General features: G+C 56.6%; 109 protein-coding genes (1 of these 109 only partly in view). 65 read left to right on the top strand and 44 right to left on the bottom strand.

Annotation, left to right across the window (positions count from 1 at the left end; all coding sequences use genetic code 11):
• Positions 1-200: 200 nt before the first annotated feature.
• From FOY56_RS19110 to cysQ, 3 genes are read right to left on the bottom strand one after another with little or no spacing between them, the layout of a single operon-like run.
• A complete protein-coding gene (locus FOY56_RS19110) occupies positions 201-1439 on the bottom strand; it encodes a glycosyltransferase family 2 protein (RefSeq protein ID WP_146347726.1) in 1239 nt (412 codons plus the stop codon).
• Entirely contained in the window at positions 1436-2236 is an 801-nt protein-coding gene (locus FOY56_RS19105) for a 3-deoxy-manno-octulosonate cytidylyltransferase (protein WP_146347724.1), read from the bottom strand. Before FOY56_RS19105 ends, FOY56_RS19110 begins: the two co-directional genes overlap by 4 nt.
• 10 nt (positions 2237-2246) lie before the next feature.
• Positions 2247-3044: a 3'(2'),5'-bisphosphate nucleotidase CysQ gene (gene cysQ / locus FOY56_RS19100; protein WP_146347723.1), complete on the bottom strand. Its 798-nt coding sequence runs from the start codon at positions 3042-3044 to the stop codon at positions 2247-2249.
• Positions 3045-3162: 118 nt separating this feature from the next.
• Here cysQ and FOY56_RS19095 point away from each other — a divergent pair, with 118 nt between their 5' ends.
• The 3 genes from FOY56_RS19095 (at position 3163) to FOY56_RS19085 (ending at position 5080) form a co-directional block, all read left to right on the top strand.
• Positions 3163-3984: an ABC transporter permease gene (locus FOY56_RS19095; RefSeq protein ID WP_146347721.1), complete on the top strand. Its 822-nt coding sequence runs from the start codon at positions 3163-3165 to the stop codon at positions 3982-3984.
• Positions 3981-4589 (top strand): SH3 domain-containing protein, encoded by a 609-nt coding sequence (locus FOY56_RS19090; protein ID WP_146347719.1) that lies wholly within the window; start codon positions 3981-3983, stop codon positions 4587-4589. The genes FOY56_RS19095 and FOY56_RS19090 overlap by 4 nt, the downstream gene beginning before the upstream one ends.
• 95 nt (positions 4590-4684) lie before the next feature.
• Complete coding sequence (locus FOY56_RS19085) at positions 4685-5080, top strand: DUF1761 domain-containing protein (protein ID WP_146347717.1); 396 nt, start codon at positions 4685-4687, stop codon at positions 5078-5080.
• Positions 5081-5260: 180 nt separating this feature from the next.
• Here FOY56_RS19085 and FOY56_RS19080 read toward each other — a convergent pair whose 3' ends face one another.
• Both FOY56_RS19080 and ahcY read right to left on the bottom strand, forming a co-directional pair.
• On the bottom strand, positions 5261-5602 hold the full coding sequence (locus tag FOY56_RS19080; protein WP_146347715.1) for a DUF2853 family protein: 342 nt from the start codon (positions 5600-5602) through the stop codon (positions 5261-5263).
• 269 nt (positions 5603-5871) lie between these two features.
• Complete coding sequence (gene ahcY / locus FOY56_RS19075; protein ID WP_146347742.1) at positions 5872-7266, bottom strand: adenosylhomocysteinase; 1395 nt, start codon at positions 7264-7266, stop codon at positions 5872-5874.
• Positions 7267-7665: 399 nt separating this feature from the next.
• On the opposite strand from ahcY, the gene FOY56_RS19070 reads away from it, so the two are divergent.
• The gene (locus FOY56_RS19070; protein ID WP_146347713.1) at positions 7666-8262 is read left to right on the top strand and encodes an HD domain-containing protein; all 597 of its coding nucleotides are present in this window, start codon (positions 7666-7668) and stop codon (positions 8260-8262) included.
• Between the two features lie 3 nt (positions 8263-8265).
• On the opposite strand, the gene FOY56_RS19065 is transcribed toward FOY56_RS19070, so the two are convergent.
• The 3 genes from FOY56_RS19065 to FOY56_RS19055 form a co-directional block, all read right to left on the bottom strand.
• Positions 8266-9441 (bottom strand): glycosyltransferase 61 family protein, encoded by a 1176-nt coding sequence (locus FOY56_RS19065; protein ID WP_146347712.1) that lies wholly within the window; start codon positions 9439-9441, stop codon positions 8266-8268.
• Positions 9442-9453: 12 nt separating this feature from the next.
• The gene (locus FOY56_RS19060) at positions 9454-10008 is read right to left on the bottom strand and encodes an ActR/PrrA/RegA family redox response regulator transcription factor (protein ID WP_146347710.1); all 555 of its coding nucleotides are present in this window, start codon (positions 10006-10008) and stop codon (positions 9454-9456) included.
• Between the two features lie 87 nt (positions 10009-10095).
• Positions 10096-10716, bottom strand: coding sequence for an SCO family protein (locus tag FOY56_RS19055; RefSeq protein ID WP_146347708.1), 621 nt, complete (start codon positions 10714-10716; stop codon positions 10096-10098).
• Positions 10717-10804: 88 nt separating this feature from the next.
• On the opposite strand from FOY56_RS19055, the gene regB reads away from it, so the two are divergent.
• From regB to trxA, 8 genes are read left to right on the top strand one after another with little or no spacing between them, the layout of a single operon-like run.
• On the top strand, positions 10805-12202 hold the full coding sequence (gene regB, locus FOY56_RS19050; RefSeq protein ID WP_146347706.1) for a sensor histidine kinase RegB: 1398 nt from the start codon (positions 10805-10807) through the stop codon (positions 12200-12202).
• 45 nt (positions 12203-12247) lie between these two features.
• Complete coding sequence (locus FOY56_RS19045) at positions 12248-13813, top strand: PAS-domain containing protein (RefSeq protein ID WP_246139533.1); 1566 nt, start codon at positions 12248-12250, stop codon at positions 13811-13813.
• Between the two features lie 41 nt (positions 13814-13854).
• Positions 13855-14331: a tRNA (adenosine(37)-N6)-threonylcarbamoyltransferase complex ATPase subunit type 1 TsaE gene (gene tsaE / locus FOY56_RS19040; protein ID WP_146347704.1), complete on the top strand. Its 477-nt coding sequence runs from the start codon at positions 13855-13857 to the stop codon at positions 14329-14331.
• Complete coding sequence (locus tag FOY56_RS19035; RefSeq protein ID WP_146347702.1) at positions 14328-15335, top strand: aminoglycoside phosphotransferase family protein; 1008 nt, start codon at positions 14328-14330, stop codon at positions 15333-15335. Before tsaE ends, FOY56_RS19035 begins: the two co-directional genes overlap by 4 nt.
• Positions 15332-16024, top strand: a complete 693-nt coding sequence (locus FOY56_RS19030; RefSeq protein ID WP_146347700.1) for a nucleotidyltransferase family protein — start codon at positions 15332-15334, stop codon at positions 16022-16024. The genes FOY56_RS19035 and FOY56_RS19030 overlap by 4 nt, the downstream gene beginning before the upstream one ends.
• Positions 16017-18953: a double-strand break repair protein AddB gene (gene addB / locus FOY56_RS19025; protein ID WP_146347698.1), complete on the top strand. Its 2937-nt coding sequence runs from the start codon at positions 16017-16019 to the stop codon at positions 18951-18953. The genes FOY56_RS19030 and addB overlap by 8 nt, the downstream gene beginning before the upstream one ends.
• Positions 18950-22333 (top strand): double-strand break repair helicase AddA, encoded by a 3384-nt coding sequence (addA, locus tag FOY56_RS19020; RefSeq protein WP_146347697.1) that lies wholly within the window; start codon positions 18950-18952, stop codon positions 22331-22333. The genes addB and addA overlap by 4 nt, the downstream gene beginning before the upstream one ends.
• Before the next feature lie 41 nt (positions 22334-22374).
• On the top strand, positions 22375-22695 hold the full coding sequence (gene trxA / locus FOY56_RS19015; protein ID WP_146347695.1) for a thioredoxin: 321 nt from the start codon (positions 22375-22377) through the stop codon (positions 22693-22695).
• A gap of 52 nt (positions 22696-22747) precedes the next feature.
• On the opposite strand, the gene FOY56_RS19010 is transcribed toward trxA, so the two are convergent.
• On the bottom strand, positions 22748-23569 hold the full coding sequence (locus FOY56_RS19010) for a hypothetical protein (protein ID WP_246139532.1): 822 nt from the start codon (positions 23567-23569) through the stop codon (positions 22748-22750).
• A 195-nt stretch (positions 23570-23764) separates the two neighbouring features.
• On the opposite strand from FOY56_RS19010, the gene hslV reads away from it, so the two are divergent.
• Genes hslV through FOY56_RS18995 form a run of 3 tightly spaced genes read left to right on the top strand, consistent with a single transcriptional unit; the run spans position 23765 to position 26834 of the window.
• Positions 23765-24322, top strand: a complete 558-nt coding sequence (gene hslV / locus FOY56_RS19005; protein ID WP_146347691.1) for an ATP-dependent protease subunit HslV — start codon at positions 23765-23767, stop codon at positions 24320-24322.
• Between the two features lie 40 nt (positions 24323-24362).
• Positions 24363-25670: an ATP-dependent protease ATPase subunit HslU gene (gene hslU / locus FOY56_RS19000; RefSeq protein ID WP_146347690.1), complete on the top strand. Its 1308-nt coding sequence runs from the start codon at positions 24363-24365 to the stop codon at positions 25668-25670.
• 51 nt (positions 25671-25721) lie between these two features.
• On the top strand, positions 25722-26834 hold the full coding sequence (locus FOY56_RS18995) for an alpha/beta hydrolase (protein WP_146347688.1): 1113 nt from the start codon (positions 25722-25724) through the stop codon (positions 26832-26834).
• Here the strand turns inward: FOY56_RS18995 and FOY56_RS18990 are convergent, their stop codons facing one another.
• The 3 genes from FOY56_RS18990 to FOY56_RS18980 are packed head-to-tail and all read right to left on the bottom strand — an operon-like array spanning position 26835 to position 29121.
• Complete coding sequence (locus tag FOY56_RS18990) at positions 26835-27428, bottom strand: Smr/MutS family protein (protein WP_146347687.1); 594 nt, start codon at positions 27426-27428, stop codon at positions 26835-26837. It lies immediately after the preceding gene.
• On the bottom strand, positions 27428-28468 hold the full coding sequence (mltA, locus tag FOY56_RS18985; RefSeq protein WP_146347685.1) for a murein transglycosylase A: 1041 nt from the start codon (positions 28466-28468) through the stop codon (positions 27428-27430). Before mltA ends, FOY56_RS18990 begins: the two co-directional genes overlap by 1 nt.
• Positions 28465-29121 carry a Tim44/TimA family putative adaptor protein gene (locus tag FOY56_RS18980; RefSeq protein ID WP_146347683.1) on the bottom strand — a complete coding sequence of 219 codons (657 nt, stop codon included), beginning with the start codon at positions 29119-29121 and terminating at the stop codon, positions 28465-28467. Before FOY56_RS18980 ends, mltA begins: the two co-directional genes overlap by 4 nt.
• 109 nt (positions 29122-29230) lie before the next feature.
• Between FOY56_RS18980 and FOY56_RS18975 the strand changes: the two genes are divergently transcribed.
• On the top strand, positions 29231-29728 hold the full coding sequence (locus FOY56_RS18975; RefSeq protein ID WP_146347681.1) for an FxsA family protein: 498 nt from the start codon (positions 29231-29233) through the stop codon (positions 29726-29728).
• Positions 29729-29782: 54 nt separating this feature from the next.
• A complete protein-coding gene (gene secB / locus FOY56_RS18970; RefSeq protein WP_146347679.1) occupies positions 29783-30286 on the top strand; it encodes a protein-export chaperone SecB in 504 nt (167 codons plus the stop codon).
• A 28-nt stretch (positions 30287-30314) separates the two neighbouring features.
• On the opposite strand, the gene dnaQ is transcribed toward secB, so the two are convergent.
• Genes dnaQ through FOY56_RS18950 form a run of 4 tightly spaced genes read right to left on the bottom strand, consistent with a single transcriptional unit; the run spans position 30315 to position 33052 of the window.
• Positions 30315-31040 (bottom strand): DNA polymerase III subunit epsilon, encoded by a 726-nt coding sequence (dnaQ, locus tag FOY56_RS18965; protein WP_146347677.1) that lies wholly within the window; start codon positions 31038-31040, stop codon positions 30315-30317.
• A complete protein-coding gene (coaE, locus tag FOY56_RS18960; RefSeq protein WP_146347675.1) occupies positions 31033-31626 on the bottom strand; it encodes a dephospho-CoA kinase in 594 nt (197 codons plus the stop codon). Before coaE ends, dnaQ begins: the two co-directional genes overlap by 8 nt.
• A complete protein-coding gene (locus tag FOY56_RS18955; protein ID WP_146347673.1) occupies positions 31623-32456 on the bottom strand; it encodes a shikimate dehydrogenase in 834 nt (277 codons plus the stop codon). Before FOY56_RS18955 ends, coaE begins: the two co-directional genes overlap by 4 nt.
• On the bottom strand, positions 32453-33052 hold the full coding sequence (locus FOY56_RS18950) for a Maf family protein (RefSeq protein ID WP_146347738.1): 600 nt from the start codon (positions 33050-33052) through the stop codon (positions 32453-32455). Before FOY56_RS18950 ends, FOY56_RS18955 begins: the two co-directional genes overlap by 4 nt.
• A gap of 405 nt (positions 33053-33457) precedes the next feature.
• On the opposite strand from FOY56_RS18950, the gene FOY56_RS18945 reads away from it, so the two are divergent.
• From FOY56_RS18945 to FOY56_RS18915, 7 genes are all read left to right on the top strand, one after another.
• Positions 33458-33907 carry a CopD family protein gene (locus FOY56_RS18945; protein ID WP_425468379.1) on the top strand — a complete coding sequence of 150 codons (450 nt, stop codon included), beginning with the start codon at positions 33458-33460 and terminating at the stop codon, positions 33905-33907.
• A 128-nt stretch (positions 33908-34035) separates the two neighbouring features.
• On the top strand, positions 34036-35313 hold the full coding sequence (rho, locus tag FOY56_RS18940) for a transcription termination factor Rho (protein WP_146347669.1): 1278 nt from the start codon (positions 34036-34038) through the stop codon (positions 35311-35313).
• 27 nt (positions 35314-35340) lie between these two features.
• Positions 35341-36627 carry a tRNA uridine-5-carboxymethylaminomethyl(34) synthesis GTPase MnmE gene (mnmE, locus tag FOY56_RS18935; protein ID WP_146347668.1) on the top strand — a complete coding sequence of 429 codons (1287 nt, stop codon included), beginning with the start codon at positions 35341-35343 and terminating at the stop codon, positions 36625-36627.
• 12 nt (positions 36628-36639) lie between these two features.
• On the top strand, positions 36640-38511 hold the full coding sequence (gene mnmG, locus FOY56_RS18930; protein ID WP_146347667.1) for a tRNA uridine-5-carboxymethylaminomethyl(34) synthesis enzyme MnmG: 1872 nt from the start codon (positions 36640-36642) through the stop codon (positions 38509-38511).
• Positions 38508-39128: a 16S rRNA (guanine(527)-N(7))-methyltransferase RsmG gene (gene rsmG, locus FOY56_RS18925; RefSeq protein ID WP_146347666.1), complete on the top strand. Its 621-nt coding sequence runs from the start codon at positions 38508-38510 to the stop codon at positions 39126-39128. Before mnmG ends, rsmG begins: the two co-directional genes overlap by 4 nt.
• Positions 39121-39930, top strand: a complete 810-nt coding sequence (locus FOY56_RS18920) for a ParA family protein (protein ID WP_146347665.1) — start codon at positions 39121-39123, stop codon at positions 39928-39930. Before rsmG ends, FOY56_RS18920 begins: the two co-directional genes overlap by 8 nt.
• Positions 39931-39948: 18 nt before the next feature.
• Positions 39949-40845 (top strand): ParB/RepB/Spo0J family partition protein, encoded by an 897-nt coding sequence (locus tag FOY56_RS18915; RefSeq protein ID WP_146347664.1) that lies wholly within the window; start codon positions 39949-39951, stop codon positions 40843-40845.
• On the opposite strand, the gene FOY56_RS18910 is transcribed toward FOY56_RS18915, so the two are convergent.
• From FOY56_RS18910 to rph, 4 genes are read right to left on the bottom strand one after another with little or no spacing between them, the layout of a single operon-like run.
• Positions 40835-41188 carry a YbaN family protein gene (locus FOY56_RS18910; protein WP_146347662.1) on the bottom strand — a complete coding sequence of 118 codons (354 nt, stop codon included), beginning with the start codon at positions 41186-41188 and terminating at the stop codon, positions 40835-40837. The genes FOY56_RS18915 and FOY56_RS18910 overlap by 11 nt on opposite strands.
• 3 nt (positions 41189-41191) lie before the next feature.
• On the bottom strand, positions 41192-42349 hold the full coding sequence (hemW, locus tag FOY56_RS18905; RefSeq protein ID WP_146347660.1) for a radical SAM family heme chaperone HemW: 1158 nt from the start codon (positions 42347-42349) through the stop codon (positions 41192-41194).
• Positions 42342-42953, bottom strand: coding sequence for an RdgB/HAM1 family non-canonical purine NTP pyrophosphatase (gene rdgB / locus FOY56_RS18900; RefSeq protein WP_146347658.1), 612 nt, complete (start codon positions 42951-42953; stop codon positions 42342-42344). The genes hemW and rdgB overlap by 8 nt, the downstream gene beginning before the upstream one ends.
• Complete coding sequence (gene rph, locus FOY56_RS18895; protein ID WP_146347656.1) at positions 42950-43663, bottom strand: ribonuclease PH; 714 nt, start codon at positions 43661-43663, stop codon at positions 42950-42952. Before rph ends, rdgB begins: the two co-directional genes overlap by 4 nt.
• Positions 43664-43777: 114 nt before the next feature.
• On the opposite strand from rph, the gene hrcA reads away from it, so the two are divergent.
• Together hrcA and FOY56_RS18885 are read left to right on the top strand one after the other, a co-directional pair.
• Positions 43778-44845 (top strand): heat-inducible transcriptional repressor HrcA, encoded by a 1068-nt coding sequence (gene hrcA / locus FOY56_RS18890; RefSeq protein WP_146347654.1) that lies wholly within the window; start codon positions 43778-43780, stop codon positions 44843-44845.
• Positions 44846-44855: 10 nt separating this feature from the next.
• On the top strand, positions 44856-45419 hold the full coding sequence (locus FOY56_RS18885) for a nucleotide exchange factor GrpE (RefSeq protein WP_146347652.1): 564 nt from the start codon (positions 44856-44858) through the stop codon (positions 45417-45419).
• A gap of 66 nt (positions 45420-45485) precedes the next feature.
• On the opposite strand, the gene mutS is transcribed toward FOY56_RS18885, so the two are convergent.
• Complete coding sequence (gene mutS, locus FOY56_RS18880; RefSeq protein WP_186766394.1) at positions 45486-48107, bottom strand: DNA mismatch repair protein MutS; 2622 nt, start codon at positions 48105-48107, stop codon at positions 45486-45488.
• A 157-nt stretch (positions 48108-48264) separates the two neighbouring features.
• Here mutS and FOY56_RS18875 point away from each other — a divergent pair, with 157 nt between their 5' ends.
• Together FOY56_RS18875 and FOY56_RS18870 are read left to right on the top strand one after the other, a co-directional pair.
• Positions 48265-50520 carry an NADP-dependent malic enzyme gene (locus FOY56_RS18875; protein ID WP_146347648.1) on the top strand — a complete coding sequence of 752 codons (2256 nt, stop codon included), beginning with the start codon at positions 48265-48267 and terminating at the stop codon, positions 50518-50520.
• Positions 50520-51395 carry a ribokinase gene (locus FOY56_RS18870; protein ID WP_146347647.1) on the top strand — a complete coding sequence of 292 codons (876 nt, stop codon included), beginning with the start codon at positions 50520-50522 and terminating at the stop codon, positions 51393-51395. Before FOY56_RS18875 ends, FOY56_RS18870 begins: the two co-directional genes overlap by 1 nt.
• Position 51396: 1 nt before the next feature.
• On the opposite strand, the gene msrA is transcribed toward FOY56_RS18870, so the two are convergent.
• Positions 51397-52059, bottom strand: coding sequence for a peptide-methionine (S)-S-oxide reductase MsrA (msrA, locus tag FOY56_RS18865; protein ID WP_146347644.1), 663 nt, complete (start codon positions 52057-52059; stop codon positions 51397-51399).
• A 197-nt stretch (positions 52060-52256) separates the two neighbouring features.
• Here msrA and FOY56_RS18860 point away from each other — a divergent pair, with 197 nt between their 5' ends.
• Entirely contained in the window at positions 52257-52988 is a 732-nt protein-coding gene (locus tag FOY56_RS18860) for a sulfotransferase-like domain-containing protein (RefSeq protein WP_146347642.1), read from the top strand.
• 13 nt (positions 52989-53001) lie between these two features.
• On the opposite strand, the gene FOY56_RS18855 is transcribed toward FOY56_RS18860, so the two are convergent.
• Positions 53002-54225, bottom strand: coding sequence for an argininosuccinate synthase (locus tag FOY56_RS18855; protein ID WP_146347640.1), 1224 nt, complete (start codon positions 54223-54225; stop codon positions 53002-53004).
• On the opposite strand from FOY56_RS18855, the gene FOY56_RS18850 reads away from it, so the two are divergent.
• On the top strand, positions 54224-54445 hold the full coding sequence (locus FOY56_RS18850) for a hypothetical protein (protein ID WP_146347638.1): 222 nt from the start codon (positions 54224-54226) through the stop codon (positions 54443-54445). The two genes, FOY56_RS18855 and FOY56_RS18850, sit on opposite strands and share 2 nt — an antisense overlap.
• 6 nt (positions 54446-54451) lie before the next feature.
• Complete coding sequence (ilvA, locus tag FOY56_RS18845) at positions 54452-55678, top strand: threonine ammonia-lyase IlvA (protein WP_146347636.1); 1227 nt, start codon at positions 54452-54454, stop codon at positions 55676-55678.
• A gap of 6 nt (positions 55679-55684) precedes the next feature.
• Here ilvA and FOY56_RS18840 read toward each other — a convergent pair whose 3' ends face one another.
• Positions 55685-56017 (bottom strand): Hpt domain-containing protein, encoded by a 333-nt coding sequence (locus FOY56_RS18840; RefSeq protein WP_146347634.1) that lies wholly within the window; start codon positions 56015-56017, stop codon positions 55685-55687.
• A 178-nt stretch (positions 56018-56195) separates the two neighbouring features.
• Between FOY56_RS18840 and FOY56_RS18835 the strand changes: the two genes are divergently transcribed.
• The gene (locus FOY56_RS18835; protein WP_246139531.1) at positions 56196-57455 is read left to right on the top strand and encodes a PP2C family protein-serine/threonine phosphatase; all 1260 of its coding nucleotides are present in this window, start codon (positions 56196-56198) and stop codon (positions 57453-57455) included.
• Here the strand turns inward: FOY56_RS18835 and FOY56_RS18830 are convergent.
• Positions 57452-57901, bottom strand: coding sequence for an NUDIX hydrolase (locus FOY56_RS18830; RefSeq protein WP_146347630.1), 450 nt, complete (start codon positions 57899-57901; stop codon positions 57452-57454). The genes FOY56_RS18835 and FOY56_RS18830 overlap by 4 nt on opposite strands.
• 77 nt (positions 57902-57978) lie before the next feature.
• Between FOY56_RS18830 and hslO the strand changes: the two genes are divergently transcribed.
• The 8 genes from hslO (at position 57979) to FOY56_RS18790 (ending at position 67396) form a co-directional block, all read left to right on the top strand.
• On the top strand, positions 57979-58965 hold the full coding sequence (gene hslO, locus FOY56_RS18825; RefSeq protein WP_146347628.1) for an Hsp33 family molecular chaperone HslO: 987 nt from the start codon (positions 57979-57981) through the stop codon (positions 58963-58965).
• Positions 58958-59554: a CoA pyrophosphatase gene (locus tag FOY56_RS18820; RefSeq protein ID WP_146347626.1), complete on the top strand. Its 597-nt coding sequence runs from the start codon at positions 58958-58960 to the stop codon at positions 59552-59554. The genes hslO and FOY56_RS18820 overlap by 8 nt, the downstream gene beginning before the upstream one ends.
• Entirely contained in the window at positions 59551-60711 is a 1161-nt protein-coding gene (locus FOY56_RS18815) for a CCA tRNA nucleotidyltransferase (protein WP_146347624.1), read from the top strand. The genes FOY56_RS18820 and FOY56_RS18815 overlap by 4 nt, the downstream gene beginning before the upstream one ends.
• 207 nt (positions 60712-60918) lie before the next feature.
• Positions 60919-62769, top strand: coding sequence for an ABC transporter ATP-binding protein (locus FOY56_RS18810; RefSeq protein WP_146347622.1), 1851 nt, complete (start codon positions 60919-60921; stop codon positions 62767-62769).
• Complete coding sequence (locus FOY56_RS18805; protein WP_146347620.1) at positions 62766-64598, top strand: ABC transporter ATP-binding protein; 1833 nt, start codon at positions 62766-62768, stop codon at positions 64596-64598. Before FOY56_RS18810 ends, FOY56_RS18805 begins: the two co-directional genes overlap by 4 nt.
• A gap of 185 nt (positions 64599-64783) precedes the next feature.
• The gene (locus FOY56_RS18800; protein WP_146347618.1) at positions 64784-66016 is read left to right on the top strand and encodes a class I SAM-dependent RNA methyltransferase; all 1233 of its coding nucleotides are present in this window, start codon (positions 64784-64786) and stop codon (positions 66014-66016) included.
• 16 nt (positions 66017-66032) lie between these two features.
• Entirely contained in the window at positions 66033-66833 is an 801-nt protein-coding gene (locus tag FOY56_RS18795) for an ion transporter (RefSeq protein ID WP_146347616.1), read from the top strand.
• Between the two features lie 62 nt (positions 66834-66895).
• Positions 66896-67396 (top strand): L,D-transpeptidase family protein, encoded by a 501-nt coding sequence (locus tag FOY56_RS18790; protein ID WP_146347614.1) that lies wholly within the window; start codon positions 66896-66898, stop codon positions 67394-67396.
• Between the two features lie 13 nt (positions 67397-67409).
• Here the strand turns inward: FOY56_RS18790 and dalA are convergent, their stop codons facing one another.
• Positions 67410-67925 (bottom strand): divisome-associated lipoprotein DalA, encoded by a 516-nt coding sequence (dalA, locus tag FOY56_RS18785; protein WP_146347613.1) that lies wholly within the window; start codon positions 67923-67925, stop codon positions 67410-67412.
• A gap of 171 nt (positions 67926-68096) precedes the next feature.
• Here dalA and FOY56_RS18780 point away from each other — a divergent pair, with 171 nt between their 5' ends.
• Both FOY56_RS18780 and FOY56_RS18775 read left to right on the top strand, forming a co-directional pair.
• On the top strand, positions 68097-68702 hold the full coding sequence (locus FOY56_RS18780) for a L,D-transpeptidase (protein ID WP_146347611.1): 606 nt from the start codon (positions 68097-68099) through the stop codon (positions 68700-68702).
• A gap of 133 nt (positions 68703-68835) precedes the next feature.
• Complete coding sequence (locus FOY56_RS18775; protein WP_146347609.1) at positions 68836-69018, top strand: hypothetical protein; 183 nt, start codon at positions 68836-68838, stop codon at positions 69016-69018.
• A gap of 72 nt (positions 69019-69090) precedes the next feature.
• On the opposite strand, the gene hemH is transcribed toward FOY56_RS18775, so the two are convergent.
• Both hemH and FOY56_RS18765 read right to left on the bottom strand, forming a co-directional pair.
• A complete protein-coding gene (gene hemH, locus FOY56_RS18770) occupies positions 69091-70143 on the bottom strand; it encodes a ferrochelatase (protein WP_146347607.1) in 1053 nt (350 codons plus the stop codon).
• Positions 70144-70203: 60 nt separating this feature from the next.
• Entirely contained in the window at positions 70204-71019 is an 816-nt protein-coding gene (locus tag FOY56_RS18765; RefSeq protein WP_146347605.1) for a methyltransferase domain-containing protein, read from the bottom strand.
• On the opposite strand from FOY56_RS18765, the gene FOY56_RS18760 reads away from it, so the two are divergent.
• Genes FOY56_RS18760 through FOY56_RS18745 form a run of 4 tightly spaced genes read left to right on the top strand, consistent with a single transcriptional unit; the run spans position 71013 to position 73342 of the window.
• Positions 71013-71765, top strand: coding sequence for a ComF family protein (locus FOY56_RS18760; protein ID WP_146347603.1), 753 nt, complete (start codon positions 71013-71015; stop codon positions 71763-71765). The two genes, FOY56_RS18765 and FOY56_RS18760, sit on opposite strands and share 7 nt — an antisense overlap.
• A 37-nt stretch (positions 71766-71802) precedes the next feature.
• Positions 71803-72063 (top strand): glutaredoxin 3, encoded by a 261-nt coding sequence (gene grxC, locus FOY56_RS18755; RefSeq protein ID WP_146347601.1) that lies wholly within the window; start codon positions 71803-71805, stop codon positions 72061-72063.
• Entirely contained in the window at positions 72060-72890 is an 831-nt protein-coding gene (locus FOY56_RS18750; RefSeq protein ID WP_146347599.1) for a carbon-nitrogen hydrolase family protein, read from the top strand. Before grxC ends, FOY56_RS18750 begins: the two co-directional genes overlap by 4 nt.
• A gap of 11 nt (positions 72891-72901) precedes the next feature.
• A complete protein-coding gene (locus FOY56_RS18745) occupies positions 72902-73342 on the top strand; it encodes a MarR family winged helix-turn-helix transcriptional regulator (RefSeq protein ID WP_146347736.1) in 441 nt (146 codons plus the stop codon).
• Here FOY56_RS18745 and ubiG read toward each other — a convergent pair whose 3' ends face one another.
• On the bottom strand, positions 73343-74089 hold the full coding sequence (ubiG, locus tag FOY56_RS18740) for a bifunctional 2-polyprenyl-6-hydroxyphenol methylase/3-demethylubiquinol 3-O-methyltransferase UbiG (RefSeq protein WP_146347597.1): 747 nt from the start codon (positions 74087-74089) through the stop codon (positions 73343-73345).
• Between the two features lie 49 nt (positions 74090-74138).
• On the opposite strand from ubiG, the gene pip reads away from it, so the two are divergent.
• The 6 genes from pip (at position 74139) to infB (ending at position 81527) form a co-directional block, all read left to right on the top strand.
• A complete protein-coding gene (gene pip, locus FOY56_RS18735) occupies positions 74139-75116 on the top strand; it encodes a prolyl aminopeptidase (protein ID WP_146347595.1) in 978 nt (325 codons plus the stop codon).
• Positions 75113-75952, top strand: a complete 840-nt coding sequence (locus FOY56_RS18730) for an ABC transporter substrate-binding protein (RefSeq protein WP_146347594.1) — start codon at positions 75113-75115, stop codon at positions 75950-75952. The genes pip and FOY56_RS18730 overlap by 4 nt, the downstream gene beginning before the upstream one ends.
• Before the next feature lie 195 nt (positions 75953-76147).
• Positions 76148-76738 carry a ribosome maturation factor RimP gene (gene rimP / locus FOY56_RS18725; RefSeq protein WP_146347592.1) on the top strand — a complete coding sequence of 197 codons (591 nt, stop codon included), beginning with the start codon at positions 76148-76150 and terminating at the stop codon, positions 76736-76738.
• The gene (gene nusA / locus FOY56_RS18720; RefSeq protein ID WP_146347590.1) at positions 76738-78360 is read left to right on the top strand and encodes a transcription termination factor NusA; all 1623 of its coding nucleotides are present in this window, start codon (positions 76738-76740) and stop codon (positions 78358-78360) included. Before rimP ends, nusA begins: the two co-directional genes overlap by 1 nt.
• Positions 78361-78384: 24 nt before the next feature.
• The gene (locus FOY56_RS18715; RefSeq protein ID WP_146347588.1) at positions 78385-79005 is read left to right on the top strand and encodes an RNA-binding protein; all 621 of its coding nucleotides are present in this window, start codon (positions 78385-78387) and stop codon (positions 79003-79005) included.
• Positions 79006-79013: 8 nt separating this feature from the next.
• On the top strand, positions 79014-81527 hold the full coding sequence (gene infB, locus FOY56_RS18710) for a translation initiation factor IF-2 (protein ID WP_146347586.1): 2514 nt from the start codon (positions 79014-79016) through the stop codon (positions 81525-81527).
• A gap of 481 nt (positions 81528-82008) precedes the next feature.
• On the opposite strand, the gene mutT is transcribed toward infB, so the two are convergent.
• The 3 genes from mutT to FOY56_RS18695 are packed head-to-tail and all read right to left on the bottom strand — an operon-like array spanning position 82009 to position 84479.
• Positions 82009-82407 carry an 8-oxo-dGTP diphosphatase MutT gene (gene mutT, locus FOY56_RS18705; RefSeq protein ID WP_146347584.1) on the bottom strand — a complete coding sequence of 133 codons (399 nt, stop codon included), beginning with the start codon at positions 82405-82407 and terminating at the stop codon, positions 82009-82011.
• Positions 82404-83633, bottom strand: a complete 1230-nt coding sequence (argJ, locus tag FOY56_RS18700) for a bifunctional glutamate N-acetyltransferase/amino-acid acetyltransferase ArgJ (protein WP_146347582.1) — start codon at positions 83631-83633, stop codon at positions 82404-82406. The genes mutT and argJ overlap by 4 nt, the downstream gene beginning before the upstream one ends.
• A gap of 3 nt (positions 83634-83636) precedes the next feature.
• Positions 83637-84479 carry a peptidylprolyl isomerase gene (locus tag FOY56_RS18695; RefSeq protein WP_146347580.1) on the bottom strand — a complete coding sequence of 281 codons (843 nt, stop codon included), beginning with the start codon at positions 84477-84479 and terminating at the stop codon, positions 83637-83639.
• A gap of 174 nt (positions 84480-84653) precedes the next feature.
• On the opposite strand from FOY56_RS18695, the gene secA reads away from it, so the two are divergent.
• The 3 genes from secA to FOY56_RS18680 all read left to right on the top strand — a co-directional run bounded on the left by secA (position 84654) and on the right by FOY56_RS18680 (position 90043).
• Complete coding sequence (gene secA, locus FOY56_RS18690) at positions 84654-87359, top strand: preprotein translocase subunit SecA (RefSeq protein WP_146347578.1); 2706 nt, start codon at positions 84654-84656, stop codon at positions 87357-87359.
• A gap of 92 nt (positions 87360-87451) precedes the next feature.
• Entirely contained in the window at positions 87452-88462 is a 1011-nt protein-coding gene (locus tag FOY56_RS18685) for a hypothetical protein (protein WP_146347576.1), read from the top strand.
• A 21-nt stretch (positions 88463-88483) separates the two neighbouring features.
• On the top strand, positions 88484-90043 hold the full coding sequence (locus FOY56_RS18680) for a phosphate ABC transporter substrate-binding/OmpA family protein (RefSeq protein WP_146347574.1): 1560 nt from the start codon (positions 88484-88486) through the stop codon (positions 90041-90043).
• 5 nt (positions 90044-90048) lie between these two features.
• On the opposite strand, the gene radC is transcribed toward FOY56_RS18680, so the two are convergent.
• The 4 genes from radC to dnaK form a co-directional block, all read right to left on the bottom strand.
• Entirely contained in the window at positions 90049-90810 is a 762-nt protein-coding gene (radC, locus tag FOY56_RS18675; protein ID WP_146347573.1) for a RadC family protein, read from the bottom strand.
• Positions 90811-90845: 35 nt separating this feature from the next.
• Positions 90846-91409, bottom strand: a complete 564-nt coding sequence (locus FOY56_RS18670) for a GNAT family N-acetyltransferase (RefSeq protein ID WP_146347571.1) — start codon at positions 91407-91409, stop codon at positions 90846-90848.
• Between the two features lie 41 nt (positions 91410-91450).
• Positions 91451-92605, bottom strand: a complete 1155-nt coding sequence (dnaJ, locus tag FOY56_RS18665; protein ID WP_146347569.1) for a molecular chaperone DnaJ — start codon at positions 92603-92605, stop codon at positions 91451-91453.
• A 76-nt stretch (positions 92606-92681) separates the two neighbouring features.
• Positions 92682-94598, bottom strand: a complete 1917-nt coding sequence (gene dnaK / locus FOY56_RS18660; RefSeq protein ID WP_146347567.1) for a molecular chaperone DnaK — start codon at positions 94596-94598, stop codon at positions 92682-92684.
• A gap of 225 nt (positions 94599-94823) precedes the next feature.
• Here dnaK and FOY56_RS18655 point away from each other — a divergent pair, with 225 nt between their 5' ends.
• Positions 94824-95426: an alpha-ketoglutarate-dependent dioxygenase AlkB family protein gene (locus FOY56_RS18655; protein WP_146347565.1), complete on the top strand. Its 603-nt coding sequence runs from the start codon at positions 94824-94826 to the stop codon at positions 95424-95426.
• Here FOY56_RS18655 and FOY56_RS18650 read toward each other — a convergent pair.
• Genes FOY56_RS18650 through tsaD form a run of 4 tightly spaced genes read right to left on the bottom strand, consistent with a single transcriptional unit; the run spans position 95419 to position 98168 of the window.
• Positions 95419-95841 (bottom strand): EVE domain-containing protein, encoded by a 423-nt coding sequence (locus tag FOY56_RS18650; RefSeq protein ID WP_146347563.1) that lies wholly within the window; start codon positions 95839-95841, stop codon positions 95419-95421. The genes FOY56_RS18655 and FOY56_RS18650 overlap by 8 nt on opposite strands.
• Positions 95841-96110 carry a YciI family protein gene (locus FOY56_RS18645; protein ID WP_146347561.1) on the bottom strand — a complete coding sequence of 90 codons (270 nt, stop codon included), beginning with the start codon at positions 96108-96110 and terminating at the stop codon, positions 95841-95843. Before FOY56_RS18645 ends, FOY56_RS18650 begins: the two co-directional genes overlap by 1 nt.
• Before the next feature lies 1 nt (position 96111).
• Positions 96112-97074, bottom strand: a complete 963-nt coding sequence (locus tag FOY56_RS18640) for an NAD(P)H-dependent glycerol-3-phosphate dehydrogenase (RefSeq protein ID WP_146347559.1) — start codon at positions 97072-97074, stop codon at positions 96112-96114.
• The gene (tsaD, locus tag FOY56_RS18635) at positions 97071-98168 is read right to left on the bottom strand and encodes a tRNA (adenosine(37)-N6)-threonylcarbamoyltransferase complex transferase subunit TsaD (protein ID WP_146347557.1); all 1098 of its coding nucleotides are present in this window, start codon (positions 98166-98168) and stop codon (positions 97071-97073) included. The genes FOY56_RS18640 and tsaD overlap by 4 nt, the downstream gene beginning before the upstream one ends.
• A 74-nt stretch (positions 98169-98242) precedes the next feature.
• Between tsaD and FOY56_RS18630 the strand changes: the two genes are divergently transcribed.
• The 8 genes from FOY56_RS18630 to FOY56_RS18590 all read left to right on the top strand — a co-directional run bounded on the left by FOY56_RS18630 (position 98243) and on the right by FOY56_RS18590 (position 107828).
• Positions 98243-98971 carry a uroporphyrinogen-III synthase gene (locus FOY56_RS18630; RefSeq protein WP_246139530.1) on the top strand — a complete coding sequence of 243 codons (729 nt, stop codon included), beginning with the start codon at positions 98243-98245 and terminating at the stop codon, positions 98969-98971.
• Between the two features lie 53 nt (positions 98972-99024).
• Positions 99025-100413: a COG4223 family protein gene (locus FOY56_RS18620; protein ID WP_186766392.1), complete on the top strand. Its 1389-nt coding sequence runs from the start codon at positions 99025-99027 to the stop codon at positions 100411-100413.
• Between the two features lie 10 nt (positions 100414-100423).
• Positions 100424-101926, top strand: a complete 1503-nt coding sequence (locus FOY56_RS18615; RefSeq protein WP_146347553.1) for a heme biosynthesis protein HemY — start codon at positions 100424-100426, stop codon at positions 101924-101926.
• A 95-nt stretch (positions 101927-102021) separates the two neighbouring features.
• The gene (locus FOY56_RS18610; RefSeq protein ID WP_146347551.1) at positions 102022-102870 is read left to right on the top strand and encodes a flagellar motor protein MotB; all 849 of its coding nucleotides are present in this window, start codon (positions 102022-102024) and stop codon (positions 102868-102870) included.
• Between the two features lie 87 nt (positions 102871-102957).
• Positions 102958-104259: a flagellar hook protein FlgE gene (locus FOY56_RS18605; RefSeq protein ID WP_246139529.1), complete on the top strand. Its 1302-nt coding sequence runs from the start codon at positions 102958-102960 to the stop codon at positions 104257-104259.
• A gap of 36 nt (positions 104260-104295) precedes the next feature.
• Entirely contained in the window at positions 104296-105720 is a 1425-nt protein-coding gene (gene flgK, locus FOY56_RS18600) for a flagellar hook-associated protein FlgK (RefSeq protein WP_146347547.1), read from the top strand.
• Positions 105721-105723: 3 nt separating this feature from the next.
• On the top strand, positions 105724-106731 hold the full coding sequence (locus FOY56_RS18595; protein ID WP_146347545.1) for a flagellin: 1008 nt from the start codon (positions 105724-105726) through the stop codon (positions 106729-106731).
• Positions 106728-107828 carry a flagellar basal body P-ring protein FlgI gene (locus FOY56_RS18590; protein WP_146347543.1) on the top strand — a complete coding sequence of 367 codons (1101 nt, stop codon included), beginning with the start codon at positions 106728-106730 and terminating at the stop codon, positions 107826-107828. The genes FOY56_RS18595 and FOY56_RS18590 overlap by 4 nt, the downstream gene beginning before the upstream one ends.
• 164 nt (positions 107829-107992) lie before the next feature.
• Here the strand turns inward: FOY56_RS18590 and fliP are convergent, their stop codons facing one another.
• From fliP to fliF, 4 genes are read right to left on the bottom strand one after another with little or no spacing between them, the layout of a single operon-like run.
• Positions 107993-108739 (bottom strand): flagellar type III secretion system pore protein FliP, encoded by a 747-nt coding sequence (gene fliP / locus FOY56_RS18585; protein WP_146347541.1) that lies wholly within the window; start codon positions 108737-108739, stop codon positions 107993-107995.
• Positions 108736-109023, bottom strand: coding sequence for a FliM/FliN family flagellar motor switch protein (locus tag FOY56_RS18580; protein WP_146347539.1), 288 nt, complete (start codon positions 109021-109023; stop codon positions 108736-108738). Before FOY56_RS18580 ends, fliP begins: the two co-directional genes overlap by 4 nt.
• On the bottom strand, positions 109016-109618 hold the full coding sequence (locus tag FOY56_RS18575) for an ABC transporter ATP-binding protein (protein WP_146347538.1): 603 nt from the start codon (positions 109616-109618) through the stop codon (positions 109016-109018). Before FOY56_RS18575 ends, FOY56_RS18580 begins: the two co-directional genes overlap by 8 nt.
• The gene (gene fliF, locus FOY56_RS18570; RefSeq protein WP_146347536.1) at positions 109615-111216 is read right to left on the bottom strand and encodes a flagellar basal-body MS-ring/collar protein FliF; all 1602 of its coding nucleotides are present in this window, start codon (positions 111214-111216) and stop codon (positions 109615-109617) included. Before fliF ends, FOY56_RS18575 begins: the two co-directional genes overlap by 4 nt.
• A 119-nt stretch (positions 111217-111335) precedes the next feature.
• Between fliF and FOY56_RS18565 the strand changes: the two genes are divergently transcribed.
• On the top strand, positions 111336-111720 hold the 5' portion of the coding sequence (locus tag FOY56_RS18565; RefSeq protein WP_146347534.1) for a flagellar basal body-associated FliL family protein. The gene runs 110 nt beyond the window's last position; only the first 385 of its 495 coding nucleotides appear in the window; the start codon lies at positions 111336-111338; its stop codon lies beyond the right edge, outside the window.

Raw genomic sequence — 111720 nt, 5'->3', positions numbered from 1 at the left:
CGGCAGGAACCGCGTCCCCAAACCCGCAACCGGAAAAATCGCTTTCGTCACCTTCTTGCGCATGATCGTCCTCAATACTGAAACAAATTTACCTGATGGCACAGGCACCCAAAGGGATCTTAGATATATTAACAGCTTAAAGGGGACTTGCACGTAAAGTTGATGGCGGTTTTTTGCCGATGTGGTTCGAAAACGGCGATTTAGCCCGTGATTGATCTCACTTTTGCCACGCGTTCCGTTTCAAAGTCGACACGGCGACGAAATGTCCACAATCGAAACGCCTTCTGATCGCGCACACTGCGACCGAACAGACCCCCGGTTTGTTCCCAGACCCCATCTGATGTGAACCGGACGCGATGATAAAGTGCGGTATGGGAAAAACTGAACAAGCTTGCGCGATGCCCTGTCTGGACGGCAAGCCGTGCTTTGCGGCGCAGGCGACCCAGCGCCCAGATCCGACCGGAAAACACTTTGTTGGGGGCTTTGAATGATCCGGGGTACAGCAGAAACGGGTGCCCAGTGGTGGGAAGCGGGACCGGCACCGCAGATTTGCGTTTCAATCCGTTTTCGTATCCACTGATCAGCTCTGACATCAGCCGCCCAACGTCCCGTGGTTCAAGCGCGCCGGTTACCATGTGGCGCAGCAGGCGCGCCCGTTCGTCGGTTTGAACACGCGCCCAGGCCGATGCGACCTGATCCGGCGGACAATGCCTTGTCAGAAAAACACCCCAGCTGGCCCCGATTTCGGTCAGATCCGTGGGCACCCGATCCGCCCGCCGGCGTGCGCTTTCAAGATATCCGTGATGAACCTGGGCCAGAGGAACAAGGGCCGTTGACCACCCATGGGCGGCCAATCGCAAATTCAGATCGGTTTCATCCAGAAAAAACCGATAGCTCGGGTCGAAACCGCCCAACGCAACCAACGCTGAGTGGCGCAGGGCCATGTTCGTGCCTTCGGTCTTGATGGCGCGCCCTGTTGGCGGTGTCAGAACGGTTGGGCTGCTTTCTGGGATATCGAGGGGCGTTTCCTGCCCTGTCCAGTCAACGGAGTTGGCCCGGGATTGCCACGAGATACCATTGCGCCCACGAACAAAACCGCCTGCAGCCATAACCGTCGGATCTGCAAAGGGGGCCGCAAGATGGTCAAGCCACGTCGGTTCAGGCACGGCATCATCATCGATAAATGCGATGATTTCACCAGCAGCAAGTCCGACCCCGGCATTTCGGGCGGCTGAGATGTTGGCTTGGTCAAAGGGCAATAGTTTAACGTGGGCTGCAGTTGGCACACTGCGTAATCCGGCACAGCTGGCGGGATCGGCGACGATTATGACTTCGAACGGGGTGTAGGCCAGTTGTGACACGCCCATCAAGCACCGTCGCAATGCATCCGGACGATGCCGACTGACGATCACGATACTGACCGTCAGTGCGCCACTCATTCCAATCCCATCTCGGCCATCATCGACTGAATCCGGGGCACGTCTTCGGGGTTGTTCAGCTCCCAGAACTGGCGACCGCGGGCTTCGACTTCGACGCACAGAACCGTGTGACCGTGCTCCATGAAGCGCAACTGTTCCAACCCTTCAAGCTGTTCCAGCGGCCCGGGTGACCAACGCGGATAGGCGCCCAGTGCGGACGGGCGATAGGCATAGACGCCGACATGGTGAAACACAGGCGTTTCCGCGTCATCTGCATAGGTTTTGGACGTGAACGGGATCACTTCTTTCGAGAAATACAGAGCATGGCTGTTCTTGGTGAACACCGCAGTCGTGCCGCCAACGCGGCCTGCCTTGCGATCATCCAGAAATCCGTTCAACGCGCGCCCGTCACAACGCAACACGGGTGTTGCAACTTCGGCCATCGGATCGGCGCGCAGACCGGTAATCAGATCTTCGATAAACCACGCTGGGGTCAGGGGCGCATCGCCCTGCAGGTTGACGACGATGTCAAAGCCGCCGCCAAGATTGTCGAACGCTTCGGCGCAGCGCTCGGTACCATTGACGCAGTCGGAGGATGTCATCACGACTTCGGCCCCGAACCCTTCGGCCTCGGCCTTGATCCGGTCGTCATCGGTGGCGACCACGACGCGGTCGACCCCATTCACTTCACTGGCCGCTTCCCAGCTGCGTTGGATCAGGGATTTCGACATTCCGCTTGCGCCGGTCAACGGCACAAGCGGCTTACCCGGATACCGGGTCGAGGCATAACGGGCCGGAATGGCCACAAGTACGGACATCTTATGTCTTTCAGGCGTCTTTCAGTTCAACGCCCGGAGCATACGCGATGAAGAAGGTATTGGCATAGCCTTCCTTGCCGTAAGTCAACGGGGTGTGGTCGTCGAACCGCACAACCTGACCGCCAGCACCCAGCAGTACGGCATGGCCTGCTGCCGTGTCCCACTCCATGGTCCGTCCCAAACGCGGATAGATATCCGCCTCACCGGTCGCAATCAGACAGAACTTGAGCGAGGATCCCGCGCTTTTCATGTCTTTGACCGCGTATTTGTTGATGTAGTCGTCGGTGGCCTGATCGCGGTGCGATTTGGAGGCCACGACCATCAGCGCCGCGTTGTCGCTGTCAGCAACCGAAATCGGGGCAACATCGCCAACGGTTGCAGGATCGAACGCGCCGGTTTCTTCCACGGTCTGACCATCGGCCTGGGTGAAGAACATGCGGTTCTTGGCCGGGGCATAAACCACGCCACGAGTCGGAACGCCGTTTTCCACCAACGCGATGTTCACGGTGAAGTCACCACGACGGTTGATGAATTCTTTGGTGCCGTCCAAAGGATCGACGATCAGGAAAGTGTCCGCCATCTCGGAATGCGAGTCGGACTGTTCTTCTGTCACCAGCGTGACATCCGGGAAAGCCGCGCGCAGGCCAGCCGAAATAATGGCGTCGGCGGCTTCGTCTGCTTCGGTGACCGGGCTATCGTCTGATTTGACTTTCACATCAAAATCATCGGCGTTGTAGATCTCCATGATCTTTTCGCCTGCCTCGATCGCCAACTTGCGGATCAACGGGATCAAATCGTCATATGTCACAAAATGGCTCCATTTTTGTGATTTGTTGAATATGGTCGCGGAGCCTCTTATGGTGTGTGGATAACGGAACAGCAAGAATTCCGTGCGACATCGTGCAGCGTCACAGGACCACAGGTTAATGTTTCAGCATCGTACCAACACCTCAAGCTTTGCGAACGCCATTACGACGCTTGAACTGATTTTCCACGCCGCCGCGCGCAGCGTGCGGTCATCGCACACGAACGCCTTTGTCGCTTTGGCCAAGAATATCCTGCAAACGGCCCTGTTCGTCATCGTGTTCTACTTCATGTTTTCGGTTCTGGGCCTGCGGGCGTCGGCCGTGCGCGGCGATTTCCTGTTGTATGTGATGTCGGGGATCTTTCTGTTCATGTGCCACACCAAAGCGGTGGCGGCGATCATGGCAGCCGAGGGGCCGACCAGCCCGATGATGAAGCACGCGCCGATGAACACGGCGATTGCGATCTCTGCATCTGCTGTCGCGTCGCTGTACATCCAGGTCCTGACGATGCTGATCATCCTGTTTTTCTATCACGTCGTGATGAACCCGATCACCATCGACGATCCCATTGGCGCCATGGGGATGGTCCTGCTGTCGTGGTTCACCGGCTGTGGCGTCGGGCTGCTGTTCCTGTCAATCCGGCCTTGGTTTCCGACGTTTGCCGGCATTGGCAGCACGATTTATCAGCGGGCCAACATGATCGCGTCGGGAAAGATGTTCCTTGCGAACTCTCTGCCGTCCTTCATGCTGCCGATGTTCATCTGGAACCCGCTGTTTCACACCATCGATCAGGCGCGGGGCTATGTATTCATCAACTATTATCCGCGCGTGACCAGTTGGGAATACGCGCTTTGGGTTGGCATTATCCTGTTCATGATTGGGCTGATGGGCGAATTTTATACCCGCAAACATGTGTCGCTCAGCTGGAAGGCCCGCAGATGAGGCTGGTTGGTCTGGTTCTTTCGATCCTGCTTGTGGTTTCGGCACCACTTGGCGCGCGAGACTTGTTTCCGGTGTTGCATGACGTGTCCGGCGTGGCTGCCAATGATGTGTTGAACGTGCGGGCCGCCCCGTCTTCGGGTGCGCCGATTGTCGGAACGCTGGCGTTTGACCAGACCGGTGTCGAGGTTCTGGATACGGACCCATCCGGGAAATGGGGGTTGGTCAACGTCGGTGAAGCAGCAGGCTGGGCCAGCTTACGGTATCTTCAGCCGCGCCCGGACCCCGGCGATTATGCTTTGGCGCAAGACTTGCAGTGTTTCGGAACCGAACCATTCTGGACGCTTGATCTGGTGCAGGGGCAACGGGCCACGTTCTCTCGAATGAGCGAGGCCCCCAAGGCCATGCCCGCCGGATTGTTGTCCACCAGTGGTAACAGGACAGATCGTTTTGTTGTTGGCCTGGGGCAGGATGCGGTGCTTATCGTGTCTCGGATGGCCTGTAATGACGGAATGTCGGATCGCCAGTTCGGGATAGAGGCCAATCTGGTCTCGCTGGCCCCCGGACTTGCCCTTCTGACTGGCTGCTGCACGCTTGCGCTGAACTGACTTTTAGCGCCCTTCGACAGCCCATCGCAAAACCGTGTTCCCCAAAGGTGTGGTTATCAGGCAAACTTGGCCTGTGAATCGTTGAGGGGTCGGATATGGAAATTCTGAATGTGATCGTCGCGGCAATTGCCGGGTTCGCGTTGGGCGCGGTGTGGTACATGGCACTAGCCGAACCGTGGATGGACGCCGCCAATATCAAGCGCGGACCGGACGGGAAGCCGGAAGGCGGGCAGGACCCGAAGCTGTTTGCCATGACATTTGTTTTGCAGTTGGTTGTAGCCGGCATGATGCGTCATGTGTTTGAGCTGGCCGGAATCGACACGGTTGGCAAAGGTATCGTTGCCGGGGTCGGGATTGGGCTGTTCTTTATTTCGCCGTGGATCGGGATCAACAACCTGTACGGTGGCCGACCGGCCAAGCTGACGTTTATCGATGGCGGATATGCGACGCTGGCGTGCGGCGTCATGGGGCTGGTTCTGACCCTGTTCTGAAGAAAAATGGGGAAGGTCCGGATAGCTTCGGACCTTCCCCTCACCCCACGTGTCACCTACTCACCACACGTGTTCTGATTTTAAAGGTCTTGACCATCCTGGTCGTTGATAAAGGTGTATCGCACCGGACTGCGATTGTGCAAATCAAAAGCCCGGTGGATTTGTCTCAATTCACAAAGGTCAGCCGTAGACCGACTCTTTGCCGAAATGCTTGGTCAGCATGTAGTAGACGACGGCGCGGTACTTGTTGCGCTCGGAGCGGCCATAGGTTTCGATCACTGTGTTGATCGCATCCATCAGCTCTGGCCCGTCGGCAAGGCCCAGCTTCTTGATCAGGAAGTTGTTCTTGACGGTTTCAAGTTCGTCCTTTTGCGTCGCCGCAACGGTCGATGCGTCGGCGTTATAGATCGCCGGGCCACAGCCGATGGTGACCTTGGTCAGCAAACCCATGTCCGGGTCCATACCGCATTTGTTCTTCAGATCGTCCGCATATTGCGCGATCAAGTCGTCCCGCTTTCCCATCAAATTCTCCTGTTGGTCGCCTTGTTGATTTTATGTGAAGGCACGTTAGCCACCAATCTGGCCGAAACAAAGGGAAATTTGGCAGCAGGTTTCCCCTGAAGTCACCCCGGGGTCGTGTGGCAATAAGCAGGTGTTGTTTCCGGCGTGTTCGGCGAAAGAGATACTTCGCCAAGGTTATGGCCGACTGTTTTCGAGTTCAGTAACGAGTGTTCAAGTAAAAAAGCCCGGGCCAATCAAGGTCCGGGCTTTCTTTTTCATGGGTCGCGAGATCAGTAGCGATAGTGTTCAGGCTTGAACGGGCCATCGGGCTTTACGCCGATGTAATCGGCCTGTTCCGCGCTAAGCTCGGAAAGCTTTACGCCGATTTTCGCCAGATGCAGACGGGCGACTTTTTCGTCCAGATGCTTGGGCAGCACATAGACTTCGTTGCCGTACTGGTCGCCCTTGGTGAACAGTTCGATCTGGGCCAGAACCTGGTTGGTGAACGATGCTGACATCACAAAAGACGGATGGCCAGTGGCGTTGCCAAGGTTCAGCAAGCGACCTTCGGACAACAGGATCAGGCGGTTGCCCGAAGGCATTTCGATCATGTCGACCTGCTCTTTGATGTTGGTCCACTTGTGGTTCTTCAGGTTAGCGACCTGAATTTCGTTATCAAAGTGGCCAATGTTCCCGACGATGGCCATGTCCTTCATCTCGCGCATATGCTCGATGCGGATCACGTCTTTGTTGCCGGTTGTCGTGATGAAGATATCAGCGGTCGAAACGGCATCTTCCAGCGTCACGACTTCGAAGCCGTCCATGGCGGCCTGCAGGGCGCAGATCGGGTCGACTTCGGTGACTTTCACGCGGGCACCAGCACCACGCAGGGACGCAGCCGAGCCTTTGCCAACGTCGCCATAGCCCATGACCACGGCGGTTTTACCGGCCATCATGGTGTCAGTGGCGCGTCGGATGCCATCGACCAGCGATTCCTTACAGCCGTATTTATTGTCAAACTTCGACTTGGTGACACTGTCGTTCACGTTGATGGCAGGGAACGGCAGGTGGCCTTTTTCCATCAGCTGATAAAGGCGGTGCACACCGGTGGTGGTTTCTTCCGAAACGCCCTGAATCATGTGGCGCTGTTTGACGAACCAGCCGGGGCTTTCCGCCATGCGCTTTTTGATCTGCTTGAAGAAATAGATTTCTTCTTCGGATTGCGGCGTTTCGATCAGGTCGGTTTCGCCTTCTTCGACGCGGGCACCGATCAGGATGTACATGGTGGCGTCGCCACCATCATCCAGGATCATGTTGCAGCCGCCTTCTTCGAAGTGGAAGATTTTGTCGGCGTAGTCCCAATATTCTTCCAGCGTTTCGCCCTTGATGGCGAAGACCGGTGTGCCGCTGGCCGCGATGGCGGCGGCGGCGTGATCCTGGGTCGAGAAGATGTTGCACGATGCCCAGCGCACATCGGCGCCGAGGGCAACCAGTGTTTCGATCAAAACAGCGGTCTGGATCGTCATGTGCAGCGATCCAGCGATGCGTGCGCCTTTCAGCGGCTTGCTATCACCATATTCCTCGCGCAGGGCCATCAGGCCCGGCATCTCGGTTTCGGCAATAGTCAGTTCCTTGCGGCCAAAGTCGGCCAGCGAAATATCCTTGACGATGTAATCCCCGGCCATGGTCAGCTCCGTTCCGGTTAGAGTATAAGATCGGGCTGCACCTAGCATTCCTTTGCCCTGCTCGCAATGTGGATCGCCGCAGGTGCAAAACAAGAGGCTAGTTGGGGTGTTGAGGAGCGGAAATGCGGCCGGGTAGCCCAGTTGTGGCACCATAGCTGCGCGCCCGGAGCCGCGCCAACAAGCGCTTGAACAGAACAAGCGGGTTTCGGTACAGGTAAGAACCGGAAGAGGCGCGCGCTGGGAGGAGTACACGCCCCCCTCCGGCCTTATATCGAGATCGCCCGCGCCGTGTAAGAAACACTGGCGATGGTGTGTGCTGGCAGCAGGTGATCTTGATGACGTTCAGAATGCGCCGCAAATGTGGCAAAAGCATGGCAAAGCCAGAAAGGGCGCATCGAAATGGCCAAACAACCCCGCGCATGGCAGAGAATGCTGTCGGGCCGCAGGCTGGATCTGCTGGATCCCACACCGGTCGATATCGAGATCGAGGATATCGCGCATGGTCTGGCCTTTGTCGCCCGCTGGAACGGTCAAACACGGGGCGATTTTGCGTATTCGGTGGCTGAGCATTCCTTGCTCGTCGAAGACATCTTTGGACGGATCGTTCCCGGGGCGCCGATCAAATGGCGTTTGGCCGCCCTGCTGCATGACGCCCCGGAATACGTGATTGGTGACATGATTTCGCCGGTGAAGGCATCGGTCGGGCCGGGATATGGCGAACTGGACGCCAGGCTGACAGCCGCCATTCACATCCGGTTTGGCCTGCCCGCAGCAATTCCAGCAACCGTGAAGCGCCAGATAAAAAAGGCAGACCGGGTCAGTGCATGGATGGAGGCGATACGGATCGCCGGGTTTTCCGAAAGCGAGGCGACAAAATTCTTTGGTCGCCCTGATGCGGCTTTGATCGATGGGTTCGACATTCATTTGCGCCCCCCAGTCGAGGTGCGCAACGCGTTTACAGCCCGGCATGAGGCGCTTTTGAAGCAAATGGGCTAGAGGCTATTCTGCTGCTTTCAATGCGCGTTTTGCTTGCCTTGCCGCCCGTTTACGTTTGCGAACGAATTCGGGGCTTTCTACGAATTTGTCGGTATCAAGCCCCTTGTCGGTCAGGATCTTTTTACGCTGATCGTCTGTCAGTACCGGCCAGTTCAGCCCTTCGCGCACGAACCCGTCTGCGCCCAGCGCCTGACCGATCATGGCGTGATCAAGCTCACCGAACGAATGGCGATCGGACTTGCCTGTGTTCGCCTTCAGCCATTCGGTCCGCAGCGCGTTGATGATCAACGGCTCGCGTCCGCAAAAGCTGGCGATGTTATTGGACAGGTGCGTGTTGGCCCCAGAGGTGCGGCGCAGGATCATCGCCACGGGCTGATCGGGTGTCCCAACCATGGCGTAAAGGTGCAGGGCCGATCCATCCGCAGCGATCACCTTTTTGGCCGCCTTGTAGTGGGCGACTTGGGTGCGCAGATCGTGGTTTTGCGGGTGAAAGATCTCGTACCCTTCAGCGCGCAGAAGGTCTTCCAAGTGTTCTTCGCCCAACAACCCGCCTTTGCCAAGGCCAAGTTTTGAGCGTGAGATATAGATTTTCTCGGGGCCTTCGGGCTTGATATCCTTGGCGAATGCTTTGTGGGCTGCATCGCGGAACTTGCCCGTCCCGGACGCGATTTTGCCAAGGCCAAACCCCTGACCGGGCACCACGAGTTCTTCGACCTGGGTCGGGTCCGTGAGCACCCGGATCGGCAGGTCCGGCGACATCATATGAATGAAATCAGACTGAAATCCGTGGACCGTATCGCCAACTTTGGGTCGCTTGGGCATGAACAGGATCCCGTCGACAGGTTTGTCGAGGTATTCCAGCCCCCAAAGACGCGAAGTGCTTTCCACCAGAAAATGGCCGAAATGCACCCACAGCACACCACCCCAAAGCCAGCGCCCCTCGAGGGTTTCAACAACTTTTGCCGGCGGTTTCGGTTCGGTGGTGATCGGACGATAGCGACGCCAAAGCGCGCCGTGCGGACAATAGGCCCCTTCAGCGTCCAGAACGCCGCCTTCCTGAACAAAACCGCTTTCGATGGGCGGGACCACGGTCGCACCCGACAGAGTCACAATTTCCTCTGACCAGCCACCTTCCGGCCAAGGCTGCACATCAGGGCCAAATGACTGTTCTTCAGCCATGCGCAGGTCCCCCTAGCGCGGGCTGCGTTTGGCCAGAATCCGCTGCAAGGTGCGCCGATGCATATTCAGACGCCTTGCGGTTTCGCTCACATTGCGGTCGCATAACTCGTAAACCCTTTGGATATGTTCCCAACGCACGCGGTCCGCGCTCATCGGGTTTTCCGGCGGTGGCGGCAGTTCGTCGGGCATGGCCAACAATGCGTTGGTGATGTCCGTCGCATCCGCCGGTTTGGAGAGGTAATCCGTGGCACCGATCTTGACCGCAGCAACGGCAGTTGCAATCGCGCCGTAGCCGGTCAGAACAACAACGCGGCTGTCAGGGCGTTTTTCACGCAGCACTTCGACCACATCCAGCCCGTTGCCGTCTTCCAAACGAAGATCAACGACCGCAAAGGCGGGTGGCCTTGCAGTTGCGATGGCACGACCGGCAGCGACGGAAGACGCTGTTTCAATCTCGAACCCGCGCTTTTCCATCGCCTTTGCAAGTCGTCGCAAAAACGGTTCATCATCATCAACCAGCAACAGCGACTTGTCAGGTCCGATTTCTCGCAGGGCAGGTTCGGCCATACGTACTCCTCCGCAGCGTAGTGTTTATTTATTGTTATCAGTGCGGGCGAGTATTCACGACGCAAGTTAAAACGTCAAACAAGACTGTTACATGTTCTTGATAAAGCATTCGACGCTGTCGGCCATTTCTTCGGGCGTCGTGCCCCGCTTGTAGTATTCGACAAAGCCCTGTTCGGGCAAAACCAGGTAGCTGAAAGTCGAATGATCGACCAGATAAAACCCGTCTTCTTCTGGATGGGCTTTGTAGTAGGTCTTGTAGGCCTTGCTGGCAGCCTTGACCTGTTCAGGCGATCCGGTCAGCCCGATCATGCGGTCATGGTGGTTATAGGCGAAATCGCCAACAACCTCGGGCGTGTCGCGGTTCGGGTCGATGGAAATGAAAACCGGCGTCACGGTCATCCCGCGGTCTTCCAGAATTTCGACAGCTTCGACATTGCGTGAATTATCCAACGGGCAGACATCGGGACAAAATGTATATCCGAAATACAGAATTGACGGCTCGGTGATTACGTCCTTGTCAGTCACGGTTTCGCCCTTGGCATTGATCAGTTCAAATGGTCCGCCAATCTGGCTTGTCCCTCCGGCGATCTGGCTGGCCCGGCACTGGGCAAACTGGTCGGCGTCACCCGCAGGACGCGAAACGTACCAAATGCCGCCGAGTACGGCGGCAACAACGAGTGCGGCGGCGATAGCAATTAGTCTGGTCATGGCAAGCCCGGATATGCGAGGGATGTTGAAGGTTTCCTGCAGGACACCTAACAATTCAGCCAGCCGTTGCAACTGACTCGGGATACTTATGTCAGAATCCACCTTTGGTTTTTTGCGGGATGAAGAGCGCAGCTCGTGGATCCGCCTTCGCACACTGATCCTGCTGCGTTGGGTCGCCATCGCAGGTCAGATAACCGCCATCACCGTCGCGCAGCGGATGTATCACCTCCAGCTTGAGCTGGGCCTGTGTTACCTGGCGATCGGCGTGTCGGTGATCGGCAACCTTGTCGCGATCTTCGTGTTCCCGGAAAACAAACGACTGTCCGAGTTCGAGAACTTCCTGATGGTGCTGTTTGACCTGCTGCAGCTGGCGTTCCTGATTTACCTGACCGGAGGGCTGCACAACCCGTTCGCTTTGCTTTTGCTGGGGCCCGTGGTTATTTCCGCCAACGTGATGGGGCTCAGGCCGACGATGTTCATCGGTGGAACCGCGATCATCCTTGTCACCCTGTTGGCCGAATACCACCTGCCGCTGCGCACCGAACAGGGGTTTATCCTGCGGATCCCGGATGTGTTCGTCTTCGGAAACTGGGCTGCCATCATTATCGCCGTCGTGTTCATGGGCGCGTATTCACAACGGATCAGTTCTGAAATGCGTTCGATGGCGCAGGCTTTGGCGGCCACCCATATGGCGCTTTCGAGGGAGCAGAAACTCACCGATCTTGGCGGAGTTGTTGCCGCTGCAGCCCATGAACTGGGCACGCCGCTGGCCACCATAAAACTGACCAGCGCCGAATTGATGGAAGAGCTTGATGACAGGCCGGAGCTGCGCGAAGACGCCGCGCTGATCCGCCAACAAGCTGATCGTTGCCGCGATATCCTGCGTGACATGGGGCGCGCCGGAAAGGACGATCTTCACCTGAGACAAGCCCCTCTCAGCACCATTGTGCATGAGGCCGCCGAGCCACACACGCATCGCGGCAAATACGTACATTTCGACGAAGGCCCGGCCGATGGTGGCGAAATGCAGCAACCTTCCGTGTTGCGGAAACCGGAAATTATCCACGGCCTGCGCAATCTGGTTCAGAATGGCGTGGATTTTGCCCGCGCCAATGTCTGGGTCGAATCAATGTGGACTGACGACATGATTGCAGTTCGGATTATTGATGACGGGCGGGGATATCCGCCCCAGATGATTGGCCGGATCGGCGATCCGTTCATGCGGCGACGGCGCACGGAATCCGACCGCAAAGCACGACCAGAGTACGAGGGCATGGGTCTTGGATTGTTCATCGCCAAAACGCTGCTTGAGCGCACTGGTGCGCAGCTGACCTTTGTCAACGGATCGGATCCATACCAGACCATTTCGACCCGGGCCGAACAGCGCGGTGCCATTGTTCAGGTTGTCTGGGATCGCAGTCTGATCGATGCGCAACACGGCGAAAATGCGATTCCTGTCGGACTGAACCAGCCGTTCGAGGCTTGAATTTACGCCAGAGATTAAACTTCCGTTAACTCCGGCCCTGCCAAAGTGGCAGACAGTGACAACGGGGCCGCGATCATGGAGTTTCTTTCGCTTTCGGACTTAGCCATACTTGCGGTGATCTGCATTGGATCATCGGTTGCAGCGGTGCTTTGGCTTTCGCCGCGCAGGCCCCCGGCACCGCAAATTCGCGCCTCTGCCCTGACGTCTGACATGGTCTTTCTGTTCGACGGCGTTGACCTGATCGATGCAACAACCGCCGGGCATCGCATGTTGGAGTCTGGCAAGGACCCGGCAGACTGGACAACGCTGCGGCGCAAGTTGATGCAGAACTTTCCTGGCTTTCCCGCCGATCCCGACGATATCCGTATCAAAGGCCGGATCCTGATTCCCGCGATTGACACCAAGCTGGCCAAGGACGCGATCTGCGAATGGATCGATGGCATAGCGCGTGTAGAATTGCGGAAGAACCGCGCGGAGACAGACACGGCGTTTTCGCCCGAGCTTGAGATTTTGAGGGTGGCGATGGACTCAGCCCCTTACCCTGTCTGGCGCGCCGATGCCCAAGGCAACGTCCATTGGTGCAACGCGGCCTATGCCGCGCTGGCCAGCAGGATCCACGGCAAAGGGTCTGATACGACCACATCGCTTTTCAAACTTACCCAAGACGCGCAGGACAAAGGCCTGAAAAGGCGAGTGTCGATCCCTGATCCGACGTGCGACAAGAAGCTGTGGTATGATGTAACCGTGGTGGAGCAGCCCGAAGGGTTTCTGTGCTACGCCGTTGATATCAACGCGGTCGTCGATGCCGAAATCGCCCAGCGCAACTTTGTTCAGACCCTGGCCAAGACCTTTGCACAATTATCGATCGGGTTGGCGATCTTTGACCGGAACCGGCAGCTAGCCCTGTTCAATCCGGCGCTGATCGACCTGACCTCCCTGCCGGCCGACTTTCTGAGTGCCCGGCCCAACCTGTTGACCTTCTTTGACCGGCTTCGCGATCGAAGCATGATGCCCGAGCCAAAGAACTATCGCTCGTGGCGCGACCGAATGACGGGATTGGTCGAAGCTGCCGCCGTCGGCAACTATCAGGAAACATGGACCTTACCATCCGGGTCTGTGTACTCGGTCAGCGGGCGACCACATCCTGACGGTGCCGTCGCCTTTCTGTTCGAAGATATAACTGCAGAAATCACCCTGACGCGGCGGTTCCGGTCTGAGCTGGAGCTGGGTCAGTCCGTGATGGATACTCTGGATGACGCCATCGTTGTGTTTTCTCCGGACGGGGCGCTGGCCTTTTCGAATGAGGCCTACAACCAGATGTGGGAGGTCGACCCGGACCGCAGTTTCGCTCAGGTTACCGTTGTCGATGCCACCCGCAGCTGGCAGGATCGCTGTATTGCAACGCCGCTGTGGGGTGAGATCCGCGACTTTGTCGACAGCCGGGAAAACCGGGCCGGTTGGTGGGCTGAAGCACATCGGCGCACCGGCGATATGCTGGTGTGCACGATCCACCCGATTCCCAGCGGCGCAACTATGGTCAGCTTCCGCCGCCAGCGCGACACGCCATCTAAAGGCCCGCCCGGTCAAAAGACCTTGGCCGGGGACGTCTGAACCGCCTTGCAGCCCGCGTGTAGCGGGGTCATGTTGGCGGCATGACGACGACACCCGTGACATTGACGCTGACCTCACCCGACGACACGGCAGCATTGGCCCAGACGCTTGGACGCGCCCTTGGGGCCGGGGATTGCCTGCTGCTGAACGGGCCGATTGGCGCTGGAAAGACGCATTTTTCCCGGCATCTGATCCAGTCTCGCCTGGATACCCCAGAAGACGTGCCTTCGCCGACATTTACCCTGGTCCAGACATATCAGGCTGGCACTGCCGAAATCTGGCATGCTGACCTCTATCGGTTGAGTTCGGTCGATGAGGTCGAAGAACTGGGCCTGAGCGAAGCGTTTGAGACAGCGATTTGCCTTGTAGAGTGGCCCGAAAAGCTGGGCCCTCTGACGCCCCGAAACGCACTGACCCTTACTTTTCAGCCAGACCCGGCAGATGAAGAAACCCGGATTTTGACGCTTGGCTGGACCGACCCGAAATGGACCCCGATCGTAAAGGCTCTTCCCAAATGACCATTAACCGCGACGTGGTCGCAACCGCGCTTCTTGCCTGCACGCCCTGGGCCAATGCCGAACGCCGCCCTCTGGCTGGGGATGCATCGAACCGCAGATACGAACGCCTGACCGATCCGGACACAGGCAAGACAGCCGTTCTGATGGACGCGCCCCCGGAAAAGGGAGAAGACGTTCGTCCCTTCGTTAAGGTCGCCGCCTATTTGCGGGATCAGGGCCTGAGTGCCCCGGAGATTTATGCTGAGGACGCCGATCACGGCTTTCTTCTGCTCGAAGATCTGGGCGATGCGCTGTTTGCGCGTGTGATCCCCGAGCATCCCGAACTGGAAACCACGCTTTACGAGTCGGCAACAGACTTGCTGGTTGCGTTGTATGATGCGCCCACCCCGCGGCTTGACAGTTATGGCCCCAGCCTGATGGCAGAACTCGCCAGTCTGGCTTTCACCAAATATGCAGCCGGGATCACCGGCAAGCAGAACCCCGAAATTGTCAGCCGCTTTCGCATTCGCTTTGAAACCCTGTTGCAGACTCTGACACAGGGTCGAAAAATGGTGGTCCAACGCGACTATCACGCCGAAAACCTGCTGTGGCTGCCCGACCGAGACGGCGTTGCGCGTGTCGGTCTTCTGGATTTTCAAGACGCCATGATCGGGCATCCGGCCTATGATCTGGTGTCGTTGCTGCAGGATATCCGCCGGGATGTGCCGGCTGGCGTCGAGCTTGCCATGATCACGCGGTTCATCGAAAAAACCGGGTTTGACGATCACGCCTTTCGCGTCGCCTATTCCGCCCTTGGCGCACAACGCAACCTGCGCATTCTTGGCGTTTTTGCGCGTCTGGGGATGGAGTATGGCAAACCCGATTATGTCGACATGATCCCCAAAGTCTGGGCGCATCTGATGCGCGACCTGGATCATCCCGCACTGGCCCCAATCGCCAGCATGGTCATTGATGCACTGCCGATGCCGTCGCGAGAGAACCTGCAAAAGCTAAAAGCAAAATGAGCGATCATCCCACGTCAGTCATGCTGTTTGCCGCTGGCTTCGGCACCCGCATGCGAGAGTTGACCCAAGATCGTCCCAAACCGATGATCGACGTTGCCGGGCGGCCTTTGATCGATCACGCGCTGGATCTGGCCCGGCAGGTCCACCCCAAACAGGTGGTGGCGAACCTGCATTACAAACCCGACATCCTTGCCGCCCACCTTGAGCCTTTGGGTGTTTTGTTGTCGCGGGAAGAGCCTGATATCCTTGATACCGGTGGCGGTTTGCGCGCGGCATTGCCGCTTTTGGGGAAAGGGCCGGTTTTCACGATGAACACCGATGCAATCTGGGCCGGGCCAAATCCACTGGACCTGCTTCGCCAAGCCTGGGATCCGGCCCGGATGGACGCGCTTTTAATGTGCGTGCCAGTCGCACAAACCGTGGGCCGCGTCGGAGCCGGAGATTTTTCGGTCGACGATCAGGGGCGGATAAGCCGAGGGCCGGATGTGGTTTATGGCGGTGTTCAGATCCTGAAAACCGATGCGCTGCCGGATTTTGACCAGCCCGCGTTTTCGCTAAACCTGCTTTGGAACCAGATGGAGAAAGAGGGTCGCCTGTTCGCCGCGACCTATCCCGGACGTTGGTGCGATGTTGGTCATCCAGAAGGGATCAGCATGGCCGAAAACCTTCTGAATGCCGCCAATGTTTGACTCTGGCGATGCCGCGCGGGTCTTTGCTGTTCCGCCCGGCGTGGATTTCCCAAACGCGTTGATCGAGGGTCTGGTCAACCGCCTGAGCGGCCATCCCCCCGAGGCAATGGCTCGGCTCGAACTGGTGGTGAACACCCGCCGGATGGCCCGTCGCATCCGCGATATTTTCGATGCCGGGCCGCCGCGTCTGTTGCCGCAGATCTCGCTTTTGACCGACCTTGGCGAAAAGGCCGCGTTTGACCGTTTACCCCCCGCCATCCCGCCCTTGCGACGGCGACTGGAACTGACCCAGCTGGTTGCGCGTTTGCTGGATCAGCAACCCGATCTGGCGGCGCGATCGTCGCTGTTTGATCTGGCCGACAGCCTTGCCGACCTGATCGACGAAATGCAGGGCGAAGGGGTTCCGGCGCAAGTGATCCGGGATCTGGATGTTAGTGATCTGTCAGGGCACTGGGCACGTGCGCAGACGTTCATCAACATTGCCGACACATTCATCGAAACCGATCATGACAATCTGGATGCCCAGGCCCGACAGCGTAAAGTCGTCGAGAGTCTGATCGAGCGATGGCAGGCAGAACCGCCCCAACATCCTGTCATTCTTGCCGGGTCTACCGGATCGCGCGGGACCACGTTGATGCTGATGGAGGCGATTGCCCGTCTGCCGCAGGGTGCAGTCGTGCTGCCGGGTTTTGATTTCGACCAGCCTGATGCGGTTTGGCACAGTCTGGGCGATGCGCTTTTGTCGGAAGATCACCCTCAGTTCCGGTTTTGGAAACTGATGCGGGCGCTTGATCTGACGCCGGGCGATGTCATGCCCTGGACCGAAACCCTGGCCCCGGCCCCTGCCCGCAACCGGCTGATATCGCTTGCCTTGCGCCCAGCACCTGTAACCGATGCCTGGATGACAGAGGGGCCGCATCTGACCGATCTGGACACCGCCGTGTCGGGCGTGACCCTGATCGAGGCGCCCTCGCCCCGGGCTGAGGCGCTGGCCATCGCCTTGCGTCTGCGTGAAGCCGCCGAAACCGGCCAAACCGCCGCGTTGATCACGCCTGACCGGATGTTGACCCGGCAAGTCAGCGCCGCTTTGGATCGTTGGGATATTGTGGCCGATGACAGCGCCGGTCAGCCGCTGCACCTGTCACCTCCGGGGCGGTTTTTGCGTCATGTCGCTGGATTGTTCACCCAGAAGCTGTCTGGTGAAATGCTGTTGACGCTGCTCAAGCACCCGCTGTGCCACAGCGGTGCCGGTCGCAACGACCACTTGCTGCACACCCGGGACCTGGAGTTGGACCTGCGTCGCAACGGCCCGCCCTATCCCGATCCGGATAGCATCACAGCATTCACCGTCCGCTGCAAAACCACCCCTCCCGAGGATTGGATCGGCTGGCTTGCGACGCATTTCTGCGATCAACACGTCCTTGATGCTTTGCCTCTGGCAGATTGGGTAAGCCGTCTGCGCACCCTGGCCGAACAGATCGCTGCGGGAAGTCTGGAAACGGGCAGCGGCGGTCTGTGGGACAAGAATGCTGGACAAAAAGCATTGTCTGTCATGACCTCGCTTGAAGACGAAGCTCGGTATGGCGGCGAGATGTCCGCCCATGATTTCGCCGATCTGCTGGGTGCCTTGTTGTCCGGCGAAGAGGTGCGCGACCGCGATGCACCGATTGGCAATATCATGATCTGGGGGACGTTAGAGGCGAGGGTTCAGGGCGCTGATCTGTTGATCCTTGGCGGTCTGAACGAAGGCAGTTGGCCCGAACCAGCGCGCCCTGATCCCTGGCTGAACCGTCAGATGCGCGACCGTGCCGGGTTGTTGTTGCCAGAGCGGCGCATCGGGTTGTCGGCGCATGATTTTCAGCAGGCCGTGGCTGCGCCCGAGGTTTGGCTGACACGAGCGACACGGTCGGAAGACGCTGAAACCGTCGCGTCAAGGTGGCTGAACCGTTTGACCAACCTTCTTGAGGGCCTGCCAGACCAAAACGGCCCCGGCGTGCTGGCCGATATGCGCGCACGCGGAGAAACCTGGCTGAGTTGGGCGGGTGCGCTGGAAGACATCACACCGACAACGCCTGCTGTACGCCCTGCACCACGCCCGCCAGTTGACGCGCGACCGCGCAGATTGCGGGTGACAGACATAAAACGCCTGATCCGCGACCCTTACGCCATCTATGCCCGCGATGTTCTGAAGCTTCGCGCGCTTGACCCGCTGGTGCAATCGGCAGACGCCTTGCTGCGTGGCAATGTCGTGCATGATGTGCTTGAGGCGTTCATCAAGGCGGTACGCGACGGCACCGCGACGCTTGAGCGGGATGTTTTTCTGACCATGGCGCGCGAAGAGCTGGAAAAACAGGTCCCCTGGCCAACCGCCCGCGTTCTGTGGCTGGCCCGTTTAGAGCGCGTCGCAAGCGACTTTCTGTCTGCTGAACGCCGCCGCCATGACGATGGTGGCCCGGCGCGATTTGAACAATCCGCCAAACTGACCCTCACAGATCCAGATTTCGAAATCGTTGGCCGCGCAGATCGTATCGACCGGGCACTGGATGGCGCGCTCAGGATCTATGACTATAAAACCGGCGCTCCTCCTACCCGGGATCAACAGGCCAAGTTCGACAAGCAATTGCTAATCGAAGCGGCCATGGCCGAACAAGGCGGGTTCGGTGACCTGGCCGCCGCACCCGTGTCCGAGGCCATTTTTCTGGGTGTCGGCACCAGTTACAGAGAGGTTCCGGCACCCTTGAATGACGAACCGCCGACGAAGGTGCTGGCCGATCTGACGCAGCTTTTGGCGGCGTATCTGGATCCGGAACAAGGCTTCACCTCGCGCCGGATGCTGCACAAGGACACTGATATCGGTGACTATGACCAGCTTGCGCGATTTGGTGAATGGGATCGCAGTGCCGAGCCTGTGCCGGAGGATATGGAATGAGCCGCCGCAGCGAAGCCACCGAACGTCAGGTTCAGGCGGCCAGCCCGAACGATTCGACCTGGCTGGCGGCGAATGCAGGGTCAGGAAAGACCCGGGTTCTGACCGACCGGGTCGCCCGGCTGTTGCTGAATGACGTGCAACCGCAGCACATCTTGTGCCTGACCTATACCAAGGCTGCCGCCAGCGAGATGCAGAACAGGCTGTTCAAGCGGCTTGGCGCCTGGGCGATGCTGGGCGATGATCTGTTGCGGCAAGCGTTGGATGATCTGGGCGTTCCGGGGCCAATTGCCGATGAAAAGCTGGCTCATGCGCGAACCCTGTTCGCCCGCGCCATCGAAACACCGGGCGGGCTGAAAATCCAGACGATCCATTCGTTCTGCTCGTCGCTTTTGCGCCGCTTCCCGCTTGAGGCCGGTGTAAGCCCGCAGTTTTCCGAGATGGAAGATCGGGCTGCTGCCTTGCTGCGCGCGGAGATTGTCGAAGGTTTTTCGGACGGAAAAGAGGCCGGTCTTATCGAGGCGATCGCGCGATACACCACCGATACCGGTTTGGAAGATCTGACGGCTGCGATTACCCAAAAACGACAAGCGTTTGCAGGTCATCCGGGGTGGTCTGATCTTTTGGGTGTGTTCAATCTGCCAGACGGGTATGATGAAGCAAGACTTGAGGCTGAGGTTTTTCTGGGTGGCGAGACCGAGCTTTTGGCCGACCTTAGCACGGTGTTGGCTGGTGGCAAATCCACCGACCAGAAAGCCGCGCGTGCCCTGTCTGTGGTGAATCGGCCCTCGCACAATGACCTTGATGTGTTGGAAAAGGTGTTCCTGACCGGAGCCAGCGCTAAGTCGCCCTTTGCTGCCAAGATCGGATCATTCCCGACCAAAGCGCTTCAGGCCGATCACCCCGATCTTATGGCAAGGTTAGAGCCGTTGATGTTACGGGTCGAAGACGCGCGTCCGCGTCGATTGGGGCTGGAAGCGGCCCGCAAATCGCTGGCTTTGCATCGTTTTGCCGGGGCTTTCCTGCCAGAATACGAACGTCGCAAGCAGTTGCGCGGGTGGCTGGATTTCGATGACCTGATCCTGAAGGCGCGACAGCTGTTGAACGATCCCGGTGTTGCCGCTTGGGTGTTGTACCGGTTGGACGGCGGGATTGATCATATTCTTGTGGACGAAGCACAAGACACCAGCCCGGATCAGTGGGACGTGGTTGAAAAACTGGCACAGGAGTTCACCAGCGGTCTTGGAGCACGACCGGATGCGGAACGTACGATTTTTGTGGTCGGTGACAAGAAACAGTCGATCTATTCGTTTCAGGGGGCGGACCCCGATGCCTTTGACCGCATGCAGAATGAATTTGGTGCCCGGCTAAAGGATTCGGGTCGAAGCCTAGAGGACCTCACATTGGAGTTCTCATTCCGGTCATCCGACGCGATCCTGCGACTGGTAGATCTGGTGTTTGAGGGTCGTGAACAGGCCGGGTTTCGCAAGGATGCAATTCACCGTGCCTTTAAGTCTGACCTGCCTGGGCGTGTTGATCTGTGGCCTGTGGTTGAAAAGGTTGATGATGAAGACGACCGTCATTGGACGGATCCCGTCGACCGGCCCAGCGCCCGCCACCATGCGGTGATCTTGGCCGAACAGATCGCTCAGGGCATTCGCCGCATGATCGACGATGAAGAAACGATACCTGAAGATGGGAACACACCGGGGACGTTTGTGCGCCGAAAGGTCCAGCCCGGTGACGTTCTGATCCTGGTTCAGCGTCGGTCCGATCTGTTTTCCGAGATCATTCGCGCTTGTAAGCAAGCCAAGCTGCCTATCGCGGGGGCCGACCGGTTGAAGGTTGGCGCAGAGTTGGCGGTGCGGGATCTTGCTGCGCTGTTACGATTTCTAGCGACGCCGGAAGATGACCTTTCACTCGCAACTGTCCTGAAATCGCCACTGTTTGGCTGGACTGAGCAGGATCTTTATACGCTCGCTCAGGGTCGTGAGGAACGGTATTTGTGGCAGTCTTTGCGTGGTCGCGTTGAAACCTATCCCGATACGTTGGGCTTCCTGAATGACCTGCGCGGACAAACCGATTTTCTGCGCCCCTATGACCTGATCGAGCGTATCCTGACCCGTCATGATGGTCGCCGCCGCTTGCTGGCGCGGTTGGGGCCAGAGGCCGAAGACGGGATCAATGCGCTGCTGTCACAGGCTCTGGCTTATGAACGCTCGGATATTCCCAGTCTGACCGGCTTTCTGGTCTGGATGGAAACCGACGACCTTGAAATCAAACGTCAGATGGGCAGTGCCGGTAACATGATCCGGGTGATGACAGTCCATGGGGCCAAGGGCCTCGAGGCGCCAATCGTCATCCTGCCGGACACGGGTAAACGCCGTGCCCCACGGGACGATGAGATCATGCTGGCCAGTGACACCGCTTTGTGGCGCACCGCATCGGACCGAATGCCGCCGGTCCTGACCGAAGCCCGCGATGCTGCCCGAGACAAGCAAATGAACGAACGCCTTCGGCTGCTATATGTGGCTCTGACCCGGGCGGAAAAATGGTTGATTGTGGCTGCCGCCGGGGATTTGGATAAATCCGGAGACAGTTGGTATCAGATGACCGAAGCCGCAATGCGCCAAGGAGGGGCGGTGGATCAGGAGTTTGCGACAGGGGTTGGACTGCGTCTGCAGCATGGTGACTGGAGCGCGCCAGACCTTGTCACAACGCATCAGGACGTTCGCCATAGAGTCGCTTTGCCAGTGTATTTTCGCCACGCGGTTGAACCGGGTATTCCGGTTCCGGCAACGGTCAGCCCGTCGGAATTGGGTGGTGCCAAGGCGCTTCCCGGCGACGCAGGTCAGGATGAGGACGCCGCGAAACTGCGTGGCACACGGGTGCATCTGCTGTTGGAACACCTCCCGGCCATGCCGCCGTCAGAGTGGTCGGGTCTTGTAGATCGTCTGCTTCCAGACTGCGACACCGATGTGCGCGTTGATTTGCAGAACGAGGCACAGAGGGTTCTCACGGACCCGGAGTTCAGTCACGTTTTCTCACCCGAGGCGTTGGCCGAAGTACCGATAACAGCAACCCTCCGACACCAGCGCATTCATGGGGTGATCGACCGTTTGATCGTGACCGATGACAGCGTTCTGGCCATCGATTTCAAAACCAACGCGACGGTTCCAGCCCGCGCCGAGGACACACCGGATGGTCTGTTACGTCAAATGGGCGCTTATGCCGAAGCGCTTCGCCAGATCTATCCCGATAGGTCGGTGGAGGTTGCGATCTTGTGGACTCGGGACTCGGTTCTGATGCGATTACCGCACGATCTTGTGACAGGGGCGTTGCTTCGCGCTAGATCTCTTGACGATGTCCATGGGTCTACTTAGGTTCGTGATCCAACAAAGATGACATTCCGGGAGACAGGCCAATGGCCACCGTTGCAGTTACCGACGCCACGTTCGATGAAGAAGTGAAGAATTCCGAAGTCCCCGTTGTGGTGGATTTCTGGGCCGAGTGGTGCGGCCCGTGCAAACAGATCGGCCCGGCTCTGGAAGAGCTTTCGGCTGAATACGGCGACAAAGTCAAAATCGCCAAGGTCGACGTTGACAGCAACCCGAACGCCGCCGCCGCCATGGGCGTGCGCGGTATCCCGGCGCTGTTCATTTTCAAAGACGGTGAGGTTGTTTCGAACCGCGCTGGCGCTGCGCCGAAGGCCGCGCTGCAAAGCTGGATCGACGAAGCGATCTGATTTCAGATCATTCTCTAAGTTTCAAAAGGGCGTCCTATTGCGGGCGCCCTTTTTACACGGGCCACCCTGCCCTTTCGAAGGCCGCACGGATCTGATCTGTCGCCTCATCCCGGCCAGCATTGATCGACATACGCTGCCAGAACCAGTGAATGAACCCGGCATAATCCGGTGCCATGTCCGGCGCTGTCCTGATGGCCTGTGCAGCGCCTATCTTGGTTACGTCCGCCGCTATGTGATGAAAGTCTGACTGCCCGAACAGAACGGCTGGTTTGCCAAAAAAGAATCCGTTGAAGGCAGCGCTTGAGTTCTGGGTGACGACATAATCGCATCTTTCCAACAGATCCTCCATCCCGCCAAGTTGCAGGGTCAGCCGAGCATTGCCGGCCTCAAGCTTTTCCAGCTCTGCTAGTTCAAGCGCGTCATAGGTTTCTTTCGGGTGCAGGGCGGCGATCACCGGGCGATGCGGCTCGTGTTTAAGAACCTCACGCAACATCTGGATAGGCGAACACGATTGAAACGATCGGTGATCTAGCAAGCGGCCCTGCAACGGCACATAGACAAATCCGTCGCGCCGTGTTCGGGCCGGAACGTCGCCAAACAGACGTTTTTGCCAGAAACGATAGAACCGGCCGGCTTCCTTGCTCGTGACATCGTCTGCCGGAAACTCTGTGCGGGCGACCCGCCAGTCCCAGCGCTTTGCCGTGTGTTCAATCGCCCAGAATGGATAATGATACACGCGCCGGATCGTCAGCGCCCGATCATGCGTCGGGTCATCCATGTGAAACAGCGCAAACCCGCCAAGGCTTGCCGACTTTTGGCGGGCCTCGATAGAGTTTTTCAGAAATTCTACCTGATACCCTGAGTTCTCGGCCACCAGTCTGATTTTATTTATGAAATTGTGCTTTCCATCCTGTGCACTTTGCCGCAAATCATCGTCGAGATAAAATCTTAGGATGCGAGGTTCAGCCATTTCGGCAGGCTAGACGCGCCGGTGGAACAGAGCAAGATGCTGCCCTTGTGCCTTTGGGTCGCGGCCTCCATATAGAGCGGAACGAAAACGGAGGCGGACATGAGCAAAGACAGCTTTCCCGGCTGGCACGGCACGACGATCATCGGGGTCCGCAAGGGCGGCATTGTGGTGATTGCAGGCGACGGTCAGGTGTCGTTGGGCGATACCGTGATCAAGGGCACAGCCCGAAAAGTGCGCAAGATCAGCCCCGGCGGATTTGATGTGGTTGCCGGGTTTGCCGGATCAACCGCAGATGCGTTCACGCTGCTCGAACGGTTAGAGGCCAAGTTGGAAGCAACCCCAGGCCAACTGGCGCGGGCAAGTGTTGAATTGGCCAAAGACTGGCGAACCGACAAATATCTGCAAAAGCTGGAAGCCATGCTGATTGTCAGTGACGGCAAAGACATCTTTGTGATCACCGGCGCGGGCGATGTTCTTGAGCCCGAACATGACGTGGCTGCCATTGGATCTGGTGGAAACTATGCCCTGGCCGCCGCGCGCGCGATGATGGACACAGAGAAATCCGCAGAAGGCGTCGCACGCGATGCGATGGCGATCGCGGCGGATATCTGCGTCTACACCAATGGCAACCTGACCATCGAAACCATCTCAGGATAAGTACTCGACACGAGCTCCTGGACCTTCAAAAGGACCGAACATGACAGACCTCACCCCTCGGGAAATCGTCTCGGAACTGGACCGGTTCATCATCGGTCAGAACGATGCAAAGCGTGCTGTGGCTGTTGCTTTGCGTAACCGGTGGCGGCGCAAGCAGTTATCTGATGATCTGCGAGACGAGGTTTATCCAAAAAACATTCTTATGATCGGGCCCACCGGTGTTGGTAAGACTGAAATCAGCCGCCGGTTGGCCAAGCTGGCGCGCGCGCCGTTCATCAAGGTCGAAGCGACCAAATTCACTGAAGTTGGGTATGTTGGACGGGACGTTGAGCAGATCATTCGCGATCTGGTCGACAATGCCATCGCCCAAACCCGCGAGCACATGCGGGATGAAGTCAGGGCGAATGCCCGCGAGGCTGCTGAAGACCGTGTTCTGGCCGTCATCGCCGGTGAAAACGCGCGTGAAGCAACGCTGGACATGTTCCGCAAGAAGCTGAAGTCGGGCGAACTGGACGATACGATGATCGAATTGGACATCGCAGATACGTCCAACCCGATGCCTATGATGGACGTTCCCGGTCAGCCCGGATCATCGATGGGAATGATGAACCTGGGCGATATTTTCGGCAAAGCCTTTGGCGGACGTACCGTTCGGCGCAAGATGACCGTGGCGGAAAGCTATGACATCCTGATCGGCGAAGAAGCTGATAAATTGCTGGACGATGAAACGATTGCCCGCACTGCCATGGAAGCGGTTGAGCAAAACGGCATCGTGTTTCTGGACGAGATAGACAAAGTCTGTGCCCGAAAGGAAGCGCGCGGCGGCGATGTCAGTCGCGAAGGCGTGCAGCGCGATTTGCTGCCCTTGATCGAAGGCACTACGGTCAGCACCAAACATGGCCCTGTAAAGACAGACCATATCCTGTTCATCGCATCGGGTGCGTTCCACATCGCAAAACCGTCTGATCTGTTGCCTGAGCTGCAGGGTCGCTTGCCGATCCGGGTTGAGCTGCGCGCGTTGACGGAAGAAGACTTTGTGCGGATCCTGACCGAAACCGACAATGCGCTGACCCTGCAGTATACTGCGTTAATGGGCACCGAAGAGGTCACCGTCAGTTTCACAGAAGATGGCATTGCCGCGCTGGCCAAGATAGCCGCCGACGTGAACCAGACTATCGAGAACATCGGCGCGCGTCGGCTTTACACGGTGATGGAGCGGGTGTTCGAAGAGTTGTCTTTCACAGCTCCAGACCGTTCAGGCGACGAGATCACGGTTGATGCCGGTTTTGTTGACGCAAACCTTGGCGAACTGACCCGATCGGCGGATCTGAGCCGGTACGTCCTCTAGACAGTCTGCCCATTTCGGATAGGCTTTTCTTAACGAGTATCGGAGCGTGTAATGCGTTTTATCGCAGTGTTTTGTATGGTTGCGCTGCTTGGGTCGTGTACCGACCGCTCGTATACACCGATCACACCACAAGCCTTGGATATCGGAACGCCCTTCACCGTCTTCACCGCCACGAACCGCGCAAAACAGGCCGATGGCAGCTATGGGTATGAGCGCACGACCAGCTTGCAGCTTTTGGAGCTGACTGTATCGATCCCACCTGACCGGATGGCGGGAGAGCTCGATTTCGCATATGCCAAACCCGAGCCTGAAACACAGTTTACACTGGCCGGGCAGACCGAATTCACCAGTTCAGATGCGTTCTTGAATCGGGTGCGTGAAACCCTGAAACAAGATCCCACAACCTCGGACGAAATCGTGCTTTTCGTTCACGGCTATAACACGACGCAGGCGGAAACTGCTTTTCGTGCGGCCCAATTTGCCTATGACGTCAATTTGCCAGGCGCTTTGATGATCTATTCCTGGCCAAGTCAGGGCAAACTTCTGGGATATGCGTATGACTCGGAAAGCATGTTGTTTGCGCGCGACGGGCTGGAAAAAGTCCTGCGACGGATCCGGGGGTCCGGTATCAAGAAACTTAACTTGATTGGCCATTCGATGGGGTCCGCGCTGATCATGGAAACGCTTCGTCAGATAGAAATCGAAGATCCGGGCTGGTCAAAGAGATCTATAAACGGCGTTGTTCTGATCTCACCCGATCTGGATGTCGATCTGTTCCACATTCAGATGGACCGGTTCGCCGAGGTGCCCGACCCATTCATTATCATGACGTCGGGCAAAGACCCCGTTCTGGGTCTCTCAGCGCTTCTTCGCGGGGACCGGGACAGAAAGAGATTGGGGAATATCAACAGCATCGACCAAATCGCGGATCTTCCGGTGCAAGTCGTTGATACGACGGCGTATTCAAAGTCAGCCAGCTCTCCGCATTTTGTTGCTGGGACCTCGCCAGCTTTGTTGGCGATTTTCGGTGAGGCGCAGCGTCTGGTTGACACGTTCGGCGACGAAAAAATCATTCGCGACAAACTGTTGCCCGGTGACGTGGTTCGCACTCAAAAAGCGACGGCCATACGCCTTACTACCCCTGTTCCCGCGGCTCCGGGCTAATCAGCGGGTACGTCGCAGGTAAACATAATACGCGCCATCGCCGCCGTGGCTGATATGCGCGCTTGAGATCTGGAGAACCGCCTGCGCCAGAGGTGGCATCCTGAGCCATTGTGGGACCTGGTGTTTCAAAACACCCCGTGGAGTCGGGATCGGGCCATCATCTGGCTTGGTTTTGCCTTTTCCCGTGATCACAAGAACCAGCCGGTGACCGGAGGCCTGCGCGCTAAGGATAAACCGGGTCAGTGCGGGGTGCGCCGTATCCACGCGCATGCCGTGCAGATCAATGCGCGCGTCTGGTTTCAGCTTACCGCGCTTCATCCGAGTGAATGCTTTGCGATCCATCTGAACTTTTGCCGATTCCAGGCTTTCGGCCAAAGCTGGTTTCAGGTCATGACGTACAGGGTGTGCCTTGGCAGTCTGTCCCAGACTGAAGGGTTCGACCCTAGGTTTCGGTGCTTTCACCGGTTTCGGCTTGGGCATCGGCAAAGGGCGCGCGTCTGAACTGCTGGTGCTTTCTGGATGCAGCCTTTCAGCCTTTTCGACCACCTTGCGCCACAAATCGATCTCGTCAGATGTCAGACGACGACGGGTCATCACATGCCCTCGGGCAAAAGGGCATAGGCCCTTTGGATCGGCATCAGGACCATCATCCGACCCGGATCACGCAACCGCCCGGCGGCTTGACCTGCCGCGTCCCCGGTTCCGTAAAATATGTCAGCACGTTGTGCGCCCTTAATCGCCGAGCCGGTATCTTGCGCGATCATAAGCCGCCGCATGGGGTCAGCTCCGTCTTTCTCAAGCCAAACCGGAGAGCCAAGGGTTGTATAGGCCGGATCAACCGCGACTGTGCGAAGCGTGCTGATCGGGCGGTTCATGGCACCCAGCGGACCGTCACGATCCTTGATGTGGCGGATTTCGCGAAAGAACACGTAGGATGGATTGTGAAAAAGCAACTCTTGGCCGGCAACGGGATTGCGGCGCACCCAGTTCTTGATGACCTGTGCGCTGACCTGATGCGCATTATAGATCCCGCGTCGAACCATTTCGACACCTATGGATCTATATGGTTGCCCGTTGGCCCCACCATACCCTACCCGCAAGGTCCGGCCATTTTGCAAACGAATTCGGCCAGACCCCTGAATTTGAAGGAAAAACAACTCCACAGGATCATCAACCCAGGCAATTTCCAGCCCACGGTTTTTCATGACGTCTGTGGTCAAAATTTCACGCCTGCTAAGCCATGCCCCCTTGGCCCGGGATTCTCGTGGCTGTTTGTAAAGTGGGTACCTGAACCGATCCGTCGGATAGCGGGACCCATCCAGTTCGGGTTCAAAATACCCGGTAAACAATGGATCTTTTCCGTCCCGGATCAGCACCGGCCGAAAGAACAACTCGAAGAAGGCCCGCGCGTTTTCGGGTTTCTGAGACTGTGCAACGGCGCATAGAGCGCTCCAATCCGGGTCGTCCATATCCATGCAGGTGATCAAAAATGCAGACAGGGCGGCCTGATGATCGTCAGCCGCCCAGCCATCCAGCTGATCGAAACTCAAGACCTCGTGGCTTGTTTCCGCCCCGGCCCCCGCAGCAGACATCATGGCACTCGCCAGAAACAGGGACCGAAGTGCGGCAATCATGCGTCCGTGGCGACCAGTATCCAGTTCGGGTCGTTGCTGGCCATGGTCCGAGCAAAGGTCCACGTGTCTTTTTGGCGTTTGATTGCTGTCGGGCTGCCTTCGATGATATCGCCACCGCGATCGCGGACCACCGATGTCAGTTCGCCAACGAAGCGAACCGAAAGTTCGGCAACGTTGGTGTCTTTGTCGAAATGTACGTCCGAGATCGACGTTTCGCGCACACCGACGAATTCAGCCTCGATGGTCAGGCCCTGGTCTTCGCGGGCAGATACGCCTGCGACAAAGCTGTCAAACACATCTTCGGCAAGAAACGGCTGGATTTCGTCAAGGTTTCCCTGTTCGAAGCCCATCAGGATCATTTCATAAGCACCACGTGCGCCTTGCACGAATTCGCCAAGCGAAAACGAGGGTTCTACCCGTTTCATTGCGGCCAGTTCCTGGGCCTGCGGGCTGTCTTCGGCGACATGATCCGTAATGTCGCGGTCGGGGCCGCCTTCGATGACTTCGAATTCGGGCCGTGACTGTTTCACGCCAGGCTGAGGAAGTGGTGGCTTTTCAAAGCCTTCGCGCGTTCCCAATACGTTTTTCAAACGCAAGATCAGGAAGACCGCGATACCGGCCAACACCAGAAGCGAGATCAGGGATGAGTTCATTTGGTCCTCAATATCAGAACATGGGCTTTGTATGGAGCGCCGTTGGTCCTTATGTAGGTGACAGGCGGGGGCAAGTCCACCGTTCTGACGCTATTGAGAGGAACCTTGAATGTACCTGTTTCTGGCCTTTTTGCTGGTCCCTATCATCGAGATCGCCCTGTTTATCCAGGTGGGCGGCATGATTGGGCTGTGGCCAACGCTTGCCATCGTGATCCTGACCGCGATGCTGGGCACCTGGCTGGTCAGATCGCAGGGGCGATTGGCAATGGGGCAATTGCAGCGTTCATTTTCTGAACTCAATGACCCGACTGAGCCTTTGGCGCATGGTGCGCTGATCCTGGTCGCGGGTGCCCTGTTGTTAACCCCCGGGTTTTTCACCGACGCGTTTGGCTTTGCACTGTTGATGCCTCCTGTACGGGTAGCGGTGTTTCGGTATCTGAGATCACGGGTGACTGTCGCCAGTTTCCAAATGGGGTCCAGAACAACCTATACCCGACATCGGGGAGGGCAGGGTGACATTATCGACGGTGAGTTTACCGAAGTTCGGCCCAAGTCCGATCCCAATGCGCCACCTTCCGGTTGGGTCGAAGGCCCTGACCGGGATTGAGCTAACCTGACCAAGCTGATAAGCAGCGAATAACCGAGTATCAGGAGTATTTTTATGACCGAAAACGGTGCAACCGAAGGCGCTGAAGCGCAGGCAGGCCAGCAGATTCAGATGCGTATTCTGGGCCAGTACATTCGCGACATGTCCTTTGAAAACGTGATGGCACAAAAGGGCCTGGGCACCGACGTTCAGCCGGACGTCAATGTGCAAGTCAATTTGGATGCGAAAAAGCGTGCAGCCGATCATCAGTTCGAAGTGATGATCAAAACCACTATCGAATCCAAGGTGAAGGGTTCAGACGATGTTCTGTTCCTGCTTGAGCTTGAATACGCCGGCATCTTCCACATCGAAGGTGTGCCAGAACAACAAATGCACCCCTTTCTGTTGATCGAATGCCCGCGGATGCTGTTCCCGTTCCTGCGCCGGATCGTCAGCGACGTTACCCGCGACGGTGGTTTCCCGCCGCTGAATCTGGACAATATCGACTTTGTCGGGATCTATCGCAACGAACTGACGCGCCGACAGGCTGCTGAGGCGGCTCAGGCCACCACCAACTGATCTAAATTTGATAACGCGCCTGATTATATCAGGCGCGTTTCCACACTGCATCTTCCCCCAGTTTTTCAATGAAATCGTGATGCGCTGCGCGTTCTTCGGGCGTTGTGCGCGCGGGCAGGGGGCTTGGGCGCTTGGTCGGACGCCAAGTATCGGAAACAGTTGTTCCGGCACTTGATTGCGTTGCCGACAAACCAAAATCTGGTTGCCGCCCACCAATCAGCTCTAAATACACTTCGGCAAGAATTTCCGAGTCAAGCAGGGCGCCGTGCAAGATACGGTCAGAGTTATTGATACCAAACCGTCGGCACAGCGCATCCAGCGATGCGGGTGATCCGGGAAACCGCTTGCGGGCAATGGCCAGTGTATCAATGGCCCGCTCAAAGGGGATCTGTGGCATCCCGATCCACTTCAATTCGGCATTCAGAAACTTCATATCGAAGGCCGCGTTGTGGATCACCAGCCTGGCATCGCCCACGAAATCGAAAAACGCCTGCCCGACCTGTTTGAAAACCGGTTTGTCGCGCAACGTGATAGCCCCGGGTTTGGCTGGCTGCGGCGGCTGGAGAAGATCAGGCCCGATCCCGTGCACGCCAAATGCCTCTTCGGGCATCATCCGTTCCGGGTTGATATACTGGTGGTATGTATTGCCCGTCGGCATGTGATTATGGAGTTCCAGGCAACCGATTTCGACGATCCGGTCACCGCTTTCGGGGTCAAATCCGGTGGTTTCCGTATCCAGAACGATCTCACGCAAGTGCCAGCCCCTCTCGGATTTTCGCAATGATATCATGGACCTGTCGGCGCGCGTGATCTATCGTATCAGTGATGATCACATAGTCTGATTGCGCTCGCTTTTCGGCGTCTGGCAATTGCTTGTCACTGATCTGAAGAAATTGATCGCGGGTCATTGTCCCACGGGCAAGAACACGTTGTTCCTGAACCTCGGGCGGGACAGACACACAGGCAACAGCGTCAACAGCCAGGTTTCCACCGGTTTCAAACAGCAGCGGTATGTCGAAAACCAGGATATCACTGGTCGCGGATTTGCGAAATTCAGCACGGTCAAGCCCAACAAGTGGATGTACGATCTGTTCAATGCGTTTCAACGCTTGCGGGTCCTGACCAATGATCTGTTTCAAAGCGTCCCTACTGACCGCGCCATCGCGAATTGCGTCAGGAAACACAGCCCGCAATGGTTCAACCGCCGCACCGCCAGCTTCGTATAGCCGATGTACCGCCGCGTCCGCATCCCAGACATCACAGCCTGCCTCGGCAAACAGCTTTGCCGTCGTGCTTTTACCCATGCCGATAGACCCGGTCAGGCCCAGAACAAAGCTCATCTCAGGGCGGCGGCGCGGGTTGCTGTATCAACGGCAGGGCGGGTTCCAAACCAACGCTCGAACCCCGGAACCGCCTGATGCAACAGCATACCCAGGCCATCCACGGTGATACATTCCGCCTCTTCAGCTTCTTGTAACAGACGTGTTTTCAAAGGCGTATAAACCAAGTCGGTTACAACGGTGCCTTTGCGGAAGCCATCCAATGGAATTCGCAACTCGGGCTTTCCGACCATGCCAAGCGAGGTCGTGTTCACCACCAAAGATGCATCTTCAATGATATTGCCCGCCTGAACCCAATCGACCACTTGAACACGATTGCCGAAATCCTCACGCAGCTTTTCAGCCCGCACACGGGTACGATTTGTCAGCAAGATTTCGGGAACGCCGGCTTCGATCAGCGCGGCGATTACTGCCCGCGCTGCACCACCGGCGCCCAAAACTGCTGCCGGCCCGGATGAAGGGACCCAATCCGGCGCGCCGGTTTTCAGGTTCTCCAAAAAGCCATAACCGTCCGTGTTGTCAGCGATGATCGATCCGTCGTTGCGGAAAGTCAGCGTGTTTGCCGCTCCGATCAGCGTCGCACGATCAGTAATCTGATCTGCAAGTCCCAGCACAGCCTCTTTATGCGGGAGCGTCACGTTCACCCCGACAAACCCGGCTTTTGGCAAGGTGTGCAGAACCTGCTCAAGATCTTCGCTGCTCACATCCATCGGCACGTAATAGCCTGGAATACCGTATGTATTCAGCCAGTACCTTTGCAAACGAGGTGACTTCGAGTGGGCGATCGGGCTTCCGATGACCCCGGCCAATGGTATCCGCATGTCCGTCATTGCGCGATAACTCCCCTCACCGCCAAGTAATTGAGTAGCTCTAACAAGGGCATACCCAAAACGTTAAAATAGTCGCCGTCAATGGTTGCAAACAGCCTTACGCCTTCTTCTTCCAGTTTATAAGCACCAACTGCGTGTTGAATGCTATCCCAGTTACGAGAAACATAGTCGGCGAGATACGCATCTGACGCTAAACGCATCCGCAGCCGGACTTGACCAACGTGACGCCAAACCGGTTTGCCATCTTCATACACGACGGCCGCAGCCAACAGCATATGCCGTTTCCCGCGCATTCGTAACAGCTGGGATAGTGCGTCGTCCTTCGAAACCGGTTTCGACAGCAACTGTCCCTCAAAATCCAACACCTGATCACAGCCAACAACGAGGCTTCCGGGGTTTTTGGCGCTGACCTTGCGGGCTTTTGCTTCGGCCAGAGCGTCAGCAATATCCCGGGGCGAAGCGCCTTCTGCTATCAGGGATTGCTTGATCGCGTCTTCGTCCACGCGAGGGACGGAAACAGAGAACGCAAGCCCTGCGTTTTGCAACAGAGTGGCGCGAACCGATGAGCCCGAGGCAAGGAGGATGGGTATAGACATGTGGAAAACTATGCGAACAACTGGTTGAAGGGATCCTGATGATTTGCCGTCATTCGGGGATGACATGCAAGCCTGTCATCAAAACGTCATCTTGTCCTCACAAGCGCAGATTTTCTACATGCGGGATAAGGATAACTTCTCGGGTTGGGAAAAGCCTAGCGTGTCGGACTTGTAAGCCAGTTATCCACATTATCAAAGGGGGTAAATTTGTCTTAAGTATTTGTTATATATATGGTTTCTTACTATTCTTCAGTTTATTAGTTTTGTGTGAACTACTTCATCCACCCGTGGATAACGCCGAGCACAACTGAATAATCCACTGTTCTGAGGCTGCCTACATAATCATCAACCTTTCTTATTCTTATATTTATTATTAGGAAGGCTAAGCCGAGAAACGAGATCAAGATGACAGACATCCTGTTTACCGTGTACCCATGGGTCAAGTCGCTGCACATCATGGCGGTTCTGTCCTGGATGGCAGGGTTGTTCTATTTGCCCAGACTGTTCGTCTATCACGTAGAACAGGCAAATGATGTCGATGGGGCATCTGCTATCTTTGACGTGATGGAGCACAAGCTGCTGCGTTTCATCATGCGGCCTGCCATGATCACAGCGTGGATCTGCGGTTTGATTATGATGATGACTCCTGGCATTGTTGATTGGAGCTGGGTGTGGCCCTGGACAAAGGGTGCTGGGGTGATTGCGATGACCTGGTTCCATTATTGGCTGGTGATGCGCCAGAAGGACTTTCTTGCAGGTCAAAACACGCTTACCGGCCGCCAATATCGCATGATGAACGAGGTTCCGACGGTACTTATGGTTGTCATCGTGATCTCGGTAGTCGTGAAATTCTGATCCAAGGTTTGACTCGGCGCCTTTGGTTGCCTATGTAGCCTTCCAACCTGCCCGTCCGGGTGGCGTGTCTTCCATTCTCTTGAAATTGCACTCTGGCTGATCGCTGGCGTCGAAAGTTGTACTGTCCCATGACAACAGAATCAGAATCCCTGAAACTTGCCAATCTCAAGGCGCAAAGTCCCAAAGACCTTTTGGCGATGGCCGAAGAGCTTGAGATTGAAAACGCGTCGACCATGCGCAAGGGCGAAATGATGTTCCAGATTCTGCGTGAACGCGCGGACGAAGGTTGGATCATTTCCGGCGATGGTGTGCTTGAGGTTCTTCAGGATGGGTTTGGCTTCTTGCGGTCGCCTGAGGCGAACTATCTGCCTGGTCCGGACGATATCTATGTCTCGCCCGACATGATCCGGCAGTATTCGCTGCGCACTGGTGACACCATCGACGGTGTCATGAAAGCACCGGGTGACAATGAACGGTACTTCGCGCTGACAAGCGTTACGCAGATCAATTTCGAAGATCCGGAGCGTGCCCGGCACAAGGTTGCGTTCGACAACCTAACGCCGCTGTATCCAGATGAACGACTGAAGATGGAGATCGAAGATCCCACCATCAAGGATAAATCAGCTCGCGTCATCGATCTGGTTGCCCCAATCGGCAAAGGTCAACGCTCACTGATCGTCGCGCCGCCGCGGACTGGTAAAACAGTTATCCTGCAAAACATTGCGCATTCGATCGAACGGAATCATCCTGAGTGCTATTTGATCGTTCTTTTGATCGACGAACGTCCGGAAGAAGTCACGGACATGCAGCGATCCGTTAAGGGTGAAGTTGTGTCTTCAACTTTTGACGAACCCGCGACGCGTCACGTTGCCGTTTCTGAAATGGTGATCGAAAAGGCAAAGCGTCTGGTCGAACATAAACGAGATGTTGTTATTCTTCTCGATTCTATAACAAGACTTGGTAGGGCATTTAACACTGTCGTGCCATCTTCGGGCAAAGTTCTGACCGGTGGTGTAGACGCAAACGCGTTGCAGCGGCCGAAACGGTTCTTCGGTGCCGCCCGGAATATCGAAGAAGGCGGGTCTCTGACTATTATTGCAACCGCTCTGATCGATACCGGCAGCCGTATGGACGAAGTTATCTTCGAAGAATTCAAAGGTACCGGTAACTCAGAACTCGTGCTGGATCGCAAGATTGCGGACAAGCGCGTGTTCCCGGCTATCGACATCCTCAAATCGGGCACCCGGAAAGAGGACCTGTTGATCAACAAAATCGATCTGCAGAAGACCTTTGTTCTGCGACGGATCCTGAATCCTATGGGGACGACGGATGCGATCGAGTTCCTGTTGTCCAAACTGAAACAGACCAAGTCGAATTCCGATTTCTTCGATTCGATGAACACCTGATTTCAATCCAACGCGTGAGGCCAGGGTATGGACACGATCTTCGCGCTGGCTAGCGCGCGGGGCAAAGCTGGTGTTGCTGTTATCCGGATCTCCGGCCCGTCCGCGCATAAAGTCGCGGGCAGAATGGCGGGGATAGATCTTGACCTGCGCGGAATGAAGTTGTGTCGGCTTCGCGACGATGCTGGTGACATATTGGATGATGCACTGGTCCTGACTTTCGCTGCGCCTGCGAGCTTTACAGGCGAAGACGTTGTGGAATTGCAGATTCATGGCAGCACGGCCGTGATTTCAAAGGCGCTGGATGTTCTGAGCCGTCAACCAGAGCTTCGAATAGCTGAACCCGGAGAATTCACCCGGCGAGCTCTCGAAAATGGTAAGCTGGACCTTGCTCAGGTCGAAGGACTTGCAGATCTGATTGATGCTGAAACAGAGGCGCAACGTACGCAGGCGCAAGCACTGTTGGCTGGAAAGCTTGGTGATCTGGCTGAAAGCTGGCGTCGGGATTTGATCCGAGCGGCATCGCTGTTGGAAGCGGTTATAGATTTTGCTGACGAAGAAGTCCCAACAGATGTCACACCAGAAGTGAACACCTTGATTTCACGTGTTGAGGCACAGTTGATCAAGGAAACACGGGGCGTGGCCATCGCAGAACGTATCCGCGATGGGTTTGAAGTGGCGATTGTTGGTGCACCCAATGTCGGTAAATCCACCTTGTTAAATGCGCTGGCCGGACGGGACGCTGCGATCACGTCTGAGTTTGCCGGAACCACCCGCGACATCATCGAAGTCCGAATGGATCTGGCGGGACTGCCGGTTACATTGCTGGATACAGCGGGGGTTCGGGAGACTGATGACATGGTCGAAGGATTGGGAATTGCGCTGGCCCGGACAAGGGCGTCGCAAGCTGATTTGCGAGTGTTCCTTGTTGAGGATGATGATACGCTTGGTATTTCCATTCAATCAGATGATATTGTCTTGCGGCCCAAGGCAGATCAACGCCCAGATACAGATGCCTCCATCTCTGGAAAAACGGGTCAGGGTGTCGATCAGCTTATAGAGCGGATTGGCGCAGTTTTGTCCGACAGATGTTCCGGCGCGGGTTTGGCGACGCGTGAACGGCACAGGCTGGCAATGAAAAAATCTGGAGACGCGTTGGAAGGTACCCGGAGGGTTCTGGAAACCGGCCCAGATCAGTATGATATAGCTGCAGAAGAACTGCGGACCGCGATTCGTGCGCTGGAAGCTTTGGTAGGCCGTATCGATGTTGAAAACCTTTTGGACGAGATTTTCTCGAGTTTCTGTCTGGGTAAGTGAGGAGTGTTTCACGTGAAACATTCGGATTATGACGTGATAGTTGTTGGCGGTGGACACGCGGGAACCGAGGCCGCGCATGCAGCGGCGCGTATCGGTGTCAATGTTGCGCTGGTAACCTTGTCGCGTGAAGGTATAGGCGTAATGTCATGCAACCCAGCTATCGGCGGGCTCGGCAAAGGCCACTTGGTACGGGAAATCGACGCCATGGATGGCGTAATGGGTCGTGTGGCGGACAAGGCCGGTATCCAGTTTCGTTTGCTGAACCGTCGCAAAGGTCCTGCAGTTCAAGGCCCCCGGGCACAAGCCGACAGAGCTATCTATCAGTCTGCCATGCTGTCGGAAACGCAAAACCAGCGCCATCTTGATATCGTCATTGGCGAAGTGATTGATTTCCTGATGCAAAATGGAAGGGTTTCCGGGGTGCGTCTGGAGGATGGATCGGAAATATCGAGCCAATCCGTTGTTCTGACATCCGGTACCTTTTTGCGCGGGATCATACACATAGGCGATGTGCAGCGGCCAGGCGGGAGGATGGGCGACAAGCCTTCTGTGAAGCTTGCTGAGCGAATTGATGAATTCGGCCTGCCACTTGGGCGGCTGAAGACCGGAACACCGCCGCGTCTTGATAGCCGAACAATCGACTGGGTGATTTTGGAAAGCCAGCCAGGAGACGAAGACCCCACACTGTTTTCCTTCATGTCCACCAAAGTCGAGGCGCCCCAGATCTCCTGCGGAATAACGTATACCAATTCTAAAACGCACGAGATCATCGAAAGGAACCTGTCGCGGTCTGCCATGTATGGCGGACATATCGATGGTATCGGGCCTAGGTATTGTCCGTCGATCGAAGATAAGATCGTCCGGTTCAAGGACAAAGACTCACACCAGATATTTCTTGAGCCGGAAGGGGCCAACGACCACACTGTGTACCCAAACGGTATATCGACGTCCTTGCCTGAAGATGTGCAGCTTGACTATGTGCGGTCTATCAAGGGATTAGAGAAGGCCGAAATTCTCCAAGCTGGGTATGCGATTGAGTATGATTATGTGGACCCACGGGCTCTTTCAGGACAATTGTCCGTAAAAGATGTGCCGGGCTTGTATCTTGCGGGCCAAATCAACGGGACAACCGGCTACGAAGAAGCAGCTGCTCAAGGGTTGGCAGCTGGTTTGAACGCAGCCCTTGCTGTCCAGGGGAAAGACCCGCTGACATTCAGTCGGGCCAACAGCTATATTGGTGTGATGATCGACGATCTGACAACACGTGGTGTCGCAGAACCCTATCGTATGTTCACCTCGCGGGCAGAATTTCGGTTGTCACTGCGTGCAGACAACGCTGACCAGCGACTGACTCCGTTGGGTTTGGAACTTGGATGTGTGGCAGAAAAGCGAAAGGCGGCCTTTTTGGCTAAGATGGACAGGCTAGAATCGGCCATGGATCGTCTGAACGCGCAAAGCTACACTCCCAAGCAGATTTCTAACGCGGGGATTCGTGTCAATCAGGATGGTTCACGGCGTCGTGCATTGGATGTTTTGGCGTTTCCCGACGTGACTTTTGAGGATCTTGTGATGCTTGATCCAGAATTGGACAAGGTCGAATCAGAGACGCGTCGGCAGGCAGAACGGGACGCGTTGTATGCGAATTACATCGCTCGACAACAAAAAGATGTTGACGCGCTTAAACGAGATGAAAACCAAATTATTCCATTGGATTTTGATTATGAACCCATCCAAGGTCTATCGAACGAATTGAAGGCAAAACTGTCTCATACAAGGCCTGGGAATCTGGCGCAGGCCGCGAGATTGGATGGCATGACCCCTGCGGCCTTGTCGTTGCTATTGGCAACATTACGCAAGGGTCAACGCGTTCGTCGTGCTTTATGAGCGATAAATTCGAAGCCCTGTCTGACTTGAATGTTTCACGTGAAACATTCGAGCGAATGGAGATCTTTGCAGATCTTCTGCAAAAGTGGAATCCCAAGATAAACTTGGTTTCTCGGAACAGTATGTCGGACCTTTGGATCAGGCACATCAAAGATTCCGTTCAGGTCTTCCGATGTGTTCAGTCAATAGGCCATTGGGTTGATCTTGGCAGTGGGGGCGGGTTCCCTGGTACCATCGTTGCGATCATGGCTGCATCCGAGGCCCCACGCCTGAAAGTTACTCTGGTGGAAAGCGATCAGCGGAAATCAGCTTTCCTAAGAACAGCGGCTCGAGAAACTGGCGTGGGTTGCCAGGTGATTTCCAAGCGTATCGAGCAAGTTCCTGAGTTGAAGGCCCAAGTTTTGTCGGCGCGGGCCCTGGCTGATCTAACAACACTTCTTGGTTTTGCTGAACAACATTTAGACGAAAACGGAATAGCGCTGTTTCCCAAGGGCGCGACATGGGAAAAAGAGCTAGCAGAGGCGCGCCGACACTGGCAGTTTGAAGCCACTCCGGTTAAGAGTCTGACGGAGTCAGAAGCAGTAATCTTGAAGATCAAAGGAGTGTCACGTGGCTGATCTTTCCCGTCCACCAGGACCGAAAATCATAGCTGTGGCAAACCAAAAGGGTGGAGTCGGTAAGACGACGACCGCGATCAATCTGGCCGCGGCTTTGGTCGAGCTTGAAAAAACAGTGCTCGTGGTTGATCTGGACCCTCAGGGGAATGCTTCAACCGGGCTGGGAATCGATCCCTCTGAACGCGATATGACAACCTATGAGTTGTTGGTCGACGATGCGCCGCTTGATGACGTCATACAAGAAACTGAGATCGCAGGACTGCACATTGTGCCTGCCACCGTTGATCTAAGCTCTGCTGATATTGAACTGATCTCTAACGAAAAGCGCAGCTTTCTTTTGCACGATGCGTTGAGGCAGACGGCGATGGATCGCTATGGATTTGACTATATCCTGATTGATTGCCCACCGTCGCTGAGCCTTTTGACGGTAAACGCAATGGTTTCTGCGCACTCGGTTTTGATTCCTCTGCAAAGTGAGTTTTTCGCTTTGGAAGGTTTGTCCCAACTTATGCTTACAATCCGCGAAGTTCGGCAAACTGCAAACCCTGATCTCCGGATCGAAGGCGTTATTCTGACCATGTTTGATCGGAGAAATAACCTTTCGCAGCAGGTAGAGCAGGATGCGCGGGCAAACCTGGGAGACCTGGTTTTTGACACGATCATTCCGCGAAATGTTCGGGTCAGCGAGGCGCCATCCTATGCGATGCCCGTGCTCAGCTATGATCCGAACTCACAAGGTGCTGTTGCATACCGGGCATTGGCGCGGGAAGTTATGCAGAAAAACGGTAAACTAGCAGCGTAAACCACGAGGAGGCGCGTTTTGGCTGACAAGAAATCAAAACCGCGAGGGCTGGGCCGGGGCCTGTCGGCCCTTATGGCGGATGTTACAGCCGAACCGGCGCCGTCATCCGAGGTCGCGGTTAGCCGCTCGGATGCGTCGGTGCCAATCGAGCGGCTGATAGCAAATCCAAATCAACCACGGCGTCAGTTTGTCGAAGAAGATCTGGCGGATCTGACGGCTTCGATCAAAGAAAAAGGTATTCTCCAGCCGTTGATCGTTCGCCCGGCGGATGATGAAAAATACGAAATTGTAGCGGGGGAACGCCGTTGGCGCGCTGCGCAAAGGGCACAATTGCATGAAGTGCCGGTCCTTGTGCGCGATTTGGATGATACCGAAGTTCTGGAAATCGCAATAATCGAGAATATTCAGCGCGCTGATTTGAACGCGATGGAGGAGGCTGCTGGTTATCGCCAGCTGATGGAACGGTTTGGACATACTCAGGAGCGCATGGCAGAAGCTTTGGGAAAAAGCCGGAGCCATATTGCCAACCTGTTGCGTTTGCTAAATTTGCCGGACGACGTGCAAGAATATGTTCGTGATGGAAAGCTGTCGGCAGGGCACGCACGTGCGTTAATCACATCTGACAACGCTTCGGTTTTGGCAAAGAGTGTTGTCGGAAAAGGTATGTCCGTTCGTGAGACCGAGGCTTTGGTCAAGAAAAAGGTCAAGCAGGAAGATCACTCAGGGACTTCCCCAAAACCCCGCAGGTCTGCCGAAAAAGATGCAGATACCAAAGCACTGGAAGACGATCTTTCAGCCGCATTGGGTCTGAAGGTAACCCTTGACCATAAACCTGGAGGAGAAGCCGGCCAGATGGTGATCAAGTACGATACCTTGGATGAACTGGACGATTTGTGTGGCAGGATCAGCCGTTAGGTCGCGACCAGATAAAGACTAGTACGGCGCTTAGCACCACCGCCTGAATGATCAGAACATGTTGCGGGACTCCGAATAGCAAAGAAATCCCAAAAACAGCGGCAATGGATAGGGTCGCCAGCCTTTTGGCGGAAGGACGGATGGCGCCCGAGGTGTTCCACTCGTTGATCATTGGTCCAAAAGTTTGATGAGATAACAGCCAGTTGTGCAGTCGGCTGGAAGATCGTGCGAAGAAAAAAGATGCAAGCAAAAGAAACGGAACCGTGGGCAAAAGCGGTAAGACCACGCCGATCAAGGCAAGTGCGACACACAACAACCCCAGCGTGGCCCACAGATATTTCATTGGTTAATCCGCCAATAGTTCACGAATAATCGCATTCAAAACGGGTTGTCCTTTCCGTGTGGCTTTCATTGTTGCGCCGCTCAGAGAAACCATTCCCAAATCCTGAAGATAGATCAGTTTGTCATTCGGCAAAGGTTTTCCCGAAAGTTGCGTGTACCTATCGATATCTAGTCCCTCAGCAAGCCTTAGACCCATCATAATGTATTCTTCGGATTGCTCCGAAGGGCTAACTTGGGTCCTTACGGATTCTCCGTTTCCTGCAGATGTACGTTCGATCCAGGCCGCCGGAAGCTTAGGGCACTCTGTCGCGAAACGTTTTCCGTTCAAGGTTAACCGCCCATGTGCGCCGGGCCCGATGCCTGCGTAGTCGCCGTATTTCCAATAGATCAGGTTGTGCCGGGACTCCGTGCCGAGCCGGGCGTGGTTTGATATCTCATAAGCAGGCATATCGTAGGAGTCGCAGATGTCTTGGGTAAGAAGATACATGTCTGCGGCACGATCGTCATCGGGTAGGCCGCGCAGTTTACCCGCGGCGTAACGATCACCAAAAGCGGTGCCATCTTCGACAGTCAGCTGATAAAGTGAAAGATGGTCAACAGACAGGTTTAGAGCCTTTTCAAGCTCGGATTCCCATGCCTGTAGAGTCTGGTCTTGCCGAGCATAAATCAGGTCGAAACTGACCCTATCAAAGCAGCTACGAGCAACATCGAAAGCCGACAATGCGTCGTTCACCGAGTGAATTCGACCTAACCGCTTTAGATCTGCATCGTTCATCGCCTGAAAGCCCATCGACACACGGTTAACGCCTGCGTCCCGGTACCCCAGAAAACGACCAGCTTCGGCTGATCCCGGGTTGGCCTCTAATGTGATCTCGATGTCATTGGCAAAGGTCCAGTGCAGCCGCGCGGCTTCGATGACCGCCGCAACTGTGTCCGGGTGCATCAGACTTGGCGTGCCGCCACCAAAGAAGATCGAGTTCAAAAGGCGGTCGGGTGTCTCGCCTGCAACACGCTCTATTTCGGACAAATAGGCTCTAATCCAGACAGTTTCATCGATTTCGCGAGCGACGTGGCTGTTGAAATCACAATAGGGGCATTTGGCCTGACAGAATGGCCAATGCACATAAAGGCCGAAGCCTCCGTTTTTCCAATCTTCAGCCAAAACAGCCTGCTATGAACTGCTTCACCGCGCGAGCCCGGTGACTGATCTTGTTTTTTTCCCAGCGGTCCATCTCGGCGAACGTAATGTCAAAGCCTTCGGGAACAAACATCGGATCATACCCAAACCCGTTGTCACCGCGCATGGGCCAGACCAAGTGGCCAGGCATCACGCCTTCAAATGCTTCGTCGTGCCCATCGGGCCATGCCAACACCAAGGTGCATCGGAATTGGGCGAACCGAGGGTGCGGCGCGTTTTTTGCCTCAAGCTCATCATGTGCGCGGGTCATCGCCATGACAAAGTCGCGACCGTTGGGGGTTTCGGCCCAATCTGCCGTGTAAACGCCAGGGGCACCGCCCAAAGCGTCAATGGTGATCCCGGAATCATCTGACAGCGCGGGCAATCCCGTTGCTTTTGCGGCAGCATGGGCCTTGATCCGGGCATTGCCGACAAATGTGTCTTCGGTTTCTTCCGGCTCGGGCAAATCCATCTCGGCTGCCCCGACAACTGACACGCCAAAGGGCTTGAGAAGATGCTCCATCTCCTCAAGCTTGCCTTTGTTGTGCGTGGCGATCAAAAGCCGGTCGCCCGAGAATTTTCGGGTCATGCCGTTGCTGCCTTTTGCGCGCCGACCAGTTCACCAACGCCTTTTTCGGCAAGATCCATCAGTTGATTCATCTGATCACGAGAGAAAATCGACCCTTCGGCTGACATCTGAACTTCGATCAGCTGCTTGGATCCGGTCATGATGAAGTTTCCGTCAACGCCGGCTTCACTGTCTTCTGGGTAATCGAGATCCAGAACTGGCTGACCCGCATAGATACCACAGCTTACGGCGGCGACAGGATCAAGAAGCGGGTCCGAGATAACGACTCCGGCCTTCATCAGCTTGTTTACAGCCAACCGCAAAGCAACCCATCCGCCTGTGATCGCTGCGCACCGTGTTCCACCGTCGGCCTGAATCACATCGCAGTCGATCGTGATTTGACGCTCGCCCAAGGCGACGCGATCAACGCCAGCACGCAATGACCGTCCGATCAGGCGCTGAATTTCAACAGTGCGGCCGCCTTGCTTGCCTGCTGCGGCTTCGCGCCGCATCCGTGTGTTGGTTGCGCGTGGAAGCATCCCGTATTCCGCCGTGACCCAGCCAAGGCCTGATCCCTTGATAAAGGGCGGTACACGCTCTTCCAGAGTGGCGGTGCACAACACATGGGTGTCGCCGACCTTAATCATGCACGACCCTTCGGCATGTTTGGTCACACCAGTCTCGATTGAAACCGAGCGCATTTCGCTTAATTCTCGTCCTGAAGGTCGCATTGGAAATCCTTTGTTGCTTGCGGGGGGGATACAGTTGGGTCAGGCGATGATGCAACCCCGATTGACCTTTGTGCGACGTGGTCTTTAATGGCAGTTCCGCCAAGGGTAGCGCATATGAACGATGCGACGAAACTATTGGATGAAATGAACGATCGCTCGCGCGAGGTTTTCCGGCGCGTGGTTGAATCGTATCTGGATAGCGGTGATCCTGTGGGCAGCCGTACTTTGACCCGTGCGATGAGCGAAAAGGTCAGTGCCGCGACGATCCGCAATGTGATGCAGGATCTTGAGTTTCTTGGCCTTTTGAACAGTCCGCACATTAGTGCCGGACGCATTCCGACTCAGATGGGCTTGCGGATGTTTGTGGATGGATTGCTTGAGGTTGGCGATCTTGACGACAGCGATCGCCAAAGAATAGACGCCACACTTGGCAGCAACACGGCCGACGTGGGCGGTATGCTGGACCGGGTTGGTGCTGCCTTGTCAGGTGTGACCCAAGGAGCGTCTTTGGTTCTGACACCCAAGCACGAAGCTGAAATCAGGCATATCGAATTTGTGTCTCTGGCCCAGGATCGTGCGTTGGTTGTTCTGGTTTTTTCCGACGGCCATGTCGAAAACCGTCTTTTTACACCTCCGCCTGGGCAAACTCCCAGTTCGATGCGCGAAGCCGCGAATTTCCTGAATGCACTGATCGAAGGACGGACGCTAAGTGAAATCCGCGGCGTGATACAGCGCGAGATCGCAAACCGTCGTCAGGAAATAGATACGTTGGCACAGCAGATGGTCGAAAGCGGAATGGCGGCCTGGGAGGACGAAGAATCCGACTCGGCGCGTTTGATTGTCCGGGGGCGGTCGAATCTGCTTGGAGCAAATGAGTCGGGCGAAGAAGAACTGGAACGGATCCGTAGTCTTTTTGACGACCTTGAGCGCAAGCAGGATATTGCCGAGTTCCTGGATCTGACCGAAGACGGCGATGGTGTGCGGATTTTTATCGGCTCAGAGAACAAACTTTTTTCACTTTCGGGTTCCTCTTTGGTCGTGTCTCCTTATATGAACGCTGATCGAAAGATTGTCGGTGCGATCGGGGTCATTGGCCCGACCCGGCTGAATTATGGAAAGATCGTGCCGATCGTGGATTATACGGCACAGCTGGTCGGAAAGTTGATCTCTGACCGGAGCTAGAGGTAGAAAGATGGCAGAGCGGAAAGAAAACGATTTCCTGGATGATATTTCTGACGCCGAGGCGGAAGAAATGGCCGATGAACTGGAAGAGTTCAGCGACGACGAACTGGAACTGGATGCTCTCCGCGCCGAGCGGGATGAGTTGAAGGACCGGTTTATGCGCGCATTGGCCGACGCCGAAAACGCACGCAAACGGGCCGACAAATCGCGCCGGGATGCTGAGCAGTATGGTGGATCGAAACTGGCGCGAGACGTGCTGCCGGTCTATGACAACATGAAGCGTGCTCTGGAAGCAGCTTCAGATGAACAGAAAGAAGTCGCCGGGGCGTTGATCGAAGGGATCGAGCTGACAATGCGCGAGCTTTTGAACGTGTTCGGAAAGCATGGAGTTGAGGTTATTTCGCCCCAAATCGGCGACAAGTTTGACCCACAGTTTCATCAGGCAATGTTCGAGGCCCCTGTTCCCGGTACGGTGGCGGGTGAAATTATCCAAGTTGCGGCCGAAGGGTTCATGTTGCACGACAGATTGTTGCGCCCGGCGCAGGTCGGCGTCTCTTCAACCCCGGCATCGTGATGAGCCTGCGCTGAAGGACAAGTGCCTTCGGCAAGGGTATTTGGAACAAGAAAGAAGCAGGGGCGGTCAGGATCTGGCCGCCTCTTTCAGTTTGTAAAGCATTTCCAACGCTGCGCGTGGCGTGAGTTCGTCAGGATGAACATCATCCAATAGTGAAACAACGGCGGATGGTTTTGCCGGTGGCGGCGGCGGCGCGGTGGACTGGATCGAAAACAGCGGTAGATCGTCAATCAATGCCTTTTGGGTCGATCCGCCCTCGCGTTCGCCTTTTTCAAGTGCGTCCAGCACCACGCGGGCCCGCTCAACAACCGAAGTAGGCAATCCGGCGAGTTGCGCGACTTGCACACCATAAGACCGGTCAGCCGCGCCTTTGCGGACTTCGTGCAGAAAAATGATCTCGCCATCCCAGTCTTTGACCGCGACAGTCGCGTTCTCTACCCCTGCGAGCTTTCCGGCCAGAGTTGTGAGTTCGTGGTAGTGGGTGGCAAATAAGGCGCGGCAACGGTTGGTTTCGTGCAGATGTTCCAGAGTGGCCCACGCAATGGAAAGACCATCATAGGTTGCCGTGCCGCGTCCGATTTCATCCAGGATCACAAGTGCGCGGTCATCAGCCTGGTTCAGAATGGCGGCAGTTTCGACCATTTCCACCATGAAGGTTGATCGACCGCGGGCCAGATCGTCCGAAGCCCCGACCCGGCTGAACAACTGGCTAACGATCCCGATTTCGGCCTGATCTGCAGGTACGTAGCTGCCCATTTGCGCCAGAAGAGCAATCAGCGCATTCTGGCGCAGGAATGTCGATTTACCAGCCATGTTCGGGCCGGTCAGCAACCATATTTCTGCGCCTTTGTCGGCACTCAGATCGCAATCATTGGCGACAAAACTGTTGCCTGACTGTTGACGCAGGGCATGTTCGACAACGGGATGTCTGCCCCCGATGATCTGGAATGCGCGATTGTCGGTTACCTTTGGTCGGCACCAGTTCTCAGAGCGGGCAAGGTCCGCCAGCGCAGACGCAAGATCAAGGACGGCCAATCCGCGCGCAGCGGCGTTCAGGCGGGCGGCGGTTGCCAGAATAGCTTCGGAAAGCGCTGAATAGAGACGCTTTTCAATCTCTAACGCTAGGTTTCCCGCGTTCAAAATCCGGGTTTCGATTTCGCTGAGTTCAACGGTGGTAAACCGCACTTGATTGGCAGTGGTCTGGCGGTGAATGTAGGTGTCAGACAGCGGTTGCGACAACATCTTTTCTGCATGGGTTGCTGTGGTTTCGATGAAGTAGCCCAGCACGTTGTTGTGTTTGATTTTCAGAGAGGCGATGCCGGAATGTTCGGCATATTGCTTCTGAAAAGCCGCCACAACCGACCGGCCGTCGTCGCGCAAAGCACGGGCGTCGTCCAGCTCAGCATTGTATCCGGGGGCGATGAATCCGCCATCGCGGGCCAAAAGCGGCGGTTCGGCGACAAGAGCTGAATCAAGCAGATCGCAAAGGTCGTCAAAACCGGTCAGGACGCGAGTGGCGTCCGCCAAAGCTTCGGGCAGATCTTGTTGTGCGCAGAGTTCGGCAATGTCCTGCGCCTGAATTAAACCGTTTCGGATCGCGGCCAGATCACGAGGACCGCCCCGGTCAAGGGACAGTCGCGACAGCGCGCGGTCCAGATCGGGTGTTTTCCGCAACGCAGACCGCAGATCTTCGGACAGGCGCGAGTTATCGATGCAGAAACTGATGGCCTCAAGCCGCCCATTGATCGTGGGCAAATGGCGCGAGGGACTGGACAGTCGCTGTTCCAGAAGGCGGGCGCCTCCGGGCGTGACTGTCCGGTCGATGACCGACAACAATGAACCGGGCCGTCCACCAGACAGAGATCGGGTCAGTTCGAGGTTGCGGCGGGTTGCGGCGTCGATCTGAACCACATGATCGACCGCCTCGCGTTGCGGCGTGCGCAAGAGTGGCAATTTGCCCTTTTGGGTCAGGTCCAGATAATCGATCAGGGCGCCCATAGCCGAAACTTCGGCGCGGGTGAAAGAGCCAAAGGCATCAAGCGCGCTAACACCAAACAGGGAACAAATACGTTTTTCGGCTGCGGTACTGTCAAAGCTGGACCGCGCCAGCGGGGTTGTCGAAATCCCCAGATCAGAGACCAATTCGTGCCTTTCAGTCTCGATTGCTTCGGTGGTGATCAGCTCAGACGGGGCAAGGCGGGCAAGTTCAGGGCTTAACCGGACAGGAGTCATCGAAAGAACATGAAACGCGCCGGTAGAAATATCGCACCACGCCAACGCAGCATCATCCCTGATTTCGATGTATGCGGCCAGAAAGTTGTGGCTGCGCGCGTTCAGCAAAGCATCTTCAGTCAGAGTACCCGGCGTGACCAGCCGAACGACGCCTCGCTTCACCACCGATTTGTATCCGCGCTTCTTGGCCTCGGCCGGGCTTTCCAGCTGTTCGCAGACGGCAACGCGGAACCCCTTGCGGATCAACGTCAGCAGATAACCTTCGGCGGCGTGGACCGGGACGCCGCACATCGGGATATCGGCGCCATCGTGTTTTCCACGTTTCGTTAGGGCAATATCCAGCGCTTGGGCGGCTGCGACGGCATCATCAAAGAACATCTCGTAAAAGTCGCCCATGCGGTAAAACAGCAGGGCATCCGCGTGCGCGGCCTTGATTTCGAGAAACTGCGCCATCATGGGCGTGACTGTGGCCAACTGGTATTCTCCCGGGCTTCGGATGCGCGGCGACCTTACAAATCGCTGGCCTGCGGCGAAAGACGAAAACGCTTGGGCGTTGAGACCTCTTGCCGGGTCATGTAAGACGCCGGGGCCGACCTGAGGAGACACCGGACCGATGCCCAAAGCCAAAATCACAAAAGAAGAGGCACTCGCCTTTCACCTGGAACCGACACCGGGCAAGTTCGAGATTCAGGCCACTGTGCCGATGACCACACAGCGGGATTTGTCGCTGGCGTATTCTCCGGGTGTCGCGGTTCCGTGTGAAGCGATCGCTGAAAACCCCGAACTGGCCTATGATTACACCAACAAAGGCAACCTTGTGGCCGTGATTTCAAACGGGACAGCGGTATTGGGGCTTGGTAATCTGGGGGCGTTGGGCAGTAAGCCCGTGATGGAAGGCAAGGCAGTTCTGTTCAAACGCTTTGCCGACGTGAACTCCATTGATATCGAACTGGATACCGAAGATCCGGACGCGTTCTGCAACGCGGTTCGCCTGATGGGCCCGACTTTTGGCGGGATCAATCTGGAAGATATCAAGGCACCCGAATGTTTCATCATCGAGCAGCGCCTGAAAGAAGAGATGGATATCCCGGTCTTCCACGACGACCAGCACGGTACGGCTGTGATCTGTGCCGCTGGTCTTATCAATGCCTTGCACTTGTCGGGCAAAAAGATCGAGGACGTCAAGATCGTCCTGAACGGCGCGGGCGCGGCGGGTATCGCCTGTATCGAACTGCTAAAGCATATGGGTGCACGGCACGAAAACTGCATCGTGTGCGATACCAAGGGTGTGATCTATCAGGGCCGCACCGAAGGTATGAACCAGTGGAAATCGGCCCATGCGGTGAACACCGATCTACGGTCCCTTGAAGACGCAATGAAAGACGCAGACGTGTTTCTGGGCGTATCGGTGAAGGGCGCGTTGACGCCGGAGATGGTTGAAGGCATGGCCGACAACCCGGTTATTTTCGCAATGGCGAACCCCGATCCCGAGATTACGCCAGAGGACGCGCACGAAGTACGGCCCGATGCGATTGTGGCCACAGGCCGGTCTGATTACCCAAACCAGGTCAACAACGTTCTGGGCTTTCCTTACTTGTTCCGTGGCGCGTTGGATATCCACGCCCGTGCGATCAACGATGAAATGAAAATCGCTTGCGCGCACGCTCTTGCAGCTCTGGCACGCGAAGATGTGCCGGACGAAGTTGCTTTGGCCTACGGTAAAAACCTGACCTTTGGCCGGGATTACATTATACCAACCCCGTTCGACCCGCGTTTGATCCATCGGATTCCCCCCGCAGTGGCAAGGGCAGGAATGGACACAGGCGCTGCCCGCCGTCCGATCATCGACATGGATGCCTATGAGGTTGGTCTGAAATCGCGGATGGATCCAACTGCCAATATTCTGCGCGGGATGAACGCCCGCGCCCGCGCAGCGCAGGCCCGCATGATCTTTGCCGAGGGCGACGATCCTCGCGTTTTGCGTGCTGCCGTATCCTATCAGCGATCTGGCTTTGGCAAGGCGCTGGTTGTCGGGCGCTCGGATGATGTGAAGCAAAAACTAGACGCCGCCGGTCTTGGCGATGCCGTACGCGAACTTGAGATCGTGAATGCCGCCAATTCCAAGCATCTCGATACGTACAAAGAGTTTCTGTATCGGCGACTTCAGCGTAGTGGTCACGATATGAAAGACGTTCACCGTCTTGCCGCGCGTGACCGGCACGTCTTTGCTTCGTTGATGCTAGCGCATGGCCACGGCGACGGGTTGGTCACTGGGGCAACCCGTAAATCCGCCTATGCGCTGGACCGGATCAATCATGTCTTTGATGCGGATGCCAAGAACGGCGCAGCCGGTATCACCGCGCTTTTGCATAAGGGACGGATCGTTCTGATTGGCGATACACTGGTCCACGAATGGCCAGATGAGGAAGATTTGGCCAATATCGCTGAACATGCCGCCGTCGTTGCCCGCCATCTTGGTCTTGAACCGCGCGTGGCCTTTGTGTCGTTCTCAACTTTCGGTTACCCGGTCTCGGAGCGAGCGGAAAAAATGCATATTGCCCCGTCAGTACTCGACCGGCGTGGCGTGGATTTCGAGTACGAAGGCGAAATGACCGTCGATGTCGCGCTGAATGCGCAGGCCCAATCGGCCTATCCGTTTCAACGACTGACCGGCCCCGCCAATATCCTGATCGTACCGGCGCGGCATTCAGCGAGCATTTCGACCAAACTGATGCAAGAGATGGGCGGTGCAACCGTGATCGGTCCGATCCTGACCGGGGTCAACAAGCCGATCCAGATCTGTTCTACGCAGGCGACGGCGAATGACATCCTCAACATGGCCATCCTTGCGGCCTGTGATATCGCCTGATGACAATCTGGAACCTTGGTTCGATCAATGCGGACATGGTCTATGCCGTGCCGCACTTGCCCGGCCCGGGTGAAACTTTGGCCGCGCACGATCTGAAGCGGTTCCTGGGCGGTAAGGGCACGAACATGTCGGTTGCCGCTGCGCGGGCGGCCGCGCATGTGTGCCATATCGGCGCTGTGGGGCCAGACGGCGGCTGGGCGATTGAACGCCTTTTGGAGTATGGCGTTGATACCCGCCACATTGCGTCGATTGACGTTCCGACCGGGCACGCGATAATCGCGGTCGACCCAGATGGTGAAAACCAGATCATTATCTATCCTGGCGCAAACCGGGTGATATCAACAGATCAGGTTGATCACGCACTGTCGTCCGCCGAAACTGGTGACATCCTGATTTTGCAGAATGAAACCAATGCACAGTGCCATGCCGCGCGTCGCGGTGCCGATATGGGTTTGCGGGTGGGCTATGCGGCCGCGCCATTTGAGGCGTCAGCGGTCAAAGCCGTTCTTCAGGACCTGGATATGTTGTTTTTGAATGAGGTCGAAGCCATTCAACTGGAACAGGCCACGGGATTGACTCCGGACCAACTTCCAATCGCTGATGTGATTGTGACGCTTGGCGCAAGAGGCGCCCGACATTTTGACATCAGGCACGGGCATTCCCGCGATTATCCGGCGATTTCTGTACAGCCCGTGGATACCACGGGCGCCGGGGACACTTTCACGGGTTATGTGCTGGCCGGACTTGATCGCGGTATGCCGATGCCTCAGGCCATTGCTCAGGCCAGCCTTGCTGCCGCAATCATGGTCACGCGGTACGGCACGGCGGATGTCATCCCGGACCTTCGGGACGTGCAAGAATTTCGGATGCGCTAGCTCAGCTTCCGATAAACGGCGCTGCGTCGCCCCAAAGCTGTTTCACAATAGCGTCGCGTTTGCAGGCTTTGCGATAGGCTTTGTAGGCTTCTGACTGTTTCTTTGGCCCGAAACGGGTCAGTACCAATTTCGTTCCTTTATAATAATCCTGATGATACGCCTCGGCAGGGTAGAATGGTTTTTCGCCCAGAACCGGGGTGACAATCTTTTGGCCTAACTCACTTTGAGCGTCGGACACCACCTTCTCAGCAATGTTCTTTTCTTCAGAGTTAGAGACAAAAATGGCGGTTTTATAGCTATCCCCACGATCACAAAACTGACCCCCGGCGTCGGTCGGATCAACAGAGCGCAAGAATAAGGTCAACAACGCCTCGCGCGTGACTATTGTGGGATCAAAAGTAATCTCAACAGCCTCATAGTGACCGGTGCCACCACGTGTGACCTGCTTGTACGTCGGGTTTTCCGTTGTGCCGCCAGTGTAACCCGATACGGCCTCGATTACACCCGGAACACTTTCAAAATCAGATTCGACGCACCAGAAGCACCCTCCTGCAACAGTCAGGGTTTCGTTGTTTCCTGCATGGGCAGGAACGCCGCGCAACAGAACGGCAAGGCCGATCAAAAGGGTCAGCACCACAGGTTTGAAGGTATCAAGACGGGTCATGGCAAGTCTCCTTGACCTTACGTTGCATTGCCGTTCGGGAACGGGCAATCGGCTGACATGTGATCTCACGGCCTGGTGACTGGATTTTACCGCTTGGCGTTGACGTATCCCGGTTCTAGCGTGCGGGAAAAGGAGACTCAGATGACCAACAAGATCCGCAGCCTTTGCAACGCGCAGTACGTGCAGGAAAGCGTCTGATGCGGATAGCGATGTGGTCCGGGCCGCGAAACCTGTCGACAGCGATGATGTACAGTTTCGCCGCCCGGGATGACTGTGAAGTCGTCGATGAGCCTTTTTACGCAGCCTATCTTGCGTTGACCGGACTAGAGCACCCGATGCGGGCCGAGATCCTGCAATCGCAATCGCAAGATCCGAACACGGTAATAGAGCAGTTATGTGGCTCTAACTCGGATCAAAACAGGCATTTCTATCAAAAGCATATGACCCAACATATGCTGGATGACATCCCACGAGACTGGATACGCGAAATGCGCAATGTGTTTCTGATCCGCCATCCAGCACGAGTGATTTCTTCATATGCGGCCAAGCGTGAAAACCCGACTCTGGACGACATCGGGTTTCAGCAACAAGCTGAGCTGTTTGACGAGGTACTCAATTGGGGTGGGGAGCCGGTGGTGATTGACAGCCACGATATTCGGGCCGACCCCGAAGCCGCTTTGCGTCGGCTTTGCACGGCCATCGAACTGGAGTTCACGCCGAAGATGCTGAGTTGGACCATGGGCGGACATCCCAACGACGGTATCTGGGCTAAGCATTGGTACGGGGCTGTTTGGCAAAGCACTGGATTTGCCGATCCTGAGGGGCCGTTGCCTAAGGTGCCCGACCACCTGACGTCTGTTCTGGAAGCGGCTTTGCCGTTTTATGAAAAGCTGTCAGCCCAGAAGATCTGTATGGACGGGCAGCGTTAAGCTGCCCAATCCCTTACTTCAGCCGACGGTTTCTGGCGGCGATCAATTTCAGGCGCAAAGCGTTCAGCTGAATGAACCCCGCAGCGTCCTTCTGATCATAGGCGCCTGCATCGTCTTCGAAAGTCACATGCTCTTCAGAATAGAGCGAGTGTTCGGACCAACGTCCAACGGTCGAGGCCAGCCCTTTGTACAAACGCACGCGGACGGTTCCGGTGACATGTTCCTGGCTTTTGTCGATGGCGGCCTGCAGCATCTCGCGTTCGGGGCTGTACCAGAACCCGTTATAGATCAGCTCGGCATATTGCGGCATCAGCTGGTCTTTCAGGTGCATTGCGCCGCGATCCATGGTGATCGATTCGATGCCCCGATGCGCCTCAAGCAGGACGGTTCCACCCGGAGTTTCGTAGATACCGCGCGATTTCATGCCAACAAAACGGCCTTCGACAAGGTCAAGTCGACCGATGCCGTGTTTGCCGCCCAGTTCATTCAGTTTGGTCAGGATGGTTGCAGGTGACATCGCCTCACCATTGATGCTGACCGCGTCGCCTTTTAGAAACCCGATCTCGATATATTCGGCCTCGTTCGGGGCGTCCTCGGGGTTGACGGTGCGCTGATAGACATAATCGGGGGCCTGAACAGCCGGGTCTTCCAGTACTTTGCCCTCGGACGAAGTGTGCAGAAGGTTTGCGTCGACCGAAAACGGTGCTTCACCGCGTTTATCCTTGGCGACCGGAATCTGGTTTTGTTCGGCGAACTCAAGCAGCTTCGTACGCGACGACAGATCCCATTCCCGCCAGGGTGCGATCACCTTGATGTCCGGGTTCAGCGCATACGCAGCAAGTTCAAAGCGTACCTGATCGTTGCCTTTTCCTGTGGCACCATGCGCGACAGCGTCGGCACCGGTTTCTTCGGCAATCTCGATCAGACGCTTTGAGATCAACGGGCGGGCAATCGATGTGCCCAGCAGGTAAACACCTTCGTATTGAGCATTCGCGCGAAACATCGGGAACACAAAATCGCGGACAAACTCTTCGCGGACATCTTCGATATAAATGTTTTCGGGCTTGATCCCCAAAAGCTCGGCCTTGGCGCGTGCCGGCTCAAGCTCTTCGCCCTGACCAAGGTCGGCGGTGAAGGTAATCACCTCACACCCATACTCGGTTTGCAGCCATTTCAGAATGATCGAGGTATCAAGGCCACCGGAATAGGCCAACACGACTTTTTTGGGCGCGGACATGTCAAATTTTCCTTACTACGGTATCGCAGCGCCGATATCGGGTTTTGAACGTATGGGCAAGGTGTCGGCAGTTGAGATGCCGACACTGGACGCGTTTACAGGCTCCAATGCCAAAAAGAGGCTCAGGCGGACCCTGTTCAAACCGATCTGGCATGCCGCGATGAAGGTCTTCGATAAGGTGCGAGGCGAACTTGCCTCTGTCGTTGCAATATCGCATTGATCGGCCATGACTGATTTCATTATCCGCGCCCGCGCTGCCGAACAGGCCATGCGCGATGTCTTTCCCGTTACTCCGCTGCAGCGGAACGCTATGTTGTCCGACCGGTTTGGCGCTGACATTTGGCTGAAGCGCGAGGATCTGAGCCCGGTCCGATCTTACAAGATCAGGGGCGCATATAACGCAATGCGCAAACAGCCGGATCAAGACCTGTTCGTGTGCGCGAGCGCCGGAAACCATGCGCAGGGCGTAGCCTTCATGTGCAGGCATTTGGGGGTAAAAGGCGTTATCTTCATGCCAGTGACGACTCCGCAGCAGAAGATTCAAAAGACCCGGATGTTTGGCGGTGATCAGATCGAAATCCATCTGATTGGCGACTATTTCGACGACACGTTGGCCGCGGCGCAGACATGGTGCGCTGAAAAGGGCGGTCATTTTCTGTCGCCCTTTGACGATGCAGACGTGATCGAAGGCCAGGCCTCGGTCGCCGTCGAAATCGAACAACAACTTGGTCGGGCACCGGACAATGTGATCCTGCCCGTTGGCGGTGGCGGCATGTCGTCAGGAGTGACGACCTGGTTCGGGGACCGGACGCATTGCCTGTTTGTCGAACCGGCAGGCGGGGCCTGTTTGCGTGCAGCATTGGCAGCAGGGCATCCAGTGTCGCTGGATCATGTCGATACATTTGTGGATGGCGCGGCAGTGGGTCGAATCGGCGAACAACCTTTCGATCTGCTGAAAAATCGGCATTTGTCGGATGTTATGGTGCTGTCGGAAGACCGGATATGCGTGACCATGATCGAGATGCTGAATGTCGAAGGCATTGTTCTGGAGCCAGCCGGAGCACTTTCTGTCGCTGCGATCGAGAATGTTCAGTCCTTCGTTCGTGGGCGCACTGTCGTTTGTGTGACATCCGGCGGGAATTTCGATTTCGAACGGCTGCCTGAGGTCAAAGAACGGGCGCAGCGTTGTCTTGGGGTCAAGAAATACTTCATTCTTCGGCTGCCTCAGCGCCCCGGTGCTTTGAAAGAATTTCTGGGTATTCTGGGCCCCGAAGACGATATCGCGCGATTTGAATACATGAAGAAATCGGCCCGAAATTTCGGATCAGTGTTGATTGGGCTCGAAACCAGCAAGCCAGAAAATTTTGTACGCCTGTTCGCGCATCTGGATGATGCCGGGTTTACCTATACGGACATTACAAACGATGAAACACTGGCGCAGTTCGTGATCTGATTTGCCTCAGGCCGCGACCCGTTTTGGGAGCTCGGCTATGAATACCGCCCGGGATGCTTCGTAACCGTCGAGGATTTCGTTAAGATTCACTTTGCTGGCACGACCGCTCGCGGCCATCCTCTCTCCGTCTTGGCACAACGCTGAGAACGCGGCAAAACCTAGGTTCAGCGCACTGCCTTTCAGAAAATGCAGATCTTGTTCCAGATCATCCATGTTAGATCCAAACCTGAGACGGGTTGTAACCACGTCAACTTCTTCAAGGAACAATTCGACAACCTCTTTGAAGTCTTCTTCGCCGATCTCGTTGCGTAGTTCGCTGACACGCGACCATTGTATCATCTGACACCTGTAACATTCACGTCCCGGACCGCCTGCAGGCTAGGATGACGACGTAAAGGATCGGTTAAAATCTGCAGGGTCGGTGAATGTCAGGGTTTCACCCCTTGTTAATGTTCCTGTTGGATTGTCACCACAGTCGGTTTGCTAGTGTACTGGAGGGGGGTTCGTGGGGCCCGGTGTGGATGTTCAGAACCAGATTGATCCTGCCTCCGGTTCGATCAAACGTGTGCTGGTTGTCGATGATAGCCGGCTGCAGCGCCGTATACTGACCAGCTCATTGAAAAAATGGGGTTTTGATGTGGTCGAGGCCGACAGCGGTGAAGCCGCAATGCAAATCTGTGAAACCGCGCCACCCGATCTGGTGCTGAGCGACTGGATGATGCCTGGGATGAGCGGCCCGGATTTCTGCAGGGGGTTTCGCGCGTTGCCGTCCGAAGAATACGTGTACTTTATTCTTTTAACCTCGAAGAGCGAAAAGAACGAAGTGGCCCAGGGGCTGGATGCCGGGGCGGACGACTTCTTGATCAAGCCTGTGAATTCGAACGAGTTGCGTGCCCGGATTGCCGCCGGTGACCGCATCTTGGGTATGCAGCGGGAATTGTCAGAAAAAAACCGTGTGATCTCGGACACTTTGAACGAACTCAAAGGTCTGTACGACGCCATCGATCAGGACTTGATTCAAGCCCGAAAGATCCAGGAATCGCTGGTGCCGGACCTCTCGCGGGAATTCGGAAAATCCCGCGTCAGTCTGTTGCTGAAGCCTTGTGGGCATATTGGCGGTGATCTTGTTGGTATGTTCTCACCCGGAGAAAACCGGGTTGGTTTTTACGGTATAGACGTGTCGGGCCATGGTATCACCTCGGCTATGATGACGGCGCGATTGGGTGGATATTTGTCGAGCAGTTACTTTGACCAGAACGTGGCGATGGAACGGCAACTCGATAAGTCCTTCGCATTGCGGGCACCCTCGGCGGTGGCAGAAGACTTGAATACCCGTTTGATCGCAGATACCGGTGTCGAAGAGTATTTCACGATGGTTTACGCCACAGTCGACTTGGGCAATGGGCATCTCAGAATGGTGCAGGCCGGACATCCCAATCCGCTTCTTTTGCGCAAGGACGGATCGGCCGAGTTCATCGGTCAGGGTGGCGTACCCATCGGGCTGATGCCGGATCTGACCTGGGAACAGTCTGACCATTGGTTGGATCCGGGTGACCGCATCATGATCTATTCCGACGGCTTCACAGAATGCGAGCTCTCGAACGGCACGATGCTGGAAGAGAACGGTTTGGTTGATCTTGTCAATCGCTGTACCAAAGGCCGGTCGGGACCAGAGTTTCTGGAAGACCTGTTTTGGAATCTAACCCAAATCATGTCACCTGGTCATGGATTGACGGATGATGTGTCGGCGACAGTGTTTGAATACAACGGCCCCTAACCACAGATCCCACGCGCGAACCGGTCGGCAAAATGCCGGTCGCCTGAATTCCCCAACGCCATCGCCGCTTGTGCAGGTGCCATCCATACAGCGTCATGGCCGGGTTCGGTGGGCGGACCCATTTCCAGAACGGGCAGGGCGACGTAAATCAGGCATATCTTTTCGGCCCACATGTCGTATTCCGGCATGTACACAAATCGACGAAATGCGCCTACGCGGCGTGGGGCCGAAATGTGCCAACCGGTTTCTTCGAAAACCTCGCGATGCAGCGCGGCCACCGGTGATTCCCCAGGGTCGATGCCGCCGCCGGGCAATTGCAGATCGGGCCCGGGTTCGGCCTGAACAGTCAAAAGCAAGGCCCCTTCGCGTGGCAACAATGCATAGGCCCCGGCGCGTCTTGTGTACCGTTGACCGGGTATTGGGGCCTCTCCGAACCGTGGTATCATGCGATTGGCCCTTTTATCCCTGCTTGTCCGACCTATATACGCGCGGTATGCCAATCTGAGGCGTGTAAGGAAACCCCATGACGATCGGATCAAAACTTGCGTGGGACGACACCGTCCTGCCCTTTCAACTTGATGTATCGGATATGCGCGGCCGCGTTGCCCGTTTGGACGGCGTGCTTGACGGTATTCTAAAACAGCATGACTACCCGCCCGTCGTCGAAGCGCTGGTGGCCGAGATGGCCCTGCTGACCGCATTGATTGGCCAGACGATCAAGCTGCGTTGGAAATTGTCGCTTCAAGTGCAGTCCAAGGGCGCGGTGCGGATGATCGCGACCGACTATTATGCCCCCGAGAAAGAAGGCGACCCAGCGCGGATTCGGGCCTATGCGAGCTATGACGCCGACCGGCTGACGGATGGGGCGCCATTTGAACAAGTAGGTGAAGGATATTTCGCGATCCTGATCGACCAAGGTGCCGGGACTCAGCCGTATCAGGGCATTACCCCCTTGGCCCATGGATCGCTCAGCGCATCGGCTGAGGACTATTTTACCCAGTCTGAGCAATTGCCGACACGCTTCAAGGTGAACTTCGGTAAATCCACAGAACCGGGTGCTGACGAACGCTGGCGCGCGGGTGGCGTGATGCTGCAGCAACTGCCCAAAGCGTCGCCATTTGTGGCAACTCAGACCGGAGAAGGCGGAGTTCTGAAGCCTGCCGATCTTTTGGATGGGGACGCCGAAGAAAACTGGAACCGGGTAACGATCCTGCTCAACACGGTTGAAGAGATGGAATTGATCGGTCCGGTTGTTCCTCCCACTGACCTTCTGGTGCGACTGTTCCATGAAGAAGAACCGCGGGTATATGATGCGCAAGCCGTGCGCTTTGGATGCACCTGTTCGGAAGATCGTGTGCGGCAAAGCCTGTCGATCTATTCGGCGCGCGATATCGAAACCATGACGACCGATGAGGGCCGGGTAACAGCAGATTGCCAGTTCTGCGGAGCGCATTACGACCTTGATCCACTAACCGTCGGGTTTGAAGCCACGAAAGAACCCGGTGCGTGATCTGATCTCAAATCTTGAGGCGGCGCTGTCGCGTCCTGGTCACGCGTCGTCCGATTTTGACCTGAACCCGGATGTTGGTCTTCCGCCCGGGCGTACATTGCGCCCAGCAGGGGTGCTGGTGGCGATATCGACCGTGACCGGTGACCCACGACTGATCCTGACAAAGCGGTCTTCGCGTTTGAAGCACCATCCCGGCCAAATTGCGTTTCCCGGCGGCAAGGTCGATGATGGCGATGCCGATGTCGTAGATGCTGCGCTGCGTGAGGCGGACGAAGAAATCGGTCTACCCCGCAATTTGCCGCAAGTACTGGGCACAATGCCCGAGCATGAAACCGTGACCGGGTTTCGGGTTACTCCGGTGATCGCAATCGTTGACCGCGCCTTCGACACTGTTCCTGAACCCGGAGAAGTGGACGAAGCGTTTTCTGTTCCCCTGTCCCACGTTCTGGACCCCGGCAACTACATTATTGAATCGCGCAGGTGGCGGGGCACCCGTCGGCACTATTTTATAGTGCCGTATGGCCCCTATTATATCTGGGGCGCGACAGCCCGGATGTTGCGCGCTCTGGCTGCGCAGATGTCGCAATGATGCGGATAGACGAAACCTGGCTGACAAATCCTGCCACTCAAGCGGTCTGCAAAGCGATTGAAGCCGGCGGGTTTCAGGCGTTGTTTGTTGGCGGGTGCGTCCGCAATGCGCTGATCGGCGCGCCGGTCAATGACATTGATCTATCTACCGATGCCCGCCCGGAAGACGTAGTCAAACTGGCCGAAAAGGCAGGGATCAAGGCGGTCCCGACGGGGATCGACCACGGTACAGTGACCCTTGTCAAAGACGATATCCCACACGAGGTCACCACGTTTCGCATGGATATCGAAACAGATGGGCGTCGTGCGGTCATCGCGTTTTCTGACAATGTGGAAGAGGATGCAGCCCGCCGCGATTTCACGATGAACGCACTTTATGCGCGGCCTGACGGCACGGTTTTGGACCCTCTGAATGGGATGCCGGATCTTGTGGCGCGTCGGGTCCGGTTTATCGGAAAGGCCGAAGATCGAATTCACGAAGATTATCTTCGGTCGCTGCGTTACTTCCGATTCCACGCTTGGTATGGTGACGATCAGGCAGGGTTTGATCCCGAAGCGCTGTCGGCTATTGCCCTGAATCTCGACGGGCTGTCGCGTCTATCGCACGAGCGGATCGGGGCCGAGATGCTTAAACTGCTGGCTGCACCTGATCCTGCGCCGTCTGTCGCGGCGATGCGATCAACCGGGGCGCTGGCGCAATTGTTGCCGGGTTCGGATGACCGTGCTTTGGCGCCGCTGGTTCATCAGGAATCGCTGGTTGGTGTTGGGCCGGATGGCCTGAGGCGGTTGACCGCGCTTGGTGCGTTGGATGTTGCCAACGCTCTTAGGCTAAGCCGTGCACAGACAGCGCGTGTTGCAAAGTTGTCCCAAGCTGTTGGTAGCTTGGCTGACCCGGCTGAATTGGGATATCGGCTGAAACAAACCGACGCGACCGATGCCTTGTTGTTGCGATCTGCGATGTTAGAGCAGCCGATGCCGCCGAACGCTGCCAATCTTATCGAACAAGGTGCGCAGGCAAAGTTTCCCGTCCAAGCCCGCGATTTGATGCCAGCCTATCAGGGACCTGCGCTGGGCACCCGTATGAAAGCTTTGGAAGCTGCCTGGATCGCATCTGGATTTGCCCTGACCAAGGCAGAGTTGTTGAAACACCCGGACTAAACCGGCGCACAACTGGGTGTGCCCTATTGCAGAGTGACATTTTTGTCGGGATCAGTTACCCCGTAAGGTATCAATCTGTCGGAGGAATACGCATGTATCACGGGATCTGGAACACACTCGGCTGAGTCACCCGTCCCGTTCGGGTGGCCTGACCGTTGTTCACGCCACCATTGCGTCTAATTTTGCTCAAATTCAGGAGCACCCGACATGTTTCGATACTTTGAAAATCTTGTAGACCCCTATTGCGATTATCCCGAAAAAGACCGGCCTCCGACTGATCTTTGGCCGTTCATGAAGGATTACGCCCGACCGTTTCGGCGGGTGTTCATCTGGACCGCACTTTTGTCCGTCGTCGTTGCCGCGATCGAGATCGGCCTGATCTATTACATGGGCCGTGTTGTTGACCTTTTGTCTGGATCGCCTGTGCAGGTCTGTGCAGATCACGGGCTTGAGCTGATCTTGCTGGCGCTGTTCATCCTGTTCCTGCGTCCGGCGATTCATGTGCTGGACGTGCTGCTTTTGAACAACGGAGTTTTGCCCAATTTCGGAACTCTGATCCGATACCGGGCCCACAAACACGTTCTGCGCCAATCGGTTGGATGGTTCGAAAACGATTTTGCAGGACGGATTGCCAACCGCATCATGCAGACACCGCCCGCCGCAGGCGAGGCGGTATTTCAGGTGTTCGATGCAATCACCTTTTCGCTGTCCTATATGATCGGTGCGGGCATATTGCTGGCGACATCTGACATTCGTCTGACCATTCCCATGCTGATCTGGTTTGTGTTGTATGCCTTGCTGATCAAATGGACAGTCAAGCGGGTTGGTCCCGCGTCGCAGGCTGCGTCCGATGCGCGCTCGGCTGTGACGGGTCGCGTGGTCGATGCCTATACCAACATCCATTCGGTCAAGATGTTCGCACATCATGAAAGTGAAATGGACTACGCCAAAGAGGCTATCGAGAAAAGCCGCCAGACGTTCCAAGCCGAAATGCGGATCTATACGGCTATGGATATCATGCTGGTCACGTTGAACGGTGTTCTGATTGTCGGTGTGGTCGGCTGGGGTATCGCGCTTTGGATGCAGGGGCAGGCCTCGGTTGGGGTTGTTGCCGCGGCCACCGCGCTGACGTTGCGCCTAAACGCAATGACCGGTTGGATCATGTGGGCGCTGACCTCGTTCTTCCGCAGCCTTGGGGTTGTGGCCGAAGGAATGGAGACGATCGCGCAGCCTATTGATCTGGTCGACGCGCCCGACGCCAAGCCGCTTGAGCTGACGGACGGGCGGATCGAATTGCATGACGTATCGCACCATTATGGACGCGGGGCGGGTGGTCTGGACCGAATTACCCTGACGATTGAGCCGGGCGAAAAGATTGGTTTGATCGGACGGTCTGGCGCGGGCAAATCCACTTTGGTCAAACTGTTGCTCAGGTTCTATGATTCCGAAGGCGGCCAGACCTTGATCGACGGGCAGGACATTTCTACCGTGACGCAGGACAGCCTGCGCCGTCAGATCGGCATGGTGCAACAAGACAGCGCGCTGTTGCATCGGTCGGTGCGTGACAACCTGCTGTATGGTCGCCCGGATGCAACAGAGGCCCAAATGATCGAGTCGGCGAAGCAGGCCGAAGCGCATGATTTCATTCTCGATCTTGAAGACCCGCAGGGGCGCAAGGGATATGATGCCCATGTTGGTGAGCGCGGCGTGAAGCTATCTGGCGGTCAGCGCCAACGGGTGACGCTGGCTCGTGTGATCCTGAAAGATGCGCCGATCCTACTGCTGGATGAGGCGACCAGTGCGCTTGATAGCGAAGTTGAGGCAGCAATTCAGCAAACGCTGTATGGTATGATGCAGGGCAAGACCGTGATTGCCATTGCGCACCGGCTGTCGACCATCGCCCAAATGGACCGCATTCTGGTGATGGATCGGGGTCACATCGTTGAAGAGGGCAATCATGCTGACCTCTTGGCGCAGAACGGGCTTTATGCCCAGTTCTGGGCGCGCCAATCCGGTGGGTTTTTGAAGACGGACGAAGATACAGAGGCGGCAGAATGAGGATTGGCGATCTGATTGATCCGTTCCGCCCCGCAGAAGGGCCGCCGCCGCAAACCTTGGTCGCGTTTCTGACCTGGTGTCTGAGTGGTTCCTGGCCTGCATTGATCGGCGCGGCGGCAATTTCATCGGTTGCCGGGGCGATGGAAGCGGGAACTGCGCTGATGCTGGGGTTGGTGGTCGATACTGCGAATGGCAGTGATCCGGCAAACCTGTTTCAGCCTCCGCATGTGTGGCCTCTGATCGCGGCCGTGGTGTTTTTCCTTTTGGCGCGCCCGATCATGTTCGGCCTGTCGGCCACAGCGAACTCGGTCGTTGTTGGTCCGAATGTCAGCCCGATGGTATTGGCACGGCTGAATCGTTGGACGCTGGGCCAGTCGGTCGAGTTCTTTGACAACGATTTCGCCGGACGAATCGCCCAGAAACAGATGCAGACCGCAGGTGCAGTGACCAATGTCGCGGTTGAATCGATCAATGTCGTGGCCTTTGCACTGGCATCAATGGTGGGGTCTGTTCTGTTGCTAAGCTCGATCAGTGGTCGGGTGACCTTGGTCTTTCTCGCCTGGCTTTGCGTCTATTTGTTGCTGATTCGCTGGTTTTTGCCGCGCGTACGGATTCGCGCGGCAAAACGGGCAGCAACGCGGGCCGTGGTGTCAGGTCAGATCGTCGATACGATCACTAACATCAAGACCGTGAAATTGTTCGCCCATGCCGACTACGAAACCCGTACTGCGATGGGCGTGCTGGACGAGTACCGCGAAAGCGCTTTGGGTTTTGGTACATTGGCGGCGCTTTTTCGGTTTTGCCTGATGACACTGGCCGGGCTGTTGCCGGTTTTGCTGATTGGGACCACCCTGTTGCTGTGGCAGGCAGGCACGGCCACGACGGGCGAGATTGTGGCGGCAGGCGCTGTGGCGATCCGGGTGGCGCAGATGACCGGATGGGTCAGTTTCGCAATGATGGGGATCTATTCCGATATTGGCGAAGTCGAAGACGGAATGAACACGCTGACTCCGCGTACCCGGTTGGAAGATGCGCCCGGTGCCCGTGACCTGCAGGTGCGGCGCGGTGAGATCGTTTTTGACAAGGTCAGCTTTGGCTATGGTCGGGACGTCGGTGGCGTGCGTGATATTGATCTCACAATTCATGCGGGCGAAAAGCTGGGAATCGTCGGCGCATCGGGGGCCGGGAAATCGTCGCTCGTGTCGCTTTTGCTTAGGCTGTATCAGGGTGAAGAAGGCGAAATCCGCATTGATGGACAGAATATCGATGACGTAACGCAATCTAGTTTGCGGCTTCAGATCGGTATGGTCACGCAGGAAACGGCGATGTTCAATCGCCCGGCTCGCGACAACATTCTGTATGGTCGTCCCGATGCTTCCGAGGCCGAAATGATTGCAGCGGCGAAGAGGGCCGAAGCGGATACGTTCATCCAGCAACTACAGGATCATAAGGGCCGAAAAGGGTATGACGCGTTTCTAGGGGAACGCGGTGTCAAGCTGTCGGGCGGTCAGCGCCAGCGAATCGCGCTGGCGCGTGCCATTCTGAAAGACGCGCCAATCTTGGTTCTGGACGAGGCGACATCAGCCCTGGACAGTGAAGTCGAGGCAGCGATTCAAACTGCGTTGCATCGGGTCATGGAAGGCAAGACCGTGCTGGCCATCGCGCACCGTCTTTCGACGTTATCCGAAATGGACCGCATTCTGGTGATGGATAATGGACGGATTGTCGAAATCGGCAGTCATGATGAACTGTTGGCCAAAGGTGGGCAGTACGCCCAGTTCTGGGATCGGCAATCGGGCGGGTTTATCCAGACAGAAGCCGCCGAATAGGGGTGCAGGCAAAAGGGGGCTTTGCCCCCGTCGCCATTCTGGCGACTCCCCCAGAGTATTTACGAAAGAGAAGAATGAAAGAGCGATGCACCGAGTGATGATCGTGCATCTGACATCGGCCGCGAAGGTGCGGCACGTACAGTCGGACCTCGACAGCGGGCGAACTTAACGGCAAGAAACCCTGCATGGAAAGTTATCAGATTGAACGATTGGGTCATCAGGGTGACGGCATAGCTGCCGGTCCTGTTTTTGCGGCACGGACTTTGCCGGGTGAAACCGTAACGGGGTCGCTGGACGGCACGCGGTTAAGCGAAGTTCGCATCGAAACTCCATCAGAGCATCGCGTGCAGCCGCCATGTCGGCACTATAAATCCTGTGGTGGGTGTCAACTGCAACATGCGTCAGACGATTTTGTGGCGGAATGGAAAGTACAGACAGTTGGTATAGCCCTGAGTGCGCAGGGGCTTGAGACCGATCTTCGCCCTATCAAAACCTCTCCGGCACGGTCTCGTCGGCGGGCGACGCTGGCGGTGCGGCGCACCAAAAAGGGCGCATTGGTCGGGTTTCATGGCCGCGCGTCTGACACGATCATTGAAATCCCCGAATGCCAATTGCTAATGCCCGAACTTTTGGGCGCGATCCCCATCTGTGAACGTCTGGCCGTGCTGGGGGCAAGCCGTAAGACGGCGCTGGCTGTCACTGTAACCGCTTCTGGTGGCGGTCTGGATCTGTCTGTTACCGGCGGCAAACCATTGGACGGACCTTTGGAATCAGCACTTGCTCAGTTGGTTGAGCAAACCGGATTGGCCCGCTTGGCATGGGATGGTGAAGTTGTCGCGATGCGGCAGGCACCGACACAAGTATTTGGCAAGGCCACCGTCACGCCGCCAGCCGGCGGTTTTCTTCAGGCCACGCGCGAAGGCGAAGCAGCTTTGCTCGATGCAGTGCGTGAAACCGTCGGTTCAGCCCGGCGCATTGCCGACCTTTTTGCAGGGTGCGGCACATTCAGTTTGCCGCTGGCTGAGCAGGCCCAGGTACATGCGGTCGAAGGTGATGCGGTTATGACCGACGCGTTGGACCGCAGTTGGCGGTTTACCGAAGGGCTTAAGAAAGTCACGACTGAAACACGCGATTTGTTCCGAAGGCCGCTTTTGCCGGATGAACTGGCCAGCTTCGAAGCCGTTGTTCTTGATCCGCCGCGCGCAGGCGCTGATGCTCAGGTGGCCGAACTGGTGCAGGCACAGGTGCCGGTCATCGCCTATGTGTCCTGCAATCCTGTTACATTCGCGCGCGACGCCAAAACGTTGACGGACGCCGGATATTGCCTGAATTGGGTGCAGGTCGTCGATCAGTTCCGCTGGTCGGCGCATGTGGAGCTTGCAGCTTCTTTTACGCTGACCCATATGACCAAGGACTGAGGCAGGAGCCAACACTATGGATACCAGATCCCGACTGGACGCTGTCCTTGAGGGACCCGCGTTCGGAAACTTTATAACCGCCGTCATCGTGGTCAATGCGGTGCTGTTGGGGATGGAAACCTCGGACACGCTCATGGAGCGGGTGGGACCATTGATCAAGGTGCTCGATGGGTTGTGCCTGGTGATCTTCGTGGTTGAGATCGGGCTGAAGATGGTGGCGCAGCGCGCCCGCTTCTTTACCAATGGCTGGAACGTGTTCGATTTCGTGATCGTAGGAATCGCCCTTGTTCCGGGGGGTCAGGGTCTGTCGGTTCTGCGCGCGCTCAGAATCCTGCGGGTGCTGCGGGTGATTTCAGTTGCACCGCGTTTGCGACGGGTGGTCGAAGGGTTCATAACTGCGCTGCCAGGAATGGGCAGCGTGTTCCTGTTGATGGCGATCATCTTCTACATCGGCTCGGTCATTGCGACCAATTTGTTTGCGTCAACATTTCCTGACTTTTTCGGGACGCTGGCGCTGTCTGCCTATTCCTTGTTCCAGATCATGACGCTGGAAAGCTGGTCGATGGGAATCGTCCGCCCGGTGATGGAAGTTTATCCTTATGCTTGGGTATTCTTCGTTCCCTTCATCATGATCACCACATTTGCAGTGGTGAACCTGCTGGTGGGCCTGATCGTGAACTCGATGCAGGAAGCACATGATGCAGAAGAACTGGAACGGACAGCGGCCTATCGTGATGAGGTGATGTTGCGGCTTGAGGCGATTGAGCGCAAAGTTGACAGCGTCTCGCCGACGCAAGGCCGATCTGCAGAAATGTGATTTCGAAAACACATGAAGATCGTGTAAAGAATCGTCGAGGCAGTTAAAAAAAGAGTAACGGTATGCTTAGACGTGAATTTGGCATTGGGGTGCTGGCCACCGCGGCCATAGCTGGCTGTACCCAGTCCAGCAAGTTTCAGCGGTACTTCGGGCCCCCGGTCACATCTATTGTGGTGAACAAGGGCGCGCGCAGCATGTATTTGCTGCACAACGAAGACATCCTTGAAAGCTATAAGGTCGATCTTGGGTTTGCGCCGGTGGGACACAAGAATTTCAAGGGCGATGGCAAAACGCCCGAAGGCACTTATCTGATCGACCGTCGTAACCCGAACAGCAGCTTTCATCTGTCGGTTGGTCTTTCTTACCCCAACTCGCAGGATATCGCGCGGGCCAAAGCGGCGGGCCTGTCGCCTGGCGGTGACATCTTTATTCACGGCCAACCCACAAAAGGCAAAGCCAAAGGTTCAGATTGGACCGCAGGCTGTATTGCTGTGAAAAACAAGGAAATCGAACAGATCTATGCGATGGTGCAAACCGGTACGCTGATCTCGCTTCGCGCCTGATGATCGGGCGGTGTCAGCCGCCCATTATCATCGTCCACCAGAGTTTGCCGCTGGATTCCTGGTGCCAGGCGAACCCCATATTGACCGCGTTGGGATCCATGATGACCGATCGCGTTCCGGGTTCTTCCATCCACGCAGCCAGCGTTTCCAACTCGGTTTCGTACGTTTCTGAGATGTTTTCACCCAACATGGCGCCGGTATAGCCAGCACGTCGGACCCGGTCGATGGGCGACGATCCGTCTGATCCAAAATGCCAAGGCCGGTTTTGCACAGACATGTCGCGTGAATGGGTTGCGGCGGCAGCTGTCAGGTTTGAGTTCAGCTGGACAGTGTTCAGACCAGACGCCGTGCGTAAAGCGTTGACTGAATCCAGAATCCGGAACTGCACTTTCGACGTTTCAGAGCCACGAATTCTGTAAACCTGAGGCAAGGGTTTGCCATCCGCGCCCAGTTGGGACGTGCTGTTTGAGGTGTCACAGGCCGAGAGCACAATAAGCCCGGTCAAAAGCAGAGATAGGATACGCAACATGGTCTACCTTACGTTCTGAATCGCAATTGCATCTAGCCCGCCAAAGCGTTGAGCGCAAACTCACAACCCTGTCAAATCTGAAGATCGCTGTGGTTTGATTTGCGAGTGCAGCTTTCCGGCCATATTATAGGCCAGAATCTGACTGCCAGAGCCCCGGGAGATCTGCACCACATGTCGAAGAAAACCCTGTTCACACCGACACGCCGCCGCTTTCTGGCCGGAACTGCCGCTTTGATCGGAAGCCCCGCTTTTGCGACTGAAGAGGAAGAAACCTATGATCCTTTGCGGCCCGAGCCCGAGCCGGAACCAGCAGTTCGGCGCAATATCTCTAGCTTTAAGGCGCTGCATTGGGGGCCTTACTTCAGCAACCTGAAGAACGGTGCCGTTCTGGTCGACACCACATCGCGTGCGCTGCATTTTTGGTCGGAAGACGAATCACTGTACAAGCTGTATCCGTCCAGCGTGCCTCTGACCGACGAAATGACCCGCCGAGGGCGCACCAGTGTGATTCGCAAAGTGGAAGGCCCAAGCTGGTCACCAACACCGTCGATGAAGAAGCGGAACCCGGAATGGCCATCCTATATTGAACCCGGCCCCGACAATCCGCTTGGGACGCACGCATTGTATCTAAGTTGGAAGTACTATCGGATCCACGGAACACACGATACGCGCAAGATCGGGCGCAAGTCGTCGAACGGATGCATCGGTCTTTACAACCAACACATCTCAGAGCTGTTTTCACTGACTAAAGTGGGCACACAGGTGTTGCTTATTTGACGACATTTCGCCGCCGCACGCCTCGGATTGACTAACAAGCATTTGCATTTGGGCGGTTTAGCTGGTTAGAAAAAGTCACGAGGTAAGTCTTGGCTGCGCGGTCTATAGGTCCGCGCAATATCTGGAGGTTAAAATGAAAAAACTCGTTCTCGCCGCTGCTCTGGCTGCTGCTGCTTCGACCGCTACAGCTGGTAACCTGGCTGAGCCGGTTGTTGAAGCACCGGTAATCGTCGAAGAAGCAACTAGCTCGTCGAGCGGCATCTGGTTGCCGTTGGTACTGCTGGTTCTCGTCGGCGCGGCTATTGCAAGCTCGTAATTGTCGACTGACAACTTCGGAAAAAGGCGGTGGTTTTCCATCGCCTTTTTTCATGTCTGATGGGTGGCTGGCCTAGCCGATCCAACCAGCTAGGTTTTCCTTGATCACGGTGCTCAGCGCGGCAATGTGTGCGTCATCGTCGTTCAGGCAGGGGATATAGGTAAACTCTTTACCACCCGCTTCGACAAAGCTGTCGCGGATCTCTTCATTGATCTCTTCCAACGTTTCTATGCAATCCGCCGAAAAGGCGGGCGCGCAAACAGCGATGCTGGTCTTACCGGACTCTGCCAACCGGGCGACTTCTTCGACTGTATAGGGCTGAAGCCACTCTTCCGACCCGAACCGCGACTGGAAAGTTGACACAATTTCGGTTTTGTCCCAGCCCAACCTTTCGGTCAGCAGACGGGTCGTTTTAACGCACTGGCAGTGATACGGATCGCCTTCTGCGGTCAGATATCGCAGTGGCATCCCGTGATAGGAACACACCAGAACATCAGGGCGCGTCTCAAGCTTGGCATAGGCGCGCTCAATAGACCGGGCCAGCGCATCAACATATGCCGGATGGTCGAAATAGGCGGGCACCGTGCGGGCGGCTGGTTGCCAGTTTTCAGTCATCAAAGACTGAAAGAACTTGTCATTGGCGGTGGCCGTCGTTGCGCCTGCATATTGCGGGTAAAGCGGGAAAAACAATATCTTCTGGCATCCGGCTTCAACCATGGCGCGGACCTTGGACGGGGTCGACGGGTTGCCATAGCGCATGCAGAAATCGACCATCACCTCATCGCCGAACTCAGCTTGCATGGTGGCAGAGATCGCAGCCGTTTGCTGTTTGGTGATCGTCATAAGCGGGCTTTCGTCCGCTTCGGTGTTCCAGATTGACCGATATGCAGCTCCGCTGGAAAACGGCCGCTTCGTCAGGATGATCAGCTGCAGCAATGGCTGCCATTTCCAATCCGGGATATCGATCACTCGTTTGTCTGACAGAAACTCGTTCAGATACCGCCGCATAGACCAATAATCGTGGTTGTCTGGCGTTCCAAGGTTGGCCAGCAGCACACCGATTTTCGGGCGCGGAAACGACGGATGGTCAGCCGGCGCGTGAATGGGGCGGGAAACGTCGGACATGGATCTCTCCGGGCTGGTTTTGCTTGGGTTTGACGTGAGTTAATCGGAAATCGGCGCAGGTCAATCGGACAATTTGGTTTCGGACGTTCCAAGGGCCTCGGCCAGCCGGGTTTTTGCCGATCCGGGGCGCAATGCCTTGGGTTGGCTTTCAGAGGGGGACCACCCGGTCAGACAGACGATTTCGAACGTGCAAGGCAGCTTTCCATTCTTGCCGAAATGCTCGCGGTACAGCGCATCGGCACGATCAAAGACAGCGCGGCCTGTGGGTCTTCGCAAGCGGTTCTGCAACGCATTGGTTTCACCCATCGCGCGCAAGTCGTGAATCAGGTGAACCAGGTCTCGATATTCAGCGGTCAACGTTACACTGTCCGCAACTGGCAGGGCCAACCCGGCGCGTTGCAGCAATGCGCCCAGATCGCGAATCTCGCCCATCGGGACGATTCGGGGGGACAAGCCTCCGGTTACGTCTGACTCGGCCTGCCCCAGAACTGTGCGCAGTTCCTGCAATGTCTGGCCGCCCAGCATCAAAATCAGCAGGAACCCGTCTTCTTTTAACGCACGCCGACACTGAATGATCTGGCCGACCGGATCATTTGCCCAATGCAGGCACATGGCATGGATGACCATATCATGCGTGCCGGGGGTCAGGTTTAGTGTATCATCATCCGGTACGATCTGCGCGTCGGGAAACTCGGCTGCCCAGACCTGCGGAAAAGGTGTGACGATGGCAGGTGAGGTAAACGACCTGTTAACCATCAACAGCCGATCCTGAACATCATCCAAGGCCCAGCGATGCAAAAACAGCCCGTCCTCGGTTACGCGGGAACGGTGGGTGGTCAAGGATGTGCGGTCGAACAGGAGCGGTGCGGATGTCATGGGCGGAACCTAGAGCTTTGCGGGCGCAGATTCAAACCGCTGTTGAACTGTTATATCCGCCGCGTTGTCTGGGGTGCGGCGAGATGGTCGACAGCGATTTCGGCCTGTGCGGGGTCTGCTGGCGGGACACGCCGTTTATCGGCGGGGTCGTGTGCGAAAGTTGTGGCGTTCCGTTGCCTGGAGCGGCCGATGGGTACCGGATCGAGTGTGATGATTGCATGGCCATGCCACGCCCGTGGAGCGAGGGGCGCGCGGCATTGCTGTACAAGGATCGGGCGCGGCGTTTGGTGTTGGCTTTGAAACATGGCGACCGGCCTGAAATCGCAAAACCGGCGGCGCTTTGGATGGCGCGGGCGGCAAGACCTATCCTGGAGGATAGTCTGCTGATCGCGCCTGTTCCCTTGCATTGGATGCGATTTGTGAAACGCCGCTATAATCAGTCGGCTTTGCTGGCTCAGCAATTGGCCAAAGTAACCGGGCTTGGCCATTGCCCGGATTTGTTGTTGCGACGCAAACGAACGCCGATGTTGGACGGGAAAAGCGTGACCGAACGGGCCGTCGCCCTTGATGGCGTCATTATCGCGCATCCCAGAAGGCAGAGTTTGATCGAGGGGCGCGGTATCCTGCTGATCGATGATGTGATGACCTCGGGTGCGACTTTGGCGGCCTGTTCGGATGCCTGTCTCGCTGCCGGAGCCGCCGAAGTCAGGGTGTTGGTACTGGCACGCGTTGCAAAGGAGACCTAAATGGCTGACAAAAGACAGCAGCCAAAGGACACCGGACATGCAACCAGTCGAAATCTATACTTCGCCGCTTTGTGGCTTTTGCCACATGGCCAAACGCCTGCTGTCAAAGAAGGGCGTGACCTTTTCCGAGATCGATGTGTTCGCCGACCCCAGCCGCAAGCCTGAAATGATTCAGCGTGCCAATGGTGGACGTACCGTTCCGCAGATCTTTATCGGTGAAACCCATGTTGGCGGATGTGACGACCTGATGGATCTGGAGCGTGGCGGCAAGCTGGACGCGCTTTTGGCAGATACATGATAGCTGCTCTGATCCAGCTGTGTTCCGGGGATGATCCTGACGCGAACTTGCCCAAGATCCAGTGGGCCATTGCCGAAGCTGCGGCTGAAGGTGCAGAATTTATTCTGACGCCCGAGGTGACGAACTGTTTGTCGTCCAGCCGGTCGCATCAGAACGCGGTTTTACGCCACGAAGATCAAGATCCGACATTGGCCGCCCTGCGGCAACAGGCGGAAGAGCTGGAAATCTGGTTGTTGATCGGATCTCTGGCGCTAAAGACGCATGATGCGGATGGGCGGTTTGCCAATCGTTCCATTATGGTCGGTCCTGCGGGTCAGATTGTGGCGCGCTATGACAAGATTCACATGTTCGACGTGCAGGTCACACCGGAAGAAACCTATCGCGAATCCGACGGGTATCGCCCCGGCTCGCAAGCCGTGGTTGCAGACACCACGTTTGGCAAGGTCGGGATGAGTGTCTGTTATGATATCCGGTTCCCACACCTGTATCAGGCTTTGGCACAAGCCGGGTCGCGGATCCTGACGGTTCCGGCGGCGTTTTCACCCGTTACCGGTGCCGCGCATTGGGAATCTTTGCTGCGCGCCCGGGCGATCGAAACCGGATGTTATGTGCTGGCCCCGACCCAAACCGGCACCCATCCGCACACGCACGGAAAACAGCGGCGAACCCATGGGCATAGCTTGGCGATCTCGCCGTGGGGCGAGGTTTTGGCCGACGGTGGAAAAGCTGAGGGCGTTCATATCATTGACATAAACGATGCGGCGGTCGATGAAGCCCGGCGAAAGGTGCCGTCACTGACCCATATCCGTCCGTTTGAGGGACCGTGACCCAGAAAACCATGACCGACGACACCAATGCCTTAGCTGTATCGCTGTTCAGCGAAATGCTGACCTCGGATCAGCTCCTTCGGAACCGGCTAAGCCGGGTTCTGCCCAAAGGCATGGAAATCTCGCATTTCTCGGTTCTGAACCATCTTGTGTTTATCCATGCCGAACGTACGCCTGCGCAGCTGGCCAAAACATTTCATGTGACGCGCGGCGCGATGACCAACACCCTGAACAAGCTGGAATGGGCGGGTTACATCCACATTCGCCCCGACTGGGATGATGCGCGGCGCAAGATGGTCGCGATCAGCCCGGCAGGCAAACGCGCCCGGGAACAGGCAATCGACGCGGTCGCGCCGATGATAAATGAACTTGTTGACGACGTTGGCCCCGACAAGGTGCGCGCCGTACTGCCTGTGTTGCGCGAACTGCGTCTGCGATTAGAAGACGAGTGATCAGGCCGGCCTGAGGCTGGCGGTGACATAATTCACGCTCAGATCGCGGTCGGACAGGCTCCATGCCCAGCTGATTGGGTTGAACACGAATCCCTTGCGGTCGACCGGGTCCAATCCGGCCTGACGCATCAGATCGTACAATTCGTCCGGTGTGATAAATTTCGACCAGTCATGCGTACCGCGTGGCAGCCAGCGCATCACAACTTCGGCCCCGAAGATTGCCATGGCATAAGATTTCGGGTTGCGGTTGATCGTCGAACACAGTTGCAGCCCGCCCGGTTCGAGTAGGTCATGGCAGGCGGTCAGATACGACAAAGGATCGGCAACGTGTTCGACAACTTCCATGTTTAGCACAACGTCAAACCGTTCACCGGCTGCGGCCATGTCTTCGGCGGTGGTATGGCGGTAATCGATATCCAGCCCCGATTGTTCGGCGTGAATGCGCGCCACAGGCAGGTTACCAGCAGCGGCATCAGCGCCCACGACCGTCGCGCCCAAGCGAGCCATCGGTTCAGATAAAAGCCCGCCGCCACAGCCGATATCCAGAAGGCGAAGCCCTTCGAACGGCTTGGGTGCAGTCAGATCCCGGTCGAACTCACCCGCGATCTGGCTGGTGATGTAGTCCAACCGGCAGGGGTTCAGCATATGAAGTGGTTTGAATTTCCCGGCGGGATCCCACCACTCGGCGGCCATTGCCTCGAATTTCGCGACCTCAGCGGGGTCGACAGTGGTTTGAGACACTTGCATTCTAGTCTCCATTCGCTTCTTTACTCTCAGGAGTTTATATAGGGCTGTAATGGACAAGTACCCGGACCAAAAGCGCGCAGTCCAATATCTGCATCCGCCGATCGAACCTTTTGATCAGCGTGTGCTGGATGTTGGGCAGGGGCACCGCATTTATATGGAGCAATGCGGCAACCCCGACGGCATGCCGGTTGTGGTGCTGCATGGCGGCCCAGGCGGTGGGTGCAGCCCCGCAATGCGGCGGTACTTCGATCCAAAGGTTTATCGGATCATTCTTTTCGATCAGCGCGGATGTGGACGGTCTCGACCGCACGCCGGGGTGGAAAACAATACCACCTGGCATCTGGTTGCTGATATCGAACGAATCCGATCCGATCTGGACATCGATAGCTGGATCGTTTTTGGCGGTAGCTGGGGCGCGACGTTGTCACTGATCTACGCGCAGTCGCATCCCGAGCGTGTCGCCCAATTGGTCCTGCGCGGCGTGTTCCTGATGACTCAGACCGAGCTGGACTGGTTTTACGGGGGCGGGGCTGGAAAATTCTGGCCCGAAACCTGGGCGAATTTCGTGTCGCCTATCCCTGAGGACGAACGTGGTGATTTGATCAAAGCGTACAACAAACGTCTGTTTTCGGGTGATCGAGCGATGGAAGTCCGCTTCGGTCGCGCGTGGTCGGCGTGGGAAAACGCTTTGGCGTCCATTCATTCAACCGGCGGAACGGGTGAAAGCCCCGGAGATTATGCACGGGCGTTTGCACGTCTGGAGAATCACTATTTCACCCATGGCGGGTTTTTGGAGTTCGATGGTCAGATCCTCGCCAACATGGGGCGGATTTCGCATATTCCCGGTGTCATCGTGCAAGGCCGCTATGACATGATCTGCCCACCGGTTTCTGCATATCGGGTGAGCGAGCTTTGGCCTGCGTCAGAGCTTAAGATGGTCCGCAATGCGGGGCACGCCTTGTCCGAACCCGGAATCAGCGCCGAACTGGTGCGGGTCATGGATCAGATCGGGGAAGCCCTGACATGACCCGAATCGACCGTCGTGCCTTATTCACCTCGGGTGCAGCCGCTGCGTTGCTTGCGGCGACAGGTCTGACGCCGGATGCCAAGCCGCGTGAAGGCGGTCGCCTGCGTCTGGCTGTCCCACGGGATGACGGCAGTCTTGAGACTGCGGCGCGCGGTGCGGTGTATGATTCGCTGACAGAGATTGGGCCTGATGGGGTCTTGCGGCCCGAGTTGGCAACGGCTTGGGTCGGCAGTTCGGATGCGCGCGATTGGCAGTTCGATTTGCGAAAGGATGTGACCTTTCACGATGGGACGGCACTTACGGCAGATGATGCGGCCATGTCGCTGGCACAGCAAGACATCCCTGGCCTGGTGTCGGTCGAAGCAACCGGTGAACTGACGTTGCGAATTGCGCTGGATATCGGAAATCCAGACCTGCCGTTTCTTTTGGCGGACAGCGGGCTGATCATTGCTCCGGGCGGGTCTGTCGATGGGCCTTTGTCCAAAGCAGTTGGGACGGGTGTTTACCACGTTACCCGTGCGCAGGAGGGTCGGAACTTTCTGGCTCAGAAAGTCAGCGACCATTACAAGGCCGGGCATGCGGGTTGGGTTGACACGTTTGAAATCGTGGTGATTCCGGATGCCAAGGTCCGCGCTGAAGCGTTGCGGGACGGGTTCGTCGACGTGGCAGAGCTGCCGCATGCAACAGGTCTGCTGGGCCGGGGCGAGTTCCTGTTTCACCCGTCCGCACAGGACATGGCGCTGGCGGCGCGTTCGGGTATTGGCATGCCCCGGTTGGTAAGTGCACGCGGGGCGTTGGACGATGGGCGAATCGCTGAGCGGTGGTGGATCGCCTGAAATCGCCCCTGCGGTGCGATGCCTTTGGCAGGGGTATTTCAAACAAGAAAGAAGCAGGGGGGTTGCGGAACGCGGATGTGAGGCGTATATGGCCTTTCAACAGCGGCGCGTCAGGCTCTGGTCAGGACGCACCACCGGGGAAGTGTAACGGGCCGCGGGCCCGTTTTTTTGTGCCCGATGATGGGTTTGGACGAGATGAGCAACGACCTTATTGCAAAGGCAGCGATCGATCGGCGGTTGGCCGAGATCATAACTCCTGTCATCGAAGACATGGGGTTTGAACTGGTACGGATTCGGCTGATGTCGGGCAAGACCACAACGTTGCAGATCATGGCCGACAAGGCCGATGGTGGCATTGAAGTGGATGATTGCGCCGAAATCTCGAGTGCCGTCAGCGCGGTTCTGGATGTTGAAGACCCGATTCTTGATGCCTATGCGCTGGAAGTGTCCAGTCCGGGCATCGACCGGCCTCTGACCCGGCTGAAGGATTTCGACATGTTCGAAGGGTATGAAGCCAAGCTGGAAACCGCAGAGCTGGTCGGCGGGCGTCGCCGCTTCAAAGGTATGCTGGCGGGTGTTGAAGGCGACGAAGTTCTGATCAATATCGAAGATCAGGGCGAAGAACTGACCATCGGGTTGCAGTTTGACTGGCTGAGTGATGCTAAGCTGGTTCTGACAGACGACCTGATCACTGAAATGCTGCGTCAGCGCAAAGCTGCGGGCGCAATCGATGAAACCAAGTTTGACGATATAGAGACCGAAGGGTCCGTTGAGGAGGACATGTGATGGCCATTACATCCGCCAACCAGCTGGAGCTGTTGCAAACCGCCGAGGCCGTGGCCCGCGAGAAAATGATCGAGCCAGGTCTGGTGATCGAAGCGATGGAAGAAAGCCTCGCCCGGGCGGCCAAGAGCCGTTACGGCGCCGAGATGGACATCCGCGTGTCGATTGACCGCAAGACTGGCAAGGCGACGTTTACCCGTGTGCGCACGGTGGTCGAAGATGACGAGCTTGAAAACTATCAGGCCGAGTTCACGGTCGAGCAAGCCAAGCAATACATGAGCGACCCGCAGATCGGCGACACGTTCGTGGAAGAAGTTCCGCCGGTCGAAATGGGCCGGATCGCGGCGCAATCAGCCAAGCAGGTGATCCTGCAGAAGGTTCGTGAAGCCGAGCGTGATCGTCAGTTCGAAGAGTTCAAGGATCGTGCAGGCACCATCATCAATGGCGTCGTCAAGCGCGAGGAATACGGCAACGTCATCGTCGATGTTGGCGCGGGCGAAGCGATTCTGCGTCGCAACGAAAAGATCGGCCGCGAATCGTACCGTCCGAACGACCGCATCCGTTGCTACATCAAGGATGTGCGCCGCGAAGTGCGCGGGCCGCAGATTTTCCTGTCGCGCACCGCGCCGGAATTCATGGCCGAACTGTTCAAGATGGAAGTGCCCGAGATTTATGACGGCATCATCGAGATCAAGGCAGTTGCCCGGGATCCCGGTTCGCGCGCCAAGATCGCCGTGATTTCGTATGATGGATCGATCGATCCGGTGGGGGCTTGTGTTGGTATGCGCGGCAGCCGCGTGCAGGCCGTGGTTAATGAACTGCAGGGTGAAAAGATCGACATCATCCCGTGGAACGAAGATCAGCCGACCTTCCTGGTGAATGCGCTGCAACCGGCAGAAGTTTCGAAGGTTGTTCTGGACGAAGAAGCCGGCAAGATCGAAGTTGTTGTTCCCGAAGAGCAGCTTTCGCTTGCGATTGGCCGTCGCGGTCAGAACGTGCGTCTGGCCAGCCAGCTGACTCACCTCGACATCGATATCATGACGGAAGAGGAAGAAAGCGCCCGCCGTCAGAAGGAATTCGAAGCGCGGACGCAGTTGTTCATGGAAACGCTGGATCTGGATGAATTCTTTGCACAGCTTCTGGTTTCTGAAGGGTTCACGAACCTTGAAGAAGTGGCCTATGTCGAACTGGACGAACTGCTTGTGATTGACGGTGTCGATGACAGCACCGCCCAAGAGCTGCAGGCCCGCGCCCGTGACTATCTGGAAGCAAAGGCCAAGGCGGCCCTGGAAAACGCCCGCGCTTTGGGTGTTGAGGACAGCCTGGTTGAATTCGACGGATTGTCACCCCAGATGATCGAAGCACTGGCCAAGGATGATGTGAAGACGCTGGAAGACTTTGCAACCTGTGCCGACTGGGAACTGGCCGGTGGCTGGACCACGGTCGACGGAGAGCGGGTCAAGGATGACGGGATACTTGAGCCCTTTGACATGTCGTTGGAAGAGGCACAGAACTTGGTCATGACGGCACGTATTCTGCTGGGCTGGGTTGATCCGGCTGATCTTGAGGCCGAGGAAGAGACCGAAGAAGATGCCGATGCTGAAACCGTGGAGGTCGGGGCCTGATCTCAGGTCCCGGTAGGACCTGAAATGAGTCGCGGCGGCGCTCACAAAGATCGGACCGAAGGTCCTGACCGCAAGTGCGTGGTGACGGGAGAGGTGCAGCCAAAGCAGGGGCTGATCCGATTCGTTGCCGGACCAGACGATCAGGTCGTGGCGGACGTCCTGGGCAAATTGCCCGGGCGCGGCGTGTATGTGACAGCGGACAGGGATGTTCTGGACAAGGCTGTTGCGAAAAAGATGTTTGCACGCGGTCTGAAGATGCAGGTCAGCGTTCGCGCCGACCTTGTAAACGACGTCGAACAACAACTTGCGCGGCGCGTGGTCGACCTGATCAGCCTTGCCCGTAAGTCCGGCGCGGCTGTTGCGGGCTATGAGAAAGTGAAATCCTGGCTCGACAGGGAAGAGGCCCGGGTTCTGATTCAGGCGACTGACGGATCAGAGCGGGGCAAGTCGAAACTCAGCACACCCCATTTGGGGACATATATTGGCTGGTTATCGGCAGATGAGCTTGGAATGGCCTTTGGCCGTCATTCTGTAATACATGCTGCGCTCGCCTCTGGTGGACTCAGTCAACGTGTTGTAGAGGAAGCGCAGCGCCTGCGTGGATTGCGAAAAGATGACGGTGGCAGGGGCCACCGGGAAGGATAAAGAGCTTTATGAGCGATACTGACGGCAAAAAGACATTGGGTCTTCGTGGTGGCGGTCCCCGTTCGGGGAACGTGAAACAGAGTTTCAGCCACGGACGGACCAAGAATGTCGTGGTGGAGACCAAGCGGAAACGCGTCGTGGTTCCCAAGCCGGGCGCAGGCAAATCCAGTGGAGTTGGGACGGCCGGATCAGGAGATCCGTCGCGCCGCCCTGCCGGGATTTCAGACGCCGAGATGGCGCGCCGGCTGAAAGCTGTACAAGCCGCGAAAGCGCGCGAGGTCGAAGAGGCCGCAGAGCGGGCCGCGAACGAAAAGGCGCGTGAAGAAGAACGCGCCCGTCGCCGGGCCGAGCTGGAAGCCAAGGAACGTGAACAGCGCGAAGCTGAAGAACGTGCCAAAGCCAAGGCCGAAGAAGAAGAGCGCAAGCGTAAAGAGTCGGAAGATGTTGCCAAGCGCGCAGCTGCCGACGCTGCCGCAGCATCTGCCAAGCCCGAGGCCGGCAAGGCCGATGCGCCGCGTAACGTCGGTGCCAACAAACCGGCAGGTGGACAGCCGCAGACACCTCGCAAGTCGGATCGGGAACGCGACGAACGTGGCCGCAACAATCGTGGTCGCGATGATGGTCGCCGTTCTGGCAAGCTGACGCTGAACCAGGCGATGTCGGGGGCCGAAGGCGGCCGCCATCGGTCGATGGCCGCAATGAAACGCAAGCAGGAACGCGCTCGTCTTAAGGCGCTGGGCACTGTTGAACGGGAAAAGGTGGTCCGTGACGTCCAGCTGCCCGAAGCGATTGTTGTGTCCGAGCTGGCGAACCGTATGGCCGAGCGTGTGGGTGAAGTTGTCAAATCACTGATGCAGATGGGCATGATGGTCACGCAGAACCAGACTATCGATGCTGACACTGCTGAACTGATTATCGAAGAATTCGGTCATAAAGTTGTCCGTGTTTCGGACTCGGATGTCGAACATGTCATTCAGCAGGTTGAAGACGACGACGACAACCTTAAGCCGCGTCCGCCGGTTGTCACCGTTATGGGCCATGTCGACCATGGCAAGACGTCGATTCTGGATGCGATTCGCAACGCAAGAGTCGTTTCCGGCGAAGCTGGCGGTATCACACAGCATATCGGTGCTTATCAGGTGAAGACTGACGACGGTGCTGTCCTGACCTTCCTTGATACGCCGGGCCACGCTGCGTTTACGTCGATGCGGTCGCGCGGAGCGCAGGTGACGGATATCGTGGTTCTGGTTGTTGCTGCCGATGACGCGGTTATGCCGCAGACCATCGAAGCCATTAACCACGCCAAGGCTGCAGAAGTGCCGATGATCATTGCGATCAACAAGTGTGACAAGCCGGACGCCAATCCTGACAAGGTACGGACCGACCTGCTGCAGCACGAAGTGATCGTCGAAAAGATGTCCGGCGATGTGCAGGATGTTGAAGTCTCGGCAATTACCGGCGCTGGTCTGGATCAACTTCTGGAAGCCATCGCGCTGCAGGCAGAACTTCTGGAACTTCACGCCAACCCAGATCGCGCGGCGCAAGGTGCCGTGATCGAAGCGCAGCTTGATGTGGGCCGTGGGCCGGTCGCGACGGTTCTGATTCAGAACGGTACGCTAAAACAGGGCGATATCTTCGTCGTGGGCGAGCAGTACGGTAAAGTTCGGGCGCTGATTAACGACAAGGGTGATCGGGTCAAAGAAGCAGGCCCGTCGGTTCCTGTCGAAGTTTTGGGCCTGAACGGCACACCTGAAGCAGGTGATGTTTTGAACGTGACCGAGACCGAAGCGCAGGCTCGTGAGATTGCGGAATATCGTGCCAACGCTGCCAAAGACAAACGTGCTGCGGCTGGTGCTGCGACAACGCTTGAACAGTTGATGCAGAAGGCCAAGGACGACGAAACCGTGTCCGAACTGCCGATCCTGGTCAAAGCCGACGTGCAGGGTTCGGCAGAAGCTATCGTTCAGGCGATGGAGAAAATCGGCAACGACGAAGTTCGTGTGCGTGTTCTTCACTACGGTGTTGGTGCGATCACCGAATCCGATATCGGTCTGGCCGAAGCTTCCGGTGCGCCGGTTATGGGCTTTAACGTCCGTGCCAATGCCTCGGCTCGGAACACAGCCAACCAGAAGGGCGTGGAAATCCGGTACTATTCGGTTATCTACGACCTTGTCGACGACGTGAAAGCTGCCGCATCGGGCCTGCTCAGCGCCGAGATCCGCGAGACCTTTATCGGCTATGCGCAGATCAAGGAAGTGTTCAAGGTCTCCAACGTCGGCAAGGTTGCTGGCTGTCTGGTTACCGAAGGCGTCGCGCGCCGTTCTGCAGGTGTCCGCCTTCTGCGCGACAACGTGGTGATCCACGAAGGAACGCTGAAGACCCTGAAACGCTTCAAGGATGAAGTGTCCGAAGTTCAGTCGGGTCAGGAATGCGGTATGGCGTTTGACAACTACGATGACATTCGCCCCGGCGATGTGATCGAGATTTTCGAGCGTGAGGAAGTGACACGGACACTCGCCTGATCTGGGCTTACTGATCAAAAAAACAAAAGCCTCGGCCAGATCGGCCGGGGCTTTTTGGTATCTGGGGCTTGCCCAACAAAAAGGGGCAGGTCGTGGAAACCTGCCCCTTTTTGTATTCAAATGCGAATCTGGATCAGTTCGTCGGCTGAACCGGACGTCCCGCATAAACATTCTCGCCAACCTTCACGGCAATTTTGCCATCTGGAAGCGATCTTACATAGATACCCTGCACCGAAACGCAGCTACCCATTGTGATAGTCCGAAGCATGTCACGTCCTCCCCAAAGAAACGTCGCCTTAGTTTTACACTCTTCCAGCTTAACAAAACATATACAAAGTGCTCACAATACTGCATAAATTTTCGCCCAAAGCACAAAATGTGGGCTTTTTGGCAACAATTGCTGCAACTGCGAAAGAAAACCCTTGCCACCAAAGTCGCAACTTTACCGTGTACCGGCAGGGTTTCCTTCGCGGCAGATGATTTACAACCAGTCGCGAAGAATCGGTATCAGGGGGACATCGGCAGGGGGCATCGGATAATCGCGCAAGTCCTTCGCCCGGACCCATTTCAACGCCTGACCTTCGCGGGATTGCACCTGACCGTCCCATTTACGACAAGCAAAAAGCGGCATTAGAAGGTGAAAACTCTCATAGCTGTGGCTGGCAAAGGTCAGTGGAGCAAGACAGGATTCCCAGGTGTTGATGCCAAGCTCTTCTTCAAGTTCGCGGATCAGCGCAACTTCTGGTGTTTCACCTGTTTCAACCTTGCCGCCCGGGAATTCCCACAGACCGGCCATGGACTTTCCTTCAGGACGCTGAGCCAACAGAATGCGGCCATCGGCATCAATCAGAGCTACAGCCGATACCAGAACAACCTTCACGACCGGTAGTCCGCGTTTATTTCGATATACCCGTGGGTCAAATCGCAGGTCCAAACCGTCGATTGACCATCGCCAAGCCCAAGATCGACAGCAATGACCAGTTCCTGATTTTTCATGTATGATGCCGCGTCGTTTTCGCTGTAGTCGGGGCTGACCCATCCTTTTTCGGCGACCAGAATGTCACCAAACGAGATGCTCAAAAGGTCACGGTCTGCTGCGGCCCCGGACTTTCCGATGGCCATGACAACGCGACCCCAGTTCGGATCTTCCCCGGCAATAGCTGTTTTGACGAGCGGAGAATTCGCGATGGCCAACCCATGCGTTTTGGCGTCTGAGTCGGACGTTGCACCAGTGATCCGGATTTCTACAAACTTGGATGCGCCTTCGCCATCGCGGACGACTTGCTTGGCCAGATCCAGCATCACTGTATGCAGGGCGTCAGTAAAGGCTGCGTTGTCCTTCGCATCAACGCCCGAGGTACCGGTGGCGCAAACCAACAGACTGTCGGACGTGGACGTGTCACTGTCGACGGTGATGCAATTGAAGGTTTTGTCAGTCAGATCCGTAAGCATCCGCTGCAAAGCGGGCTGTTCCGCTACGGCATCGGTAAAAATATAGACCAGCATCGTCGCCATATCTGGCGCGATCATACCGGATCCCTTGGCGATTCCAGCGATACGGACCGTCTTGCCATCTACGTCCACTTCAGCACTTGCACCCTTCGGGAACGTATCCGTGGTCATGATGGCTTGCGCGGCGGCCTCGATCGAATCGCTGCTTAGCGTGCTTTGCAACTCTGCCAGCCTATCGGTGATCTTCTCGTGTGGCAGCGGTTCGCCAATCACGCCGGTGGACGATGTGAATACCCTATCCAACGGAATATCCATAATCTTTGCGACAGCAGTCGTCACATCGGCGACCGAGGCTTGTCCGTAATGTCCGGTAAACGCATTGGCATTTCCGGAATTCACCAGGATGGCTGCCCCCGCCCCGTTGCTTGGCTTGCCGATCTTTTCCTGACAATCCAGCACCGGCGCTGCGCGTGTAGACGACTTTGTGAATACGCCGGCAATAGTTGTTCCCGGCGCCAGTTCGGCCAGCATCACATCCGTACGACCGGAATATCGGACGCCCGCAGCGACAGTGGCAAAGCGCACACCGTCGATGGTGGGCAAATCGGGAAAGGCGTCAGGGGCAAGTGGGGAACGGGGCAGGGATTGGGCCAAGGGTCAGTTCCTTACAAGGTCGATGTTCTCAAGGATGGACGGATCGATCTCGATCTCGGGTTTCTCAACCTCGGACGCGCTCAGCAATTCGTCAATGCGGGCCTCGATGGCCTTCTGACGCAAATCACCGGCGATTTCTTCCCGCACCTGAGCCAGCTCGGGCGCTGCAGTTTTACGCTTTTCGTTCAACTGGATCAGATGCCATCCAAATTGGGTTTGTACGGGCTCTGAGATCGCGCCGGGAGCCAGTTCGATGACTGCGCCTTCGAATTCGGGCACCATCTGGCCCAGACCAAACCATCCCAGGTCACCACCATTTGGCCCCGAAGGACCAGTCGACTTGTCTTTGGCCATCTGTCCGAAATCAGCGCCGCCGTCCAGTTCGGCCTTGATCGCCTGCGCCTCTTCGATGGTTTCGACCAGAATGTGCTGTGCGTTGAATTCGTCGCCGCCAAACCCTTCAGAGTACGTCGCATCATAGGCGGCCTGAATGGCAGCATCGTCCGCCGCATCGGCGACAATGTCTTCGATCGCGTCCGATGCGAGAAGCGAGCGGCGCTCGTTCTCAAGCGAAAGTTCGATGAATTTTGGCAGATCACCTTCGCGTGACTGTTCCAGAGCGGTTTGTTGCACCAACTGATCGACCAGAAGTTGGTACAGAACGTCATTCGGGTATTGCTGAAACTGTTGCGGCAGTGCGTAGCGCGCCAGGATGATATGCCCCAATGTGATTTCCGCTCCATTGACGCGAGCAACGACGGTGTCAGCAGTCGGTTCAGCCGTTACCGGCAGCGCTGTCAGAGCGGCAAAGCCAAGAGCAGACAAAAAAGTGAGGCGTTTGAGCATTGAATCATCCTATTCGGGTGCCGCGACGGGGCGCGGCGTTGACACTGTTTGAACCGCCCCTTACATCGCCTTGTGGCCTAGGTCAGGACCGTCATTTCCACCGTATCTATGGGGAGAAATCAGGGCGGGCAAGCCTGTCTCGACCACGGTGAGGCAAGATCGGCGGGAGCGCACATGCTGGGTATCGGAACAATCGCCAAAAAGGTCTTCGGAACTCCGAACGACCGCAAGATCAAGGCGACGCGGCCACTGGTCGAAAAGATCAATGCGCTGGAACCCGAATTCGAGGCTCTGAGCGATGATGGTCTGAAGGAAAAGACCGCAGATCTTCGCCAACGGGCACTGGGCGGTGAAAGTCTGAATGATCTGCTGCCCGAGGCCTTTGCAAATGTTCGCGAAGGCGCCAAACGCGCATTGGGCTTGCGAGCCTTTGATGTGCAGTTGATGGGCGGGATCTTTCTGCACCAAGGCAATATTTCGGAAATGAAAACCGGTGAGGGCAAAACCCTTGTGGCGACCTTCCCGGCTTATCTGAACGCTTTGACGGGTAAGGGCGTGCACATCGTCACCGTCAACGATTACCTTGCAAAGCGCGACAGCGACTGGATGAGCAAGGTCTATGACTTGCTGGGCATGACGTGCGACGTGATTTGGGGCGGAATGGGCCCCGAGAACAAGATCAAAGCCTATGAGTGCGATGTCACTTACGGGACAAACAACGAATTCGGCTTTGATTATCTGCGCGACAACATGAAGTCAGAACTGAGCGAAGTGTTCCAGAAACACCATAATTTCGCGATTGTGGATGAGGTCGACAGCATCCTGATCGATGAAGCGCGGACCCCACTGATCATTTCGGGGCCGTCAGACGATCGTTCGGATCTGTATACTACGATCAACGCGGTGATTCCGACGTTGGAAGATTCGCATTTCGAGCTGGACGAAAAAACCCGTGGCGTGACCTTTACCGATGAAGGTAACGAATTCCTTGAACAGCAACTACAGGCCCGGGGTCTGCTGTCTGAAGGCCATTCTCTGTACGATCCGGAAAGCACGACTGTGGTACACCACGTCAATCAGGGTCTGCGGGCACACAAGCTATTCCAGAAAGACAAGGATTACATCGTGCGTGACGGCGAAGTCGTCCTGATCGATGAATTCACCGGACGGATGATGACGGGTCGGCGCATGTCCGAAGGTCTGCATCAGGCTATCGAAGCCAAAGAAGGTGTGGCGATTCAGCCAGAGAACGTGACGCTGGCTAGCGTGACTTTCCAGAACTTTTTCCGTTTGTATGACAAGCTGGCCGGCATGACCGGTACGGCGATGACCGAAGCCGAAGAATTCGCCGAGATTTATGGGCTGGGCGTGGTCGAAGTTCCGACCAACCGGCCAATTGCGCGGATTGACGAAGACGACCAAGTCTATCGTACAGCCGCAGAAAAATACAACGCGATGATCGAGGACACCAAAGAGGCGAACGCCAAGGGTCAGCCCGTTCTTGTTGGTACCACGTCGATCGAAAAGTCCGAAATGGTCAGCAAGTTGCTTGAGCAGCAGGGAATCAAGCACAACGTCCTGAACGCCCGTCACCACGAACAGGAAGCCCAGATTGTTGCTGACGCGGGGCGCTATGGTGCGGTAACCATCGCCACCAACATGGCCGGTCGCGGTACCGACATCCAATTGGGCGGCAACGTCGAAATGAACGTATTGGCCGCTTTGGCCGAGAACCCGGATGCTGATCCTGCCGAGCTGCGTGCCGCAGAAGCGGCCAAGCATGCCGAGGAAAAGCAGAAGGTTCTGGATGCGGGCGGTTTGTACGTCATGGCGTCGGAACGCCATGAAAGCCGTCGGATCGACAATCAGCTGCGCGGTCGTTCGGGCCGTCAGGGTGACCCGGGGCGCACTGCTTTCTATCTGAGCCTCGAAGATGACCTGATGCGGATTTTCGGCTCTGATCGTCTGGATAAGGTTCTCAAGACGTTGGGCCTTCAGGAAGGCGAGGCGATTGTGCATCCGTGGGTGAACAAGTCGCTGGAGCGCGCGCAGGCCAAAGTCGAAGGTCGAAACTTTGACATGCGCAAGAACATCCTGAAGTTCGACGATGTGATGAATGATCAGCGTAAAGTGATCTTCAACCAACGGCGCGAAATCATGGCCGCCGAGGATCTGTCAGAAGTCGTGGGCGATATGCGTCACGAGGTGATTGACGATCTGCTGGATCACCATATGCCGCCAAAGACCTATGCCGATCAGTGGGATACTGAAGGGCTGTATGCTCAGGTTATCGAACAGCTGTCCATTGACGTACCAGTCATGGAGTGGGCTGCCGAAGATGGTGTCGACGACGAGGAAATTCGCGAACGCCTGGTCAAGGCTGCGGATGAGATGATGGCCAAGAAGGCAGTTGATTTCGGCCCGGAAAACATGCGCAACATCGAAAAGCAGGTGCTGTTGCAGACGATCGACGCAAAATGGCGCGAACACCTGCTGACGCTGGAACACCTGCGGTCTGTCGTGAACTTCCGAGGTTATGCTCAGCGCGACCCGCTGAACGAATACAAGAACGAAAGCTTCCAGCTGTTCGAAAGCATGCTTGATTCGCTGCGTCACGACGTGACTCAGCAATTGTCGCGGGTGCGACCGCTGACCGAAGAAGAACAACGCCAGATGCTGGCGCAGATGGCGGCTCAGCAGGCGTTGCTGCAGCAACAGGCCGATGTTTCCGAGGCCCAAGTTACGGGAGAACCGTCTGAAGCGGCTGCTCAGGGGTTTGTTGAAGACGATCCATCAACCTGGGGCAACCCGGGCCGGAACGACCCGTGCCCATGTGGCAGCGGCAAGAAATTCAAACATTGCCACGGTCGCCTGGGTTAAAGCAAAGGTCCCAATGACTCCCCGAGACGGCCACAAACTGGCCGTCTTTGGCTGACACCTCTGTCACAGAGTATTATGTGACGGAGGATATCATGTCCAAGATCCGCAGTATCGGAATGGCCGGCGGTACTTTGGCCTGTGCTTTGAGTATCGGCTTCTACGTGCAGCACGGCGACGACGCCCGGCAACCAACGGTAGCATCCAGCGCGGTGGTTCCTGTTGCCACGAAGGCGCTTCCTTCGCTGCGATCGTCAGACCAGTCGGTGAATGAGCCGTTGGAATTGAAAGACATCGTTCTTACATCCGCTCAGCCCGAGACCCCTAAGCCGGTATCGTTGCATCGACGTCAGGTGACTGACCCCTCTCTACACGAGGCTGGCTTTTCGCGCGATGAGCTGACTTTGCCGACCACGCCCGAAGATCCAAGCATGCCAGAACTTGGCTGCAAGGTTTCGGCCCGCGCTGCCCCTGCACCTATGGCCAGTGTTCAGTTGTCTGTGGATGCGCCCTGTTTTCCAAACGAGCGCGTGACCGTCCACCACAACGGTATGATGTTCACCGCTGTGACCGACACGGATGGTACGGTGCACATGACCGTTCCGGCTTTGTCTGACCGACCGATATTTATTGCTGATTTCGGCAATGGAAAGGCTGCTGTCGCAACGGCTTCGGTGCCGGATCTTAAAGACTATGACCGGGTGGTGCTGCAATGGAGCGGCGAAACCGGGTTCCAGATCCATGCCCGGGAATTTGGCGCAAGTTATGGCGATCGGGGCCATGTTTGGGTTGGTGCAAATGCGTCCGGCGCAGATGGATCCGTTGTCCGGCTGGGCGCTCGGGACACGTTCGCGCCTAAACTGGCCGAGGTATATACTTACCCGTCGGGTACGTCTGCCAAAACGGGCACCGTGACATTGAGCATCGAAACCGAAGTCACGGCAGCGAATTGTGGGCGTGACATCAGCGCACAAACCCTGGAGTTGCGCAGCGGAACTTCTCTTCGTACGCAGGACGTTACACTTTCGATGCCAAATTGCACCGCAATTGGTGACTTTCTGGTGTTGAATAATCTGGTCGATGATCTGACAATCGCGGCCAAGTGATCCGCGGTTAAAAGGTCTGACATGGCTTGGAAACGTGCGGCGGTTTTCGCCGCACTTTTGTTTTTTGGTGCCGCACGCCCCAGTGCCGCACAAGATGTGACTCTGACCTCGCCCGACGGCGCGGTCGAGATCACAGGCATGTTGTTGGGCTTTGATGGAGAGTTCTATCGCGTTGATACCCAGTATGGCGAACTCACTGTCGATGGCTCAGGCGTTCTTTGCGAAGGTCCGGGATGCCCAAGCCTTGTGGATTTCGTCGCTGAATTGGCGTTTTCTGGATCTTCGGCGATGGCCGAGGTTTTGTTACCATCCCTGATCGAAGGGTTTGCTTTGCGCAACGGGCTTCAAACCCGCCGCACGGCGATGCAAAATGCGCGTTTTGCTTATGCACTGCATAGACCAGACACCGAGGCCAAAGTCGCACATTTCGACTTCCACGTGACCAACACGGACGAAGGGTTTGCCGATTTGCTGGCGAACGAGGCCGACGTGGTGATGGCTCTTCGAGAGATTCGTAAGCCCGAGCAAACGCGCGCCTATGAGGCAGCGATGGGTGACATGACGGATGCCCGGCGTAGCCGTGTGCTGGCATTGGACGCCATTGTGCCAATTGTGTCTCCCGGCAACCCTGTACGTGAAATCGCGACGCCAGACCTGGCGCGCGTCTTTGCGGGTGAGATTGACAATTGGCAGGACTTGGGCGGACCGGACGCGCCTATCGAATTGCATCTGCCGCACGCCGGGTCAGGTTTGTCACAAGCGGTTGAGGACAAGTTGCTTACCCCGGCGAAATTGGTTGTTGCGGCAACCGCCCAACGTCACCCACGCAGCAGTGCTGTGTCGCGCGCCGTGACCACTGACCCCTTTGCCATCGGCATGACGAGTTTTGCCGAAACCGGAAATGCCCGCGCCCTAAGGCTAACGGGGGATTGTGGGTTTTCTTTGGAGGCCAGCCGTCGCACGATCAAGACCGAGGACTATCCGCTGACGGCGCCAATGTTCTTGTACCTGCCTGCACGCCGGTTGCCCAAAATTGCCCGCGAGTTCCTGCTGTACACGCGCAGCCCAGCGGCCCAGATCGTGATTCGGCGCGCCGGGTTTGTCGACCAGTCGCCGGAACGGATCGGCATCAACGCTCAGGGTGATCGGCTGGCAAACGCGATTGCATCAGCAGGCGAAGAGGTCTCTTTGGCCGAACTGCAGACGCTGATCGAAACGGTGGGATCGATGACCCGCCTGTCAACGTCATTTCGTTTTGAAACCGGATCGACACGACCGGACGCCCAGTCGCGCGCCAACATTCTTCAGCTTGCTCGTGAGATCGAAACCGGATTGTATGACGCAAAACGCTTGCTGTTCGTCGGCTTCAGCGACGGTGAAGGCCCTGCAGATGGCAATCGGCGCATCGCCTTGAAGCGGGCCGAAGCTGTGCGTGGGGCAGTACTGCAAGCTGCGGAATTGCCCGAAGTACTGCAGGTGGAAATCGGTGTCGAAGCCTTTGGTGAGGCATTGCCGATGGCGTGTGACGACAGCGCATGGGGGCGTCAAGTCAACCGACGAGTAGAAGTCTGGATGCGGTGACGGGGTTACAGGTAACCTTCTGATCGAAAGCTCAGCTCGCGTTGTTTTCCGATGATCAGGTGGTCATGCAGCGTGATTCCCAAAGCACCGCAGGCATCTTGAATCTTGGTGGTCATGTCGATGTCTGATTGCGAGGGTGTCGGATCGCCCGATGGGTGGTTGTGGACAAGGATCAATGCACTGGCATTCAGTTCAAGCGCGCGTTTGGCGACCTCGCGGGGATACACTGGAACGTGGTCAATCGTGCCTTTTGCTTGTTCCTCATCGGCAATCAGCGTGTTCTTGACGTCAAGAAACAACACACGAAACTGTTCGGTGTCCCGATGCGCCATAGTTGTGTGGCAATAGTCCAGAACTGCATCCCAACTGGAAATCACGTGTCGTTTCATGACTTTAGCACGCGCCATCCGGTGCGCCGCGGCTTCGACGATCTTGAGATCTGCGATCACGGCATCGCCGATGCCTTTCACGTGCGTCAGTTTCTCTGGCGTGGCGGACAACACTCGGTTGAAATCGCCAAATTCGTCCAGCAGCGCACGAGCCAGCGGTTTTACATCGCGGCGCGGGATCGAGCGGAACAAGATCAGTTCCAACATTTCATAGTCCGGCATGGCGGCAGCACCACCGGTCATGAACCGTTCACGCAAGCGTTGCCTGTGGTCGCGAATATAGCTGGGCAATTTCCCGGTGGGCAGGGGTAATGCCGGTGCTTCATCGGCGCTGAACAGCGATGCGGGGGCTTCGGAAAATGAGTGACCGTTCGACATGCCCGAAACAGTCGGTGTACAGGGTGAATTTTCGGTTAATGCGCGGGCGGGCGTTCAAGAATGAACGCCTCTTCGGTCACATCGTTTTCTTCGGTTCCGACATGGGTCATGCCAACCTTTCGCATCAACGCTATTGATGCGGTGTTGCGCTGATCACCCCACGCCCGGATTGTCTGTGCGGGGCTTTTCTGCCAAATCAGACCGATGGCAAGTCGTGTCGCCGTTAACCCGTGACCGCGCCTGTGTTCAGAGGCGGCCAGCGTGATCCCCATCTCGGCACTGGTACCGTCAGCGGCCAAAAACAGGCCCAGGTCACCGACCAGCCTGTCGGTTTCAGCGTCAGCGATGCCAATTTGGGTCCAATGCCCGGGGCGCAACAGTGGATCAACCTGCGCCATGTGGTCCAGAAATTGTATGGCGTCGGCGTCGGAGAACGTTGACCAGTCCTGATATCGCCCGACTTCGGGATCGTTTCGGTAGGCCTGAAAGGCACACAGATCGGCAGACGACAAACGACGCAGAATAAGGGTGTCGGATTGAGCAAGCATAATGAACCAGAACCTGTGAACAGATTCCACAATAGCAAAGGGGCGAACCATCGTCCGCCCCTTTTCCTGCAAGTCCTGCAATTGTACCGAACTTACCCTTTCATCCCATCCCAGAAGCTTTTCACAGATGAGAAGAAGCTCTTGGATTCCGGATTGTTGTCTTCGCTGAGTTCGTCGAACTCTTTCAGCAACTCTTTTTGGCGGCTCGTCAGATTGACCGGTGTCTCAACGGCCAGTTCGATGAACATGTCGCCAATACCGGGCCCGCGCAGGGCTGGCATGCCCTTACCACGAAGGCGCATCTGGCGGCCAGATTGGCTGCCTGCTGGGATCTGAACGCGGCTGCGTCCGCCTTCGATGGTCGGCACCTCGATCGAACCACCAAGAGCGGCCTTGGACATGCTCACGGGAACGCGGCAATACAAGTTTGCGCTGTCGCGTTCGAACAAGTCGTGTTCAGCGACCTCGACAAAGATGTAAAGATCACCCGGAGGGCCGCCACGAAGTCCGGCTTCGCCTTCGCCAGCAAGTCGAATCCGAGTGCCGGTTTCGACGCCAGCCGGGATGTTGACGCTAAGGGCGCGGTCTTTTTCGACCCGGCCTGCACCATGGCACGCGTTACACTTGTTCTTGATGATCTGGCCCATGCCCGAACAGGTCGGGCACGTGCGTTCAACGGTGAAAAAGCCCTGCTGTGCGCGTACCTTGCCCATTCCCGAACAGGTTGGGCAGGTCGCCGGTTCAACGCCACCTTCGGCGCCTGTGCCGTCACAGACCGAACACGAAACCGAGGTTGGAACGTTGATGGTTTTCTGCAGGCCGTTATAGGCGTCTTCCAAAGAGATCCGCAGGTTGTACCGCAGGTCTGATCCGCGCGCTGCGCGGCGTCCTCCGGGACGGCCTCCGCCACCGCCGACAAAATCGCCGAACAGATCCTCGAACACGTCTGAAAACGCGCTTGAAAAGTCGCCGCTACCGAACCCCTGACCGGGGCGCGGTCCACCGCCACCGCCCATTCCGCCTTCGAACGCAGCATGACCAAACCTGTCGTAGGCCGCTTTCTTTTCGCCGTCCTTCAGGACTTCGTAGGCTTCATTTGCCTCTTTGAACTGAGATTCGGCGTCTGGATTATCCGAGTTGCGGTCGGGGTGCAGTTCTTTCGCTTTGCCGCGAAAGGCTTTCTTGATCTCGTCAGCCGATGCGCCTTTGGCCACGCCCAGGACGTCGTAATAGTCTCTTTTTGACATCGGTGTACCTCTTGCCGGAACGAATGCGGGCCGGCCCGGATGACGGACCGGCCCACGCTTTGCCCGGCGTTATGCGTTAGCCACGCTTGTTTTCGTCCAGATCCTCGAAATCGGCATCGACGATGTCGTCATCTTCTGGTCCGGCATCGGCGGCAGTCGGTTCGTCTGCGTCGCCTTCCTGGCTGGCCTTGTAGATCGCTTCACCCAGTTTCATGGCCGTTTCGGTCACGTTCTGGATGCCAGCTTTGATCTTTTCGGCTTCGACGTCGTCTTTTTCAAGATCGTCCTTGAGCGCCGCGATGGCCAGTTCGATCACTTCGACGGTCGATGGATCGACCTTGTCGCCGTGTTCTTCCACCGATTTTTCGGTCGAATGGATCAGGCTTTCGGCCTGGTTCCGTGCTTCGACCAGATCCTTGCGGGCCTTGTCGGCTTCAGCGTTTTCTTCCGCGTCTTTGACCATCTGGTCGATGTCCGCATCCGAAAGACCGCCCGAGGCCTGGATCGTGATCTTCTGTTCCTTGTTGGTGCCTTTGTCCTTGGCGCCAACCGACACGATACCGTTGGCGTCGATGTCAAAGGTCACTTCGATCTGTGGCATGCCGCGCGGAGCCGGTGGGATATCTTCGAGATTGAACTGGCCGAGAATTTTGTTGTCCGAAGCCATTTCGCGCTCACCCTGGAACACACGGATGGTCACGGCCGACTGGTTGTCTTCGGCGGTCGAGAAGACCTGAGACTTTTTGGTCGGGATCGTGGTGTTCCGGTCGATCAGGCGGGTGAAAACACCACCCAGTGTTTCGATACCCAGCGACAACGGCGTGACGTCCAGCAGAACAACGTCTTTGACGTCACCCTGCAGAACACCGGCCTGAATTGCGGCGCCCATGGCAACCACTTCATCCGGGTTCACACCCTTGTGCGGCTCTTTACCGAAGAATTTGGTCACTTCTTCGACCACTTTCGGCATCCGGGTCATACCACCGACCAGAACGATCTCGTCAACATCACCCGCCGACAGACCCGCGTCTTTCAGAGCGGCCTGGCATGGCTTGAGCGAAGCTTTGATAAGGTCACCAACCAGCGATTCCAGCTTGGCACGGGTCAGTTTCATGACCATGTGCAGCGGCTGCCCGCCTTTGGGGTCCATCGAGATGAACGGTTGGTTGATCTCGGTCTGCTGCGAGCTCGACAATTCGATCTTGGCTTTTTCCGCGGCTTCTTTCAGACGCTGGAGGGCCATCTTGTCTTTGGTCAGATCAACGCCGTTCTCTTTTTTGAACTGGTCCGCCAGATAGTTGACGATCCGCATGTCGAAATCTTCACCACCAAGGAAGGTGTCGCCGTTGGTCGATTTCACTTCGAACAGACCATCGTCGATTTCCAGAATGGTCACGTCGAATGTACCGCCGCCAAGGTCATAGACCGCGATGGTGTGGGTTTCTTCTTTGTCCAAGCCATAGGCCAAAGCGGCGGCTGTCGGTTCGTTGATGATCCGCAGCACTTCCAGACCGGCAATCTTGCCCGCGTCCTTGGTGGCCTGACGCTGAGCGTCGTTGAAATAAGCAGGAACAGTGATGACGGCCTGCGTCACTTCTTCGCCGAGATAGCTTTCGGCGGTTTCCTTCATCTTGCCCAGAATGAAGGCAGAGATTTGCGACGGCGAATACTTCTCACCCTGGGCTTCGACCCATGCGTCACCATTACCGCCGTCGATTACGGCGAAGGGGAGGTTCTTCTTGTCTTTGGCCAGAGCCGCATCATCGTTGCGACGACCGATCAGGCGCTTGACACCAAAAACGGTGTTATCGGGGTTGGTCACGGCCTGGCGTTTTGCTGGCTGGCCCACCAGACGTTCGTCGTCGGTAAAGGCGACGATCGATGGTGTGGTGCGTGCACCTTCCGAGTTTTCGATGACTTTCGGCTGGGATCCTTCCATCAGCGCAACGCAGCTGTTGGTGGTCCCGAGGTCGATACCGATTACTTTGCTCATTTGTTTCGATCCCTTTCAAGTTAAGGCGATTGCCCGAGGCCAGAACCCGTTTCGGCACTCCAACCTCGATTTCTGTGGCGCGAAGGCTCTCGTCCATCGCGCGTCTCGGCGTATATAGGGAGCGGAGAAACGCCCTGCAACCGTCCACCATGCGGGGTTTTCACGAATCTGTGTCGTTTTTGACAACGTTTTGGAAACACATGCGCAAGACTGGGGAAATGTCTGATGTCACGGCTGATATTGCGTGGGTTCGAGATCTGGAAGGGTTGGCTGGATGTGGCCGCGCAGACACAGGTTATCGACGCTCTGCGCCCGGTTCTGAAAGCGGCACCGTTGTTTTCGCCGGATACGCCCTATGGCAAACCGATGTCGGTACGCATAACCTCGGCCGGGTCGGTTGGTTGGTTTTCCGATCAGTCTGGGTATCGATATGCGGACGCGCATCCGTCGGGTGTGCCATGGCCGGAAATTCCTGACCCTTTGATGCAAATCTGGGATGGCGTGACCGGGCTGGATCGGCGGCCGGATTGCTGTTTGATCAATTATTATGGTGACGGTGCCCGCATGGGGATGCATCAGGACAAGGACGAGGCTGATTTTTCTTGGCCGGTCGTGTCTGTGTCGCTGGGCGATGATGGCATGTTCAGGATCGGCAACACCACGCGTGGGGGTAAAACTGAATCGATCTGGCTGAACTCAGGCGATGTTGTTGTGATGGGCGGCCCGGCACGCATGACGTATCACGGGGTGGACCGGATCCGATTCAAATCGTCCAGGCTGTTACCGAAAGGCGGGCGGATCAACCTGACCTTTCGGGTTGTTAACTAGGGTCCGTTTGCCCCAGCGCGCAAATGATCTGCCATTCTTCTTCGGTTACAGGTTGCACGGACAAGCGAGAGTTTTTGACCAGAACCATGTCGGACAGTCGCGGATCTGTTTTGATCTGATCCAGTGAGACCGACGTGGAAAAGGGGCGCACGGCTTTGATATCAACGCATTCCCACCTGCTATCTTCGGTCGTGCTGTCGGGATGGATCTCGGCGCAGACTTCGACAATTCCGACCACTGATTTCTCCTTCATCGAATGATAGAAAAACCCGAGATCGCCCAGCTTCATTTCACGCATGAAATTGCGGGCCTGATAGTTACGAACCCCATCCCATTCTTCGCCAGTGTCGCCTTTGGCGACCTGATCCGTCCAACCCCAGGTGTTGGGTTCGGATTTGAATAGCCAGTATTGCATCAGCCGACCACTTTCTTCCATTCGATCAGTTCAACCGATGAAAAAAGCCCGGCTTTTCCATAGGGGTCGCCGTCTACGAAGGCTTGAGCAGCAGACATGTCCGGAGCGTCAAGGATGATCAAAGACCCGGCCATTTCGCCATCAACGATCAACGGTCCGGCCTGCGCGACAATGCCTGATGCTTCGATGTGGGCCAAATGCGCGGAGCGATTGTCTTTCCGGGTCTGCAAGGCACCGGGTTTGTCCTTGGCGATCAGAGCGATAAGCATGTCATTCCTCCTTTAGGGGACGGGCCAGAAGCCGTGCCATGGCCTCGGGCAGTGTCAGGGTTTGGTCTAGCAGATTGGTCACGCAATCGGTGATTGGCATGTCGATATCCATGTCACGCGCTTTTTGTGCCGTGGCGCGGGCCGTTGCCGCGCCTTCGACAGTGATGTTTGGATCAAAGGTCGCGCCGCGGCCGATGGAGAATCCAAACCGGTAATTTCGCGACTGATCGGATGTGCAGGTCAGTGCGAGATCACCGAACCCGGACAATCCAGCCAGTGTTTCAGGCTGCGCGCCCAGCGCGACGGCCATCCTTTGCATCTCGGCATAGCCGCGCGTCATCAATGCAGCGCGGGCGCTGTCACCCAACCCGGCGCCGATCACCGCGCCACAGCCGATCGCCATGACGTTTTTCAATGCACCTCCCAATTCGGCTCCGATAGTGTCGGTGGTCCGATACAGGCGCAGGTTTGCCGTGGTCAGGCGCTGTTGCAGGTCTGCGCCCAATTCCGCATCGGCGCAGGCCAAGGTCAGGGCGGTTGGCAGACCTTTGGCGATATCCTGTGCAAAACTGGGTCCGGTCAAAAGGGCGGGGCGCGCATTCGGGGCACAATCTGAAATGACGCCGACGGGGCCCAGCCCAGTTGCCAGTTCGACCCCTTTGCAACAGGCAACCATTATATGACCGTCCAAAACATCGGCGTTTTCTGTCAGAAAACCGCGCAGTTTTTGCATTGGGACAGCCAAAAGCAGAACAGTGCTTTCGCACGCGTGTAACAGGTCTGACGTGGGTTTCAGATTATCGGGCAGCCGAAAGCCCGGCAGGCGCTGGGCGTTCTCGTTATCGGTTAGCATGGCCTTGGCCTGCGCGGCATCCCTGGCCCAAAGTGTGACCGGCCCGGTCCCGGCAAGCGATATCGCCAGCGCAGTTCCGAATGCACCCGATCCCAAAATCGAAACGGTCATGCTTTGGCCCCCTTGCGTCCGCTGCCGATCAAGGATGGACTGTGCTGATCCAGCGGCCAGCGCGGTCTGGCGGTTAGTGTCAGGTCATCCTGTACGCCAGTGCGAAATCGTTCCAGCCCGGCATAGGCGATCATCGCTGCGTTGTCGGTACAGAGCTTCAAAGGCGGTGCCACGAACGTTGCCCCGGCTTCGGCGCAGACAGTCAGCAAAGCGCTTCGGATGGCTTGATTGGCTGCGACACCTCCCGCCACGGCCACGACGGGATCACTCGGGCCAATCTCCATATAGATCCGCAAGGCACGGCGGGTCTTTTCGGCCAGAACATCCACGACGGCCTGCTGAAACCCGGCGCATAGATTGGCGCGGTCCTGACGGGTCAACCCGGCTTTCTCGGCTACGATTTGATCGCGGGCCCGTAGCAGCGCTGTCTTCAGTCCCGAGAATGACATGTTACAGTCGGGCCGGTCCAATAAAGGACGCGGAAACCGGATTGCATTAGGGTCACCCATAAGAGCCTCAGCTTCCACAGACGGGCCGCCCGGTTGCTGCAGGCCCAGCAGGCGCGCGGTCTTGTCGAACGCTTCCCCGGGGGCATCATCAATGGTGCCGCCCAACCGGGTGAAATCGTCCTGCCCACGCACCAGCAGGTATTGGCAATGCCCACCCGACACCAAAAGCATGAGGTATGGGAACGCGACTCCATCGGTCAGGCGGGGTGTGAGCGCATGGCCGGCCAGATGGTTTACACCGATCAGCGGCAAGCCGGTCGCCGCGCTTATTCCCTTGGCGCACATAACTCCCGACATCACACCACCGATCAGGCCGGGCCCTGCGGTAACGGCGATTGCATCCAGATCAGCAAAAGTCAGCCCAGAGTCGTCCAAAGCCTGCTTCACGCAGATGTCCAGTTTTTCGGCATGGGCCCTCGCGGCCAGCTCGGGGACAACACCGCCAAATGCTGCGTGCAGATCGGTCTGACCAAAGATCACGGATGACAGGATTTCCGCATGCACACCCGGTGTCTGCCGCACGATCGCCGCAGCGGTGTCATCACAGCTGCTTTCCAGCCCCAAAACTGTCAGCCCTTGCGTCATTTGTCCTGACCGTTGCAACATGCCCGTGCCGGGGGTATCACCGACGTCTCAGGCAAACAATCCCGAGGCCCCGGATGCCACGCCTTCTGATGACCCGCCCGCGCGCGGATTCAGACCGCTTCATTGCAGAGCTGGATCAGGCGACCCGCGACGGGCTGGACGTCATTTACTCCCCATTGATCGACATCGTCCCAATCGATTGCTCGGTGGATATGTCGGATGTGCGTGGAGTCATCTTTACATCGTTGAATGGGGTCGAGGCTGCGCAGACACTGGGCATTGACCCGGTCGTACCGTGTTATTGCGTCGGTGCCCGGACCACGGAAAAAGCCAAGGCGGCAGGGTGGGCGGCGCGTCAATCCGGAGTCGATGCCGCCGAATTGATCACAACACTGACCCGATCACACCCCGATGCGCCACTTTTGCATTTGCGCGGTGTTCATGCGCGGGGCGACGTTGCTACAAAACTGACAGCGGCAGGAATTGAGACAAAAGAGCAGGAGGTCTATGATCAGGCCCTTAAACCGCTCACCGACACTGCGACGTCCGCTTTGGCCGGTGATGACCCTTTGATCGTGCCGTTGTTTTCTCCAAGAACGGCGCGACAATTTGCCGACAATGCAGGGCTGCAAGCTCCTTTATACCTTGCTGCGATCAGCGAGGCTGTTGCCAAAACGGTTAAGATGCTGAAATACAATGAACTAAGGGTCGCAGATCGCCCCGACAGCTTGGCGATGGCACGTTGTGTCGCACAGCTTGTCAAACGGGTAAGCCGGGTTGAGGGCGATGGGGAGCCGCAGTAGTCTTTTCAAAAGGCTCTGAAAATGCCGATTGAGAATCGAAAGGGAATTTGAAGGTGGCTGACAAGAACAAACCTGAGTTCGAAACCGATGCCGACCCGAAGCCCGAGATGACAGAGCTGGATACCAGCACTGACAAATCTGAGGACGACGCTCCGGTAGAAGAGGCTGACGTTGAAGCGCCTGAAGCTGAGGCGCAAGACGTGGATGAAGCCGTTGAGACCAGTTCGGAATCCCATGTGGATGACCAGCTTGATCCACCAGAGTCCCTGAGCGACGAACTTCCTGAGCCTGAGCCTGAGCCTGAGCCTGAGCCTGAGCCTGAGCCTGAGCCTGAGCCTGAGCCTGAGCCTGTTGCAGAAAAGATTATCGAAACCAAGGTTGAGACCACGGTCGTCAAGCGTGGAGGGTTTTTCACAGCGCTTTTGGGCGGCGTCGTGGCCGCGGTTCTGGGTTTTGTGGTCGGGCGCACCGAAATTCTTGATCCGTACCTGCCACCCAGTTTGCAGTCTGGTGCCGGCTCGGAAGCCATTCAAAAGCTTGAAGCCAGTCTGAAGACTCAGTCAGATACGATAGCCGAATTGAAATCTTCGGTTTCCGGTTTGACCATTCCCGACATAGCTCCGCTTGAAACCAATCTCACTGATCTGACGTCTCAGACATCGGATCTGTCTTCGCAAATAGCCGGGGTACAGTCCGACCTTTCGGCGCTTGGCAAGACAGTGACGGATATGGGTGCCAAACTGGACCCGATCGATACCCGACTGACTGACGTCGAAAAACGCCCTCTTGCCCAAGCCGTCTCGGACTCGGCCATCGCCGCGTACGAGCGCGAACTGGCGGCTATTCAGGACACTGTTGCAACTCAGCGCGCTGAGGTCGAATCGCTGATCGCAGAAACCCGCAAGATGGAAGCCGAAGCCCGCAAGATGGAAGAACGTGCCGCAGCGACAGCGGTGCAGGCCGAAAACCGGTCGACGGTGGCGCGGCTGATCGCTCAATTGGACAGCGGTGCGCCATACGTGGCTATTCTGGACGACCTAAAGAAGAACGGTGTCGACATCCCTGATGCTCTGTCTGCCACCGCCAAAGAGGGTGTCGTTACCATGGCTTCTTTGCGCGACACGTTCCCGACGGCTGCGCGTGACGCGCTGGCTGCTGACCGGTCTGAAACAGCCGGGACCGACAACAGTCTGACCGGTTTCCTGCAGCGTCAACTGGGCGCCCGTTCGGTTGTGCCACAGGATGGCGACGGAACAGATGCTGTTCTGTCGAGGGCCGAAGCTGCGCTCACCAATGGTCAGCTTGCGGATGCTCTGACCGAGATCGACAAATTGTCCGGATCCGCACGGGCGGCAATGGATGATTGGGTTGGCCTTGCCACTCTGCGCTCTGCCGCCTTAAGTGCCGCTGATACCCTGGCGCAAAACCTGAACACGAATTGAGGAACCTTACATGCTGTGGTCCCTGTTAAAGATCCTGGTTTTTGTTGCCATCATCGGCCTTCTGGCCTTGGGCGCCGGATACCTTCTGGAAACGAGCGGCGGTGTTATGATCACCGTGGCCGGCACCGAATATACGCTGGGTCCGCTCCAGTCGGTGATTGCGCTGGGCATATTGATCGTCGGCCTGTGGCTGTTCCTGAAACTTCTCTCGCTGTTGATCGCGACCTGGAAATTCCTGAATGGCGATGAAACCGCTTTATCGCGGTATTTCGACCGCGGTCGGGAAAAGCGTGGCTATCAGGCGCTGGCCGATGGTGTGCTGGCCTTGGCTTCGGGCGAAGGGCGGTTGGCCATGACCAAAGCCAAAAAGGCCGAAGGTCTGCTTGATAAACCAGAACTAACCAATGTGCTTCTGGCTCAGGCTGCGGATATGGCAGGTGATACAAAAACTGCCGAGGCGACGTACAAAAAGCTGGTGACCAACGACGCAACTCGCTTTGTCGGCGTGCGTGGGGTCATGAAACAACGATTGGCCGAAGGCGATACGGCGACTGCCCGCAAACTGGCTGAAAAGGCCCTTGCTTTGAAACCGCGCCATGAAGAGACACAGGATGTGTTGCTGACGTTGCAAACTCAGGCCGAAGATTGGGCGGGGGCACGCAACACGCTGACCGCCAAGCTGAAATCCGGTAGCCTTCCGCGCGACGTCTATAAGCGCCGCGATGCGGTTCTGGCCTTGTCCGAAGCCAAAGGCATTCTGGATGAAGGCGCTTCAATTCAGGCCCGCGAACGTGCCATCGAGGCGAACAAATTGTCGCCCGATCTGGTGCCAGCCGCTGCCATGGCCGCCCGGTCCTATATCGAACAGGGCAAACCGCGATATGCCACCCGCGTTCTGAAAAAGGCATGGGAAGTACATCCGCATCCTGAATTGGCCGCTGCTTTTGCCGAGATAGTTCCGGACGAAACCCCGGACCAGCGGATCAAACGATTCGCTGCTTTGACCAAAATTCAGCCGCAGAATCCTGAAACGCGCCTGTTGCTGACCGAGCTTCATATCGTTGCCGAAGATTTTCCTGAAGCGCGGCGCGCTTTGGGTGATCTGGCGGAGCAGGCCAAGGACGCCCGTTCACTGACCTTGATGGCCGCAATCGAACGCGGCGAAGGCGCGTCAGACGCCGTTGTACAAGGCTGGCTGGCTAAAGCGCTCAGTGCGCCGCGTGGCCCTCAATGGGTTTGCGATAAGTGTCACCATATCCACGTGGCATGGGCACCGACCTGCGCCTCTTGCGGCAGCTTTGACACGCTGACCTGGATGACACCGGAATCGCCTGAGATTGCGACCGCCACAGGTGTGCACATGCTGCCGCTGATCGTGGGCGCGATTGAGGACAAACAGGATAATGTGCCCGAAGTCGACGAAGTTGATATTGTCGAAGGCGAGGTTATCCCGGTGGATGATTCCGATCCGGAAGCTTCTGAGTCGGAAGCGCCAAAGCCCGCACAGGCCTGATCTGGCCTGCTGCAAAAGTCTCTGCAAGTTTAAGTGTTAGCGCACCCTTAACCCCCGCCTGATACGCCTGATTTTGGGTGAGAAAGGTGGTGGAGATGGGTGCGCAAAGCAATGCGGCACCAGTCATCATCAAACGTAAAAAGGTCGTCAAGGGCGGTGGACACCACGGTGGGGCGTGGAAAGTTGCCTATGCGGATTTCGTGACCGCAATGATGGCTTTTTTCATGTTGATGTGGCTGTTGAACGCGACAACTGAAAAGCAACGCAAGGGTCTTGCAGATTACTTTTCGCCGACGATCCCGATCACTCGGGTATCTGGCGGAGGATCAGGAGCCTTTGGTGGGACCAGTGTTTTTTCCGAAGATTTGTTGACACAATCCGGTTCGGGGGCCAGTCAAAGGGTGCCCACTATTGCACGGCAATCCATGGGGATAAGCGGGCTGGACCTGAACGGGACAGATGGCGATGAGCAGAAGCTTTTTGACCGGATCGAATCAAAGCTTCGTGGGCGGGGCGGCGAAAGCCTGGTTTCGACCGAGGCATTGAAGCACATCGTGACCCGCGTGACAGACGAAGGTCTGATTATTGAACTGTTTGCGACCGAAGAGTCGCCTCTGTTCGAAGCGAGCAGCATGGTTCCGACCAATATCATGCGGGATTTGACGCGGATGGTGTCGAATGTCACAGCGGATGTTGCCAACGGCATTGCTGTCGGCGGTCACATTCGTGCGCATCCTGTTGTGTTGGCCGATAACCCCGTATGGGAGCTGTCTTCGGCCCGGGCTGCGGAAACACGCAGAATGCTGGAAGCGGCTGAAACTGATCCAAGGCGCATCCAACGGGTGACAGGTTATGCGGATCGCAAGCTGACGCATGACAATCCGATGGCGGAACGTAATAATCGGATCGAGATCACGTTGTTGCGTCAATCGCCTGGCAAGTAGATCAAGTTTTACGTGTTAGCGCGGTCTTAAGACGGCGCACGCTAACTGTGGCAACAGGTTATCCTGATGCTGCAGAAAGGCGCGTTTATGACAATTTCCTCTTCGCTTAATGCCGGAGTCGCCGGGCTTTCGGCCAACGCAAGCCGGTTGGCGTCGATCTCAGACAATATCGCGAACTCGTCTACCTATGGGTACAAGAGGGTTGAGACTGATTTCAATTCTATGGTGTCTTCGTCGTCAGGCGGTTCATATTCTGCGGGCGGTGTCCGTTCGACGACGCAACGGTTGATCGACGAACGCGGCGCGCTGGTGTCGACAACCAACGCAACCGACCTTGCGGTCAGCGGACGGGGGATGCTTCCGGTCGCGACCCTATCCGATGTCGAAGGCGGCAACGGCGAACCGCAGATGCTGTTGACGACCACAGGGTCATTCCGCACCAATTCCGATGGCTATCTGACCACGGAATCCGGTTTGGTTTTGATGGGATGGCCAGCTTTGCCAGATGGGACGGTCCCAAGCTATCCGCGTGACACCTCGGACGGGTTGCAGCCGGTTCAGATTAACGTCAATCAGTTCATCGGCGAACCGACAACCAACATCACGCTGGGTGTCAATCTGCCTGCGACTGCGACCGATTCCACGTCAGACGGTGCGTCCGAAGCGCTATCAGTCGAATACTATGACAATTTGGGCAAGTCAGAGAATATTCAGATTGAATTCTTGCCACTGGTTCCTGACGCGGCGGCTTCGAACACCTGGACAATGGTTCTGCGCGACACGGCCTCGGGTGACGCAATCGTCGGTGAGTATACGCTGACTTTTGACGACAGTCGGACATCCGGCGGTACATTGGCGTCAGTGGCAACGGTTTTTGGTGGCGACTATGACCCGGTCACGGGTTCTCTGATCGTCAGCATCGCGGGCGGCCCGATGGAAATCGATATCGGCATGATCGGTGAAAGCGATGGTATTACACAGCTGTCGGATAAGTTTGCCCCGGTTTCGATCTTGAAAGACGGACAACCGGTCGGCAACATGATCGGTGTCGAAGTCGACAGTAACGGGCTGGTTCATGCGAACTTCGACACTGGAATCACGCGGGTGATCTATCAGATCCCTTTGGTCGATCAGCCAAACCCGAATGGTATGATCGTGCTGGGCAATCAGACCTATCTGCCATCGCCAGAAAGCGGCACCTTTTTCCTGTGGGATGCAGGTGACGGCCCAACCGGAAATCTCGTTTCGTATGCTCGTGAAGAATCCGCCACGGATGTCGCCAATGAACTGACCGCGATGATTCAAACCCAGCGCGCATATTCTTCCAACGCCAAGGTAATTCAGACCGTGGACGAGATGCTGCAGGAAACCACAAACATCAAGCGATGATCTTGACCTAGGCACCCCAAAAAGGAGAGCCATAACATGAGCCTTTCGTCGGCCCTGAACAGTGCAATGAGCGGGCTGACGGCCGCCAGCCGCGCGTCCCTTATCGTATCGGATAACATCGCCAATGCGATGACGCCTGGATATGGGCGGCGATCCCTGGAATTGGCCTCAGACTCAATCATCGGGTCGGGGGTTAGGATTGTGGGTATTGATCGAAACTCTGATCCGGCCCTGACAGCCAGCCGAAGGTCGGCTGACGCCGAGCATGCATCGGCTGAAACATTTGCGGCTTTTTTGCAGAGTACCGAGGCCCTGGTTGGGTCGGCCTTGGATGAAGATTCACTCAGCGCACGGCTGGCTGCTTTCGACACAAGTCTGATCACCGCCGCGAGCGCGCCTGAATCCACGGTTCGCCTGAATGAGGTGGCGCAACGGGCTGCCGATCTGGCCCAATCCATTTCCAACGCAGCGGATGGGGTTCAGTCTCTGCGAGGCGAGTCGGACAAAAAAATTGCTGACTTTGTCGACACAATGAACGACCGATTGGCACGAATTCAGGACATCAACATTCGCATAACAGCGATTGGAGCGGCAGGCGATTCGGCAGCGGCGATGGTTGATCAGCGTCAGGTGCTGATCGACGAGATCAATGAAATTGTGCCGATCAACGTGGTCCCACGCGATCATGGGCAAGTCGCGCTGTATTCTGATGGTGGGGCAATTCTTTTGGATGGCTCCGCAGTTGAGATCGGGTTTGAAGCATCAACGATTGTCACCGCTCAGATGGCAAAAGACGATGGGGGCCTGTCTGGGCTGGATCTTAACGGCATGGCACTGAAACCAACTGCGTTGGACGGCGGTGCACTGGGAGCTCAGTTTCGTATCCGCGATGATCTGGGACCTGAACTGCAATCCCAGCTTGACCAAATGGCCGAAGATCTGATTGCGCGTTTTGAAACGACCGGGCTTGACCGGACACTTGCAGAAGGCGAACCGGGGTTATTCACCGATGCCGGTTTGGCCTTGGATTCTACGGCAACGACAGGCCTTGCCAACCGATTGACTGTTAACGTTTTGGTGGCTCCCGATGGAAGTGATGAAACCTGGCACCTGCGAGACGGGTTCGGAGCCGCCGTGCCTGGCGAAGTCGGAGACGCAACGTTGTTGCAAGGCTTCTCGGCTGTGTTGGCTGAAACGCGTTTTCTGAATGGGCAGACTGTCACAGCATCGGACATGGTATCAGCCATTGTCGCGGGTGTTGCGTCGGACATCACTGTTGCCGACAACGCGCTCAGTTTCGCGGCGACCAGCAGGACCGAGCTGGAGCGGCTCGAACTGGAACAAGGTGTCGACACTGATGCCGAACTGCAGACTCTGATGATTGTCGAAAGGGCTTACGCCGCTAATGCGCGTATCGTTCAAGCCGTGGAGGACATGATGGACTCCCTGATGAGGATCTGACCTATGACTATGTCTTCTATTGGCGATCTCGCCTATCATCTCATGTTGCGCAGCCGCAGTACCATGTTGAGCCAAAACCTGTCGCAGTTAACCGAAGAACTGGCCAGCGGCCGGGTTGCAGATGTAAACGAGCATCTTGGTGGCGACATCTCGCATCTTTTGGATATCAATCGAGATCTGACGCGGCTGGATGGTTTCGATACGGCCATTGTCGAAGCTGGTGGCATTGCCGATGCCATGCAGGCCAGCCTTAGCCTTGTCCAGTCCACTGGCGAGGATCTTGCTGCTGCTTTGATCAAAATCTCCACAGGCAATCTGAATGCATCCGGGACGGCCGTGACCGAACAGGCGTATCTTGGGTTAGATACTGTGATTTCGGCTCTGAATACAACAGTAGCCGGGCGAAGTCTTTATGGCGGAGTTGCGACGGACCGAGCGCCGATGAGAACTGCGCAAACCCTGCTGGACGCACTTGAAGCCCAGATCGCGCCATCAGCTTCTGCAAGCGAAATTCGCGCTGCAGCGGAAGCTTGGTTTGACGATCCCGATGGTTTTCACGCGATAGTCTATACTGGTGCGGACCAATCCCGAAATCCTGTCCAGATCGGGGCGCGAGAACAGGTCAACCTGTCTCTGCGTGCAGATGATGATATCTTCCGAAATGCTATGTTGGACCTGTCAATGGTCGCCTTTGCCGGCCGCGAGGATCTGGCGCTGTCTTCCGATGTTCGCGCGTCCCTGCGGCATGATGCGATGGGCAGCCTTTTGGCAGGAACCGATGCCTTGACCGGATTGCGGGCCGAACTTGGCTATGCGCAGACCAGGATCGAGGACACCGCAGCCCGTAACGCCGCAGCTCGCGCCAGTCTGGATATGGCAAGGGCGACCATGATTGAAGCGGATCCTTACGACACTGCTCTGCAATTGGAAGAGGCACAGTTCCAACTGGAAAGCCTCTATACTGTCACCGCGCGTAATTCGCGCCTCAGCCTGCTGAGTTACCTCGAATGATGTTTCTTCGCTGTTTAGTCCTTTCGGTTTTGGTGCCGTTGATGGCTCAGGCCAACACGGTTCGACTTAAGGACCTTGTCGAATTCGATGGGGTCCGCGGCAATGATCTGGTCGGGTATGGTCTGGTGGTTGGGCTGAATGGTACCGGAGACGGGCTGCGCAACGCGCCGTTCACCGAAGAGATCATGACCAACATCCTTGAACGGTTAGGCGTGAATATCACTGGCGAACAGTTTCGCCCGAAAAACGTCGCCGCGGTTTTGGTGACTGCCAACCTGCCACCCTTTGCGCGGGTTGGGAGCCAGATCGATGTAACGGTCTCGGCAATTGGCGACTCCAAAAGTTTGCTGGGCGGGACATTGATAATGACGCCTCTCAATGCGGCAGACGGGCAAATCTATGCAGTTTCACAGGGAACGATACTGGCCGGCGGCGCCGCGGTCGAGGGCGACGCAGCGGGCGTTGTTCAGGGGGTACCGACGTCGGGTACCATTCCATCCGGAGCCCGGGTGGAACAAGAAATCGACTTTGATTTTGCGTCGCTGACTACCGTGCGACTTGCGCTTCGGGATCCGGATTTTACAACGGCGGGAAGGATTGAGACCGCAATAAATCGTCAGTTCAATCGTCCGGTCGCCGTGATGCGCGATCCTGGTACGGTTGAGATTGATATCGCAGCCACCCGGGCTGTATCGACTGCGCATGCGATCGGGCGGATCGAGAACATCCTGATACAGCCACAACGAAAAGCGCGAGTTGTCGTCGACCAGCGATCCGGGACGATTGTTATGGGAGACGATGTGCGATTGTCACGTGTTGCTGTTTCACAAGGCAATCTCACGCTTCGGATAGAGGAAACGCCTTTGGTGGTACAGCCAAACCCCTTTGCGGATGGGGAAACAGTTGTGGTACCGCGAACGGGGGCCACAATCGAAGAGGAAGAAGGTGTGTCGCTTGCCGAGGTCCCCGAAAGCACGTCCCTGTCCGAAGTTGTTGCCGGGCTCAATGCGCTCGGGGTTTCGCCCCGTGACATGATCGACATCCTCAAAAGCCTGAAGGCGGCCGGAGCCCTGCACGCAGAATTCGTGGTTCGATAGGACGTTGGGTATTGAAATCGTGGGAAAGTTGCATCCTGTTGGTACCTGTATCGTGCCACAAACACAGTGCCCAAATGCCTCAAAACCTACGAACTGCCATGGTCTTCAAAGCGGTTCTGCTCGAGACGCAGGTTTGTTTGTTTTTTTGTTAGTACCGCCGAAGTTTAGGACGAATAGCTGCGGACCAATGCTGTTGCGATCAGGCTCCAGCCATCCGACACAACAAAGAAGGCAAGCTTGAATGGAAGAGCCACCATTGCAGGGGGCACCATCATCATGCCCATGGACATCAATATCGCTGCTACCACAAGGTCGATAATCAGAAAGGGCAAAAACACCAGAAACCCAATCTGGAAGGCCCGCGAGATTTCCGACAACAAAAAACTTGGGACCAGAACACTAATTGGCGCTTCTGCCGATAGAACAGCGCCAGCGGTTCCAGGGCGCAGTTCTGCAAGAGATAAAAACGTTTCTGATTCGACCCGAGCAGCCATGAATTTGCGGAAGGGCATCAAACTGCGTTCGATTGCCGCTTCCGGCTCGATTTCTTCGTTCAGCAAAGGGTTGATCCCGCTCTGCCACGCGTCCGAGAACACGGGCTCCATGACAAAATAGGTCAAGAACAGAGCAAGGCTCACGATCAGCATATTGGGAGGAGATTGCTGGAGGCCGATGGCTTGTCGAAGAATCGACAATACCGTTACCAGAAATGGAAAACACGTGATTGTAATGGCGATGCCCGGTGCGAGGCTTAGAACGGTGATCAGCAGCATCAACTGGATCGTTCGGCCAGAGAGGGATCCATCGCTGCTTAGGTTGAAACTCAGATCCTGCGCCATTGCCGATGCAGGCAGAAGAAAAAATGGCGCACAGATCAGCGCACCTGTGCAAAGAGCGCGCGCGTGCTTCATCCCAGATCGTTGGACAGATCGGTAATTTCGGTCAAACGAACGGCAAGCCGCCCCGGTGTTTCGCCCTCAAGCTCTTCCAGTTGGCCGCGCGCAACCAGCCGAGTTCCGATGAACAGTTCAACAGGATCTTCGACACGCCTGTCGAGACTTAACACCGCGTTTTCGCCCAAGTTTACCAAGTCGCGGATCAGCGGCCGGGCCTTGCCGACGGACACCGTGATTTCGATGGGGACTGAAACGAAAGGGTTTGCTTGTCGGGTTGGCGCGGAATTTGGCTTATCCATGTTTTGCGTCCTCCTGAACGTCGAAAAGAAATGCGTCGATGAGATCGTTAATCGAGCGAACCAGCATGGTCGCATCCATAGCGGTTTCAGCAGAACCCAGCCGAAGAATGATCTGGTCTCCTGTCAGGCAAGGATCTTCGACAAGAGTCAGCGGCATTGGCAGAGGCTGGCCCATCAATTCGGCGAGACGCGATTCTCCGCCCTGAGGGACGAACAAAGTTGCGCGGTGTTCGACCAGATCGGACGCAGCGGCTGTCAGTAGCCCCACAATTTGACGCCGTGTTCCCTTTGCAGCGATGTTGGGCAAAACGCTTTCGGTGACACAGTCAAACAGTGGCTCTAGCAAGGCAAACATCTGCGCACGCACCTCGTGGAAAGTGAACGACAGATCCTCGAGCGAGTTGGAGATGGCGCGGGTGGAGTTCGTGTCTTCTGACGAACGGGCCTTCGCGGCATCTTCCCAACCGGCAGCATATCCCTGCTCGAACGAGGACAGCCGTAGATCTTCAAGGGTTTCCTCGGAATGAAAGCGAAAAGGACCAGACCCGACAGCGGTCTTGCTGAAGTCCTGGAGCAAGTGGGCGATGGTCATCATGCGTTCTCCCGGCTTTCTTCCAGCCAACCACGCAGAATTTCGACTGTTTCATCCTGACGATCTCCGACAATTGCGCGAAGCCTGTCTACGGTGTCTTGCGTATTCGGCGTAGTCCCGGGCAAGGAAGATGCTGACGTCTGGTCGCCCATGTTCATCTTTTCGAACCGGCCGGTTTCGGCATCCTGAATTTCGCCAGTTAGCACTTGCCCCCCGATATTGGCAGGCCCGGGTAAGCCTGGTGCCGCTGCATTCGCCAGAACTGGGGGCGCTGTCAAAATCGGTCGCACCACGAACAGACCAAGAAGCAAAGTTACGATCCCTAAAGCAGCCAGTTGAAGCAGTGACATCACATCAAGACTGATACGTTGAAGCCAGGGCACAGCCCCGGATGTTCCAAGGGGTTCGGCAGAAGGCAGATCCATGGATTTCAGCGTGATCACGTCGCCACGCTCGGGATCATATCCAACCGCAGATTCAACCAATTCTCGCAAGGCGTCCAACTCTGCAGCAGGCCGCTGTGTGAAGTCTGCGCTTTCGCCGTCGGATTGGGCGGGAATGCCGTTGATCAAGACCGCCACTGTCAGCCGTTTAATGGCCCCTGGCGCTCTGAGGATTTCGGTTTCGGTTTCGGACACTTCATAACTCACCCGTTCGCGCGTTGAACTCGTCTTGCTGTTCGACCCGTCCTCTTCTGCTGCATCCCCGTCGGGCAGATTCGATGCAACGGTGACGTCGCCAGACTGCCGGGAGCTGGCGTCAGATCGTTCTTCGACATCCGTACTGATAGCGACCCGACCGTTCGGATCGAACCTGCGTTCTCGGATCGATTCGGATTCTGTTACGGTGTCGAGGCTGACTTCGACAACAGCGTTGCCGCGACCAACACGAGCCTCAACCAGACGCAGAACACGTTCTCTGATCTGCAGTGCCCGATCATCGACCGTGCTTGAGGTTGGTCCGGTGTCTGTCGTGCTGATCAATGTGCCGTTTGCATCTATTATGGAGACATTTTCGGAAGTTAGCCCAGAAACGGCGGACGCGATCAAGTGTCGAATGGCATTTGCCTGAGGTGGTGTGATGGGTGGACCCGAGGGTACCACTGAAACAGAGGCGGATGGTTCGAAACTGCGTTGGAACGGGTTGGAACCTGCATTGGCAATGTGTACCCGGGCCTGTCCGACATGCTGCCCGGCCATGATCGTGCGCGCCAATTCACCTTCTTTGGCCCGCCAATAGGCGGCGTCGAACATTTGCGAAGTCGTTCCGAACCCGGAAAGCGAATCAAGCAATTCGTATCCTTGCCCGCCGCCGGATGGCAGGCCGTCGCTGGCCAATGTCAGACGTAATTCATCCCGCTGCTGGGCCGAGACATAGATCGACCCACCGCGCACCTCATAAACAACATTCCGCTGTTCAAGCGCATGTACGACTTCGCCGGCCGCTCCGTTTTCCAGGCCCGCATAGAGCAGGGTCATAGATGGCGCTGCCGCCATTCGGGAAAGAATCAATACTCCGGCAAACATTGCCAAACTCGCAAACGCGACGATGACCCGCTTTTGCATATTCAACCCGGCCCAGACTGTTCTGATCTGCTGCAACGCAACCTCCGTCAAACCGACTTTCTGTACGGCTTGAGGTATGTTTGGACGAACGGGCTTAACAATCGGTTAGTTCCTACACGGTTATGAAGAGAACGTTCGAACCGCCAGGATACGTAATGACCGATTCAGTTACCAAGTCACCAGAACTCCCTACAAAGTCGGGAAAATTCGCGATTCTCATTTGGGTTTTTTTGGCGTTAACTGGCGCTGGCGCTGGATTCGCGGCGATATCTTTCGGTCTGCTTCCTTTTGGCGGAGTCTCTTCCGGGACAAGTGGGCACAAGCAAGACGAACACGCAGCAGATTTTGGCGACATCGCCTTTGTCGAAATCGAACCGATCATGATTTCTCTGAACTCCGGGGCGGGTTCGAGACAGTTGAGGTTTCGCGCACAGGTTGAAGTCGATAGCAGCGACAAACATGCAGTCGAACAGATCATGCCGCGAATTGTCGATGTTCTGAACGGCTATCTGCGAGCGCTGACACTGGACGATTTGCGTG

Origin of the sequence: Falsiphaeobacter marinintestinus, from assembly GCF_007923355.1 — a bacterium.
Classification (GTDB): domain Bacteria; phylum Pseudomonadota; class Alphaproteobacteria; order Rhodobacterales; family Rhodobacteraceae; genus Phaeobacter_A; species Phaeobacter_A marinintestinus.
The sequence above is the reverse complement of the archived record's forward strand: the minus strand, read 5'-3'. Positions and strand labels throughout refer to the sequence as shown.

Excerpts from the sequence above, each read along its gene's own strand:
- FOY56_RS19110 (WP_146347726.1), bottom strand. The coding sequence starts at position 1,439 with ATGAGTGGCGCACTGACGGTCAGTATCGTGATCGTCAGTCGGCATCGT.
- FOY56_RS19105 (WP_146347724.1), bottom strand. The coding sequence starts at position 2,236 with ATGTCCGTACTTGTGGCCATTCCGGCCCGTTATGCCTCGACCCGGTAT.
- FOY56_RS19095 (WP_146347721.1), top strand. The coding sequence starts at position 3,163 with ATGTTTCAGCATCGTACCAACACCTCAAGCTTTGCGAACGCCATTACG.
- FOY56_RS19090 (WP_146347719.1), top strand. The coding sequence starts at position 3,981 with ATGAGGCTGGTTGGTCTGGTTCTTTCGATCCTGCTTGTGGTTTCGGCA.
- FOY56_RS19085 (WP_146347717.1), top strand. The coding sequence starts at position 4,685 with ATGGAAATTCTGAATGTGATCGTCGCGGCAATTGCCGGGTTCGCGTTG.
- FOY56_RS19080 (WP_146347715.1), bottom strand. The coding sequence starts at position 5,602 with ATGGGAAAGCGGGACGACTTGATCGCGCAATATGCGGACGATCTGAAG.
- ahcY (WP_146347742.1), bottom strand. The coding sequence starts at position 7,266 with ATGGCCGGGGATTACATCGTCAAGGATATTTCGCTGGCCGACTTTGGC.
- FOY56_RS19070 (WP_146347713.1), top strand. The coding sequence starts at position 7,666 with ATGGCCAAACAACCCCGCGCATGGCAGAGAATGCTGTCGGGCCGCAGG.
- FOY56_RS19065 (WP_146347712.1), bottom strand. The coding sequence starts at position 9,441 with ATGGCTGAAGAACAGTCATTTGGCCCTGATGTGCAGCCTTGGCCGGAA.
- FOY56_RS19060 (WP_146347710.1), bottom strand. The coding sequence starts at position 10,008 with ATGGCCGAACCTGCCCTGCGAGAAATCGGACCTGACAAGTCGCTGTTG.
- FOY56_RS19055 (WP_146347708.1), bottom strand. The coding sequence starts at position 10,716 with ATGACCAGACTAATTGCTATCGCCGCCGCACTCGTTGTTGCCGCCGTA.
- regB (WP_146347706.1), top strand. The coding sequence starts at position 10,805 with ATGTCAGAATCCACCTTTGGTTTTTTGCGGGATGAAGAGCGCAGCTCG.
- tsaE (WP_146347704.1), top strand. The coding sequence starts at position 13,855 with ATGACGACGACACCCGTGACATTGACGCTGACCTCACCCGACGACACG.
- FOY56_RS19035 (WP_146347702.1), top strand. The coding sequence starts at position 14,328 with ATGACCATTAACCGCGACGTGGTCGCAACCGCGCTTCTTGCCTGCACG.
- FOY56_RS19030 (WP_146347700.1), top strand. The coding sequence starts at position 15,332 with ATGAGCGATCATCCCACGTCAGTCATGCTGTTTGCCGCTGGCTTCGGC.
- addB (WP_146347698.1), top strand. The coding sequence starts at position 16,017 with ATGTTTGACTCTGGCGATGCCGCGCGGGTCTTTGCTGTTCCGCCCGGC.
- addA (WP_146347697.1), top strand. The coding sequence starts at position 18,950 with ATGAGCCGCCGCAGCGAAGCCACCGAACGTCAGGTTCAGGCGGCCAGC.
- trxA (WP_146347695.1), top strand. The coding sequence starts at position 22,375 with ATGGCCACCGTTGCAGTTACCGACGCCACGTTCGATGAAGAAGTGAAG.
- hslV (WP_146347691.1), top strand. The coding sequence starts at position 23,765 with ATGAGCAAAGACAGCTTTCCCGGCTGGCACGGCACGACGATCATCGGG.
- hslU (WP_146347690.1), top strand. The coding sequence starts at position 24,363 with ATGACAGACCTCACCCCTCGGGAAATCGTCTCGGAACTGGACCGGTTC.
- FOY56_RS18995 (WP_146347688.1), top strand. The coding sequence starts at position 25,722 with ATGCGTTTTATCGCAGTGTTTTGTATGGTTGCGCTGCTTGGGTCGTGT.
- FOY56_RS18990 (WP_146347687.1), bottom strand. The coding sequence starts at position 27,428 with ATGACCCGTCGTCGTCTGACATCTGACGAGATCGATTTGTGGCGCAAG.
- mltA (WP_146347685.1), bottom strand. The coding sequence starts at position 28,468 with ATGATTGCCGCACTTCGGTCCCTGTTTCTGGCGAGTGCCATGATGTCT.
- FOY56_RS18980 (WP_146347683.1), bottom strand. The coding sequence starts at position 29,121 with ATGAACTCATCCCTGATCTCGCTTCTGGTGTTGGCCGGTATCGCGGTC.
- FOY56_RS18975 (WP_146347681.1), top strand. The coding sequence starts at position 29,231 with ATGTACCTGTTTCTGGCCTTTTTGCTGGTCCCTATCATCGAGATCGCC.
- secB (WP_146347679.1), top strand. The coding sequence starts at position 29,783 with ATGACCGAAAACGGTGCAACCGAAGGCGCTGAAGCGCAGGCAGGCCAG.
- coaE (WP_146347675.1), bottom strand. The coding sequence starts at position 31,626 with ATGAGCTTTGTTCTGGGCCTGACCGGGTCTATCGGCATGGGTAAAAGC.
- FOY56_RS18955 (WP_146347673.1), bottom strand. The coding sequence starts at position 32,456 with ATGACGGACATGCGGATACCATTGGCCGGGGTCATCGGAAGCCCGATC.
- FOY56_RS18950 (WP_146347738.1), bottom strand. The coding sequence starts at position 33,052 with ATGTCTATACCCATCCTCCTTGCCTCGGGCTCATCGGTTCGCGCCACT.
- FOY56_RS18945 (WP_425468379.1), top strand. The coding sequence starts at position 33,458 with ATGACAGACATCCTGTTTACCGTGTACCCATGGGTCAAGTCGCTGCAC.
- rho (WP_146347669.1), top strand. The coding sequence starts at position 34,036 with ATGACAACAGAATCAGAATCCCTGAAACTTGCCAATCTCAAGGCGCAA.
- mnmE (WP_146347668.1), top strand. The coding sequence starts at position 35,341 with ATGGACACGATCTTCGCGCTGGCTAGCGCGCGGGGCAAAGCTGGTGTT.
- rsmG (WP_146347666.1), top strand. The coding sequence starts at position 38,508 with ATGAGCGATAAATTCGAAGCCCTGTCTGACTTGAATGTTTCACGTGAA.
- FOY56_RS18910 (WP_146347662.1), bottom strand. The coding sequence starts at position 41,188 with ATGAAATATCTGTGGGCCACGCTGGGGTTGTTGTGTGTCGCACTTGCC.
- rdgB (WP_146347658.1), bottom strand. The coding sequence starts at position 42,953 with ATGACCCGAAAATTCTCGGGCGACCGGCTTTTGATCGCCACGCACAAC.
- rph (WP_146347656.1), bottom strand. The coding sequence starts at position 43,663 with ATGCGACCTTCAGGACGAGAATTAAGCGAAATGCGCTCGGTTTCAATC.
- hrcA (WP_146347654.1), top strand. The coding sequence starts at position 43,778 with ATGAACGATGCGACGAAACTATTGGATGAAATGAACGATCGCTCGCGC.
- FOY56_RS18885 (WP_146347652.1), top strand. The coding sequence starts at position 44,856 with ATGGCAGAGCGGAAAGAAAACGATTTCCTGGATGATATTTCTGACGCC.
- mutS (WP_186766394.1), bottom strand. The coding sequence starts at position 48,107 with ATGATGGCGCAGTTTCTCGAAATCAAGGCCGCGCACGCGGATGCCCTG.
- FOY56_RS18875 (WP_146347648.1), top strand. The coding sequence starts at position 48,265 with ATGCCCAAAGCCAAAATCACAAAAGAAGAGGCACTCGCCTTTCACCTG.
- FOY56_RS18870 (WP_146347647.1), top strand. The coding sequence starts at position 50,520 with ATGACAATCTGGAACCTTGGTTCGATCAATGCGGACATGGTCTATGCC.
- msrA (WP_146347644.1), bottom strand. The coding sequence starts at position 52,059 with ATGACCCGTCTTGATACCTTCAAACCTGTGGTGCTGACCCTTTTGATC.
- FOY56_RS18860 (WP_146347642.1), top strand. The coding sequence starts at position 52,257 with ATGCGGATAGCGATGTGGTCCGGGCCGCGAAACCTGTCGACAGCGATG.
- FOY56_RS18850 (WP_146347638.1), top strand. The coding sequence starts at position 54,224 with ATGTCAAATTTTCCTTACTACGGTATCGCAGCGCCGATATCGGGTTTT.
- FOY56_RS18855 (WP_146347640.1), bottom strand. The coding sequence starts at position 54,225 with ATGTCCGCGCCCAAAAAAGTCGTGTTGGCCTATTCCGGTGGCCTTGAT.
- ilvA (WP_146347636.1), top strand. The coding sequence starts at position 54,452 with ATGACTGATTTCATTATCCGCGCCCGCGCTGCCGAACAGGCCATGCGC.
- FOY56_RS18840 (WP_146347634.1), bottom strand. The coding sequence starts at position 56,017 with ATGATACAATGGTCGCGTGTCAGCGAACTACGCAACGAGATCGGCGAA.
- FOY56_RS18830 (WP_146347630.1), bottom strand. The coding sequence starts at position 57,901 with ATGATACCACGGTTCGGAGAGGCCCCAATACCCGGTCAACGGTACACA.
- hslO (WP_146347628.1), top strand. The coding sequence starts at position 57,979 with ATGACGATCGGATCAAAACTTGCGTGGGACGACACCGTCCTGCCCTTT.
- FOY56_RS18815 (WP_146347624.1), top strand. The coding sequence starts at position 59,551 with ATGATGCGGATAGACGAAACCTGGCTGACAAATCCTGCCACTCAAGCG.
- FOY56_RS18810 (WP_146347622.1), top strand. The coding sequence starts at position 60,919 with ATGTTTCGATACTTTGAAAATCTTGTAGACCCCTATTGCGATTATCCC.
- FOY56_RS18805 (WP_146347620.1), top strand. The coding sequence starts at position 62,766 with ATGAGGATTGGCGATCTGATTGATCCGTTCCGCCCCGCAGAAGGGCCG.
- FOY56_RS18800 (WP_146347618.1), top strand. The coding sequence starts at position 64,784 with ATGGAAAGTTATCAGATTGAACGATTGGGTCATCAGGGTGACGGCATA.
- FOY56_RS18795 (WP_146347616.1), top strand. The coding sequence starts at position 66,033 with ATGGATACCAGATCCCGACTGGACGCTGTCCTTGAGGGACCCGCGTTC.
- FOY56_RS18790 (WP_146347614.1), top strand. The coding sequence starts at position 66,896 with ATGCTTAGACGTGAATTTGGCATTGGGGTGCTGGCCACCGCGGCCATA.
- dalA (WP_146347613.1), bottom strand. The coding sequence starts at position 67,925 with ATGTTGCGTATCCTATCTCTGCTTTTGACCGGGCTTATTGTGCTCTCG.
- FOY56_RS18780 (WP_146347611.1), top strand. The coding sequence starts at position 68,097 with ATGTCGAAGAAAACCCTGTTCACACCGACACGCCGCCGCTTTCTGGCC.
- FOY56_RS18775 (WP_146347609.1), top strand. The coding sequence starts at position 68,836 with ATGAAAAAACTCGTTCTCGCCGCTGCTCTGGCTGCTGCTGCTTCGACC.
- hemH (WP_146347607.1), bottom strand. The coding sequence starts at position 70,143 with ATGTCCGACGTTTCCCGCCCCATTCACGCGCCGGCTGACCATCCGTCG.
- FOY56_RS18760 (WP_146347603.1), top strand. The coding sequence starts at position 71,013 with ATGTCATGGGCGGAACCTAGAGCTTTGCGGGCGCAGATTCAAACCGCT.
- FOY56_RS18765 (WP_146347605.1), bottom strand. The coding sequence starts at position 71,019 with ATGACATCCGCACCGCTCCTGTTCGACCGCACATCCTTGACCACCCAC.
- grxC (WP_146347601.1), top strand. The coding sequence starts at position 71,803 with ATGCAACCAGTCGAAATCTATACTTCGCCGCTTTGTGGCTTTTGCCAC.
- FOY56_RS18750 (WP_146347599.1), top strand. The coding sequence starts at position 72,060 with ATGATAGCTGCTCTGATCCAGCTGTGTTCCGGGGATGATCCTGACGCG.
- FOY56_RS18745 (WP_146347736.1), top strand. The coding sequence starts at position 72,902 with ATGACCGACGACACCAATGCCTTAGCTGTATCGCTGTTCAGCGAAATG.
- ubiG (WP_146347597.1), bottom strand. The coding sequence starts at position 74,089 with ATGCAAGTGTCTCAAACCACTGTCGACCCCGCTGAGGTCGCGAAATTC.
- pip (WP_146347595.1), top strand. The coding sequence starts at position 74,139 with ATGGACAAGTACCCGGACCAAAAGCGCGCAGTCCAATATCTGCATCCG.
- FOY56_RS18730 (WP_146347594.1), top strand. The coding sequence starts at position 75,113 with ATGACCCGAATCGACCGTCGTGCCTTATTCACCTCGGGTGCAGCCGCT.
- rimP (WP_146347592.1), top strand. The coding sequence starts at position 76,148 with ATGAGCAACGACCTTATTGCAAAGGCAGCGATCGATCGGCGGTTGGCC.
- nusA (WP_146347590.1), top strand. The coding sequence starts at position 76,738 with ATGGCCATTACATCCGCCAACCAGCTGGAGCTGTTGCAAACCGCCGAG.
- FOY56_RS18715 (WP_146347588.1), top strand. The coding sequence starts at position 78,385 with ATGAGTCGCGGCGGCGCTCACAAAGATCGGACCGAAGGTCCTGACCGC.
- infB (WP_146347586.1), top strand. The coding sequence starts at position 79,014 with ATGAGCGATACTGACGGCAAAAAGACATTGGGTCTTCGTGGTGGCGGT.
- FOY56_RS18695 (WP_146347580.1), bottom strand. The coding sequence starts at position 84,479 with ATGCTCAAACGCCTCACTTTTTTGTCTGCTCTTGGCTTTGCCGCTCTG.
- secA (WP_146347578.1), top strand. The coding sequence starts at position 84,654 with ATGCTGGGTATCGGAACAATCGCCAAAAAGGTCTTCGGAACTCCGAAC.
- FOY56_RS18685 (WP_146347576.1), top strand. The coding sequence starts at position 87,452 with ATGTCCAAGATCCGCAGTATCGGAATGGCCGGCGGTACTTTGGCCTGT.
- FOY56_RS18680 (WP_146347574.1), top strand. The coding sequence starts at position 88,484 with ATGGCTTGGAAACGTGCGGCGGTTTTCGCCGCACTTTTGTTTTTTGGT.
- radC (WP_146347573.1), bottom strand. The coding sequence starts at position 90,810 with ATGTCGAACGGTCACTCATTTTCCGAAGCCCCCGCATCGCTGTTCAGC.
- FOY56_RS18670 (WP_146347571.1), bottom strand. The coding sequence starts at position 91,409 with ATGGTTCGCCCCTTTGCTATTGTGGAATCTGTTCACAGGTTCTGGTTC.
- dnaJ (WP_146347569.1), bottom strand. The coding sequence starts at position 92,605 with ATGTCAAAAAGAGACTATTACGACGTCCTGGGCGTGGCCAAAGGCGCA.
- dnaK (WP_146347567.1), bottom strand. The coding sequence starts at position 94,598 with ATGAGCAAAGTAATCGGTATCGACCTCGGGACCACCAACAGCTGCGTT.
- FOY56_RS18655 (WP_146347565.1), top strand. The coding sequence starts at position 94,824 with ATGTCACGGCTGATATTGCGTGGGTTCGAGATCTGGAAGGGTTGGCTG.
- FOY56_RS18650 (WP_146347563.1), bottom strand. The coding sequence starts at position 95,841 with ATGCAATACTGGCTATTCAAATCCGAACCCAACACCTGGGGTTGGACG.
- FOY56_RS18645 (WP_146347561.1), bottom strand. The coding sequence starts at position 96,110 with ATGCTTATCGCTCTGATCGCCAAGGACAAACCCGGTGCCTTGCAGACC.
- FOY56_RS18640 (WP_146347559.1), bottom strand. The coding sequence starts at position 97,074 with ATGACCGTTTCGATTTTGGGATCGGGTGCATTCGGAACTGCGCTGGCG.
- tsaD (WP_146347557.1), bottom strand. The coding sequence starts at position 98,168 with ATGACGCAAGGGCTGACAGTTTTGGGGCTGGAAAGCAGCTGTGATGAC.
- FOY56_RS18630 (WP_246139530.1), top strand. The coding sequence starts at position 98,243 with ATGCCACGCCTTCTGATGACCCGCCCGCGCGCGGATTCAGACCGCTTC.
- FOY56_RS18615 (WP_146347553.1), top strand. The coding sequence starts at position 100,424 with ATGCTGTGGTCCCTGTTAAAGATCCTGGTTTTTGTTGCCATCATCGGC.
- FOY56_RS18610 (WP_146347551.1), top strand. The coding sequence starts at position 102,022 with ATGGGTGCGCAAAGCAATGCGGCACCAGTCATCATCAAACGTAAAAAG.
- FOY56_RS18605 (WP_246139529.1), top strand. The coding sequence starts at position 102,958 with ATGACAATTTCCTCTTCGCTTAATGCCGGAGTCGCCGGGCTTTCGGCC.
- flgK (WP_146347547.1), top strand. The coding sequence starts at position 104,296 with ATGAGCCTTTCGTCGGCCCTGAACAGTGCAATGAGCGGGCTGACGGCC.
- FOY56_RS18595 (WP_146347545.1), top strand. The coding sequence starts at position 105,724 with ATGACTATGTCTTCTATTGGCGATCTCGCCTATCATCTCATGTTGCGC.
- FOY56_RS18590 (WP_146347543.1), top strand. The coding sequence starts at position 106,728 with ATGATGTTTCTTCGCTGTTTAGTCCTTTCGGTTTTGGTGCCGTTGATG.
- fliP (WP_146347541.1), bottom strand. The coding sequence starts at position 108,739 with ATGAAGCACGCGCGCGCTCTTTGCACAGGTGCGCTGATCTGTGCGCCA.
- FOY56_RS18580 (WP_146347539.1), bottom strand. The coding sequence starts at position 109,023 with ATGGATAAGCCAAATTCCGCGCCAACCCGACAAGCAAACCCTTTCGTT.
- FOY56_RS18575 (WP_146347538.1), bottom strand. The coding sequence starts at position 109,618 with ATGATGACCATCGCCCACTTGCTCCAGGACTTCAGCAAGACCGCTGTC.